The sequence below is a fragment of the Mesorhizobium sp. M1295 genome (genome assembly GCF_040318135.1).
In the GTDB taxonomy this organism is placed as follows: domain Bacteria; phylum Pseudomonadota; class Alphaproteobacteria; order Rhizobiales; family Rhizobiaceae; genus Mesorhizobium.
The window spans coordinates 112,188-225,915 of sequence record NZ_JAMYLU010000008.1; the positions used below are offsets into that span (position 1 = coordinate 112,188).

General features: G+C 61.8%; 95 protein-coding genes and 1 pseudogene. 37 read left to right on the forward strand and 59 right to left on the reverse strand.

Annotated elements, in window-relative coordinates:
* The first annotated feature begins 265 nt into the window (after positions 1-265).
* The 8 genes from NKH29_RS13850 to NKH29_RS13885 all read left to right on the forward strand — a co-directional run bounded on the left by NKH29_RS13850 (position 266) and on the right by NKH29_RS13885 (position 8,857).
* The gene (locus tag NKH29_RS13850; RefSeq protein ID WP_352999888.1) at positions 266-1,177 is read left to right on the forward strand and encodes a dihydrodipicolinate synthase family protein; all 912 of its coding nucleotides are present in this window, start codon (positions 266-268) and stop codon (positions 1,175-1,177) included.
* Positions 1,170-2,687: an aldehyde dehydrogenase gene (locus tag NKH29_RS13855; RefSeq protein WP_352999890.1), complete on the forward strand. Its 1,518-nt coding sequence runs from the start codon at positions 1,170-1,172 to the stop codon at positions 2,685-2,687. The genes NKH29_RS13850 and NKH29_RS13855 overlap by 8 nt, the downstream gene beginning before the upstream one ends.
* Complete coding sequence (locus NKH29_RS13860; protein ID WP_352999891.1) at positions 2,684-4,015, forward strand: NAD(P)/FAD-dependent oxidoreductase; 1,332 nt, start codon at positions 2,684-2,686, stop codon at positions 4,013-4,015. Before NKH29_RS13855 ends, NKH29_RS13860 begins: the two co-directional genes overlap by 4 nt.
* An 82-nt stretch (positions 4,016-4,097) precedes the next feature.
* A complete protein-coding gene (locus NKH29_RS13865) occupies positions 4,098-4,949 on the forward strand; it encodes a glycine betaine ABC transporter substrate-binding protein (RefSeq protein ID WP_352999892.1) in 852 nt (283 codons plus the stop codon).
* An 89-nt stretch (positions 4,950-5,038) separates the two neighbouring features.
* Positions 5,039-6,118, forward strand: a complete 1,080-nt coding sequence (locus tag NKH29_RS13870) for a quaternary amine ABC transporter ATP-binding protein (protein ID WP_352999894.1) — start codon at positions 5,039-5,041, stop codon at positions 6,116-6,118.
* Between the two features lie 16 nt (positions 6,119-6,134).
* Positions 6,135-6,983 (forward strand): ABC transporter permease, encoded by an 849-nt coding sequence (locus NKH29_RS13875; protein WP_352999895.1) that lies wholly within the window; start codon positions 6,135-6,137, stop codon positions 6,981-6,983.
* Entirely contained in the window at positions 6,980-7,840 is an 861-nt protein-coding gene (locus NKH29_RS13880) for an ABC transporter permease (protein WP_352999896.1), read from the forward strand. The genes NKH29_RS13875 and NKH29_RS13880 overlap by 4 nt, the downstream gene beginning before the upstream one ends.
* 18 nt (positions 7,841-7,858) lie before the next feature.
* A complete protein-coding gene (locus tag NKH29_RS13885) occupies positions 7,859-8,857 on the forward strand; it encodes a 4-hydroxyproline epimerase (protein ID WP_352999898.1) in 999 nt (332 codons plus the stop codon).
* A 270-nt stretch (positions 8,858-9,127) separates the two neighbouring features.
* On the opposite strand, the gene NKH29_RS13890 is transcribed toward NKH29_RS13885, so the two are convergent.
* The 7 genes from NKH29_RS13890 to NKH29_RS13920 all read right to left on the reverse strand — a co-directional run bounded on the left by NKH29_RS13890 (position 9,128) and on the right by NKH29_RS13920 (position 16,447).
* Positions 9,128-9,640 carry a hypothetical protein gene (locus NKH29_RS13890; RefSeq protein ID WP_352999900.1) on the reverse strand — a complete coding sequence of 171 codons (513 nt, stop codon included), beginning with the start codon at positions 9,638-9,640 and terminating at the stop codon, positions 9,128-9,130.
* A 1,158-nt stretch (positions 9,641-10,798) separates the two neighbouring features.
* A complete protein-coding gene (locus NKH29_RS13895) occupies positions 10,799-11,260 on the reverse strand; it encodes an NAD(P)H-dependent oxidoreductase (protein ID WP_352999902.1) in 462 nt (153 codons plus the stop codon).
* 200 nt (positions 11,261-11,460) lie between these two features.
* On the reverse strand, positions 11,461-12,516 hold the full coding sequence (locus NKH29_RS13900; RefSeq protein ID WP_352999903.1) for an aldo/keto reductase: 1,056 nt from the start codon (positions 12,514-12,516) through the stop codon (positions 11,461-11,463).
* A gap of 20 nt (positions 12,517-12,536) precedes the next feature.
* The gene (locus NKH29_RS13905; RefSeq protein ID WP_352482606.1) at positions 12,537-13,484 is read right to left on the reverse strand and encodes an ABC transporter ATP-binding protein; all 948 of its coding nucleotides are present in this window, start codon (positions 13,482-13,484) and stop codon (positions 12,537-12,539) included.
* The gene (locus tag NKH29_RS13910) at positions 13,462-14,460 is read right to left on the reverse strand and encodes an ABC transporter ATP-binding protein (protein WP_023717654.1); all 999 of its coding nucleotides are present in this window, start codon (positions 14,458-14,460) and stop codon (positions 13,462-13,464) included. Before NKH29_RS13910 ends, NKH29_RS13905 begins: the two co-directional genes overlap by 23 nt.
* A gap of 2 nt (positions 14,461-14,462) precedes the next feature.
* Positions 14,463-15,461, reverse strand: a complete 999-nt coding sequence (locus NKH29_RS13915) for an ABC transporter permease (RefSeq protein WP_023717655.1) — start codon at positions 15,459-15,461, stop codon at positions 14,463-14,465.
* A complete protein-coding gene (locus NKH29_RS13920) occupies positions 15,461-16,447 on the reverse strand; it encodes an ABC transporter permease (RefSeq protein WP_023717656.1) in 987 nt (328 codons plus the stop codon). The genes NKH29_RS13915 and NKH29_RS13920 overlap by 1 nt, the downstream gene beginning before the upstream one ends.
* Before the next feature lie 314 nt (positions 16,448-16,761).
* Between NKH29_RS13920 and NKH29_RS13925 the strand changes: the two genes are divergently transcribed.
* From NKH29_RS13925 to NKH29_RS13945, 5 genes are all read left to right on the forward strand, one after another.
* A complete protein-coding gene (locus tag NKH29_RS13925; protein WP_023717657.1) occupies positions 16,762-18,372 on the forward strand; it encodes an ABC transporter substrate-binding protein in 1,611 nt (536 codons plus the stop codon).
* A gap of 65 nt (positions 18,373-18,437) precedes the next feature.
* Positions 18,438-19,622: an LLM class flavin-dependent oxidoreductase gene (locus tag NKH29_RS13930; RefSeq protein ID WP_023717658.1), complete on the forward strand. Its 1,185-nt coding sequence runs from the start codon at positions 18,438-18,440 to the stop codon at positions 19,620-19,622.
* A 9-nt stretch (positions 19,623-19,631) separates the two neighbouring features.
* Positions 19,632-20,669: an ABC transporter substrate-binding protein gene (locus tag NKH29_RS13935; protein ID WP_352482609.1), complete on the forward strand. Its 1,038-nt coding sequence runs from the start codon at positions 19,632-19,634 to the stop codon at positions 20,667-20,669.
* Positions 20,670-20,683: 14 nt separating this feature from the next.
* A complete protein-coding gene (locus tag NKH29_RS13940) occupies positions 20,684-21,904 on the forward strand; it encodes an acyl-CoA dehydrogenase family protein (RefSeq protein ID WP_352790236.1) in 1,221 nt (406 codons plus the stop codon).
* An 8-nt stretch (positions 21,905-21,912) separates the two neighbouring features.
* Entirely contained in the window at positions 21,913-23,175 is a 1,263-nt protein-coding gene (locus NKH29_RS13945) for an FAD-dependent oxidoreductase (RefSeq protein ID WP_352999949.1), read from the forward strand.
* A 32-nt stretch (positions 23,176-23,207) separates the two neighbouring features.
* On the opposite strand, the pseudogene NKH29_RS13950 reads toward NKH29_RS13945, so the two are convergent.
* Positions 23,208-24,299 (reverse strand): annotated as a pseudogene (locus tag NKH29_RS13950) (rhodanese-like domain-containing protein).
* Complete coding sequence (locus NKH29_RS13955; RefSeq protein WP_023717662.1) at positions 24,296-25,654, reverse strand: LLM class flavin-dependent oxidoreductase; 1,359 nt, start codon at positions 25,652-25,654, stop codon at positions 24,296-24,298. The pseudogene NKH29_RS13950 and the gene NKH29_RS13955 overlap by 4 nt, the downstream one beginning before the upstream one ends.
* A 198-nt stretch (positions 25,655-25,852) precedes the next feature.
* On the opposite strand from NKH29_RS13955, the gene NKH29_RS13960 reads away from it, so the two are divergent.
* Complete coding sequence (locus NKH29_RS13960) at positions 25,853-27,289, forward strand: FAD/NAD(P)-binding protein (RefSeq protein ID WP_352999905.1); 1,437 nt, start codon at positions 25,853-25,855, stop codon at positions 27,287-27,289.
* Positions 27,290-27,368: 79 nt separating this feature from the next.
* Here NKH29_RS13960 and NKH29_RS13965 read toward each other — a convergent pair whose 3' ends face one another.
* Both NKH29_RS13965 and NKH29_RS13970 read right to left on the reverse strand, forming a co-directional pair.
* The gene (locus NKH29_RS13965) at positions 27,369-28,964 is read right to left on the reverse strand and encodes an ABC transporter substrate-binding protein (protein WP_352494628.1); all 1,596 of its coding nucleotides are present in this window, start codon (positions 28,962-28,964) and stop codon (positions 27,369-27,371) included.
* 95 nt (positions 28,965-29,059) lie between these two features.
* Positions 29,060-30,655 (reverse strand): ABC transporter substrate-binding protein, encoded by a 1,596-nt coding sequence (locus NKH29_RS13970; protein ID WP_023717665.1) that lies wholly within the window; start codon positions 30,653-30,655, stop codon positions 29,060-29,062.
* Positions 30,656-31,003: 348 nt separating this feature from the next.
* Between NKH29_RS13970 and gcvA the strand changes: the two genes are divergently transcribed.
* Positions 31,004-32,014 carry a transcriptional regulator GcvA gene (gcvA, locus tag NKH29_RS13975; protein ID WP_352482616.1) on the forward strand — a complete coding sequence of 337 codons (1,011 nt, stop codon included), beginning with the start codon at positions 31,004-31,006 and terminating at the stop codon, positions 32,012-32,014.
* Between the two features lie 33 nt (positions 32,015-32,047).
* On the opposite strand, the gene NKH29_RS13980 is transcribed toward gcvA, so the two are convergent.
* From NKH29_RS13980 to NKH29_RS14025, 10 genes are all read right to left on the reverse strand, one after another.
* Positions 32,048-32,908 carry an NADPH-dependent oxidoreductase gene (locus tag NKH29_RS13980; RefSeq protein ID WP_023717666.1) on the reverse strand — a complete coding sequence of 287 codons (861 nt, stop codon included), beginning with the start codon at positions 32,906-32,908 and terminating at the stop codon, positions 32,048-32,050.
* A gap of 25 nt (positions 32,909-32,933) precedes the next feature.
* Positions 32,934-34,010 (reverse strand): LLM class flavin-dependent oxidoreductase, encoded by a 1,077-nt coding sequence (locus NKH29_RS13985; protein WP_352999907.1) that lies wholly within the window; start codon positions 34,008-34,010, stop codon positions 32,934-32,936.
* Between the two features lie 74 nt (positions 34,011-34,084).
* On the reverse strand, positions 34,085-35,440 hold the full coding sequence (locus NKH29_RS13990; protein ID WP_352999909.1) for an LLM class flavin-dependent oxidoreductase: 1,356 nt from the start codon (positions 35,438-35,440) through the stop codon (positions 34,085-34,087).
* Positions 35,437-36,618 carry an acyl-CoA dehydrogenase family protein gene (locus NKH29_RS13995; protein WP_352999911.1) on the reverse strand — a complete coding sequence of 394 codons (1,182 nt, stop codon included), beginning with the start codon at positions 36,616-36,618 and terminating at the stop codon, positions 35,437-35,439. Before NKH29_RS13995 ends, NKH29_RS13990 begins: the two co-directional genes overlap by 4 nt.
* 4 nt (positions 36,619-36,622) lie before the next feature.
* Positions 36,623-36,964, reverse strand: coding sequence for a DUF3088 domain-containing protein (locus NKH29_RS14000; protein ID WP_023717671.1), 342 nt, complete (start codon positions 36,962-36,964; stop codon positions 36,623-36,625).
* A gap of 7 nt (positions 36,965-36,971) precedes the next feature.
* Positions 36,972-38,327, reverse strand: a complete 1,356-nt coding sequence (locus NKH29_RS14005; protein WP_352494623.1) for an LLM class flavin-dependent oxidoreductase — start codon at positions 38,325-38,327, stop codon at positions 36,972-36,974.
* Between the two features lie 13 nt (positions 38,328-38,340).
* Positions 38,341-39,516 carry an acyl-CoA dehydrogenase family protein gene (locus NKH29_RS14010; protein WP_352999912.1) on the reverse strand — a complete coding sequence of 392 codons (1,176 nt, stop codon included), beginning with the start codon at positions 39,514-39,516 and terminating at the stop codon, positions 38,341-38,343.
* Positions 39,517-39,540: 24 nt separating this feature from the next.
* Entirely contained in the window at positions 39,541-40,980 is a 1,440-nt protein-coding gene (locus tag NKH29_RS14015) for an NAD(P)-binding domain-containing protein (RefSeq protein ID WP_352999914.1), read from the reverse strand.
* A gap of 749 nt (positions 40,981-41,729) precedes the next feature.
* Positions 41,730-42,731, reverse strand: coding sequence for a LacI family DNA-binding transcriptional regulator (locus NKH29_RS14020; protein WP_352999916.1), 1,002 nt, complete (start codon positions 42,729-42,731; stop codon positions 41,730-41,732).
* A gap of 35 nt (positions 42,732-42,766) precedes the next feature.
* Entirely contained in the window at positions 42,767-43,216 is a 450-nt protein-coding gene (locus NKH29_RS14025; RefSeq protein ID WP_023717674.1) for a VOC family protein, read from the reverse strand.
* A gap of 266 nt (positions 43,217-43,482) precedes the next feature.
* Between NKH29_RS14025 and NKH29_RS14030 the strand changes: the two genes are divergently transcribed.
* Genes NKH29_RS14030 through NKH29_RS14045 form a run of 4 tightly spaced genes read left to right on the forward strand, consistent with a single transcriptional unit; the run spans position 43,483 to position 47,540 of the window.
* Positions 43,483-44,379, forward strand: a complete 897-nt coding sequence (locus NKH29_RS14030; RefSeq protein ID WP_352790208.1) for a carbohydrate ABC transporter permease — start codon at positions 43,483-43,485, stop codon at positions 44,377-44,379.
* The gene (locus tag NKH29_RS14035; protein WP_352790205.1) at positions 44,376-45,299 is read left to right on the forward strand and encodes a carbohydrate ABC transporter permease; all 924 of its coding nucleotides are present in this window, start codon (positions 44,376-44,378) and stop codon (positions 45,297-45,299) included. Before NKH29_RS14030 ends, NKH29_RS14035 begins: the two co-directional genes overlap by 4 nt.
* Before the next feature lie 2 nt (positions 45,300-45,301).
* Positions 45,302-46,405, forward strand: coding sequence for an ABC transporter ATP-binding protein (locus tag NKH29_RS14040; protein WP_352482627.1), 1,104 nt, complete (start codon positions 45,302-45,304; stop codon positions 46,403-46,405).
* 19 nt (positions 46,406-46,424) lie between these two features.
* Positions 46,425-47,540 (forward strand): ABC transporter substrate-binding protein, encoded by a 1,116-nt coding sequence (locus NKH29_RS14045; RefSeq protein WP_352999918.1) that lies wholly within the window; start codon positions 46,425-46,427, stop codon positions 47,538-47,540.
* A gap of 587 nt (positions 47,541-48,127) precedes the next feature.
* On the opposite strand, the gene NKH29_RS14050 is transcribed toward NKH29_RS14045, so the two are convergent.
* From NKH29_RS14050 to NKH29_RS14070, 5 genes are all read right to left on the reverse strand, one after another.
* Positions 48,128-49,165: a phosphatidylglycerol lysyltransferase domain-containing protein gene (locus NKH29_RS14050; RefSeq protein ID WP_023717678.1), complete on the reverse strand. Its 1,038-nt coding sequence runs from the start codon at positions 49,163-49,165 to the stop codon at positions 48,128-48,130.
* A 264-nt stretch (positions 49,166-49,429) separates the two neighbouring features.
* Positions 49,430-50,152 carry a glycosyltransferase gene (locus tag NKH29_RS14055; RefSeq protein WP_352494621.1) on the reverse strand — a complete coding sequence of 241 codons (723 nt, stop codon included), beginning with the start codon at positions 50,150-50,152 and terminating at the stop codon, positions 49,430-49,432.
* A gap of 89 nt (positions 50,153-50,241) precedes the next feature.
* On the reverse strand, positions 50,242-51,033 hold the full coding sequence (locus NKH29_RS14060; protein ID WP_352844043.1) for a glycosyltransferase family 2 protein: 792 nt from the start codon (positions 51,031-51,033) through the stop codon (positions 50,242-50,244).
* Between the two features lie 113 nt (positions 51,034-51,146).
* On the reverse strand, positions 51,147-52,316 hold the full coding sequence (locus tag NKH29_RS14065; protein WP_051409615.1) for a glycosyltransferase family 4 protein: 1,170 nt from the start codon (positions 52,314-52,316) through the stop codon (positions 51,147-51,149).
* A 98-nt stretch (positions 52,317-52,414) separates the two neighbouring features.
* Positions 52,415-53,056: a sulfotransferase family protein gene (locus NKH29_RS14070; RefSeq protein ID WP_023717682.1), complete on the reverse strand. Its 642-nt coding sequence runs from the start codon at positions 53,054-53,056 to the stop codon at positions 52,415-52,417.
* Between the two features lie 509 nt (positions 53,057-53,565).
* Here NKH29_RS14070 and NKH29_RS14075 point away from each other — a divergent pair.
* A complete protein-coding gene (locus NKH29_RS14075) occupies positions 53,566-54,480 on the forward strand; it encodes a sulfotransferase family protein (RefSeq protein WP_352999920.1) in 915 nt (304 codons plus the stop codon).
* Positions 54,481-54,498: 18 nt separating this feature from the next.
* On the opposite strand, the gene NKH29_RS14080 is transcribed toward NKH29_RS14075, so the two are convergent.
* The 8 genes from NKH29_RS14080 to NKH29_RS14115 form a co-directional block, all read right to left on the reverse strand.
* Complete coding sequence (locus tag NKH29_RS14080; protein ID WP_023717684.1) at positions 54,499-55,194, reverse strand: sulfotransferase family protein; 696 nt, start codon at positions 55,192-55,194, stop codon at positions 54,499-54,501.
* A gap of 72 nt (positions 55,195-55,266) precedes the next feature.
* The gene (gene asnB / locus NKH29_RS14085) at positions 55,267-57,009 is read right to left on the reverse strand and encodes an asparagine synthase (glutamine-hydrolyzing) (protein WP_352999922.1); all 1,743 of its coding nucleotides are present in this window, start codon (positions 57,007-57,009) and stop codon (positions 55,267-55,269) included.
* A 349-nt stretch (positions 57,010-57,358) separates the two neighbouring features.
* Positions 57,359-58,213: a sulfotransferase domain-containing protein gene (locus NKH29_RS14090; protein ID WP_353040565.1), complete on the reverse strand. Its 855-nt coding sequence runs from the start codon at positions 58,211-58,213 to the stop codon at positions 57,359-57,361.
* Between the two features lie 2 nt (positions 58,214-58,215).
* Positions 58,216-59,232, reverse strand: coding sequence for a hypothetical protein (locus NKH29_RS14095; protein ID WP_352999923.1), 1,017 nt, complete (start codon positions 59,230-59,232; stop codon positions 58,216-58,218).
* Between the two features lie 201 nt (positions 59,233-59,433).
* Positions 59,434-60,606, reverse strand: coding sequence for a glycosyltransferase family 9 protein (locus NKH29_RS14100; protein WP_352999924.1), 1,173 nt, complete (start codon positions 60,604-60,606; stop codon positions 59,434-59,436).
* A complete protein-coding gene (locus tag NKH29_RS14105; protein WP_352494619.1) occupies positions 60,596-61,630 on the reverse strand; it encodes a glycosyltransferase family 9 protein in 1,035 nt (344 codons plus the stop codon). Before NKH29_RS14105 ends, NKH29_RS14100 begins: the two co-directional genes overlap by 11 nt.
* Positions 61,631-61,791: 161 nt before the next feature.
* Entirely contained in the window at positions 61,792-62,904 is a 1,113-nt protein-coding gene (locus tag NKH29_RS14110) for a glycosyltransferase family 9 protein (RefSeq protein ID WP_352640893.1), read from the reverse strand.
* 65 nt (positions 62,905-62,969) lie between these two features.
* Entirely contained in the window at positions 62,970-64,775 is a 1,806-nt protein-coding gene (locus NKH29_RS14115) for an ABC transporter ATP-binding protein (protein ID WP_051409617.1), read from the reverse strand.
* A gap of 525 nt (positions 64,776-65,300) precedes the next feature.
* Here NKH29_RS14115 and NKH29_RS14120 point away from each other — a divergent pair.
* The 3 genes from NKH29_RS14120 to NKH29_RS14130 all read left to right on the forward strand — a co-directional run bounded on the left by NKH29_RS14120 (position 65,301) and on the right by NKH29_RS14130 (position 69,759).
* On the forward strand, positions 65,301-67,139 hold the full coding sequence (locus NKH29_RS14120; RefSeq protein WP_031193594.1) for a carbamoyltransferase family protein: 1,839 nt from the start codon (positions 65,301-65,303) through the stop codon (positions 67,137-67,139).
* 282 nt (positions 67,140-67,421) lie between these two features.
* Positions 67,422-68,234, forward strand: a complete 813-nt coding sequence (locus NKH29_RS14125) for an SGNH/GDSL hydrolase family protein (RefSeq protein WP_352587179.1) — start codon at positions 67,422-67,424, stop codon at positions 68,232-68,234.
* Positions 68,235-68,682: 448 nt separating this feature from the next.
* Complete coding sequence (locus tag NKH29_RS14130; RefSeq protein WP_084642470.1) at positions 68,683-69,759, forward strand: GSCFA domain-containing protein; 1,077 nt, start codon at positions 68,683-68,685, stop codon at positions 69,757-69,759.
* Between the two features lie 83 nt (positions 69,760-69,842).
* Here NKH29_RS14130 and NKH29_RS14135 read toward each other — a convergent pair whose 3' ends face one another.
* The 5 genes from NKH29_RS14135 to NKH29_RS14155 all read right to left on the reverse strand — a co-directional run bounded on the left by NKH29_RS14135 (position 69,843) and on the right by NKH29_RS14155 (position 72,986).
* Positions 69,843-70,580 carry a TylF/MycF/NovP-related O-methyltransferase gene (locus NKH29_RS14135; protein ID WP_352790180.1) on the reverse strand — a complete coding sequence of 246 codons (738 nt, stop codon included), beginning with the start codon at positions 70,578-70,580 and terminating at the stop codon, positions 69,843-69,845.
* 677 nt (positions 70,581-71,257) lie between these two features.
* Entirely contained in the window at positions 71,258-71,512 is a 255-nt protein-coding gene (locus NKH29_RS32630; RefSeq protein ID WP_023717696.1) for a DUF6894 family protein, read from the reverse strand.
* Between the two features lie 37 nt (positions 71,513-71,549).
* Positions 71,550-71,774 carry a hypothetical protein gene (locus NKH29_RS14145; protein WP_023717697.1) on the reverse strand — a complete coding sequence of 75 codons (225 nt, stop codon included), beginning with the start codon at positions 71,772-71,774 and terminating at the stop codon, positions 71,550-71,552.
* A gap of 267 nt (positions 71,775-72,041) precedes the next feature.
* The gene (locus NKH29_RS14150; protein ID WP_352999926.1) at positions 72,042-72,203 is read right to left on the reverse strand and encodes a hypothetical protein; all 162 of its coding nucleotides are present in this window, start codon (positions 72,201-72,203) and stop codon (positions 72,042-72,044) included.
* Positions 72,204-72,638: 435 nt separating this feature from the next.
* Positions 72,639-72,986 carry a hypothetical protein gene (locus NKH29_RS14155; RefSeq protein WP_352858370.1) on the reverse strand — a complete coding sequence of 116 codons (348 nt, stop codon included), beginning with the start codon at positions 72,984-72,986 and terminating at the stop codon, positions 72,639-72,641.
* Positions 72,987-73,018: 32 nt separating this feature from the next.
* Between NKH29_RS14155 and NKH29_RS14160 the strand changes: the two genes are divergently transcribed.
* Positions 73,019-74,332, forward strand: coding sequence for a methyltransferase family protein (locus tag NKH29_RS14160; RefSeq protein ID WP_352999928.1), 1,314 nt, complete (start codon positions 73,019-73,021; stop codon positions 74,330-74,332).
* Between the two features lie 36 nt (positions 74,333-74,368).
* Here NKH29_RS14160 and NKH29_RS32635 read toward each other — a convergent pair whose 3' ends face one another.
* A complete protein-coding gene (locus NKH29_RS32635; protein WP_502896333.1) occupies positions 74,369-74,905 on the reverse strand; it encodes a DUF982 domain-containing protein in 537 nt (178 codons plus the stop codon).
* On the opposite strand from NKH29_RS32635, the gene NKH29_RS14170 reads away from it, so the two are divergent.
* The 5 genes from NKH29_RS14170 (at position 74,891) to NKH29_RS14190 (ending at position 82,545) form a co-directional block, all read left to right on the forward strand.
* Complete coding sequence (locus tag NKH29_RS14170) at positions 74,891-75,952, forward strand: glycosyltransferase family 4 protein (RefSeq protein WP_352999930.1); 1,062 nt, start codon at positions 74,891-74,893, stop codon at positions 75,950-75,952. The two genes, NKH29_RS32635 and NKH29_RS14170, sit on opposite strands and share 15 nt — an antisense overlap.
* 48 nt (positions 75,953-76,000) lie before the next feature.
* Positions 76,001-78,163, forward strand: coding sequence for an amylo-alpha-1,6-glucosidase (locus NKH29_RS14175; RefSeq protein WP_352494610.1), 2,163 nt, complete (start codon positions 76,001-76,003; stop codon positions 78,161-78,163).
* A 175-nt stretch (positions 78,164-78,338) separates the two neighbouring features.
* A complete protein-coding gene (locus NKH29_RS14180; RefSeq protein ID WP_352482652.1) occupies positions 78,339-80,120 on the forward strand; it encodes an alpha,alpha-trehalose-phosphate synthase (UDP-forming) in 1,782 nt (593 codons plus the stop codon).
* Positions 80,117-80,959 carry a trehalose-phosphatase gene (otsB, locus tag NKH29_RS14185; RefSeq protein ID WP_352999931.1) on the forward strand — a complete coding sequence of 281 codons (843 nt, stop codon included), beginning with the start codon at positions 80,117-80,119 and terminating at the stop codon, positions 80,957-80,959. Before NKH29_RS14180 ends, otsB begins: the two co-directional genes overlap by 4 nt.
* Positions 80,960-81,087: 128 nt before the next feature.
* Entirely contained in the window at positions 81,088-82,545 is a 1,458-nt protein-coding gene (locus tag NKH29_RS14190; protein WP_352494608.1) for an NCS1 family nucleobase:cation symporter-1, read from the forward strand.
* 30 nt (positions 82,546-82,575) lie between these two features.
* Here NKH29_RS14190 and NKH29_RS14195 read toward each other — a convergent pair whose 3' ends face one another.
* From NKH29_RS14195 to tpiA, 5 genes are all read right to left on the reverse strand, one after another.
* Entirely contained in the window at positions 82,576-83,115 is a 540-nt protein-coding gene (locus NKH29_RS14195; protein WP_023717705.1) for a DUF1697 domain-containing protein, read from the reverse strand.
* 11 nt (positions 83,116-83,126) lie between these two features.
* Positions 83,127-84,755, reverse strand: a complete 1,629-nt coding sequence (gene pyrG, locus NKH29_RS14200; protein WP_352448839.1) for a CTP synthase — start codon at positions 84,753-84,755, stop codon at positions 83,127-83,129.
* A 147-nt stretch (positions 84,756-84,902) separates the two neighbouring features.
* A complete protein-coding gene (locus NKH29_RS14205) occupies positions 84,903-86,024 on the reverse strand; it encodes a L,D-transpeptidase (RefSeq protein WP_352844067.1) in 1,122 nt (373 codons plus the stop codon).
* A 199-nt stretch (positions 86,025-86,223) separates the two neighbouring features.
* On the reverse strand, positions 86,224-86,670 hold the full coding sequence (gene secG, locus NKH29_RS14210; protein WP_352494606.1) for a preprotein translocase subunit SecG: 447 nt from the start codon (positions 86,668-86,670) through the stop codon (positions 86,224-86,226).
* A gap of 163 nt (positions 86,671-86,833) precedes the next feature.
* Complete coding sequence (tpiA, locus tag NKH29_RS14215; protein ID WP_023717708.1) at positions 86,834-87,601, reverse strand: triose-phosphate isomerase; 768 nt, start codon at positions 87,599-87,601, stop codon at positions 86,834-86,836.
* A gap of 142 nt (positions 87,602-87,743) precedes the next feature.
* On the opposite strand from tpiA, the gene NKH29_RS14220 reads away from it, so the two are divergent.
* The 5 genes from NKH29_RS14220 to NKH29_RS14240 are packed head-to-tail and all read left to right on the forward strand — an operon-like array spanning position 87,744 to position 93,174.
* A complete protein-coding gene (locus tag NKH29_RS14220) occupies positions 87,744-89,636 on the forward strand; it encodes a SurA N-terminal domain-containing protein (RefSeq protein ID WP_352790165.1) in 1,893 nt (630 codons plus the stop codon).
* Positions 89,633-90,643, forward strand: a complete 1,011-nt coding sequence (gene trpD, locus NKH29_RS14225; protein WP_352482657.1) for an anthranilate phosphoribosyltransferase — start codon at positions 89,633-89,635, stop codon at positions 90,641-90,643. The genes NKH29_RS14220 and trpD overlap by 4 nt, the downstream gene beginning before the upstream one ends.
* 4 nt (positions 90,644-90,647) lie before the next feature.
* Positions 90,648-91,460, forward strand: coding sequence for an indole-3-glycerol phosphate synthase TrpC (trpC, locus tag NKH29_RS14230; protein WP_352482658.1), 813 nt, complete (start codon positions 90,648-90,650; stop codon positions 91,458-91,460).
* A gap of 2 nt (positions 91,461-91,462) precedes the next feature.
* The gene (gene moaC / locus NKH29_RS14235) at positions 91,463-91,969 is read left to right on the forward strand and encodes a cyclic pyranopterin monophosphate synthase MoaC (RefSeq protein ID WP_023717712.1); all 507 of its coding nucleotides are present in this window, start codon (positions 91,463-91,465) and stop codon (positions 91,967-91,969) included.
* A complete protein-coding gene (locus NKH29_RS14240; RefSeq protein WP_352999933.1) occupies positions 91,969-93,174 on the forward strand; it encodes a molybdopterin molybdotransferase MoeA in 1,206 nt (401 codons plus the stop codon). Before moaC ends, NKH29_RS14240 begins: the two co-directional genes overlap by 1 nt.
* 7 nt (positions 93,175-93,181) lie before the next feature.
* On the opposite strand, the gene NKH29_RS14245 is transcribed toward NKH29_RS14240, so the two are convergent.
* Positions 93,182-94,012, reverse strand: a complete 831-nt coding sequence (locus NKH29_RS14245; RefSeq protein WP_352790160.1) for a hormone-sensitive lipase — start codon at positions 94,010-94,012, stop codon at positions 93,182-93,184.
* A 95-nt stretch (positions 94,013-94,107) separates the two neighbouring features.
* Complete coding sequence (gene kynU, locus NKH29_RS14250) at positions 94,108-95,355, reverse strand: kynureninase (RefSeq protein ID WP_352908369.1); 1,248 nt, start codon at positions 95,353-95,355, stop codon at positions 94,108-94,110.
* 471 nt (positions 95,356-95,826) lie between these two features.
* Between kynU and lexA the strand changes: the two genes are divergently transcribed.
* Positions 95,827-96,558 (forward strand): transcriptional repressor LexA, encoded by a 732-nt coding sequence (gene lexA / locus NKH29_RS14255; RefSeq protein WP_352790155.1) that lies wholly within the window; start codon positions 95,827-95,829, stop codon positions 96,556-96,558.
* Here the strand turns inward: lexA and NKH29_RS14260 are convergent.
* Entirely contained in the window at positions 96,552-99,017 is a 2,466-nt protein-coding gene (locus tag NKH29_RS14260; RefSeq protein WP_352790153.1) for a ComEC/Rec2 family competence protein, read from the reverse strand. The genes lexA and NKH29_RS14260 overlap by 7 nt on opposite strands.
* A 96-nt stretch (positions 99,018-99,113) precedes the next feature.
* Between NKH29_RS14260 and gltX the strand changes: the two genes are divergently transcribed.
* Both gltX and gltA read left to right on the forward strand, forming a co-directional pair.
* Complete coding sequence (gene gltX, locus NKH29_RS14265; protein ID WP_023717717.1) at positions 99,114-100,535, forward strand: glutamate--tRNA ligase; 1,422 nt, start codon at positions 99,114-99,116, stop codon at positions 100,533-100,535.
* Positions 100,536-100,713: 178 nt separating this feature from the next.
* Positions 100,714-102,042 carry a citrate synthase gene (gene gltA, locus NKH29_RS14270; RefSeq protein WP_023717718.1) on the forward strand — a complete coding sequence of 443 codons (1,329 nt, stop codon included), beginning with the start codon at positions 100,714-100,716 and terminating at the stop codon, positions 102,040-102,042.
* Positions 102,043-102,144: 102 nt separating this feature from the next.
* Here the strand turns inward: gltA and lpxB are convergent, their stop codons facing one another.
* The 11 genes from lpxB to pyrH form a co-directional block, all read right to left on the reverse strand.
* Positions 102,145-103,311 carry a lipid-A-disaccharide synthase gene (lpxB, locus tag NKH29_RS14275; RefSeq protein WP_023717719.1) on the reverse strand — a complete coding sequence of 389 codons (1,167 nt, stop codon included), beginning with the start codon at positions 103,309-103,311 and terminating at the stop codon, positions 102,145-102,147.
* Positions 103,301-104,203 carry an LpxI family protein gene (locus NKH29_RS14280; protein WP_023717720.1) on the reverse strand — a complete coding sequence of 301 codons (903 nt, stop codon included), beginning with the start codon at positions 104,201-104,203 and terminating at the stop codon, positions 103,301-103,303. Before NKH29_RS14280 ends, lpxB begins: the two co-directional genes overlap by 11 nt.
* 6 nt (positions 104,204-104,209) lie before the next feature.
* Complete coding sequence (gene lpxA / locus NKH29_RS14285; RefSeq protein WP_352790151.1) at positions 104,210-105,043, reverse strand: acyl-ACP--UDP-N-acetylglucosamine O-acyltransferase; 834 nt, start codon at positions 105,041-105,043, stop codon at positions 104,210-104,212.
* A 13-nt stretch (positions 105,044-105,056) separates the two neighbouring features.
* Positions 105,057-105,521, reverse strand: coding sequence for a 3-hydroxyacyl-ACP dehydratase FabZ (gene fabZ, locus NKH29_RS14290; protein WP_023717722.1), 465 nt, complete (start codon positions 105,519-105,521; stop codon positions 105,057-105,059).
* A complete protein-coding gene (lpxD, locus tag NKH29_RS14295; protein WP_352999935.1) occupies positions 105,514-106,572 on the reverse strand; it encodes a UDP-3-O-(3-hydroxymyristoyl)glucosamine N-acyltransferase in 1,059 nt (352 codons plus the stop codon). Before lpxD ends, fabZ begins: the two co-directional genes overlap by 8 nt.
* A 182-nt stretch (positions 106,573-106,754) precedes the next feature.
* Positions 106,755-109,109 (reverse strand): outer membrane protein assembly factor BamA, encoded by a 2,355-nt coding sequence (bamA, locus tag NKH29_RS14300; RefSeq protein WP_352482671.1) that lies wholly within the window; start codon positions 109,107-109,109, stop codon positions 106,755-106,757.
* 217 nt (positions 109,110-109,326) lie between these two features.
* Positions 109,327-110,469, reverse strand: coding sequence for an RIP metalloprotease RseP (gene rseP, locus NKH29_RS14305; protein ID WP_352482672.1), 1,143 nt, complete (start codon positions 110,467-110,469; stop codon positions 109,327-109,329).
* A gap of 104 nt (positions 110,470-110,573) precedes the next feature.
* Positions 110,574-111,407, reverse strand: a complete 834-nt coding sequence (locus NKH29_RS14310) for a phosphatidate cytidylyltransferase (protein WP_352790148.1) — start codon at positions 111,405-111,407, stop codon at positions 110,574-110,576.
* Positions 111,408-111,410: 3 nt separating this feature from the next.
* Complete coding sequence (locus tag NKH29_RS14315; RefSeq protein ID WP_023717727.1) at positions 111,411-112,133, reverse strand: isoprenyl transferase; 723 nt, start codon at positions 112,131-112,133, stop codon at positions 111,411-111,413.
* 32 nt (positions 112,134-112,165) lie between these two features.
* Positions 112,166-112,720 (reverse strand): ribosome recycling factor, encoded by a 555-nt coding sequence (gene frr, locus NKH29_RS14320; RefSeq protein WP_084642476.1) that lies wholly within the window; start codon positions 112,718-112,720, stop codon positions 112,166-112,168.
* Positions 112,721-112,825: 105 nt separating this feature from the next.
* Positions 112,826-113,548, reverse strand: coding sequence for a UMP kinase (gene pyrH, locus NKH29_RS14325; RefSeq protein ID WP_023717729.1), 723 nt, complete (start codon positions 113,546-113,548; stop codon positions 112,826-112,828).
* Positions 113,549-113,728 lie beyond the last annotated feature (180 nt).

The following is a 113,728-nucleotide window of genomic DNA, read 5'->3' on the forward strand; positions in this document are numbered from 1 at the left end:
TGAGACAGCCACCGCCATATTCAGCCGAACCCAACCGGTCCCAGGCTCGCCCCTGCGAGGCTGTGTGTTATCAAAATATAAAAAATGTGTACATAGATAATACAATCCATTGACTCCCGCCTGACCGTGTGCAATTTTCCGAGCCATCAAATGCGATCGACGGGTTCGGGGCACTGAGAATTCTCGCGTGAGAAGTTCGCAGACGGCTTCGTGCGCCCCGAAAGCGCATTCGTCGAAACGGCGACTCCATCGACGGAGGAATGACTTGAAATTCGAGGGCATCTACACGCCGGCGGTAACGCCGCTCGGCCCGGACGGGCGGATCGATCGCGCCGCTTTTGCAGCCGTTCTTGAGTCGCTCATCGAGGCCGGAGTGCACGGCATCATCGTCGGCGGTTCGACGGGCGAATACTACGCGCAGAGCGCCCAAGAGCGCTTCGATCTCGCAGCCTATGCCAAGGAGGTGATTGGCACTCGGCTTCCGCTCATCATTGGAACCGGCGCGACCCGGACTGAAGACTCCGTCGAATATGCCAAGGCGGCGAAAGAAATCGGCGCTGACGCTATCCTCGTGTCGTCGCCTCCATACGCTCTGCCGACCGAACGTGAGAATGCGGTTCACGCCCTCACAGTCGACCGTGCGGCGAACCTTCCGATCATGCTCTACAACTATCCGGCCCGCATGGGCGTCACCATGCGAGAGGACTATTTCTCCCGTGTCGGCAAATCCCGTAACGTCGTCGCCATCAAGGAGAGCTCCGGCGAGATGGGCAACGTCCATCTGCTGGCGCGGAAGTTCCCCAATATCGCGCTCTCCTGCGGCTGGGACGACCAAGCTCTCGAATTCTTTGCATGGGGTGCCAGGAGCTGGGTCTGCGCCGGCTCCAATTTCCTGCCGCGCGAGCATGTCGCACTCTACGAAGCCTGCATGCTCGAAAGGAATTTCGACAAGGGCCGCGCCATCATGACGGCGATGCTGCCGCTCATGGATTTACTCGAATGCGGGAAGTTCGTGCAGTCGATCAAGCATGGCTGTGAGCTGATCGGCCTCAAGGCCGGCCCTGTGCGGGCGCCGCTGCGCCCTCTCAACTCGGAAGAAAAGCGGGGTCTCCAGACCGTCGTCGCCACCTTGAAGCGCACGGTCGCCCAGATCACGTCGGGAGCAAACCATGCATGAACCTTTGACCGCTGCCGAATACAAGGCGATCGCCGCAGACATTCAATTTCCGACCAATGCCTTCATCGACGGCGCGTTCCGTCCGGCGAATTCCGGCAAGACATTCAAGACGACCAATCCAGCGACGGGCGAGACGCTTGCCGAGATCGCGGCGTGCGATGCTGCCGATGTTGATTTCGCCGTGGCCAAGGCCAGGCAAGCCTTTGACGATGGCCGCTGGCATCTGCGCTCGCCCGGCGAGCGCAAGGCAGTGCTCCTCAAATTCGCGAAGCTTCTGGAGGATAACCGTCACGAACTCGCGGTCATGGAGAGCCTCGACAGCGGCAAGCCGGTCCGCGAATGCCAGACCGTCGATGTTCCGGACACGATCCACACCATCCGCTGGCATGCGGAACTGATCGACAAGCTCTATGACAACGTCGCCCCAGTTGGCTCGAACGCATTGACCATAGTCGTGCGCGAACCGGTCGGCGTCGTCGGTTGCGTCCTGCCGTGGAACTTTCCCCTGCTGATGCTGGCCTGGAAAATCGGTCCGGCGCTTGCCGCGGGATGCTCGGTGGTCGTGAAGCCCGCCCAGGAGACCACGCTGACCACGCTTCGCGTCGCCGAACTGGCGCATGAGGCGGGTATCCCCGCAGGCGTCTTCAATGTCGTCACCGGCGGCGGCAAGGAGGTCGGCGAACCGATCGGCATGCACATGGACGTCGACATGGTGGCATTCACCGGATCGACGCCGACGGGTCGCCGTTTCCTGCACTACGCGGCCGACTCCAACCTCAAGCGCGTTGTACTGGAGTGCGGCGGCAAGAACCCGGCAGTGGTTCTCGATGACGCCGAAGACCTCGACCTCGTCGCCGAACAGGTGGTCAATGGCGCGTTCTGGAACATGGGGGAGAACTGCTCGGCCACGTCGCGGCTCATCGTCGATGCCAAGATCAAGGACGAGTTGCTCCAGCGGATCGGCGCCTACATGCGCGAGTGGAAGACCGGCGACCCGCTCGACCCGGAAAACCGCATCGGCGCGCTCGTCAGCAAGAGCCATTTCGAGAAGGTGAAGTCGTTCCTCGGCGACGTGAAAACCGAAAAGCTCTCGGTCGTCCATGGCGGCGGCACGCACAAGGGCATCTACATCGAGCCGACCGTCGTCGACGGTGTCACGCCTTCGAGCCGTCTCTTTCAGGAGGAGATTTTTGGACCGATCCTTTCGGTCACGACGTTCAATTCGCTTGCCGAAGCGGTGGCTCTCGCCAACGACACGAACTACGGGCTGACCTCGTCCGTCTACACCGGCAGCCTGCGCAAGGCGATCAAGCTTTCGCGCGAGATTCGGGCGGGCGTCGTCACCGTCAACTGCTTCGGCGAAGGCGACGCGACGACCCCGTTCGGCGGCTACAAGGAATCCGGTTTCGGCGGACGCGACAAATCGGTCTTCGCGCACGACAACTACTGCGAATTGAAGACGATCTGGATCGACGTTTCGGATCGTTCGGTCGACGAGACCGTCAGATGAACGAAATCGTCGTCAAGCGGCTCCCGGCGGAATCCGGAACCTCGGGCTGGGAGGCGCTGAGCAGACGCAGCTTCCCCGTCCGGACGCTCGACGGCAAGGTATCGGCCGACTGGCTGATCATCGGTGCGGGCTTCGCCGGCCTTTCCGCGGCGCGGCGGCTGTCTCAACTGCGGCCCGGCGACAGGATCGTCCTGCTCGAGGCGGGGGAGATCGCCAAGGGCACCGCGGGCCGGAACTCCGGGTACATGATCGATGTCCCGCACAATATCTCGTCGGGCGAGTATTCGGTCGCCGACGAGGACGCGACAAAGACCGAGATCACCCAGAACCGTTTCGCGATCTCCTTTGCCGCCGACGCAGCGGCCGAGTACGACATGTCGGTGCGGACCTTCGATCCGTCGGGCAAGATCAATGCTGCCGCCACGGAGCGCGGGATAAAGCTCAACGCGAATTATGGCCGCTCGCTTGGAAGCATCGGCGAGGAGCACCGCTTTGTGGATGCGGCTGAGATGCGGGAGGTCACCGGATCGTCCTACTATCTGGGAGGTCTCTACACGCCAGGCGCGGTGATGATCCAGCCCGCCGACTACATTCGCGACTTTGCCGCCGGGCTGGCATCGAAGGTCGACATATTCGAGCACTCGCCGGTGCTCAGACTTGAGCGCCGGAGCGGGATGTGGAAGGCCATGTCGCGCAACGGAAGTGTGACCGCGCCGAAAGTCATCCTCGGCGTCAACGGCCACATCGAGGACTTCGGTCATTTCCGCGGCCGCTTGATGCACATCTTCACTTACGCATCGATGACCGCGCCCTTCACCGAAAGATCGACGGGCAAGGACAAGTGGGCGCTGCTTCCGGCCGATCCAATGGGCGCCACCGTCAGGAAGATTAGCTCCGATGCAAGCTCGCGGATCGTGATCCGGACCCGGTTCACCTACGACTGGGCCGTCCAGGTCGGTGAGAAGCGCCTGGCCGGGATCGCCGCCGAGCAGCGGACTTCGCTGGACGCCAGGTTTCCGGACCTCAGGGACGTGCCGTTCGAGCACGTCTGGGCTGGACGGCTTTGCCTCAGCCGCAACCATGTGCCCGCCTTCGGCGAAATCGAAGAGGGCCTCTACTCGGCGTGCTGCGAGAACGGTCTCGGGACCGTGAAAAGCACGCTCGCGGGCGTCATGGCCGCCGATCTGGCGACCGGAACCCGCTCGGACATGCTCGACAAATTTTCGGATCAGCCTGAGCCCGCGAGACTCCCTCCGGAGCCGCTCGCATGGCTCGGCGTCAATACCGTGATCCGACTGCAGGAATTGCGTGCCGGCCGCGAGGGATAACCTTCGCCGCGCAATGTGAAGACCGAGCCGAGGGCGAAGTCTTCGAATGAGAATGGGAACGAAAAACAAAGGAGTGAGTAAAATGAAGACGTTGTGGAAAGCGCTCTGCGCTGCCGCGATGGTCGGTATGACCATGCTGTCCGCTCAGGCGGAGGAAAAGACGATTACTGTGGGCACGATGTCCTGGGAGGACCTCACCCCCATCACCGGCATCACCAAGAAGGTGCTCGAAGATTCCGGCTACACCGTCAAGGTGGTGGACTTCTCCGAGTGGGGCATCGCCTACGCCGCGCTGACTAAGGGCGACATCCAGATCCTTGCCTCGCAGACGGACTACGTCGCCCAGGACTACTGGGACAAGAACAAGAAGAAGCTGGAGAAGATCTCGCCGGTTTCGCATGGCCTGTTCCAGGGCGTGGCGGTGCCGAAATACGTGACCATCGACTCCATGGACCAGCTCAATGACAACGCCGACAAGTTCGGCGGCAAGATCGTCGGCATCGAGCCAGGGTCCGGTCTCATGCGCGATACGGCAAACTCGGTGAAGGCCTACGACCTGAAACTGCAACTCGTCGAGGGCAGCACCGCTGCCATGACCGCAGCGCTCAAGTCGGCCGTCGACCGTAAGGAATGGATCGCCGTCACCATCTGGGAGCCGTCCTGGATGATGCAGAAATATGACGTCAAGTTCCTCCAGGACCCGAAGGCCGTCTTCCCGCCGCCGCAGAGCTACTACTGGATCGGCAAGAAGGGTTTTTCTGCCGACAATCCGCATGCACGCGAAGTGATCGCCAGTGTCTATGTCCCGCTTGCCGACATCACCGCGATCAATTCCGCAGTCAACGAGGGCAAGACCATGGACGAGGCCATCAAGGCCTGGACCGACAGCCATGCCGACCTCATGAAGCGCTGGGAGAACATCAAGACCCAGTAGTCGTCGAAACGGCGGGCCGCCACTTCGGCGGCCCGTTCGGAGCAACGAAAACATGAAGGCCGCCGCCAAGCCGGTTCGTGGGGAACGCGATGAATACTGCGATGAACGGTACCAGCGAAGTGCTGGTCGACTGCCAGTCGGTATGGAAGATTTTCGGTGGTCGCGCCCAGGCCGCCGTTAAGGCCATCTCCGAACGTGGACTATCGAAGACACAGGTTCTGCAGGATTTCGACTGCGTGGTAGGCGTTTCCGACGCCAGCCTCCAGGTCCGCCGCGGCGAGATCTTCTGCATCATGGGTCTGTCGGGGAGCGGCAAGTCGACGCTGATCCGCCTGCTCAACCGCTTGATCGAGCCGAGCCTTGGCACGATCACGGTCAAGGGAAAGGAGATCGCCAAGCTCAATCCAAAGGAGCTGCGCGAAATGCGCTCCCGCAACATCGGTATGGTGTTTCAGAGCGTGGCGCTTCTTCCCAATCGGACTGTTCTCGAGAACGCCGGCTTTGGTCTCGAGGTGCGAGGCGTCGCGAAAGACGAGCGCAACAGGACTGCCCGCGCGGCCCTCGAAAAAGTTGGGCTTGGCGACTGGACCGCGCGCTATCCGAGAGAGTTGTCCGGCGGCATGCAGCAGCGCGTCGGTCTCGCCCGGGCGCTCGCTGCGGATCCAGAAATCATCCTCATGGATGAGCCGTTCAGCGCACTCGATCCGCTCATTCGGCGCCAGTTGCAAGACGAATTTCGGCAGCTGACGAAGTCGCTGGGCAAGTCGGCCGTCTTCATCACCCATGATCTCGAGGAAGCCATACGCATCGGCGACCGCATCGCCATCATGAAGGATGGTGTCATCGTCCAGGTCGGAACGGCGGAGGAGATCGTAACCAGGCCCGCGGACGATTACGTCTCGGATTTCGTGGCGGGCATCTCCAGGATCCACCTGGTCAAGGCCCATTCCGTAATGCGCCCGGTTGCCGAATTCAAGGTGGCAGAGCCGAATTGCGACGTGAACGCGCTTCTCCGTACTTCGCCAGAGGCCGATATCGCTGAGCTCATCGATCTCACCATGCAGTCCGATCGTGACGCGATTTCGGTCGTCGAGAACGGAGCCGTCATCGGTGTCGTGACCATTCGTGGCTTGCTCCGGGGCGTCGCCGGCACGCCAACCGCCGCCTAGGCTCGGGGGAAGCGAAATGGACATCTCGACCATCACGGATACCTTCGACAGTTGGACGGACAACGCACTTGGCTGGATCAGCGACAACGGCGAGTGGCTGTTTGAATCTGTCAGGGCTGTGCTCGAAGGCACCTATGACGGCGTCCTCTGGCTTCTTCAGCTCGCACCGTTTTACGTGATCGCGATCATCGCAGCCCTGCTTGGATGGCGTTTGATTAGTGCCTCCGCTGGCATCCTGGCGGGACTTGCCATGATCTTCTGCGCGGTCATGGGGCTTTGGAGCGAAACCATGAGCACATTGGCCCTGGTGATCACGGCGACGATCCTCGCTCTTCTTTTCGGCATTCCCATTGGAATCGTGGCTGGCTTCGTCAGGGCGTTTGACCGCTTTCTCGAGCCGATACTCGACCTGATCCAGACCATGCCGCCCTACATCTATCTTCTTCCGGCGATCGCGCTGCTCGGCTACGGGGCCGCGACCGCGCTCGTCGCCACATTCATCGTCGCGATGCCTCCCGCCATCCGGCTGACCTCTCTGGGCATCCGGATGACGCCGCACGAATTCATAGAGCTTGGCCAGGCAAGCGGCCTGACACCGTGGCAGATGTTCACCAAGATCAGGCTCCCTTTCGCCATTCCGAGCATGATGGCCGGGGTCAACCAATGCCTGATGATGGCCTTCGGCATGGTCGTCATTGCAGGCATCGTCGGATCTGGCGGTCTGGGTGAGACAATCTATTCGGCGGTGCGCACGCTCGACATCGCCACGTCGATCAACGCCGCGATAGCGATCGTCATCCTGACCATGGTGCTCGACAGGCTTACGCAGAGCGTGGCGCGCCGCGCCAAGGGAGACGCACGATGAATCCTGATCTGCTCCAGTTTTCGCCGGGCGCTTACCTCGCCCCCGCCGTGGATTGGCTGAACAAGAACTTCCATCCGTTCTTCGATGCCGTGACCAAGCTCATCGAGGCGGTGCTGGGCGCCATCGAAACCGCACTGCTCTACCCGCCGCCCTACGCGACGATCGTCATTGCAGTCCTCCTCGCCGCGTTCTTCGTTAGCGTCAGGATCTCGGTGGTGACGGCCATCGCGCTGGTATTTTGCATGCTGGCGGGTTTCTGGACCGCTTCGATGCAGACGCTGGCGCTGGTGACCGTGGCGGTGATCATTTCCGTCGCGATCGCCTTCCCGCTTGGCGTCCTGGCTTCACGCTACAGGAAGTTCGAGGCCGCGATTCGGCCCGTGCTGGACATCATGCAGACCGTGCCGCCGTGGGTCTATCTCATCCCCGCCGTCATGATCTTCAGCCTCGGCCGCGTTCCGGCGATCATAGCGACGATCGTTTACGGCATCCCGCCGATGCTGCGCCTGACAACGCTCGCCTTCAACCAGGTGCCGAAAGACCTGCTGGAGCTCGGCCAAGCCACCGGCGCCTCGCCAAGGTCGATCCTGTTCAAAATCGAAATCCCTTCGGCCACCCCGACACTGCTGGTCGGTCTCAACCAGTGCATCCTCTTGTCGCTGGCCATGGTTGTCCTGGCCGGCCTCGTCGGAGCTGGCGGTCTCGGCGCCGAGGTGACGCGGGGATTGACCCGGATGGAAATGGGCCTTGGCCTAAGGGCAGGCCTGTCGATCGTCGCCGTCGCCATCCTCCTCGACCGGGTTTCCAGGGGCGTGCTGCAGCGCAGCCAGACGCCTGGCGCGGCGAAGCCAGCCTGAACCGTAAAAGGAATTCCCATGCGTCGCAGTTTCTTCTGCATCGACTCCCATACCTGCGGCAATCCGGTCCGCCTCGTCGCGGGCGGTGGCCCCTTGCTACCGCATGTTCCCATCGCCGAGCGGCGGGAGCTGTTCGTACGCGACCATGACTGGGTCCGGCAGGCACTGATGTTCGAACCGCGCGGGCACGACATCATGTCGGGCGCTATCATCTATCCTGCCTATCGTGCGGACTGTGACTTTGCCGTGATCTTCATCGAAGTCAGCGGCTGCCTGCCAATGTGCGGTGCCGGCACGATTGGCCTCGTGACGGCGGCAATCGAGGAAGGCCTGGTAACGCCTCGGATTCCCGGCAGGCTGTCGGTCGAAACTCCGGCTGGCAGGGTTGATATCGAATACGAAAAGCCCGGAGAGTTCGTGGACTCCGTGCGGATGTTCAACGATGCCAGCTATCTTCATGCCGCGGACGTCGCCGTCGATGTACCCGATCTCGGCCGGCTCGTCGTCGACATCGCCTATGGGGGCAACTATTACGCCATCGTCGAGCCGCAGGAGTCATGGCCGGGCCTCGACGGCATGTCGGCAAGCGACATCGTCGACCTCAGCCGCGATCTGCGCGAGGCGCTCAAACTTGTCTGCAACCCAGTCCATCCCGAAGACGAAAGGATACGCGGCGTGGACCACGCCATCTGGTGCGACAGGCCCTCGAGCAGCAACGCCGACGGCCGCGGAGCGGTGTTTTACGGCGACAAGGCGATCGACCGTTCGCCGGGCGGCACCGGGACGTCGGCCCGCATGGCGCAACTCCACAGCAAGGGACGACTGAAGGTCGGCGACAGCTTCCGCCAGGAAAGCCTGATCGGCACTGTGTTCGAGGGCCGTGTCGAGGCAGAGACCGACGTAGGGATTTTCAAAGGCATCAAGCCCAGTGTCGGCGGCTGGGCGCGGATAATCGGCCACAATACGATCTTCGTCGACGACCGCGATCCGTTGGCCCACGGTTTCCAAATCCAGTAACGGGACGGGAAGTTGAAAAACTAGACCCCGCGCTTGCTTATGGCCAACCTAAATCTGCCTCGAGTCAACGACCGGGGTGGCCCAATCCTAAGTCCGCTTTCGAGCCGAGCCAAACTGCGCCGCACTAGCCGATATAAGGCGCGTTGCCGCCAGGCCGCTACCCGCCTCGTTGCGGTAGTTAGCCCTTCCCTCCGGCAAGGAAAGCTCCTGTCCCGAACCCACCGCTACGAACATTCAAGGCCGCATCGGGGCCTCCGGTCCGGACTACATTCAGGATGGCCAAAGCGGCTTCACCCTCTCAATTCGATATCTCTTCTCGAACTCACGAAACACCATTTCGAGCGTTGCCTCAAAAGCACCCTGATCGAACATCATCGATTTCTTTGCCTCGTGAAGATAGCGCCAGTCGGTGAAGGCATCTTGGTGCTGATGCAGAATGCGACGAATGCTGTAGTCGATGTAGAAACCATTGGGATGATACGGGACCACTGACCTTTTGAACTCCGCGTCAAGTTTCTCTTGGCTTTCGGGCTTTAGGCGATCAAACAGCTTCATCAGGTTGTGCGATTTGACAACTCTTGGATCGTCGTGGTCGAAGACGAGCCACGCTTTGAGTGCCAGCTCCATGGAAAGCGCCAAAAGCATCGGTTCAACACCGACGTGTTCGCGTTCGCTCAGGTCTGCATGCTCTCCAAATTCTCGGCTTGGAAAGCTCTGAGTCTTTCGAAAGATCGCCTTTGCGGCTTCCCCGATTCTAATGGCCGTCGATAAGCGCGCACTCATAACAGGTCCATTTGGATTGATGTAGACTAGCTCGGGAGCTTGAGCTCAGATATTGCAAGAACGCAGTCGCTTAGACCTAGGAGGCACGGAATCACAACTTGACGACAAGCTAGAGTTGAGTTCACCGCCCGCGGCCTGTTTTTCCCACCTCTTTGGGGCGCATGCTATCTGGTTGCATCCTTATTACCTGAACCAAGGTCTCTAGAGCGGCGGCGCCGCCGCGCGAGCTTATCGGGCTATGTCAAGCTCGTCTGCATTCAAATGCTGGCGTCAGGCTATTGAGCAGACTGCCCGCCGTCAGGAACTCCCGGAAGGTGGGTGAACGGCCGGATGAGGCGCAAAGCGGACGTTCAGCAATTGAGCTCTCGGAAGTTTGCGCTGACGTGCGCGACCGGGGTGGGCGCGCCAGAAAGTCGAGGGCCCTCAAGTTCTTCCCAAGGCCGAATCTGATGTCCCAATTTGCGCTAGAAGCACACGCAATTCGGGCTGAGGCGCGACCCAGAAAGTTCGAAGCTTCCAGGAACCCCAAGCAAACTGAGCGCCGCAGCGGACGATGAGGTTCACGGATATCCCGTCGAACATCCGCACAGCAACGGTCAATATCGGCGGCAGAAGAGCGTCCGAAAAGGGATGTCGGCGGCTCTGTCGTGGGAACGAAAAAAGAAGAGAAGCAGAACTTTCGTGTGCGATTTTTGCACACGGCATTTCGTAACCAGTTGATTTTATTCAGCTATCTTCCCGATCCATCATAGGTGCAACGGCAACTTTGTGTCCTAACATACTAATTTTATTATCTTTTTTATGCGTCAGTCCGTCCAATACCCTGTTGGAACGACTGAGCAATTTGGAAAGAAGCGCGTAGCCAAACGTAACCGAATTTACGACTATGCTGGCGCAAACTGAAGGCCATTTAGCACATCACGCCGCTCACTGCACACGTGGTGCACACGAAATCTTCCGTCATCCCACCGGCCCGACCATCGATCAGATGACCATCAATAGCTTCGCTTGGCTGAACAAGGCCTTGACACGCAACTGGCATGCACACTGCCTCAACCACTTTAGTGACAGCATCGGGCTGTATCGACTTCAAAGGCGTTGCCTGCGGCTTATCGGCGAACTGAATTTGCTCTCCGCTAGTCTGAGCAATGTTATGCGTCAGCCCGAGGCCAGCCTGACCGGTTGGCTGTTCGGCTGCCGCGCGGAAAGCAGGGCCGCGAACTGGTCCACAGCCTGTCCGGCCCGCGCCAGGACTAGCGGATCCACGAGCTTGCCATCGGCAAAGTCGCTGTCGCTGCCGTAGACGGCGCTCGGCACGGTCAGTGCGGAGTAAAAGCCGAACAACGGGCGAAGCTGATGCTCGACCACCAGAGCGTGGCGCTGGCCGCCGCCTGTCGCGCCGATCAGCACCGGCCGGTCGACAAGCGCCAGCGGATCGATGAGGTCGAACAGATGCTTGAAGAGGCCGGCATAGGAGCCGTTGTAGACCGGCGTCGTCACGATCAGCGCGTCGGCCTGTTCGACAGCCTCCACCACATTCAGCGCCTCCGGCGTCAATTCCTTTCGCGTGAACGCAGCACCCAGACCACGGCCGGCATCGACAAGATCGAGGAAATTCACCGTGGCGGATAATCTTTCGCGCAGTGCCTCACCAGATGATGCGCCAGCGTCCGTGATTTCGATGGCCTATGGGTGTTGCCTGACAAAACGACGATGCTCTGGCGCAGCCGTTCGACATGGAAATTCATGGGCTCTCTCATCTGTCCGAAACGATTGGAGACTCTGGCGGGCCGCCGGCCCCGCCAGTCCACAGCTGACCGTCAGGCGGCGCGCAGAGGCCGCGTCAGCGGGATCGGTGCGGCCGGCTCGGAACGCGGCACGCGGCCTTCGACCGGATGGCTCGGATCGTTGAATCGGTGCGTCGAGGCATGGCCGGCTGTGACGAGGCGGTCGACAAAGGCCTCGTCTTCAGCGGTCAGCCTGAAGTCCAGCGCCTTAGCGTAGCTGTCCCACTGTTCCTCGGTGCGCGGGCCGGCGATCGCCGCCGTGACCAGCCGGTTGTTCAGAACCCAGGCCAGCGCAAAATCGGCGGCGGAGACGCCGCGTGATTTTGCGTGCGCCGCGATCTGCCTGGCGATCTCAATCGATTCCGGGCGCCACTCGGTCTCGGCGATACGCTTGTCGCCACGGCCGGCCCGCGTGTCGGCAGCTGGCGCCTGGTTCGGCTCGTATTTGCCGGTCAGCACGCCGCGCGCCAGCGGGCTGTAGGAGACGACGCCAAGACCAAAATAGGCGGCGGCCGGCAGTTGCTCAGCTTCGGCGGTGCGGTTGACGATGTTGTAGAGCGGCTGGCTGGCCGCCGGCGGGTCGATGCCGAGTTCATCGGCGAGATGCGCGACTTCGGCAATGCGCCAGCCACGGAAGTTCGACACGCCGAAATAGCGCAGCTTGCCTTGGCGGATGAGGTCTGCAATCGCCCGTACCGGCTCCTCCAGCGGCGCATCGAAGACGGCACGGTGGAAGTAGAACAGGTCGATGTAATCCGTCCCGAGGCGGCGCAGGCTGTTCTCGACGGTCTGGATTACCCATTTGCGCGAATGGCCGCCAAGATTGGGACCCTTGTCATGCGAGTTGACGAATTTGGTCGCTACAACCCAATGATTGCGCGTCGCCTTGATGCCGCGGCCAACGATTTCTTCGGACTTGCCGTTGTGGTAGACGTCGGCGGTATCGATGAAATTGATGCCTTGCTCGCGCGCCTTGTCGATGATGCGGTGTGCGACATTTTCCTCGGTCGGCCCGCCAAACATCATCGTGCCGAGGCTGAGCGGCGAAACCTTCAAGGCGCTGCGGCCAAGATAGCGGTAATCGGACATTTTTCTGCTCCGTTGAACTTTCAGTTGAGGGTTGGTTCGGCGTAGTGGCAGGCGACGTGGTGTCCCGCCGCGATCGCCCGGAATGCCGGCTCCTGCGAACGGCAAAGATCGGTCGCCAGCGGGCAGCGCGTGTGAAAGCGGCAGCCGCTCGGGATGTTCTGCGGGCTCGGCAGGTCGCCATGGATCGGCGCGGCCTGACGCCGGCGCGACGGGTCCGGCACGGCGTCCATCAGCGCGCGCGTGTAGGGGTGCTTGGGCGAGGTCCACAGCGTCGCATTGTCGGCGCTTTCGACGATGCGGCCGAGATACATGACCAGCACCCGGTCGGCAAAATAGCGGACCACCGACAGATCGTGCGAGATGAAGAGGTAGGACAGGCCGAGCTGCCGCTTCATGTCGACTAGCAGGTTGAGGATCTGCGCCTGGATCGAGAGGTCGAGTGCCGACACCGGCTCGTCGCAGACGACCAGTTCCGGATTGAGGATCAGCGCCCGTGCTATGCCTATGCGCTGACGCTGACCGCCGGAAAATTCATGCGGGTAGCGACCGAGCGAATCCTTCGGCAGACCGACACGCTCGATAATGTCCTCGACGATGCCGCGCCGCTCGGCCTTGTTGCCGATGCCATGGACTTTCAGCGGCGCGGTCAGGATGTCGCCGATCGTGTGGCGTGGGTTGAGCGATGCGAACGGATCCTGAAAAATCATCTGGATATTGCGGCGCGCCGCCTTCAGCCGGCTGGCGTCGAGAACGGTGATGTCGGTGCCGTTGAACTCGATCTTGCCGCCGGTCGGATCGACCAGCCGCATGATCGTCTTGCCGAGTGTCGATTTTCCGCAGCCGCTTTCGCCGACGAGACCAACCGTTTCGCCGCGCCCGACCTCGAGGGAAACGCCGTCGACAGCGCGCAGCGCACCGCCCTGGGCGTGGAAATGCGTCGAGAGGTCAGAGACCGAGAGCAACGCCATGCGCAACCTCCGGAATGAAGCTGTAGGGACAGGCAACGAGGCGATCCTCGCTCACCTCGACGAGGTCGGGTACGAAATGGGCACAGCTGTCGCGCGCCACCGCGCAACGCGGCCGGAACGGACACCCTCTCTCGCCGGCAGCCGAGACGATGCTGCCGGGAATCTCCGTCAGTCTGGCGTCGCGGTAGTGGAGATTGGTCTTCAGCCGCGGCGACGCAGCCAGCAGGCCGCGCGTGTAAGGATGAAGCGGTGTTCTGAACAGCGCGCCCGGCAACGCCTGCTCGACCTTGCGGCCGGCATACATGACGACGACCTTGTCGGCCCATTGCGCGACGACACCGAGATCGTGGGTGATCAGCACGACCGCCATCGACAGTTCGCGGCGCAGCGTATCGAGCAGGTCGAGCACCTGCGCCTGGATGGTGACATCCAGCGCCGTCGTCGGCTCGTCGGCAAACAGCAGGCGCGGCCGGCAGGCAACGGCGATGGCAATCATGACGCGCTGGCGCATGCCGCCGGAAAGCTGGTGCGGATAGTCGTCGATGCGCCGCTGCGGATCGGGAATGCGCACAAGCGAGAGCAATTCCATCGCCCGCGCCCGCGCTGCCTTGCCGCGTATGCCCTCGTGCAGCGTCAGCACCTCGGTGATCTGCCGGCCGATGGTCAGCACCGGGTTGAGCGAGGTCATCGGCTCCTGGAAGATCATCGCGATCTCGCGCCCGCGCAAGTTCCGCATCGCCTTCTGGTCGAGACCGAGCAGATCCCTGCCGGCGAACTCGATCCTGCCATTGGGGATCTTCGCCGAGCGCGGCAGAAGCTGCATCAGGGCAAGTGCTGTCAGCGATTTGCCGGAGCCCGATTCGCCGACGATCGCCAGCGTCTCGCCTTCGCCAACCTCGAAACTCAGCCGGCTGACCGGCTCGGTGGTCGGGAAGCGAACCGTCAGATTGTCGACCCTGAGCAAGGGAGTGGCCATCTCTAGCGCTCCTGCGAGAAGCGCGGATTGAGCGCGTCGTTGAGGCCGTCGCCGATCAGGTTCAGCGCCAGCACGGTAAAGACGATCGCTAATCCCGGCAGTGCCGTCAGATACCAGGCGGTTCGGATCAGCTCTCGACCGGCTCCGATCATCGAGCCCCAGCTGACGACATTGGGATCGCCGAGGCCCATGAAGGACAGCGCCGATTCCATCAGGATCGCGGTTGCCACCATCACCGACGAGGTCACGATCAAAGGTGGCAGCGCGTTGGGCAATATCTCGCGGAAGATGATGCGGGCATGGCCGTAGCCGAGGCTACGGGCAGCCATGACGAAATCCTTCTCGCGGATGGCCCGGAATTCGGCACGCGTCAACCGCGCCACCGTTGGCCAGGTGATGACGGCGATCGCCACCGTCACCACAGGCGCCGTCGGCTGCGCGATCGCCACCATGACCACCAGAAGCACGAAGCTCGGTATGGTCTGAAAGATTTCGACCAGGCGTACCAGCAGGTCGTCGATCCAGCCGCCGAAATAGCCGGCGGTAGCGCCGACGAGGATGCCGAAGCTGAGACCGAGCGCGGTCGCCATCAGCCCGACGAACAGCGAAATCCGCGCGCCATGCAGAATGCCGGAAAGCACGTCGCGGCCCATCGAATCCGTGCCCAGCGGGAAGGCCGGATTCTGCCCCGGCCACAGGAAGGGCCGTGCTACCATCGACAGAGGATCGGCCGGATAGAGGACGGGCGCCAGCAAGGCTGCCAGCACGACAAGCGACAGGAACACCACGCCGAACATGGCGTTGGGATTGCGCAGGAAAACCTTCAGCGCCCGGCCACCGGCCGCAATCGGTACCGACGCCGCAGAGGCGGAGCGCGCGTCGGGCGCGTGAAGATTGCTCCAGCTCTTCGCCTCGGGTTCAGCCGACACCGCAGGCTCGCGGGTATCGGCATAGAGGCGGCGGGAGCGGGCATCGCCGGCGGCGAATTCGGTGGAAGCCATCAGCGTACTCCGATGCGGGGATCGAGCCAGGCGTGCAGCAGATCGACGGTCGCATTGGCGACAATGACCAGCAGCGACGACAGCAGCAAGATGCCGAGCAGCACCGTGAAATCACGGCCCATGACCGCCTCGAAGGCGAGACGCCCGAGGCCAGGCCAGGAATAGACGGTCTCGACGACCACGGCGCCGCCGAGCATGCCGCCAACATGCATGCCGGCCATGGTGGTGATGGGGATCAGTGCGTTGCGCAGGACATGCCGGATGGTGATGACGGTCGGCGACAGGCCCTTGGCGGCGGCGGTGCGCACATAGTCCTGCGACTGGACTTCCAGCATCGCCGCCCGGGTCAGCCGCGCATAGATCGCCACGTAGAACAGTGCCAGCGACAGCGCCGGCAAGATCATGTAGCGCACTTTGTCCCAGAGGCCGGCAAGGCCGGTCAGGTTGCTGCCGATGGTTCCCGAACCGCCGCTCGGCAGCCAGCCGAGCTTGACCGAGAACAGGACGATCAGCATCAACCCGATCCAGAAGCCCGGGATCGAATAGAACAGCAGCGAAACGACCGAAAGCAGACGATCCGGCAGGCGTCCCGAAAACACGGCCATCAACGATCCGAGGACGAGACCGAGTGCGATGGCGATGGTCAGCGCCACCGCCATCAGCAACAGCGTTCCCGGCAGCCGCTGGCCGATCAGGTCGGCGACCGGCATGCCGTAGCGCGGCGAAAAGCCAAGACTGAAATGCGCCAGATTGTAGAGATAGTTGAACAGCTGGACGAGCAGTGGATTGTCGAGTCCGAAGCGCTGGCGCAACGCCGCCATGGTTTCCACCGTGGCCGAACCGGCCTCGCCGGCCATGACGTCGGCGGCATCGCCCGGCGCAAGCTGGAGCAGGAAGAAGTTCAGGATCACGATGCCCAGAACCGTTGGCACCGCCTGGATGGCCGTGCGCCGAAAGGTTCTGCCAATGCGCGTCAGGGTCGACATCGTTTTCGCTATCCCGGCTGTGGCTGACGATGCGGGTTTGCTGTTTCCCGGAAAGTTCCGTGCTTTTTAGTTGACAAGATTTATAGACATTGTCAAACCTGATTTAAGAAATTTTGTTCTGAAAATGGCAATGTTTCAGAATAGAATTTTATTTCATGCTACAAAAATAGCCGTTTGAAGTATGAAATCTTAAGTGCGGGAGCGAAGCGGCCAAATCTTTTCACAAACGGGCCGGCTCTTGGAACGATGGATTTTTCACCCGGCTGCCGACGACCGGCCGATTGATGCCGGCAGCAAAAAAGGACCAAGGCGCCATGTCTCATTTCCTCACCCCGAACCGCCGTAGGTTTCTCGGCCTTTCGGCAACAGCGCTCGGAGCCACCCTATTGCCCGCATCGCGCGGCGCCTACGCAGCCGAGCCGAAACAAGGTGGAACGGCGACGCTGCTGCTCTCGGCCGAGCCGCCGGTGCTGACGACGATCGCCCACACGGCGTTCAATTCCGTCTACGTCTCGGCAAAGACCACCGAGGGCCTGCTGACCTACGATTTCGATCTCACGCCGCGCCCGTCACTGGCCAGGCAATGGTCGCTCAGCGACGATGGCCTGCAATACACTTTCAAGCTGCGCGAAGGCGTGAAGTGGCATGATGGCCAGCCATTCACCGCCGCCGACGTCGCCTATTCGATCGCCACGATCAAGGATGTTCACCCTCGTGGCCGCAACACCTTCCTCAATCTTATCGACATCCAGACACCGGATCCGCTGACCGTCACGCTGGTGCTGTCAAAGCCGGCGCCTTACCTGATCACGGCGCTGGCCGCGGCCGAAACGCCGATCGTGCCCAAGCATCTCTATGACGGCGGCAAGGCAGCCGAAAATCCGGTCAACGTCGCGCCGGTCGGCACCGGCCCGTTCGTCTTCAAGGAATGGGTCCGCGGCAGCCACATCGTCTATGAACGCAACCCTGATTATTGGGACGCGCCGCGCCCCTATCTCGACCGGCTGATCGTGCGTTTCATCCCGGACGCTTCGGCGCGTGCCTTGGCGCTGGAAACCGGCGAGATCGACCTGGCGCCGGCAACGCCGATCCCGTACAGCGACTTGCAGCGCTTCGAGACGCTGCCGCATATCGGCTTCGAGAAACAGGGCTATCAGTATTCCAACGGTGTCAGCCGGGTCGAGTTCAACCTGGAGAAACCCTATTTCCAGGATGTTCGGGTCCGCCGCGCCTTCGCCCATGTCATCGACCGCAACGTCATCCGCGAGACGATCAACTATGGCTATGGCGAGACCATGCCCGGTCCGATCAACCCCAATCTGAAAAAATGGTTCGTCGCCGACCTGAAGACCTATCCGGTCGACACTGCCGCCGCCGAGAAACTGCTCGACGAAGCAGGCTTGCAACGCGGTGCCGACGGCACCCGCCTCAAGCTTGTCCACGACTATGTGCCGAGCGGCGAGACCTACAAGCGCGGCGCCGACTACATCAAGCAGGCACTGGCCGCGGTCGGGATCGAGGTCACCGTGCGCAGCCAGGATTTCGCCACCTACACCAAGCGCATCTACACCGACCGCGATTTCGACTTCACCTTCAACGGCATGAGCAATCTGTTCGATCCGACGGTCGGCGTGCAGCGGCTCTACTGGTCGAAGAATTTCAAACCGGGCGTGCCGTTCTCCAACGGGTCGAAATACAGCAATCCCAAGGTCGATGAACTTCTTGAAGCTGCCGCCGTCGAGGTCGATCACGAAAAGCGCTTCGAGCAATGGGCCGCGATCCAGCAGATCCTTGTCGAGGACCTGCCCGACATCGGCATCGTCAGCCAGCCGGAAATCACCCTCTACAACAAGCGCATCGCCGATCACACAGTGGGCGCCGAGGGCAATGCCGGCAGCCTCGCATCAACCCATATCGTCGCCTGATCCGCCGCCCCATGCGCGGTCTTTCGCGCATGGCATCTCTTTCTCCTTCCCCGAGAGATTCCCCCATGACGCTCGCCCACAAGCCTGGTTCCATCGTCGGCACGCCCTTCTTCAAGGCGCCGACCGACTATCCGGACAGCCCGCTATCGAAAGCGCTTCAGCAGCCGGTGCTGCTCGGACTGTTCCTGCCGATCCAGGCCGGCGGCTGGACCAACTCGACCCTGCCGCGCTCGACCGACTGGCGCTTCGATTACAATCGCGACCTGACGCTCAAGGCCGAGGAGCTTGGCTTCGACCTCGTCTTTGCGCTCAGCCAGTGGCTGCCCAAGGGCGGCTATGGCGGGGTCTTCAACGGCCAGGCGCTGGACAGTTTCGTCTCCATTGCAGCCATGGCCGCGATCACCAAGAAGATCATGCTGATCTCGACCATGCATGTTCTCTACGGCCCGTGGCATCCGCTGCATCTGGCCAAATTCGGCGCCACGCTCGATCACATTTCTGGCGGCCGCTGGGGCATCAACGTGGTCACCGGTCATCGCGCCGTCGAACACGAGATGTTCGGCTGGAACCGCATCGAGCACGACCGTCGCTACGAACTCGCGGCCGAGTTCGTCGAAGTGCTGCAGCGGCTGTGGCAGGACGACGAGAATTTCTCCTTCTCTGGAGAATCGAGCTGGAAGCTTAATGGCGGCTTCGTCACGCCGAAGCCGAATTACGGTCGGCCGATCCTGGTCAATGCCACCGGCTCCGATGCCGGCATTTCCTTTGCCGGCCGTTATTCCGACATCGTCTTCGTCACCAGCCCGGCCGGCTCCGACATCGCCAGCGCGCTGGAGGCGCTGCCGGCGCATACGAAGAAGGTGAAGGACGCCGCCCTCGGTGTCGGCCGCACCGTGCGCACGCTGCTCAATCCGCTGGTCATCAGCCGTCCCACTGAGAAGGAAGCCTGGGCCGTCGCCGACCAGATCGTCGCCCGTGCCGACAGCCGTACGCCGAAAGGGTTCCAGACCTTCAACAGCGACGCCCAGGCCTGGAAGGGCCGCGAAGGCCGCGACGATCCCTACGCCAAGGTCGGCGGCAACATTTATCTCATCGGCACGCCCGAGCAGATCGTCGACCAGTTCGTCAAGCTCAAGGACGCCGGCATCGATGGCCTGCAATTGTCCTTCTTCGACTTCAAGCCGGACCTCGAATTCTTCGGCGAGAACATCCTGCCGCTGATGAAGCAGGCCGGCCTGCGCAACGCCTGAGGAGCACTCATGACCACGACTGCGATCTCCGAAATCTGGTACACACGCTGCCCGGTGCCGACGCCTGTCGGGCTTGCGGCGCAGCTCGGACTTCTCGACGAAACCTTTCGCAAGGAGGGGATCGAATTGAAGTCGATCATCGATTCACCCAACCGCGACATCCGCCAGAGCCATTTCAACCACACACTCGACTGGTCGTTCCGCCACGGCGGCAACGTGCCGCCGATCCGTGCGCGGTCCGAAGGGCGCAAGACGCGTCTCGTCGGCATCACCTGGACCGACGAATTCCAGGCGATCATCACCTTGCCCGGCACCGGCATCAGAACAACCCAGGACCTGAAAGGCCGCCGCTTCGGCATCGCCCGGCGTCCGGAAGGCATCGTCGACTTCATGCGGGCGACGGCGCTGAAAGGGCTGGTCTCGGCGCTCTCGCTTGAAGGCCTCAGCCATGCCGACGTCGAGATCGTCGACATCGCGCTGACCGACAGCGTGCTCGACAGCCAGGAAGGGCCGTCGCTGTTCGGCCTCAAGCGCAAACAGGCCTATGGCGAGGAGGCAGCCGCGCTGATCCGTGGCGAGGTCGACGCCATCTATGTCAAAGGCACGGCCGGCATCAATGTCGCCAATCTGATCGGCGCCATCCAGGTCGCCGAATTCGGCTTTCATCCCGACCCGAACATCCGCATCAACTCCGGTTCGCCGCGTGTGCTGACCGTCGACGATTTGCTGGCCGAAGAGCGCCCTGATCTGGTCACGCGCCTGATCGAGACGATCCTGCGCGCCAGCGCCTGGGCTAAGGCGCATCCGGAAGAGACGCGGCGCTTCGTCGCCCGCGAATCCGGCGCCACCGAAGAACAGGTGCTGGCCGCCAACGGTCCGGATGTCCACAACCATCTCGGCCTCGGACTGCAGCCTGAGCTCGTCGCGGCGATTTCCCACTACAAGGATTTCCTGCGCGACTGGGGTTTCCTTGCCAGCGATTTCGACGTCGAGGCCTGGGTCGATCGCCGGCCGCTCGATCAGGTGACCATCCGCGCCGCCGCCTGAGAGGAAGCCAGCATATGACCTCGACGATCCCCGAGTTCCCACAACTCCTCGACACGGTAGCGAGCCTGGCCGACGACTTCGCGCTGACCGCCGCACATCACGACGCGACCGGAGAATTTCCGTTTGCCAATTTCGGCCGGCTTCACCAGGCCGGTCTGCTTGGCCTGGTCACAGCGCGCGAGCATGGCGGCCTCGGCGGCGGGCTGACGGAAGCCCAGGCGGTGATCGCCGAGATCGGCCGCGGCGAGCCGTCGACGGCGCTTGTGCTGGCCATGCATTACAACAGCCAGTATGCGCTGCGGAAATCCGGAAAATGGCCGCGCCATCTGGTGCAGCGGATTGTCGAGGCCGGCCGTCTTGGCCCTGCCTTGATCAATGCCGCCCAGGCCGAGCCGGGGATCGGCTCGCCCGCCCATGGCAAGCCGCCCGAAACCATTGCCCGGCGCGACGGCAATGTCTGGCGGATATCCGGCCACAAGAACTACGTCACCGGCATTCCCATCCTGAAATGGGTGAACTTGCTGGCATTGACCGACGAGCCGCAACCGCGCCTCGCCTCGTTCCTGGTGCCGACCAATGCGCCGGGATTGCGCGTCGAAAAGACATGGAACGCCGCCGGCATGCGGGCCACCGCCAGCGACGACGTCATTCTGGATAATGTCGCCGTGCCTGCCGAGGACATCACCGAGGCGCAGCCGGCGTCCGAGCCGCTGCGGCGGGAGGAAGGTGCGACGGCGTTCTTCTTTTCGCTGATCGGCGCTGTCTACCACGGTGCCGCCCGCGCTGCCCGTGACCGGCTGGTCTCCTTCGTCACCACGCATGCGCCGGCGAGCCTCGGCGCGCCGCTGTCGACCGTGCCGCACATCCAGGCAGGGCTGGGCGAGATCGAGGTCAGGCTCGCAACCAGCACGCGGCTGCTGCGCTCGCTCGCTGATGACGTCGACGCCGGCCGACCGGTCGGCACCGACGGCATGACCGTCAGGCATGTCGTCATCGACAATGCCGTGGCAGTTACCTCGCTGGCGCTGGAGCTTGCCGGCAATCCCGGTCTTAACAGAGACTTCCAGCTCGAGCGTCACCACCGCGATACGCTGACTGCCCGCTCGCACGCACCGCAGAACCATATGATCCGCACGATCGCCGCCAAGGCGGCGCTCAGCCGCCACGCTGCCAGCCAAGTGGCCGAGCCGCCGGCTGTTGCCGCTGTCAAACCCAGGCTCAAGGCGGTCGGGTGAGCGACGCCATGATCTCCGAACATGTCGAAGTCGCTATCATCGGCGGAGGCCCCGGTGGCCTGACATTGGCGCAAGGCCTGAAGAAGAACGGCATCAGCGTCGCGGTCTTCGAGAAGGATCGCGCCCGCAATGACTACGTCCAGGGTTTTCGGCTGCGCATCCGCCAGCGTGGCATCGATTCGCTGATCGCCAACTTGCCGCCGGAACTCTACGAGGCCTTTGTCGCCACGCTCGGCCGAGCGCCGGACCGCAACATCCTGCTCGACGAAAATTTCGAGACCTTGGGCGAGGACGCCTGGGGTGGCGGCAACGCACTCGGCGAGGCCGACGACACGCATATCGAAAAATCGGTGAGCCGCATCACGTTGCGCCAGGTGCTGCTTTCCGGCCTCGACGGCGTCGTGCGCTACGGCAAGGTCTTTTCCCGCTACGAAGAGCAGCCGGACGGTTCGGTGATCGCGCATTTCGAGGATGGCTCGACAATCCATGCCGACGTGCTGGTCGGTGCCGACGGCGCCCGCTCGCGCGTGCGCCAGCAACTGGTGCCGCATGCGCGAAGCTTCGACACCGGCGTGAGGCGCCTGGCCGGCAAGATGACGCTGCATGCCGCAGCCCTACACCAGATCTCGCCGCTGCTGCTCGACTACAATGCCGGCGTCAGACCGACGGAAGGTCATGGGCTGATGGTCACCAGCCACCGGGTCAATGTCGAGGCATTTCGGAAGCATGGACTGATCGGGCTGGACGACGACACCCACAAGGATATTTCCGGGTTCCATTTCAACAACACCACCAGCTATGTCTGGTGGAACACCGCATACGAGAAGGACGAGCTCGCCACGGATGACGCGCTGGCAAAGCTCTCCGGTTCAGAGCTGCTGGTCCTGCTGATCTCGAAGATCGGCCACTGGCATCCGGAGATCCTCAACCTCATTCGCTACACCGACCCGTCGACGGTGGCGCTGCTGCATGTCCACAGCTCAGAGCCTGTCGATCCCTGGCCGACGAAACGAGTGACACTGCTTGGCGACGCCATCCATGCCATGACCTATTTTCGCGCGCTCGGCGGCAACACCGCGATCTATGACGCCGGGCTGCTGGTGCCTGAACTGGTGGCCGCTAAACGCGGCGACAAGCCGCTGCTTGAAGCCCTGTCAGACTATGAGGCGAAGATGCTGAAGCACGGCGCCAATGCGGTGCGGTCTTCGCTGACGGCGATGCAGAAGAATGTCCTTTCAGGCCGCCGCCGTCAAAAGGAAGCCGCCGAATAGCTGCCTCCAAAAATCGCCCGACAGCTCCTGCCCTACGCCGCTTCCACCAGGCTGGCCGACTGGAAGTCATGCTGGAGGATGGCGATCTCGTAGCCACGGCGCTGCAGCCAGTGCGCCGTCGTCGCCGCGCGGACACCGAGCAGATCGTCGATCAGCACGACACGGGCGCCACGCACGGCAATGGTTCGATAGGCGACGCCGAGCAACTGCCCGCCCTCCGACGCGATCGAGCCCGGAATGTGGCTTGCCGCGAATTCCTCCGGCGTGCGCACATCGAGCTGGTAGGTCGTGCGCCTCTCGTCCTTCGCCCAGGCTGCGGCCGTCGCCGCATCGATGCGCGGGAAGCTGTCGCCTTCGGCAAGTTTTGCGATGCGCTCCTCGGCGAATCGCTTCGCGTCCTCGCTCGCCGAACCATAGGCAGCAGTCCTGCCGGTTTCGAGCGCAAGGCCGGCCTCGCGCCACCCCTTGGTGCCATCGTGCAGATAAGCAACTTTGTTGGGCACGCCGGCATCGATCAGCGTCTGCGCGCCGATGTGGCGCGCGGCAGGCCGGCGCAGGAGACGATCACCTGCGTGTCCGGCGACGGCACCAGGTCGGCGAAGCGCAGCACCAGCTCAGCACCCGGAACGCTGATGGCGCCCGGTACATGGTCCTTGTCGAATTCCGCCACCGTCCGGCTGTCGAGCACGACCACGTCGGCTTTCTTGGCCTTGAGCGCCGCAAGCTTTGCAACGGTAATGACCGGCGTCCCCTTCTCGTCGCGGATCGCCAGCGAAAAATCGACGCCCGGCGTGTCGAAGGTCGGCAAGCCTTCCACATCGTCCTTCGTCCATTCCGGAATTCCGCCGGCCAGTGCGAACACCTGGCTGCGGCCGCGCTCGGCAAATCGCTCAGCAAGCCGCTCGGCGACGCCGCTGCCGTCATCCGCCAGCACGGTGCGCACCGCCTTGCGCGGGATGAAGCGGTCGATCTCCGCCTCGACCTTGTGCTGCGGGCAGATTGGTGGCGAACAGCGGCGAGGCATATCCGACAATCGCGCTGTCTCGGATATCCAGCACCGCAAGTTCCTCGCCATCGGCCAGCCATTGGCGAAACGTCTCCGAATCGATCGTGCTCGCGCTCATGATGCTTTCCTTTCCTGGTGTTCGGTGGCGCCGCGGACCGGACGCGCAAGGCCGAGATTCTCGCGCAACGTCCCGCCCTCGTAAGCGGTCCGGAACAGGCCGCGCCGCTGCAGTTCCGGAATGACGAGATCGACGAAATCGGTGAGGCCCGTCGGCAGGATCGGCGGCATGACGTTGAATCCGTCCGCCGCGCCGCCGACGAACCATTCCTCCATCATGTCGGCCACGTCTTTTGGCGTGCCGACGATCTGGAAATGGCCGCGCGCGCCGGCAACGGCGAGATACAATTGCCGGATGGTCAGGTTCCGGCTCGAGGCCAATTCGGAGACGACTTTCAGGCGGCTCTTCACCGCATCGGAACTGCCCAGTTCCGGCAACGGTCCGTCGAGCGGATGGCCGGAAAGATCGACGCCGCCGAGCAATCCGGAAACCAGGGCGACGCCGACCACGGGATCGACCAGGCGTTGGATGGCGTCGAACCTGTCCTCGGCTTGCGCGCGCGTCGGCGCGACGACCGGGAAGACACCGGGCATGATTTTCAGGGAATCGGCAGAGCGGCCAAACGACGCCAGCCGGCCTTTCAGCTCGGCATAAAAACCGCGCGCCGATTGGATGGTCGGATGGGCGGTGAAGACCACTTCCGCCGTCCGCGCCGCCAGATGCTGGCCGGCATCGGAAGAACCCGCCTGGACGATGACGGGATGGCCTTGCGGCGGGCGGGCGACGTTGAGCGGCCCTTTGACCCGGAAATGCCGGCCGGCATGGTCAGGGGCATGGATGCCATGCCGGTCGATGGCGATGCCCGAAGCCTTGTCGGCGACGAAAGCATCGTCGTCCCAGCTGTCCCACAGCTTCTGCGCCACGGCGACGAACTCCTCGGCGCGGTCATAGCGGTCGGCATGAACGGGATGCTGGTCGCGGCTGAAATTCGCCGCCGCCGGCGCATCGGCCGAGGTGACGACATTCCAGCCTGTCCTGCCGCCGCTCAGGTGGTCGATCGAGGCAAACAGCCGCGCCAGGTGGAAAGGTTCCCAATAGGTGGTCGAAGCGGTGGCCACCAGCCCGATCCGTTGCGTGATGGTCGAGAGCGCCGACAGCAGCGTCAGCGGCTCGAAATGCACGACATGGCCGGTGCGCTCGAAAGTCTCGATCGGCTGCTCGCCATTGCGCGCACTGAGGCTGTCGGCAAGGAAGACCATGTCGAAGAGACCGCGCTCGGCGGTGCGCGCGGCCTCTGCGTAGTGCTGAAAGCTCAGGCCGGGATTGGCGGGGACATCAGGATGGCGCCAGGCAGCGACATGATGTCCAGGGCCGCGGATGAAGGCTCCAAGCTTTATCTTTCGATCTTCAGTCATTGGGGCTCTTCGGGGGCGTTTCTCGGGCTGGTCGCAAAGGCCTTTCATCTCTAACGCCTGCCAGACCCGCTGAGCGAAAGAATGCCTTTCGCCAGCTGGCAATTATTGTTTTTTGACATCGGGTTATGGGACAGCACGATGGTCGCTGCCGGGGTGATGGGCTAGAGCCACGGACCGCCGGCGTCGTAAGGGTCCTTGATGCTTCATACTTCTTCCTCCCCGCGTTCGATCCCTCGTTCAATCATCATTGTAGGCGGCGGCTTTGCCGGCGCGGTTACCGCGATCAAGCTGCTTGACCGTTCGACCGAACCACTGGCGATCACCATCATCGAGCGCCGGGCGGAGCTCGGTCGCGGCGTTGCCTACAGCACCGTCGATCCACAACATCTGGTCAACGGCGCGGCGCGCATCTTCTCGCTGCATCCGGACGATTCCGATCACCTCGTTCGCTGGCTCGTGGCGAATGGGCCTGAGCATGGCTGGACGCCGCCCGAAGATGTCCCGGACTCCAGCCCGCCGCGTTGGCTATTCGGCAGCTATGTCCAGTCCGAACTGACGAGAGCCGTCAGAGAAGCGGACGGGCGTTCCTCGCTGCGCCACGTCAAGGCGTCCGCCATCGACATGCTGACCGGTCCATCGGGTGTCTGCGTCGGCACCAGCGATGGCCAGCAATTGCCGGCCGACGAGGCGGTGCTGGCAACCGGAGTGTTCCAGAGCGAGCCATCCGCCACGGAAGCAGCCATCGTCAGCGATCCCCGCTATGTCGCCAATCCCTGGGATCCGGCGGCACTCGACCGGCTAGCCGGCAGCAAGGAACTGCTGCTGATCGGGTCCAGCCTGAGCATGGTCGACGTCGTCGCCAGCATGGAAGCGCGCGGCTTCGAGGGCAGCTACCGTGTCGTGTCGCGGCGGGGACAGATTGTCGAGCCACGGCGCAACACCGAGGCATGGCGCGACTTTCTCGCCGAGCGTCCGTTGCCGAAAACCACCAGGGCGCTTCTCGTACTGGTCAAGGCCGAACGCCGGGCAATCGAAGCCACCGGCCTGAACTGGCAAGGACTGCCGCTGACGATCCGGCCATGGATCCTGGCTCTGTGGCAAGGCGCTACCGACAGGGAGCGTCTAAAGTTCACACGCCATCTGCGCGCCTTCTGGGACGTCACCGCGCACCGGGCGGCGCCGCCGAGCTTTGAGCGCGTTGCGCTGGCGCGAAGCCAAGGCCGATGGGTGGGTGGAGCTGGACGGGTGCTGGCACTCCATCCGCAGGCCGACGGCATTGCCGCTGAGATCCGCTGGCGCGATAGCGGCGCGGTCGAACGGCTGCGTTTCGATGGTGTCGTCAACTGCCGCGGCCATCAGGAGCATGACTGGCGGCGGGTCGCCGATCCATTCGTCCAAAGCCTGCTCGATAACGGCATCGTCAGGCCGCATGCGACCGGCTTCGGCATCGACGCGACGCATGGCGGCCAAGTGATTGCCGGTAACGGCAAGACCCACGGCAATCTGTTTGCCGTCGGCCATCCGCTGCGCGGCGTTGCCTGGGAATCGAGTTCCATCAGTGAACAGCTGGCGCAGGCCATCGCCCTGGCTGGCCTTCTGGTCGGCGCCAGCCCAAGGCTGCGTGCTCTGGCCTGAGATTGCAGCCCCACAAATGACAGAAACGAAAAAGGGCCGCATCGACATGCGGCCCTTTTCTTTTCGGTCATCCGCTGGTTCAGGCGTTCGGATCGATATAGGCGTCGGCGAAACTGGCCGACAGGCCTTCCGCACCCGGCGCGTAGTTCTTGACGGTTTTGCGGGCGATGATGATGGTCGGCGGTGCGATCAAATTGATGATCGGCAACTCGTCGGCGATGATCTCCTGGAACCTGAAGAACAGCTGCTTGCGTTTGGCTTCGTCGAGCTCGACGGAAGCGGCTTCCAGCAGTCGGTCGACCTCAGGGTTCTCGTAGTGCGCGCCGTTCGAGAACGGCAGCCCGATCTTGATGTTCTTCGACCAGTAGAGCCGCTGTGCGCCGGCGCTCGGGTCAAAGATGTTGCCGCAGGATTCCGTCGACAGGTCCCAGGTCCGGTCGGTGTAGATGGTTTTGACATAGGTGCCGAAGTCGAATTTCTGGATCTCGGCGTCGATGCCGATCTTCGCCAACGCCTGTTTGAGGAAGTCGGCATAGCCCCACGGGTTATACGGGTTGTTGGTGAGCCTGAGCTTGAAGCGGATGCCGTCCGCTCCCCGCTTGAAGCCCGCCTCGTCGAGCAGTTTTTCCGACAGCGCCGTATCGACGGTCGCGGCCTTCACATCGGGATCGAAATACTTCTTGTTGACGACACTGATCGGCGTCGGCGACACCTGCCCATAGCCGTAGAACACGATGGCATTCACCGCGTCGAGGTCGATCGCGTGCGCGATTGCCTGACGGACTTTCTTCTCCTTCAGGATCGGGTTTTCGAGGTTGATGATCAGCTGGTGCAGCGGGCCGCTATAGGCGAAGACCGTGCTGTCGACGACGAATTGCGGCAGCGCCTTGAAACGCTCCAGATCGGCGAACGCCACCGGGTTCGGCCCAATGTCGACCTCGCCCGTCTCCAGCGCTGCGGCACGCGCGCCGGGATCGGTGATGAAGCGGAAGATGATCCGGTCGAGATAGGGTTTGGGCGCATCCCAATAGGTCGGATTCTTTTCGACGATGATGTGGCTGCCCTTCACCCATTCCTTCAGCACGAACGGTCCGCTGCCGATGATCTGCTCGAAAGACGGATCGTCGGCCGGCTTCAGCTTCTCGTAGATGTGCTTGGGCACGACAGGCGATTCCGTCGCGGCCAGGCCAGAGATCAGCGCGGCGGACGGTTTCGACAATTTGATCTTCACGACATGCGGGTCCGACGTGTCGATGTCGGTGACATTCTGGAAGGTGATGCGCCCGCGCGGATGGGCTTCGCGCAGCCGCGAGATCGAAAAGGCCACGTCCTGCGATGTCAGGTCGTGGCCATCGCTGAATTTCACCCCCTCGCGCAGCTTGAAGACATATTCGAGCCCGTCGTCGCTGATCGACCATTCGGTGGCCAGTTGCGGCCTTGGATTGAGGTCGTAGTCGTAAGCGAGTAGGCCGTCGAAAATCTTCGGGCCGATGGTGGCCGGCCCGCCGGCGCTGGTGTTGATGGAAACGATCTGGTTGGGCTCGGGATAGTAGACGAAGTTGAGCGTGCCGCCGGCCACCGGCTTTGCGTCTTGCGCGAAGGCCCCGGCGGGAAGCGCGGTACTCGCGCCGGCCAGCAGCAGGAACTGATTGAATAGGCGTCGGTTGATGGTCATGGTCGGTACTCCGCGTTTGCGCGATTTGTCTTTCATGGAGAAAAGTCGGATCGGCGGCTTCACGCGCCAATCCCAGAAAAAGGAGATCCAAATGCTTATGCGTTTGGCGCGAGCCAGATCTGCGCGAAGCTGTTGTTGATGCCCTGGGCGCCGGGCGCGAAATCCCGGACCTTCTTGTTGGCGACGATCTGGGCGCCGGCGGCGACGAGATCGACCGACACCACGTCGTCATGGATGATGTGCTGGAATTTGTACCAGAGCTCGCGCCGCTTGGTCTCGTCAGGCTCGATCGCGGCGGCTTCAAGGATCTGGTCGACCTCGGGGTTTGCATAGTGGCTGGCGTTGGAGAAAACGAGGCCGATCTTGAAGTTCTTCGACCAGTAGGCGCGCTGCACGCCGAGCGTCGGATCGAAGGTGTTCGACAGCGATTCGATGACCAAATCCCAGGCGCGGTCGGTGTAAACCGTCTTCAGGAACGTCGACAGATCGAGCTTCAGTATCTCGGCATCGATACCGACCGCTGCCAGCGACTGCTTGATGAAGTCGGCATAGGACGCCGGCAGGAACGCGTTGTAGGCGAGCCGGAGCTTGAAGCGCTTGCCGTCTGCGCCGCGCTTATAGCCGGCATCGTCGAGCAGTTTCTCCGCTAGTTTGGGGTCGGGCTCACGCGCCTTGATGCTCGGGTCGTACCATTTGGGCAGTGCGGTGCTGATTGGGCTTGGCGATACCTGGGCGTAGCCGTAGAGCGCGATGTCGACCAGCTTCTGCAGGTCGATCGCATGGGCAATGGCCAGGCGCACCTCGCGCTTGGTCAGGATTTCATTTTCATAGTTGAAGAACAATTGCTGCTGCGGGCCAGAATAGGCGTAGGTGTTGGTGTCGACGACCAGAGCGGGGTTTGCCTTCAGCCGCTCGATATCGGCCAGCGGCACGGGATTGGCGCCGATGTCGATCTCACCGGTTTCAAGAGCCGCCGAGCGCGCAGCCGGATCGAGGATGACATGCAGGACGACACGGTCGAGATAGGGCCTCGGCGCGTCCCAATAGTCTGGGTTGCGATCGAAGATCAGATGGCTGCCGGGCACCCATTCCTTGAGCACGAAGGGACCGGTGCCGATCGTCTGCTCCAGCTTGGGCTGTTCCGCCGGCTTGAACGTTTCGTAGACATGCTTCGGCACGATCGGCGATTCCGAACTGCTCAGCGCCGTGATCAGATAGGGCGCCGGTTTCGACAGCACGATGATGGCGGTGTGCGGATCGGGCGTCTCAACCGCCGTGACATTCTGGTAGGTGATGCGGCCGCGCGGATGCGCCTCCTTCAGCCGCAAGATGGTGAAGGCAACATCTTGTGAGGTGAAGTCCTTGCCGTCATGCCATCTGACGCCCTGGCGCAGCTTGAAGGTGTAGCGCAGGCCGTCATCGCTGATCGACCACTCGGTCGCCAGCAGCGGTTTCGGGCTGAGGTCATAGGCGAAATCAAGCAGGCCTTCATTGACCTTGGGACCGATGGCCTGGCCGGTGCCTGAAGAGGTGTTGATGGCAATCAGCGACGTGGGGTCGGGATAGTAGGCCCAGTTGAGCGTGCCGCCCTGGACCGGCGTGCCTTCGGCGGCAAAGGAAAGACCGGGCAATGCGAAGCTCGCACCGCCAAGCAGCAACAGCTGGTTGAAATGACGACGATTGACAGACATGGTCTTGGGCTCCGGAAAACGGATTGCATCCGGCGGCCGAACGCATTTCGGCGCCTCGACGCAATGATCCCCGTGGCGCCGCAAAACCGGAAGAATGATTTTCTATCGTCTGCCGAAAGCGCCGCTTCGCACGACGGTTTCATTCCAGGACCCGGCTTTGGATCCGGCGAGGCTCGTCGCCGCCCAAATCAGCATCCCGACCTTATTCTACAAGAATAGTAGACATTGCGATTTCTTAGATTTCCGTTCCTGCTGGCGCGACGCTGCGGCAAACGAAATTTTCCCCTGCGTGCTTTGGCGCAAAGCCCGCCCTCGTCGCGCCGGGCCTGAAAGTGTTGAATGCGCCTCATGGTTGATTTCATTCGTGCGAAAACAAGGAAGCTGCGACCGACGCTGGCGAGACTTCCGCCGCTGACCTCGCTTCGCGCTTTTGTCGCAACCGCCCGCCATTTGAGCTTTACGCGGGCGGCGGAAGAGCTCCACGTCACGCCCGCCGCTATCGGCCAGCAGATCCGCCTGCTCGAGGATCACCTCGGGCAACCACTGTTCCAGCGCAACCGCGGCGAGCTTCTGCTGACTTCGGCCGGCCAGGCGCTGATGCCTGGTCTCACCGAGGCTTTCGACGTCGTTGTCGAATCGGTCGCACGCATTTCCGGCGACGAGGAAGATGCACCGATCAAGGTGTCGGTCGCGCCCTCTTTTGCCAGCAAATGGCTGATCCCGCGCCTCGACGCGCTGCGCGATGCGGTGCCCGGCCTCGAAGTGCTGGTCGATGCATCGACCAGGCTTGCCGATTTTGCCAGCGAAGACGTCGACTGTGTCATCCGCTACGGCTCGGGCGCCTATAGCGGCCTCGTCACCGAACGGCTGTTTTCGGAAGCGGTGCTGCCTGTCTGCAGCCCGGAATTTGCCCGTACGCACGGCCTCTACCGCGGGCCGGAGGGGCTGCGTAACGCGCCGATCCTGCATGAGGAAGGACCAGAACGCGATCCTAGCTGCCCGGACTGGAAGGGCTGGCTGCGATCCAATGGCCTGTCTGGCCGGCTTGTCGAAGGTGGCATACGGCTTAGCCAGTCGTCGCTGGTGCTCGATGCCGCTGTGGCCGGCAAGGGCATCGGTCTCGGCAAATTCCGACTGGCCGAGCCTGACCTTGCCGCAGGGCGGCTGGTCAGTCCGTTCGGCTCGCCGCAGCCGGTCGAGTTTTCCTATTATTTCGCGACCACGCCGCACAAGGCGAAGCTGGCGACAGTCGAGCGCTTCCATGGTTGGCTGAAGGCCGAGGCGCGGCGGCTTGGGGCTCTCGACTTCACGCCGCCAGTGCCGCTGCCGGCCCGCATCGCCATCGTCGCTGCGGAATAGTCTCACCTCGGTCTCGCGAGCAGGCGCGCGCGCCTATTTTAGCTTGAAGCCCAGCGCTTTGAGCACTTCGCCCAGGCGATCACGGCCTTTCAGCGCCGCCGTGCTGCCGATGCGGTTCGACATCAGCTCGGTCCAGTCGACCTCAGGCATCGACTGCTCCTGCTGGAAGGTGCGAAGCGTCTGGTTGTAGGCTGCGAGATCGTCCGGATGCGGAGCTGACTGGTAGCGCTCACGGTGCAGAACCACTGTCTGTGGCAGTCTGGGCTTGATGTCAGTCGCGGCCAGGAGATCGGGACAGCCGACGGTCAAGCCGAACATCGCGACGGTTTCCGGCGGCAGGCCGAGTTCGCGCGCCACCTCCTGCGGATGATTGCGCATGGCGCCGATGTAGCAGGAGCCGAGCCCGAGCGCATCGATCGCCACCACGGCATTTTGTGCTGCAAGTGCGGCGTCTATCACGGCCAGCAGAAAACTCTCCTGATAGTCGAGCCCCTCGCCCGCCCGGCCATTTGCCTTGGCAATGGTACGCAGCCGCGACAGATCGGCCAGCCAGACCAGCAGCAGCGGCGCCTGCTCGATATGGCGATTGATCGCCGCCAGTCCGGCAAGCCGCGCCTTGCGCGCCGGATCCTCGACGGCGACGACACTCCACGCCTGGAGATTGGAAGAAGTTGGCGCCGACTGGGCGGCAGCGACGATCAGTTCCAGCGTGCCTTCAGGCAGCGGCCTGGCCAGATAGTTGCGGACCGAGCGATGCGAAAGGATCGCCTCGAGGGCTTCGTTCCAGTTTCCGGTATGCGCGCTTTGCGGCGCTCGATAACGCCGCCGTAGCGCCGCTTCACCGCGTAGGTCAGCGTCGGAAGGGCGGATGCTGAAGGCGGCCGGCTGTGACATCGTGTTTCCTATTCAGAAGCGCGGCTTAGGCCCCATTGCGCAATAGCGGAAGCAATTGATCGCCTTGCCGCTTGATCTCGGAAAGATACGGTGTATCCGAGAGCACGAAGTGCGTGATGCCGAGATCCCGGTACCTGCCGAGCGAGCGGGCAACGTCGGCGGCCGAGCCGACCAGCCAGGTGGTGCCGGCGCCACCGCCGCCGTACTTGCCCGGCGCCGTATAGAGGTTGTCGTCCAGCACCTCGCCGCGCGCGTGCAGATCGAGCAGCCGCTGCTGGCCCACCGCTACCGCCCGACCGTGATCGTTCCAGCCGGCGCCCTTGCCCTTGGCCATCTCGTCGACTTTCGCCTCTGCGTCCGCCCAGGCCTGCCCAGCGGTGTCGCGGACCAGCGTGGTGACCCGCAACCCGAATTCGAGAGGCGGGAGGTCTCGGTCAAGTTCCCTGCTCAAGGCTTTGAGCCGCTCGATCCGCTCCCGGACGCCGTCGAGCGGCTCTCCCCAGAAGAGCTGGACATCCGCCTCGCTGGCCGACACAAGCTCGGCCGCCTCCGACGCGCCGCCGAAGTAGAGCTTGGGATGGCGCCGATCGCCACGGACATGGATGCGGGGCATCACGGTAGAACCAGTGACCTGGAAGTGCTCGCCCGCAAAGGTCACCTTCTCTTCAGTCCAAAGTCTGCGAACCAGCCGCATGAATTCTCGGGTGCGGGCATAGCGATGGTTCTGGTCACCTTCGCTGTCGCCATACGCAGCGAGGTTGTCCTTGCCCGACACTATGTTGATACGAACGCGACCGGCAGTCAGCTGATCGAGCGTGGCTACGGCGGATGCGAAGTGCGCCGGCCGCCAGTAACCCGGGCGGATCGCGATGAGCGGCTCGAAGGAGGTGGTCCGCGCGGCGAGCGAGGCCGCGACAGTAAACGTGTCGGGCCGACCCCAGCCGGTACCGATCAGCGCGCCCTTCCAGCCGTGTTCCTCAAGCGCCTTCGCGTGGCTGGTCAGCGTCTCCAGGCTGTTGTGGTCCTCGACGGCCGGCTCGCCGCGGTGACCGGGATCGACCTGATTCGGGATGTACCAAAGAAATTCGGTATCAGCGCTCATTGTCGGGCCTGTATTTTGGCCGGGCATGGAGGTCAGTGGCAGGACCTTCCGCTCCGTTGTATTTTGATGATCATTCAATGGGTGGCCTCATGCAGCGCTGGCGCCTTGTGCGGCTGCGGTGCAAAACGGCTTTCGGGCCTGATAAGGCCGAGATGGTCGCGCAGCGTGCGCCCTTCATATTCTGTGCGGAACAGGCCACGCCGGCGCAGGATCGGCACCACCGTATCGACAAAAACCTCCAGTCCGGTCGGCAGCACGTCCGGCATCAGGTTGAAACCGTCGGCGGCGCCGGCGACAAACCATCTTTCGATATCGTCGGCGATCTGCTCCGGCGTGCCGACGATGGTGCGGTGGCCGGTGCTGCCGTTCAGCGCCCGGATCAGCTGGCGAACGGTGAAATCGTTGCTGCGCGCGAGCGCGAGCGTGGCCTTGAAGAAGGTGTGGCCGCCGTTGGCCGGCAGCGGAATGGTATCGGGCAATTTTTCGTCGAGCTTCAGCCGGTCGCGGTCGATGCCAAGCACACCGGACAGCCGCCCAAGGCTGTAGTCGAGCGGGATGCGGTCCCAGAGCTCTTCTTGCCTTCGCTTCGCCTCGGCCTCGGTGCTGCCTATGATCGTGGCGAGCCCGGCAAGATTGAGCGGCACGCCGCCGCTCCTGCCATAGGCGACGGCACGCGCCTTCAGCTCCCGCGCATAGCCGAGCGCCTCCTCGAAGGATTGCGACGCGGAAAACACCGCTTCGGCGTGGCGGGCGGCGAGGTCCTTGCCGTCATCCGAACCGCCGGCCTGGATGACCACCGGATGTCCTTGCGGCGAACGCGGCACATTGTGCGGGCCATGAACCGAAAAATGTGTGCCCTTATGCTCGATGGCGTGAACCTTGGCGGCATCGACGAAACGCCCGCTGGCGACGTCGCCGATAAAGGCATCGTCCTCCCAGCTGTCCCACAATGCCTTGACGATGTCAGCGAATTCCGCTGCCCGTTCGTAGCGCCGGCTATGATCGATGGCGCCGGTGAGGCCGAAATTGCGGGCCGAGGCGGGATCGGCCGTGGTGACGATGTTCCAGCCGATGCGCCCGCCACTGACATGGTCGAGGGTCGCGAAGCGTCTGGCGATGTTGTACGGCTCGTTGAAGCTAGTTGAAGCGGTGGCGATCAGCCCGATGCGCTCTGTTGCGGCGGCTACCGTCGCCAGCACGATGGTCGGCTCCAGCGATGTGATCGGCCGATAGTCGATGCGATCCGAGATTGCCGCCTGGTCGGCAAGGAATACGGCGTCGAGTTTGGCGCGTTCGGCGATCTTCGCAACCTGCACATAGTGGTCGACGGTGAAGGCGGCATAGGGGTCGACGCCATCCATCCGCCAGGCCGCCGGCGAGAAGCCGGCATGCAGGATGTTGACGTTGAGATGGAGCTGCCGGCCGCTCATCGAAAGACGCCGGGCTCGGGATAGGCGCCGGTCAGGGACCAGGTGCCGACGGTGCGGGTCTTGTATTCAGCAGGGTTATGCAAGGTATGAATGCGCGCGTTGCGCCAAAAGCGGTCGAAGCCGTATTTGCGCACCGCCGAGCGGGCGCCCATCACCTCGAAGATCTCGGTCGTGACTTCGAGCGCGACATCGCCGGCCAGCACATTGGCCGCGGCGACGGCAACCGCCGCCTCACCGCGTTCTTGCTCGGTCAGCGCCTTGCCGCGGGCGATCGCGTGATCGATCGCCGCCGCCGCGCGATCGGCCAGCACCGTTGCCGCTCGCGTCTTGACCCAGAGCTCGCCATATTGCCGCTTGATCCACGGATCGTCGATATGGCGCTCGACGCCGGAATACATCCACGGCCGCGAACTGTTGAGCGTGTAGTCCCGCGCCGCCAGCAGCGCGCCCTGGGCCGTGCCGATGAAGACATTGAGCAACACGCTTTGCTGCTGCAGCGGGCCGATGGTGCGGATCGGCAGCGAGGCGTCGACCCAGCCGCGCACCAGTTCGCTGTCGTGGATCCTGACATCCTTGTAGGCGACCTTGCCGCTGCCGGTCTGCGTCTGGCCGATGCCGTCCCAGTCGTCGAGAATGCTGATGCCGTCGCGATCCGCGGGGATTGCCGCGAATTTCCTCTCGCCGCTGATCTCGTCTTCCCACGAGGTCGAAAGATAATCGGCCACATGCGAGCCGGAGGCGAAGGGTTTGAAACCATTGACGATCGTCCACTCGCCATCCTTGCGACCGAACAGCGTTTTGGAAAAGCTGTTGCCGGTGTTGCCCCAGAACCAGTCGCCGGCAGCCGAACGCCGCAGCAGATCGGCCGAACGCGGCTCGTCCGAATTGAGCCTGGCGGCGATCAATGCGCTGAAATGGTAGCCGTAGATGTGGCCGATCGAGCCGTCGACCTTGGCGAACTCGCGGCCGATCTTCAGCGCCGTCGAATAGGGTTCGCCGGCGCCGCCGAATTCCTTGGGGATGACGATTGTGAGCAGGCCGCTTTCCTTGAGCAGGCGTATCTGTTCGCTCGGCCTGCCACCAAGCTGGTCGCGCTCGACCGCGTCGCGGGCAAAGATGTCGCGCAGTTCGACCGCCTTGGCGATCCATGGATTGGAGGTATCGGGATCGAAGGTCATGCTGTCACTCATGCAGATGCGGGAAGCCGTGGCGCTCGGCCAGAAGCGCAAGAATGCATTTGGTGTCGTCGGCGAAGGCCTGGCCCTTGGCCGTCGGCAGGTCGGTGGGCGGATCGCCGCCGATGACGAGCACCGGCAGGGACTGATGCCGCTCGCCGAGCGCGTCGATCACCTTGTCCCTCGGCCTCGCGAACGGCACGCGCTCGACGTCCAGTCTGGCGGCGAGATCGGGAAAGGCGGCGAGCATCCCTTCGACCTGGTTGCAATAGGGACAGACGAATGTCCGGCCTGGATGTTTCGGGTCGGAGAAACCCGGCTGAATGAGAAAGAGCTTGTCGCGCGCCATGGTCTGCCTATTCCGCGGCTGCCGCGGCGGACCGCGAAAACCGATTTGCCGGCCGCTTCAGGCCGAGATTGTCGCGCAAGGTCCTGCCCTCATACTCCTGACGGAACAGGCCGCGGCGGCGCAGTTCCGGCACCACCAGTTCGATGAAATCCTTCAAGCCGCCAGGCATGATCGGCGCCATGATGTTGAAGCCGTCGGCGCCGTAATTCTCGAACCGCTCTTCCATGGTGTCGGCGATCTGTTGCGGCGTGCCGACCACCTGCCAGTGGCCACGGGCGCCGGCGATGCGCAGATAGAGCTGCCGAATGGTCAGATTCTCGCGCCGTGCCAGGTCGATCACCAGAGCCTGCCGGCTCTTGCCGGCGTTGGTCTCGGGCAAATCCGGCACGGGCCCGTCGAGCGGGTATGAGCTGAGATCGAAGCCGCCAGCCAGCGCCGACACCAGGCCGAGGCCGACTTCCGGCTGGATCAGGTCCTGCAGCTGTTCGAACTTCTCCTGCGCCTCGGCTTCGGTCCGGCCGACGACCGGGAAGATGCCAGGCAGCACCTTCAGGTCATCTTCCGAGCGGCCATAGTTGCCGAGCCTGCCCTTGACGTCGGCATAGAATGCGGTGGCTTCGTCGAGCGTGATCTGCGCGGCGAAAATCGCTTCCGCGGTACGAGCCGCCAGCTCCTTGCCCGGACCGGACGCCCCGGCCTGGACCACAACCGGATGACCTTGCGGCGTTCGCGGCGTGTTCAGCGGACCGCGCACCTTGAAGTGCTGGCCCTTGTGGTTCAGCACGTGCAGCTTGTCCTTGTCGAAATAGCGCCCACTCGCTTTGTCGCGCGAGAAGGCATCGTCTTCCCAGCTGTCCCAGAGGCCGAGCACCACATCGACGAATTCTTCAGCCCGGTCGTAGCGGTCGCCGTGCTGGATATGCGCCTCGTGGCCGAAATTGAACGCCGCTTCCGGATCGGAAGAGGTGACCAGGTTCCAGCCGGCACGGCCGCCGCTCAAATGATCGAGCGAAGCGAACTGGCGGGCCAGATTGTAGGGATCGGAATAGCTGGTCGAAGCCGTGGCGATCAGGCCGATGTTCCTGGTCGCCGCCGAAAGCGCCGACAGCAGCGTGATCGGCTCGAACGGATAGACGCCGCTATGCGCCTTGCGGCTGGCGACCTCCAGATCCTTCAGCCGCGCCGCGACGCCGTCGGCGAAGAAGATCGTGTCGAACTTGGCCGCTTCCGCCAACCTGGCAAGTTCAATGTAGTCGCTGAGGCTGGTTCCCTCGCCCGCCGCCGGATGACGCCAAGCGGCGACATGGTGGCCGGTGAAGAGCAGAAACGCTCCAAGCTTGAGCTTGTCCTTGCGCCTGGCCATGTCTCCCGCCTCCTCAGCGATACAATCCGCCGACCGGGAAGTCCCCGGTCAGCAACCAGGTGCCAATGGTGCGCTTCTTGTACTCGGCCGGATTGTGCAGCGTGTGCGTTCGCACGTTGCGCCAGAACCTGTCGAAGCCGTTGGCCTTGGTGGCCGAGCGGGCGCCCATCACCTCGAAAACCTCGCTCGAGGCATCGAGGCCGATTTGCCCGGCATAGACATTGGCGGTGGCGAGATCGATCGCCGTCTGCCCGCGCTGCTCCAGGGTCAAGGCCTCGCCTTGGCTATAGGCGGCATCGAGGCTTTTCGCCGCCACATCGGCGAGTTCGGCCGCGGCGAGCGTTCGGATATAGAGATCGCCATATTTGCGCTGCACGAACGGGTCGTCCGTGTGCTTCTCGTAGCCGGAATAGATCCAGGGGCGCGATTGCGAGACCGTATAGTCGCGCCCTTCGCTCAGTGCTCCCTGCGCACTGCCGACGAACAGGTTGAGCAGGACCGCCTGCTGGAAAAGTGACGTCAGCGTCTGGAACGGCGTTAGCGGCGCCGCGGGTGAGCCGATCAGTTCGTCGTCGCAGACATGCACATCCTTGAAGGTCACCTTGCCGGAACCCGTCTGGCGCTGGCCGACACCATCCCAGTCGCCCTCGATGACGATGCCTTCGCGATCGGCCGGGATCGCCGCTGCCAGCCGGTCCTGACCGTCCTCCCAGGCGACCTGGATATAGTCGGCGATATGCGAACCGGAAGAAAAAGGCCGAAAGCCGCTGAGGATCCAGCCCTTGCCGTTGCGCTTGGCCGTCGAGGTCTTTGACATGGCGTTGCCGGAATTGCCCCAGACCCAGTTTTCCCGGGCTGAGCGCGTTAGCAGCTGATCCTTTTGCGCCTGCGTGCCGCGAAACAACACGCCGTTAAGCGGCAGATGATGGTAGCCGTAGAGATGGGCGAGCGAACCATCGGTGCGGGCGAATTCGCGCACCACGCGAAGCACCGACAGCCAGGATGCGCCCTTGCCGCCATAGCGCTTGGGAATCTGCGCCGACGGCAAGCCGCTCTCCTTCAGCAGCCGGATCTGTTCGACCGGCCGTCCGCCGGCCTTGTCACGCGCCACCGCATCCCGATCGAAGATCTCGCGCAACTCAACCGCCGTGGCGACGAACGGGTCGGAAAGGTCAGGGCTGAAGGTCATCGGCACTTGTCCATTGAAATGCGTCTATTCCGCCGCGATGGTCTGCGCCGGCCGCCAAACGGCAGAGGCATAGGCCTCTTCGCCGAATTCGGCCGGATGGCTGCCGGTTATGCGGCTCTCATGGCTGTCGAGATCGGCGAGGAAGAGATCGCGGCTGATGCGGGCAACCACGGCGGGCACATCGCGCCTGATCGACGGGATATCGCCGATCGGCAGGCCGAAGCTGACGAAGCCGCCGGGATTGAAGACATGGACATCCTTCAGGAACGGCGCCTCGCCCGGCGCCTTCTCAAGGAATTCATGACCGAGACCGAGATAGGGATGGGCGCCGAAGAATTTATCGCGTTCTGCTTTGGGCGGCGCGTACTGGTCGCGCCACAGGCGGATAGAGGCGGCGAAATCGGCGAATTCGGGCTTGCGTGTCGGGTCGGCGAAATAGCCGGTACCGGCGATGACGAAGTCGAAGGCAAACGTCTCACCGGCGATCTCGGTGACGACCTTACCGCTGTCGACACCGGCCTTCGTCCATGGGGCGCCGAGGTGCAGGTGGAAATTCTGGTGCCGCACCATCCGCTCCACCGCATCGGGTGGCGGCGTCGAACCGGCATCGCGAAACCGCAGCGCCTGGCGCCAGCGCACCGCATCCGGCAGCAGCGGATAGTTGTCATAGGCACCGGGATAGCCGCGGACGCGATTGATCGGCACGCTGGCAATGCTGTTGCGGCGGGCAAAGAGACGCACCGATTTTGCCCCGGCCTCAAGGGCCGTCCCGGCTGCATCGAATGCCGAAGCCGCGGAACCGACGACAGCGATAGCCTTGCCCTTGAGCGAGGCAAAATCGATTGCCGCCGAACTGTGCGCGACGATACCCGGGGGAAGAGCTGCGAACACATCCGGTATCACCGCACCGCCGCTGCCGCCAAAGCCATTGGCCAGGATGATCTTGCGCGCTGTTTCGACCGATCGTTTGCCTTCCGCTTCGAGATCGAGGCGGAAATGCCCGGCAGCCGGCTCGATGCGCAGGAGACGCGTGCCGTAGCGGATGCCGATACCGAGGAACTCTCGATACCATTTCAGGTAACTCGCCCAATCCGTCCGCGCGATGCGGTCGAAACCGGCATACGCTTCCGCACCGTGGCGGGCTTCATACCATGACTGAAAGCTCAAGCCTGGCAGACCGAGTTCTGGTCCCGGCAGGCCTTTCGGCGTCCGCAGCCGGTTCATCCGCGCATGGGTAAGCCAGATGCCGGCCTTGCCTTCGTCCGATGCGGCGTCGATGACCGTGACCTTGCCGATGCCGGCGCGCCTCAGCGCGAAGGCGAAGGTCGCGCCCGTCTGCCCGCCACCGACGATGAAGACATTGTGGTCGATGCCCTCCCGATCCGGCACCCAGTTCTGCGGATCGGGACCGATCAGTCGAAGTGTTTCGCGGGCGTCGTGATCTGGATCGGACGGTAAGGCCATTTCGGTCCCGGCTGAAGTTCAAGCGTTGCGCCAAACTCCGCCTCGCTCGACAAACAGTCCAGAAATGTCTGCTTTGATTGCCCGGTAGTTTTTTTCACTTGCATTGCAACGACGCGCTTTCACCGCCGACCGAATGGGCGGTGGGTGTGGCCTCCCTGGAGCATCTTTTGATATTGCAGCGAGCGCAGGCACTGTTACGGCTCCCGCACAATACGCATGCGTAGCCGGGCATTGGTGTCGAGGACATCAGCAGCGCCGCGTGGGATCAGCTTTGTGTGACGTCCGCCATCTGGCAGACGGCAGATCGCGGATACACTGGCGACGGCCCTCGCGAGATAAGTCAGCGCAGCTATTCAAAAGGCGTCCTAAGAGTGCGGTCGGATACTCGGTCGCAAGAACGGATATGGACGAGAAGGAGAACTTTCGTGTGCAGTTGTTGCACACAAACCCTCATAAACATTTGATTTTATTTATCTATCTTCCCCATCCATCATTGGCGCCACCGCAAGTCTGTGGCGTAACATATTCATTTCATTATCTTCTTAATGTCTCTGTCAGACCAATTTGGCGAGGATGCCCACCCAAACGTAACCGAATTTACGATTTTGCCGCCGCAACTGAAAGCCCCTCAGCTACATCAATCTTTCGCTGCACACGTAGGGCGCACGAAACCGGTGAGCAACGTCCGCTCCGCCACTGCGCATCGCGCTGCCACGCTGGTCGTGTCTGACGAGCGAACGCGCCGTGCCTCAGGTGGATTGGCGGATCACCAGTTCCGGGTCGATCAGCGTCACGATCGGCGTCGATAACGGCTTGCCGATCATCGACAGGATCCGCTCAACCGCATGGCTGCTGACCGCGGCGGCGGCATAGTTGATCGACGTGATCGGCACCGAGCTGAAGTCCGCCGCTTCGGTGTTGTCATAGCCGACGATCGCCAGTCCGCCGGGCACGGAGACGCCCTGCTCGCGACACCAGCGCAACGCTCCGATGGCGAGCGAATCGGTCGTGGCAAACAGCGCCGTCGGCCGCTGCTTCAGCTTCATTGCCTCGCCGATCGCCTGAAAACCGTCGGTCGCCGAATGGCCGCCGGGCTTGACCACGACGAGCGCATCGGCGGGAAGCCCTGCCTCGGTCACGGCGCGAAACGCGCCGTCATGCTTTTCGCTGTTGCCGAGCAGCTGCGCCGCGTCGAGCATGGCGATGCGACGATGGCCGCGCTCGATCAGGTGTCGGACCGCCTTGTAGCCGCCGCTGCGGTCGTCGATCGCCACCACGTCGAGGCCGGCAACCGGAATATCGGCAAGCACCAGTGCGGGATATCCGACCTGACGCACCGCGCGGATGTGGTCGAGCCGGTCGTGGTTGGTCGGATAGATGAGGATGCCGTCGACCTGCCGCGAGCGGAACACGTTCAGCGCACTCCACTCCTTGGCGGAATCGTGGTCGCTGGCGGCCAGCATCAGGGAATAACCACGCTGGGCGAGCTCCCTCTCGAGGAAACGCGACACCAGCGTCAGCGTCGGGTTCATGATGTCGGTGAGCACCAGCCCGATCGTCCGCGTCTCGCGGCTGACCAGCGCCTGCGCGATGGTGTTCGGAAAATAGTTCAGGCTCTGCGCGGCCGACTGGATACGGTCGCGCGTTTCCTCCGGAATTCGCAGACTGCCGCGCAGCGCCAGCGAAACGGTGTTCGCCGAGTAGCCGGTGGCCACCGCGATGTCCTTCAGTCGGGTACGGGTTCTCTGCAAGATCTCGTCACATTGGCCATGTTGCCTGAGAGGACTTAAGCCGGCAGCAATCCCTCTTCGCGCAACCGTTTCAGACCCTTGTACTGAAGGCAATCGGCGTGCATCTCCATCAGCTCGATGCGATTGCCGTCAGGATCCTCGATCCAGGCCTGGCGGTTGCCGTCGAGCCCGTCCTTGATCTGTGCGGTCAGCTTGATGCCGTTGGCCTCGATCGCCGGGCAGAAGCTGTCAAGATTGTCGATCGTCAGGCACATGTGATTGACGCCGTTGGCGTTCCAGCCGGGAGCGCGATCGTTTTCCGCACCGGGAAATATCTCCAAGAACACCTCTTCCGTGATCCTGAGATACACCAGCCAAGTGCTGCCGTCCTTATTGTGAAGGCGCAGCATCTCGGGAAAGCCGAGCTTGTCCCTATAGAAGGCGAGGCTGGCGTCCAGGTCCTTCACCTTGATGGCGGCGTGGCCGAAGCCGGTGATCCCTTTCATGACGTTTTCCTTCCGATAGGTCGAATTTCGTATGAGCGTTAATATCGCCTTTGCTCCCCGCCGCGCGCTTTGTCAATATGAATTCTCACCCGCCAAAGCGCGGGTTTGCTGCGCTGCAGCGTCGTTTTCTCGAATGCCCGGTGCCATTTGATCCCGATTTGCTTGTTACTGTTGACAGAGCGATATCGTCATGATTGGTTTAACGCTAATATGAAAATTGCCAGGGCCGCGATCGGCTAAGGCAGGCCTTCGAGGGAGGAACCCGAATGGCGCTCAGGTGGAGCAAGGTCTCGCCGCAGCTTGCGCTGATTCCTGCGCTCACGGTCACCCTGGTGGCCTTCGCCGGCGCCATCGGATGGACGATCTGGATGTCGTTCACGCGTTCGCGTCGTTTCCCTGACTACGCGATCGACCCCGCAGTTTGGGCGCGCCAGTATGACCGGCTTTTCAGCGACGGCGTCTGGATGACCTCGCTCCGGAACGTCGTCGTCCTGGCGATCGGCAGCGCGCTCGCCATCGTGCTGGGTTTCATCCTGGCCGCGATGATCGAGAAGGAAAAGCGCGGCGAAGGCTTCTTCCGGACGATTTTTCTCTATCCGCTCGCGGTGTCGCTGATCGTCACCGGCATCGTCTGGCGCTGGATGTTCAACCCGGCCCTCGGTGTCCAGAACTTCCTGCACCAGCTGGGCTGGGAAAGCGCTAATTTCAACTGGCTGGCCGATCCGGCCACGGCAATCTACGGCATCATTCTCGCCTCGATCTGGCACGGGCTCGGCTTCTACATGGCGCTGATGCTGGCCGGCCTGAAGTCGATCAACACGGAAATCTGGAGCGCCGCCAAGCTCGACGGCGTGAGCTTCTGGCGGCTCTACGTCGAGATCATCATTCCGATGCTGAAGTTCACGTTCCTGACCTGCGCGATCCTGCTGTCGCTCGGCGTGGTCAAGACCTACGACATCGTGCTCGCCATGACCAATGGCGGACCCGGTACGTCAACCTGGACGCCGGCCTATTTCGTCATCAACGCCTATTCGACCCGTTCCAACATCGGTTACGCGTCCGCCGCAGCAGTCATCATGCTGTTGATCACGGCTGCCGTCTTCCTGCCGCTGATGCTGGTCACCGCCTGGCAAGTCCGCCGTCGCCAGGCCGCCGCCGTATGAATGCCGTGTCCGCTTACGAGACATCAGCGGCCGCGCGCATCGGCGGGCGCGTCTACCCCCGTAGGCGCCGCCGCATCAAGGGAGCGTCGATCGCCGTCCTCGTGTTCCTCGCCATGTGCGCGGCCTTCATTTCGATCCCGCTCTACGTGGTGATCGTCACCTCTTTCAAGACAATGGACCAGATCGCGCTCGGCGAGGTCTTTTCGCTGCCGACCACCTGGACATTCGAAGGCTGGTGGAAGGCCTGGGCAGAAGTCTGCTCGGGCATGACGTGCGAGGGTGTCAGGCACGGATTCTTCATCTCGCTCGCCATTCTGTTCCCGAGCCTGTTCCTGTCGATCGCCCTGGCGTCGGTCACCGGCTACGCGCTGGCTCTGTGGAACGTCCGCTGGGCTGGCCCCTTTCTGTTCGTATTGTTCATGTGCGTCTTTGTGCCGTTCCAGATCATCATGATCCCGTTGGTCGCCCTGACCGCCTCGCTCGGCATCTACGGCACCATTTGGGCGATCGCCGTCATCCACGCCGTGCTGGCGATGCCGCTGCTGACGTTGATCTTCCGCAATTTCTACAAGGACGTGCCGCCCGAGATCATCAACGCGGCGATCATGGATTCCGGTAGCTTCTGGCGCATCTTCGCCGAGATCATCCTGCCGATGTCCGGCAACATCATGATCGTCGTGCTGATCCTGATGATCACCAGCGTCTGGAACGACTTCCTGATCGGGCTCACCTTTGGCGGCATGGGCGCCCAACCGATGACCGTCATCCTGGCCAACACCGTCATCACGGAGCGCGGCGAGGTCCACTACAATGTCGACATGGCCGCAGCTTTGCTGACGGCCATCCCGCCGCTGGTGGTCTATTTCGGGCTCGGCAAATTCTTCGTCCAGGGCATCACCGCCGGAGCCATCAAGGGATAGCCGTGCCGAAGGTCGAATTCAAAAATATCGTCAAGCAGTTCGGGCGCGTCACCGTGCTCGAGGATCTCGACCTCACCGTCAATGACGGCGAGTTCCTGGTGCTGCTCGGCCCGTCCGGCTGCGGCAAGACCACATTGCTTAACCTGCTTGCCGGCCTGCAGGAGGTGACCGCAGGCTCGATCACCATCGGCGGCCGCGATGTCACCGATCTCGATCCCAAGGACCGCGGCCTGGCCATGGTGTTCCAGTCCTATGCGCTCTATCCGACAAAAACGGTGCGCGGCAACCTGAAGTTCGGCCTCTCGGCGCAACGGCTCGACCGCGGCGAGATAGAGCGGCGTGTCGCCTGGGCCGCACAGCTGTTGCGTATCGAACCGCTGCTCGACCGCCGTCCGGCGCAACTGTCCGGCGGCCAGCGCCAGCGCGTCGCCATCGGCCGCGCGCTGGTGAAGAATGTCGACGTGTTCCTGTTCGACGAGCCGTTGTCCAACCTCGACGCCAAGCTGCGCACCGAGATGCGTCTGGAGATCAAGAAGCTCCACCACGACCTCAAGAAGACGGTCGTCTACGTTACCCATGACCAGGTCGAAGCGATGACTATGGCGACGCGGATCGCTGTAATGGACGGCGGCGTCATCCAGCAGATCGGCACGCCGGACGAGATCTACGAGCGGCCGGCCAACCTCTTCGTCGCTCGTTTTGTCGGCTCGCAGCCGATGAACGTCTTCGAGACGACGATCGATCTCACCGGCAACCGCGTCGTCGCGACCCACCGGTCGACCGGCGTCGAGATGGACCTGTCCGACTATTCCTTCATCAGGCAGCCGGCCACGGGCATGAAGGTGCTGGTCGGCTTGCGGCCGGAGCATTTCTCGATCGGCAGGCCGAATGGCGGCAAACCGGCCGCCATCTTCGACCTGCCGCTGCGCTACAGCGAAAAGACCGGTAGCGACGGTACCGCCTTCTTGGCGGCCGCCGACGAGCTGCTGGCTGTGCATGTAGACCATTCGCAGATCGGCGCGCTGCGGGACGGCGCCAGCGTCAGAGCGATCTTTCCGGCCGACCGGTTCAATCTTTTCGACGCCGAAACTCGGAGTCGGATTTAACATCAATAGGGAGGAAACGATGTCCAGAAGACTGACGTCCAAGAGACTGCTGGGCGCATTTGGACTGGCGCTGGCGATCGGCGCCGCGCCGTTCGCCAGCGCCGCCGCCACCGAGCTCAAACTGTTCCATACATGGTCGAATGAGAGCGAGATCGGCGCGCTCAACGCGATCGTCAAGGCGTTCGAAGCGAAAGGTAATAAGATTACCGAGATGGCCGTGCCGCACGAGCAGGCCGGCTCCAGCCCGCTGGTCAGCCTGATCGTCGCCGGCACACCACCCAATTTGTTCATCAACTCCGAGCCTGGCCTTTATCGCGATCTGACCAAACGCGGACTGGGCGAGCCGCTCGACGCCTATTTCGACAAGATCGGGGCGACGCCGAATTTTCCCGAAACGGTTTTGAAGTCAATCAAGGTCGACGGCGAGATCCGCAAAATCCCGACCGGCGTCCATATCGACGGGATGATCTACTACAACAAGAAGGTCGCCGCCGAGGCCGGCGTCGACCCGACCAAATGGGCCTCGCTCGACGATATGTTCGCCGACATGAAAAAGGTCCAGCAGGCCGGCTTCACCTTCATCGGAGTGGGCGGCAACACGTTTCAGGCCGGCTATCTCTTTCATGCCCTGGTCGCTGCCGTCGCCGGCCCGGACATATACAACCGCTTCTATGGTGAAACGCCTGACAAGACTGTGTTCGACGAGAAAGGCCTGCGCGACGCGATCGACATGTTCCGCAAGATCACCAGCCAGGCCGACGCGGGCTGGGTGAACCGGCAATGGAACGAGACGACCAGCACGGTCATTTCGGGCAAGACGCTCATGCAGATCCATGGCGACTGGATGAAGGGTCAGTGGAAGGCCAACAAGAAGGTGCTCGGCGAGGATTTCGGCTGCATCAACATTCCCGGCACCAAGGCGCTATCGGTGACGGTGGATGCGTTCGGCATCCTCGGCGGCCAGCCCGATGACGTGCTCAAGGCAGAGCTCGACTTCGCCGGTACCGTCGTCGACCCCAAGATCAACGCCGAGTTCGCTTCCATCAAGGGATCGAGCCCGGTGCGCCTGGACGTTCCGACGTCATCGGGGATTTCCGCAGCGAATACGCGGCGGTCTTCCCGTAATATTGGTTGAGTCCGCGCCGCCCACCTGCCTCGCGAGTTCGTCGAAGGACGATACCCTCTCCCGTGAACGGGGAGAGGTTGATCGATCATTTGGCCAACTCAACGCGCCGCCACTAACCCACGGGAAAACATTTTGCGCAACAGACGGCGGGGGCAACTCCTGCATCCATTGACAGTCGTCATGCTCGGCTGGAGAATGAAGAAGGTCAACGGCGATAGCCATGCGGGAAGGCAATGGTCCAACCGCCAGATACCGGACACCGTCCTGGCAGCGTCGTCGCGGTCATCGTCATTTGTTTGATCATCGTCGCTTTGTTCTTCATAGGCTTCAGATACTCAAGGCCAGGCCAAGGTACCCTCGTTATTCCTGGCGGTACGCTGCAGCAACCGTGAATCCGACCCCTTGGCGCTGATGCGGAGCCGTTCTCGGGCTACCAAAAGTGCCCCGGCGGGACTGGGGACGACAGCAAGAACCGTCCGGCGCTTCGCGGCCGGTCTTTTGCATCCCGCCGCGGCCTTCCTTTCCCACCTAAACAACCAAGCCTGGCCGGTGTGAGGTCGACATACTGGGAGACGACGAGCCCCATCCACCAGGCACTAGACGGCCCTGATCAGCCGGAGCAGAGAAAGCGCCTCGAAAAAGGTCCCCTTGCGAAAGGCGAGATAGGTCGGCTCTTCGACACCGTGGAACCGGCGCTTGAAGGCCGCCTGCCCCTGCAGGTTGAAGCGGGTGCGATTGACCCACGGCGATTCATAGGCGCGCTGGAAAGCGCACCGCCAGAAATCGCTTTCGACAAACCCGCTGGGTCCGATTTCGACCAGCGGCGACAGGCCGAGGGTAACGACGGAAACACCTTCGTTGCGAAAGCGGTCGACCGCAAATTTGGTCAGGCCGATCTCGGCATGCGCCGAGGCATCGATGTGCTTGCGCTTGAACGAGGTGGTGTAGCCGATGACCTTGCCGTCACTGAACAGCGGATCGAAATCCAGCAAGGCCACGAGCTCTCCATCCGGACCGTGCAGGACGAAGCGGCGCATGTCGATGCCAAGGTGATCGGCAAAGGGCCTGTTGAGAAACCTCATCTCCCAGCGCTTGACGATGCGGTCTGCCCGCCAGTTCTGGGAGAGCCTGGCAATCTCGTCGAGGAAGACGGTCCCGTTGTCCTCCGCAAAGGAAAACCCCTTCCTCAAGAGCCAACGTTCGGAATAGCGCACTGTCTCATTGCGCCTTCCGGAAAAGTCGTGGCCGGGCAGGACAAGCCTGGTGTCGACGCCAAGGCGGTTGACCTGATAGCCAAGCCCGGCAAGCACGCGCGCCGTCTGTTCGCCGATCTGCACGAACCACGGGCTGCCTGCAACCTCGACGAAACGTTTGATATAGTCGCGCCGATCGGCCGGGGCAGCCATTGGATCACCGAGCGCGAAATGATGTCGCGTTTTGCTGCCGTAAGCGATGTAGCCCTGGGCATCGCCGAAGTAATGAAGCCCCTTCTGCACGGCGGCCGAATAGGCAAGGGAAAAATCACCATGGCGACGGACCAGCGCCAGGCGCTCGACATGGTTCAGCTGCAGCCGCGGTATTTTAGGCCCGCGGTTTTCCAAAAAACGATCGAGGCGTCTTCGCAATGACGGCATGGTCGACTTTCGCGTGCCGGCTAGGCCGATGAAAGAGCTGACGGACCCCAGACCGATCATATTGCCGCGAGCTGATCCTTACCTGGTGCGGCATCTTATCCGGCCGGAACCGCCAGATTTAGGCACAATCCGCCCCCGGTCCCGCCCCAAGGCGGCACCACGCATTGTTGTCGACGCCCAGCGTCTGACGGCTGGTTGCTGCGCTCTTCGCGACACGAAATCGATTCCACTTCGGAAGCGCTCACCTGCCAAACACGATGGCGCTTATCGAACTGCGCTCTGAGAAGATTGTGCTTGATCTGAAGCCAGGAATTCGTCGCGTTCTGCTATCCACAAATCGGCATAGTCGACATTCTGCCACTCGGCAAACCACGGGCCGCCGCTCGTATAGTGGACCGCCTTAGGTGTGCCGACAGCAGGCTTTTCGTTCCAGCCTTCGAGCCAATTCCACTCTACCGGCAATGAGCCCAGATCTTCGTCGGCAACCCACTGCATTCGGTGAAGATAGGCGCCACTTTCCTGGTTCACGACCTCTGGCGTGAGCGATTTGACCGAGGGATGCGCGCAATTGAACAGCATCAACGACGACCAGTTTTTCCGAGGATAGGATGTCTGGACCACGCCATCCATCTTGGTCGTGGCCTTCGGCGTATAGTCATGCTGGACGCAATAGACCGCCTTGTCCGAGTCCGTATATTTCAGCAGGCCTGCGACGTCACCGAGCCACAGGAAATCGCAATCGCAAAACAGGGCCCAACCCGTGTAGCCGGCGAGAAAGGGCGTCAGAAAGCGCGTGTAGGTGAACTCCGTTGAGGCGAGCGGGTCTTTTTCCCGCCAGTACAGCCCGCGGCTACGCATCTCGTCCTGCTTGATCGGAATGACGGAGACAGGCGCCGACGCATGTTTGAGCAGCGAGTGGCGCGCGACGTCGTACGCGATCGGCTCACGGCTGTCCCATCCGATAAATACCCTAAACGCATCAGTCATATTCACTACCCTGGCTTTCGATTTTAACGGTCGTACACTAACTAGTTGGCGATGGCTCGGCAACAATGGCGGTCGCGCAAGCCGGTTTCTCACAGATTTGTCCTGGCCTCGGTCTTGCTGGTTCGGGTGGAATTGGCCTCGCTCCCCAATGCCACACGCGCCCATTTCTGATAGGTGTAGCTGGCGGAATAAGCGGCAACCATCGCCCCAGTGGAACCGTCCAGAAATCCCAGCCGGAAAACATAGCTGCGCATATAAGCCCAGACAGAGCGCAAAACCGCCTTGCCTATCGAGCTTTTTTTGCCCTCGGCAAGCAGCCGCGCGGCGGACGCTTCGGCGTACCGGCCAATCTTGTCGTGGGCATCCGCCAGGTCGGCGATGGAGTCGTGCTCGATCGGCTGGGACAATCGCCCGACCTTCCCGTTCACCACTACTTTCTCGTGCACGGTATCGTCGCTGAAGCGCCCGGAGCGGCGACGAAATAGCCTGAGCACCAGATCGGGTGACCAGCCGCCATGGCGGACAATATGCCCGCAAAAGCGCGATCTTCTCGGTATTTCGAAGCCGTCATAGCCTTTTGGGTCGGCGATTGCGGCTCTGATTTCCGCACCGAGCGGCGCCTCCACCCACTCATCGGCATCCAGCGAAAGGATCCAATCCCCCGTTGCCGCGGCAAGCGCACGGTTTTTTTGCGCGCCGAAACCGGGCCAATCAAGGGTCATCAAAACCTTGGCTCCGAGATCACCGGCAATGTCCCTGGTTCTGTCGCTGCTGTCATTGTCTAGAACGACGATTTCGTCGGCAAAATCCACCGAACGAAGGCAGCGCGCGATGGACGCCTCCTCATTGCGGGTGATGATAACGACCGAGAGCACCGGCACGGTCAGAAGGTTCCGGCATCAAAGCTGCCGCTGTCATTCGAATGTATCTGCAGCATCGGCTCCCGGCCTGTTAGCGCACTGAGGGTACTAACCTAATCCAACAAAGTCGAAAATCATTTCAGATCAAGGCTTTCATACAGCGCCATCATTCGCTTTATCATGACGTTGAAATCATAATGCTCGGCCGCCGCTCTCACCCGGGTCGCGGTCTCACATCGTGACGACAACTGCAGCGCGTGCGCGAGCCCTGCAGCGAGGTCGCTTTCGCTGGCCGCGTCGCAAACAAGCGTCGGCTCGAACCGCTCGACAAGCTCGCGCGCTCCGCAGCCGGTGCTTACCACAGCGGGCAAGCCGCTGGCCATGGCCTCGATCACCACTGTGCCGAAAGGATCATAGATGGAAGGCAGCACGGCAATATCGGCCGCGCCGTACCACGGCAACATGTCCTTTTGCGGCCCCAGCATCTTGAGCCTTGCGCCGAGACCCAGCCTGTCACCAGCCTGCCTGAAGGCGTTGGCGCGCGAATCGTGGCCGACGACCCACAATTCCGGCTCGCCATCGAGCCTGGCGACAGCCCTCATCAGTGCAAGAAGCCCCTTTCGCGCAAAGCCCGAGCCGACAAACAGGACGACCGACCTGTTATCGTCGACGTCGAGCCGCGCGCGGACCGCGGTCCGATGCTGTTGGCGCAGTTGCGGATTGAAGCGGTCGAGGTCCACGCCGTTGGGGATATGGTGCACATTTTCCGCCGGATAATCGTAGTGACGGACAATGTCGTCTGCGACCATTTTCGAAATCGCAATGACAGCTTTGAGCCGTGGGCTGGCATAGGTTGCGCGCTCGAGGCGCAGCGTCTGGCGGTGAAAAGGGCTCAGCGCCATTGCCGCCCTGCCAAGCCGCGTCTGGAAACGCCGCCGCTCGGCAAGATAGGCGGCATGAACGCCCTCCCCGGCCCGGAAGACATCGCAGCACGGGAGGCGATCGTTGCTCTGCACCAGCGCCCGTGGCATCTCGGCGATCTTGCGGCAGGCGGCTTGAGCAAAGGACGTCGCCCGCAGCGAACGCGGAAAGCGGCGGCCGGCGCAATGGATGAACTCTATCCCTTCATTACGCGGCCAGTCGCCGGAGAGCACGGCCACCGGCCGCTGACGCGCCGCGAACGCGGCCATGATGTTTTCCAGCATGATCTCGCCTCCACCGAAAGGCGCATAACGCTGGCGCACGAACAGGATCGGCACTGTCGGTTCGGCTTGGACCTGCCGATCATGCTGAGACAGAGCCATTTGACCTCGCTACGCCGTGAAGATTTGCACATGATCGACTGGAGTGTCGTTTTCCTGAGGTAGACTGTGCGCCGCCGAGCAGAAGCCGCGCATTGCCGTCAGTAGCCGAAAGCCTCAAAATCCTCGGCATAGAGGCTAGAGACGATCCCGCGCGATCTCTTATCATAGTAATCGTCGGCCTTGCTCGTCGCATCCGTTCGGCTTTGGCTGCGGTGGATGGTGTTGCTGATTTGCCTGCCGCCACTGATCCGATCCCACACCTTTTGGAAGTCCTCGGCGAAATTTTCGACACGACCGATAAAATCAAACTCGGACGTGGGCATGACAAGCGACGATGTCTGCGGAGCCCAATGGAGGTCCGCATACAGCCAGCCATCTTCCAGGAGATCACAAAATTCACAGAAAGTCGGGATATTGCCGCGCTTACCGATGTTTTTCTTTCCCGTCGCGACCTTATCCAAATAGGCCGACAGCACGCGGCTGTAGGGATTCCGCACAAACGTGAACGCGAACACGTTCGAAATCGAATCAACCTGATCGACGGTCAATTGCGACGGACGCAACAGGGTGTCGCTCTGCAGCAATTGTTTCTTCGCGCCGGCGAGCTGGAACTTTTCGCGAAATTTAAGCTGGGCCAAGTTTATTGTGACCGTAGAGTTGGCCGACTTCGCAATGCGATTGTAGAAAAATCCGTGATCGGGATCAAACAATCCTTGCCGATCGGCGGTCAGTATCGTCAATTTGCCGCCATACGGGTATCGCTTGTAAAACGGAGAAGCCAGTATGGTCCTTTTGGCGACCGTTCGGCCAACCTTTGTTTTGATTTTCCGAAATCGTTTCAGCACATTCGAGCTCGATCCGTGAGTGGTTTCGTCCCCCGTTTACCGTGCCCACCGCGGCGTATAGCGTAAGTCTGTCGACGCTGCCAAGTTAGAGATTGAATGTAAAAAATTTGGCGGAACATTTGCGTTGTCTAACGCCTTCCCACCCCCGGAAAAACATCGCAGCACAAAAGGCGATCATTGTCCTGCACCAGGGCCGGAAGCGTTGGTCGTGCTGTGACAAGCCCGTGCGACGCGCGATGCCTCTATCCACCTCAATTGAGCTTTCGAACTTGGCGGGAGTTTCTTCGCGGTCTATTAAGCGCCGTAAGCCAGCCTTGGATAGGGCAATGCGGTAAAGACAGTCTGCCTGCTTACAGGCCTATGCCACGACAGGTAGACTGATTTCAAGGCGAGGGTTTTTGCCGATGACGACCAGCCATGTTTCGCCCGATAATGTCGTGCCGGGCAAACCCCAGCTCGGCGCACTCCGTCGCCTCGAGCGCTCGTTGCGGCCACGGCTGCAAAGCCTTCGCGACGTAGTCAGGGAGCCGTTTCTTGCCTGGGCGCATCCGGAAGCCCTCGCCTTCTACCGCAGGGCCGTGGCAACCGCATACCTGCCGGACGACTTGATCGACGTGGTCCCGCAACTCAAGATCCTGTACCTGGCAACGCCGAAGGCGGCCAGCAGCCGCATTCGAAGCAACCTTGCAGCCATGATCGGCAACGACACCGTGTCGGGGTGGCGCAGCGACCAGAACTGGAAGGTCCACAACCGAAAGGCGTCACGGTTGCAGGCGCCTCGCCATGGCATCGTGCAGTTCCACCACATGGCGACAAGTGCTGAAGCCTTGCGATTTACCTTCGTTCGCAATCCCTACACCAGGCTGTTGTCGTGCTGGGCCGACCAATATCGCGACCGTCCCCTTGTGCCTGGCTATGGCAGGGTCGAGGTCTATCTGGCCCACCGCGAACGGGCCGATCCGGCGCTGCCTGTCGGCGCTGACAAGAGCCTGTCCTTTGCAGATTTCGTCGCCTTTGCCTGCAAGACGTCCACATGGCGCATCGACAAACATTGGCAGAGGCAAAGCGACATTGTCGAAGTTCCAGGAGTTGCGTTCGACCTCATCGGCAAGACCGAGACTTTCGCAAAGGATTTCGAACGGGTTCTCGATCATGTCGGTGCAGGCGACGATATGCGGCGCGCGGCGATGCCGCCCCTGCACACCTCCTCGCGTCGCAGGCTTGCCGACTACTTCACGCCAGAACTGGCGGATTCCATCTATCGCGCATATGAGCGCGACTTCGATCAGTTTGGCTATCCGCGCGCGCTTCCAGAGTGAAAATATCGGGCGTATCGCTCAAAGGTACCCGAAAGCCTGCATCAGGGGCTTCCCACGGCCCTCGGTAAGCTCCGCCAATTCCTGCTGACCAAGGTCGGTCTTCCATCGTCCGCGCCCGTCATAGATCGGCTGATTGACCTGCTGGTTGCGGAGTGCAGTATGTTGCTTCTCAAGTTCGACTTCGGCCGGCTTGAACCATTGCTGCGGCTTCCTGTGATAGTCGAGCAGGTCCGGGCTGAAGGGCAGGTTGAGAAAGCCGCAGATGCGCTCGACGATCTTGGCCGGATCCTCGACCAGATCCTCGTAGCGATAGATCAGTACATCCGGCTGTCCTTGTTCGGCGAGAACGAGCGCATTGTCGCCGATCCAGCGGTCGAGCGCCTCCCTTGGATCGCCAAGACGCTTGGCCAATGACGCCACGACGTCGCGCCCGTCCCGCACCGGCATCACGAAACGCGCCCCGGGCACGAGGCGGCGAATACGGCCGACGCGACGGATATGCCGCGGCGTTTTTTCAAGCAGCAAGGTCTTTCCGGCACCGCGCGCCGCGCGCTTCAGCTTCCAATAGCGAAACATCGCCAGCGGCGTCCATTTGAAGAAGACATTGGTTTCCTGGAACGGCAGGTAGACGTCGGGATGGGCTGCGAGGATCGTCGCGATCAACGTCGTGCCGCTATGACCGCAGCCGCATATGAATCCGGTCCGCATCACCATGTCGGCAGTGCTCCCATGGCCCGACCCCGCTCCGTCACGGCGAAAAAGAAATGCTGGCAGCCTTGAGGGTGGCTATGCGGAGGCATTCGAAAACTTGGCGCCTTTCAGGAAACCGGACAATACCGCCTCCTGATAGCTTTCCTCGGATTGCGAAGCCACGGCCGTTCGCTTCCAGCTTTGTGGAAGACCAAATCCCTGCTTCTTACGTTTGAGCGTGCTTGCCGGCAAAACATTGCGATATGCGTATTTAAGCCCGCCCTTAAGCTGGCCATCCTTGTAAAGAAACGACTCCGGCAGGCTGAACGCATATTCGATCATCGTTCGCGACAGGAACGGGATACGCGCTTCGAGCGAAACCGACATGCTCAACCGATCGACCTTGGTCAGGATATTGTTGGGCAGACTGGTATGAAAATCGAGATATTGCAGGCTGCGCAACGGTCCGAGTTCCGGCTTCCACCACGCCCTGAGATGGGCGAGTTCATCATAGTCAGCAGCGATGGCAAGGCGTTCGCGATAGACGTCGCGCTGCCATCTCGTTCTGCCGGAGCCAATGGCGATGGAGAGCTCGACCGGGTCACGCGTGGTGATCAGGCGCAAATTGCGGTCCTTCAGGCGCCACCCGCTCTGTGAACCGAACGGGACGAAACGTTGCTTCCTGCGAATGCCGCTAAACCGCTTGTATGAGCGATAGCCGCCGAAAAGCTCGTCCCCGCCATCGCCCGTCAGCACGACGGTCCTGTCGCGGCTGGCAAATTCGCAGACACGAAACGCCGGGATGGCGGCCTTGTCGGAAAGCGGCTCGTCATACCATTCCCGCGTGCGGTCGAAGACGTCATCGAGCTCTGTCGGCTGCAGGATCCGGATCGCGTGTTCGGCGCCGAACAGCGCCGCGACCTTGGCCGCCTGCGCGCTCTCGTCAAATCTCGGATCTTCGAAGCCGATCGAAAACGCCTTTGCCGTGGGGTTCACCGCAACGGCATGCGACAGGACAACCGCCGAGTCTATGCCGCCACTGAGAAAATAGCCGACCGGCACATCGCTCACCATGTGAGCGGCAACGCTCGCCTGCATGCGGTCCCGCAGCCCGTCGGCCAGGCGGTCGTCATTGTCCGAGCGGAGTTCGGTAGGCATGGTCCAGTAACGCCCGACATCGACGCGGCCGGTTTCCAGATCGAATGTCAGCCGACTTGCGGCCGGAAGTTTGAAGATATTGCGGTAAAGGCTTTTGGGCGCTGGAATATAGCGGCATGCGAGATAGTCCAGGACAGCCGTCTCGTCGATCGGCGGCAGATCGTCGCCGAGCCAGGTCTGCAGCGCTTTGAGTTCCGACGCCCAGGCAAATCGGCGTCCCGAATGGAAGTAGAAGAACGGCTTCATGCCCGGCCGGTCGCGGATCGCATGCAGCTTGCGGCGTTCCCCGTCATGGATCACGGCCGCATACATGCCGTCCAGCTTCTCGCAGAGCCCTTCGAGCCCCCACACCCGATAGCCATGCAGCACAACTTCGGAATCGGACTGCGAGGTGAATACGCAGCCTTTGGCAATCAGATCGGCGCGGAGCTCGCGACAGTTGTAGATCTCACCATTGACCGTGATCGCGAACTTCCCGTCGGCGCTGACCATGGGCTGATTGCCTGCCGCCGAGAGGTCGATAATGCTGAGGCGCCGAAACCCGTGATAGAGATCGCTGGTGACACGTGCGCCGCCATAATTCGGGCCGCGGTGCACAAGCGTGTCGCGGGCCTGGTCGGCACGATGGATATCGTCGGGCGAAAAGCCCTCGGCACGATAGACGCCGAACAATCCGCACATCATTGGCTCCGCAGGAAGATCTTCGGTTCGAAAGCTTTTTGCCGGCTCCGCCAGCCGGGCCAGACCAGTATAGGAAACTGCCTGGATGCTCAACCGCCCTGCTGATTTGTACGGTCAGGCTCGAGCGGCCTCGAGCAGGCGCCTCATGTTCTTCTCCGCCTCGTCCATCACCTCGGCCCAGGGCCGTAGGCGGCCGTGATCTGGGGATCGGCCCGGGCCGAGCGCGCGGGCCGATAGAACTCGCATGATGGATCGCTGTGGCCAGCCAGACCTGCTTCTCGGCCTTCTCGAACCGGAGAGCAGAACCTAGATGGCAAAAAAGGCATCGGCATATGAGGCAAAATCGTAGCTATCGGCGTCGTGCCGCTATGTCCGCATCCGCAGACAAACCGATGCATCGGATCAATTCACACCTGCCCCTGTCGCCGATATAAGATATGCCATGCCGCAGGAAGGCCTCATCGAGCCGCTTCCAGTAATCGAGCCGCGCAAGTACATTGTCGCAGAAGGCTACATCATCTACGCTGAGGTAGTCCAAATAACCACCGACCTTACCTTTTCGAACCTTGAAACTTTCCGGGTCGTCAGGATTGCGTGGTCGCAATTTTCCGCCATAGCGCGCACCCAGTTCTCCTGAGATTTCAGATTGCTGCATTCGTTTGAACGACCTACTGACGACCACATCAGCAAGGTTGGACTCGTCGAAGGACTTTCCCACAAAGTTTCCGACACTGCGCAAAGCGTCGTTTGTATCCCGCTGCATATCTTCATAGCGCAGAAGCGCAATTTTTCGCATGTAACTTGCGGCTGCGAACCACTGCAGATTGAAAAGGGCAATCTTCTCGACGCCGTGTTTGGGGCTCCTTACACATTCGCCTATCGGACCTGCTCCCAGCTGATGGCGTTTGCAAACCTGAAAATATCCAGACACCACAGTGTCGCGGGGGTCTCGCGTCAGAAATAGGATCCGCTGCCGTTTGTAGCGTGATTTGTCGGTGCTGATCTGTGCAATGTCACGCAGCTCCTTGTGGTCGGAACCATCATGCGTGTAAGCCGCATTGACGCCCAGATCGTCAAGCATTACGCGCAGCCACGTCCGCCCGGACTTGGGAAACGAGACGACAAGGAGTGGCGGCCTTTTTGCAAAGAAGTTGGACAACAATCTCAACTTAGGCCTCCGATTGCGAGCACTTTGATTGCGCAAAATCAGCGGTTGTAAATATCGATCAAAGCATTGGCGATCCGTTGCGAAGCTGGCATCTTTGGATCAATCGACAGATTGGCATTGAGGAAGTCCCGGCTTTGCTCAAAATAGGTCGGTCTTGACCTGACCGCAGCAAGGATATCGTCGACGAGTTGATGCTCCGACCATGTTGGTTTGAAAGCGCCCATAGGACTGTCGAACTCGACCATCGGCGAAACCAGCGGAAAGAGCACCACCGGAATGCCGCAGGCGATCGCTTCGTAAACCGTGGTGCTTGGGCGAGTTACTAGCGCCAGGGCGTCCGGGAGCAGTTGTGCGAAGTCTACGGGCGATTTGTTCGGCATGTCGACTTTTGCGAACATCGTGGGATGGACACTAACGACATGGGCAAGGCCGAGTTTCGCACATGCGGCTGCCACCGCTTCAATCGATTGGCGGTCTGCGAGGTCTTCGATATCCCCCTTGAAGTTCACCAGCACGAAAAGCCCTTCATCGTGCCTGGCGCCCGCGTTTTCGACAGCACGCTCAATTACCGGGGAGCCGACAATGTAGGTCGGTTGTCGTCGTTGCTGCAGCGCTGCCGGTCCCATCGACAGGATGTAGTCAGCTCTCACAAATCGATGCGGCTGCAGCAGTCTCGCACCTCCGATGAGGCCGACCACACGGACCATTCCGAAGTTGATAGAATCTATGAACCGCCTAAAAAATTGCGGTGCATAGTCATTTCCAGTCACCAGCATGTCGCAGGGTCTGATCGTCCGCTTGAGCTCAGCAAAGCTGATATGCGACGTTCCCCGGGCGTTTAGTTCAGGGCGTGCGACGCCGCCGCGTTTCAATCCGTCAATATGCGCGAATACGCATTGAATGCCGCCGTCGACCAGAAGTTGAGCCGCCTCAGCCAGCAGACGAACATTGTTGCGATTGTGTGGGACGAAGTAGACCGTCCTCGTCTCTGCCCTGCCGCGAGCGTAGATACGCCCCCGCCTGAACAGGTTTCCTGGATGCACAAGCCTGTACACCGCGAGGAGCCGCTGCACAAAGTCTTCGCTGATAAGAGAAGCCGACTTGTTCCCCGACCTACCCAAAGATATGCATCGCCCTCCAAGTCTTGAACCAGCCGCCAGCCGGCAGTTTACAGCGTTCTCGCCGTAAAAAAAGGCCCTTGACCACTTGGCTGCTGTGGCCTTCCTAGTGCGTTCGCGATGCCAGGCGTGGCGGAGTCAACTAGAGGCGATGAGTGAGCACATGTGGTGTCGCGCCTCGTCCATCACGTCGGCCCAGGGCCGTTCGCGCTTTGAGACCAGCACGGCCGAAGGATAGTAGGGCGTGCGGTCGCCCTCCACTGGCCACGAACGTTTGAAGCCGTCACCAAGGATGAAGACCGACGGGACGCCGAGGGCGCCCGCCAGGTGGGCCCCGGTGTTGCTGATGGTTACGACGGCGTCCATCGCTGCAACCTGCGCCGCGAACATGTCCATGTCGACAAGCTGATCCACGGTAGGGTCGTGCAACACACGTGTCGGGTCGCCATCGGTCAAGATTTTCAGGTCTGACTCGGTCCGGCCATATTGCAGCGAAACGAACCGAAGGTCCTGTCGGCCAAGCAGGGGACGCCACGCCGCCAGCGGCGGCAGGTCCTTGCCGGGATTGGAGCTGCCCCATGCGACGCCGACCAGCGGCCGGCCGTCCTCGCTGTAGCGGGCGCGAAGTTCAGCGACCCGCGCCGGATCCGGTTTAAGCGGGACGAAATGCTCCCGGATCGTCGCCTCATTGGTTTCGAACACAGCAGTCAGATGCTGGACGCCGGCAAAGGCCTGCGCCTCGGCGTAGGCGGCCTTGTTCCCGGGACCGACAGCCCGCACATCGGCAATGGGAAATGTCCGCTGAAACAACGGCACCAACCGATGCTCGACGAGCACGATCAATCGTGCGGCGCGGACGAGCGCGCGGCCGACGGAACTCGCATGATGGATCGCGGTGGCCAGCCCCTGCTTCTCGGTCTCCATCAGGTCGACGAGCAGTACCTGGCCCGAGACATCCTGGCCGAGCCACTCACGCTCGACACGGCCTTCAACGATATGGCGCCGGGCGATCTTGAGTTCGGCCGCCGGGCCGTAAGCGCCCATCCGCATCAGCGCCTTGCCGAGCTCGTCGAGCAGATGTACCTCGCCCCTCGACTTCGCGATCGATGCTAGCGCCAGGGCTTTCGGCAGCGCGGCCGACCAATCGCGCGCCTCGATGCTTCGCCGATAATCCGCCATCTGATCGGCAATATCGCCGTCACGCCAGCGAAGGAAAAGCTGCCGCCGATGACTGCGGAACCAAACCTTGTATTTGTAGCCGGCAAGCGCGATAGCGCGGCGGAACCGGAGAAGAAATCGGCTATCGGCCATCAGCAACTCCACTGATGATTTGCCTGATCCGTCCACCTGCTTCCTGCATTGCGGACGCCCATGCCTGGCCGCCTTTTCTGACCAGTCGAACGCTTGGATATGTGGCCACGGTCTCGCCGAAGGCGGGCCACGACAGCCGAAACCCGTCGTCGAGCATGACGACCGTTGGGACGCCAAGCGCCCCCGCCAGATTGGCGCCGGTATTGCTGATCGTCACCACGGCATCGAGCGCAGCGATTTGCGCGGCAAAGCGGTCCATATCCGACAACTGGTCGACGGAAGCGTCATGGATGATGCGTCCCGGCACCCAGTGCTCGAACTCGGAGAGCGCCGGCCCGACATCGCCATATTGCAGGCTGACGAAACGTCCCGGCAGGCTGCCGAGCAACGCCCGCCAATCGTCCAGGGCCGGCAGGTCCTTGGCCTTGTTCAGGCTTCCCCAGGCAAAGCCGATCAGAGGACCGGGGCCGCGATCGAGGTAGGTGCTGCGCAACTCGGCGACCAATCGGCGGTCCGGCTCCAACGGGACGAAGGGCGCGCGTGCTGCCGGTTCATCCGGCCAGAAGTGCTTCGCCAGTGTCTCGAAGCAGGCGAAGACATCGGCGTCCACCGCCGCCACCTCCCCCTGTTCCTCCAGCCTGAGATCGAGCGCAGGATATGTTCGGCGATAGAGTGGCACCAGTCGCGGCTCGACCGAGACGATGCATCGCTCGGCAGCCGCGACCACCGGGCCAAGCAACGACGCGAACTGAAGGAAAATCGCAAGGTCGCCTTCGCGGCGCTCGACGGCAAGCCTGCGACCCGCAAGATCACTGCCATCCCATTCGGGCCTGCCTGGCATTTGCTTGCTCGACGCAATCAACTGCCAGGCACGGTTTCCGCCGCCGAGACGTCTGAGCCCACGCCCGGCTTTCTTGACAAGCCCGCGATCGCCAAGCTGCTCACCCAGCAGGCCGAGTGCCAGCGCATGGTCCCGGGCCGCCTTCCAGTCGCTTCGCTCGACGCTCTCCGCCATCAGCCTCATATGCCGTTCGACGCTTTCGTCGGCATGACGCGAGGGCCGTTTAAGAAGTTCCTTTGCTCGATCAAAAAGTGTCTGTAGCCGCTTGCCCGCGCCTGCTTGCGGGCGCAGGTCCGCAGCTTTTGCTTTTTGAAGGACGGATCGTCTGTTCGGCACGGCGATCCTCAACAGGCAGCGTCGGAATGCGTCGTCAAGATCGACGAGAGTCTTTGACCAACCTCGTCGAGCACCACCGACCACGCGCGCCCTTCCTTACGAATGACGACGCCCTTCGGATACCAAGGCGTTCGATCGCCGATGACTGGCCACGCCGTCTGAAAATTGTCGTCGATCAGGAAAATAGTCGGAATACCAAGTGCTCCGGATAGATGAGCCGCCGTGTTGCTGATCGTCACGACGGCATCGAGCGCTGCGACCTGTGCAGCGAACCGGTCCATATCGACCATCTGGTCAACGCTGTCGTCATAGATAAGACGCGCGTCATTGCCATTGCGCAGGCGCCGCAGCGCCGGCTTGATCTGTCCGTACTGAAGCGAAACGAATGTCGCTTGTGTCTGGGCGATGAACCGTGCCCATTCGGGGAAGTCAGGCACGTCCTTGGTGTGGGATTTGCTACCCCAGGAGAGGCCGACCAGCGGCAGATCCGTAATCGAGCGATAATGCTTGCGGAATGTCTCGACGAGCCCAGGATCTGCTCGCAGCGGCACGAAGTCGGCGGCAAGTTTCTCGGCATCGCGTCCGAACACCCAGGCGAGATCTTCGAAGGTCGCACGTTTGTCGCCGATCACATCCTGCTGCGCCGGGACCACGGTCGCCTTCGGGAACGTTCGCTGCAGAATTGATATGAGCCGCGGCTCTGCCCGAATTGTTGCACTTTGCGCATAGGCAGCGGCGGCGCCGGCCAGTCGCGCGTGGCGGATAACCCGGCCAAGGCTGCGCGGGTCATCCTCCACAAGATCGATCAGCAGTGTATCCGAACCGAGGTTCTCCCCGGTCCACTCGTTGGCATTTTTCCCCTTCCGCAGCCGGCGAGCGGTAAGCCGAAGCTCGGCCGCCCGGGCGAAGTTGCCCAGCCGTTCGAAGGCCTGTCCTGCCTTCTGCATCAGCTCGGGGTTGCGGGAACGGTCAGCCATGATGGCCATTTCATTGATACTTGCTTCAAGGCCTGTCCAGTCCCTGCGCGCGATCAGCGCGTCGGCCTTGGCCTGCAGCTCAAGAACGGAATGAGGCTTGGAGCCGGCAAACAATGTCCGCGCGGCCTTTGTGTATCGGCGCAATCGCAGGCCTATCCCAGCAATCACATACCTGACATAGGAACCGTGATAAAAACTGGTCATCGCCGTCAGCGCAAAACGCTTTGCCGCAGCTGCTTGCTGCCCTCGACGATCGGGCCGGACGCCTCCAGGTGAAAGATCGAGCGATAAATTTCGCTGCGCCTGGCAAGCTCGTCATGAGTCCCGGCGTCCGCCAGAATGCCAGCGTCAAACACCAGGATGCGATCGGCTGCCTTGATGGTTGAAAGCCTGTGCGCAATGCAGATCACCGTGCGCTCGAATGCATCGTCGAAAGCAGCCTCCATGACCGCCCGTTCGTTTTCGCCGTCAAGCGCGGACGTTGCTTCATCATAGACGATTACCGGAGCATTCTTGAGCAGCGCGCGCGCGATGGCGACGCGTTGTTTCTGCCCGCCCGACAGGTTGGTGCCACTCGGCCCGACAAGAGTGTCGAGCCCGTTTTCAAGGCTGGAGGAAAAGCTGGTGACCCGGGCGAGGTCCGCCGCGGACTCGATTTCCTGATCGGTGGCGCCCGGGCGTCCGTCGCGGATGTTGTCGCGGATCGAGCCTTCGAACAGGAAGACATCCTGTGACACCAGTGCGATATTGTCGCGAACGTCGGCGAGGCCGATCTTGGAAATGTCCTTTCCGTCGATGAGGATCCGGCCCTTGTCCGGCTCAATGAGGCGCAGGATCAGATTGACGATGGTGGTCTTGCCGGCGCCGGAGCGGCCGACGATCGCCAGCTTCTCACGGGGCCGTACCTCGAAGGAAACGCCGTGCAGCGCCGGGCTGTTGCCTTCGTAGGAGAAGGCCACATCTTCAAAACGGATACCGCCCTCGACATCGGTGAGGCGCTCGCCGGCGGTTGCGAGTTGTCGCTGCTCGGGCGTATCGATCAAATCATACATCTGCTCAACCGCCACCATCTGCTTCTGGATATCGACATTGACGCGGGCCAGCCGCTTGGCGGGCTCATAGGCAAGCAGAAAGGCGGTTATGAAGGCCATGAACTCGCCCGGGGTCTTGCCGTTGCCGAGGGTCTGCCAACTGGCATAAATGACGAACAGCCCGATGATCACGCCGCCGCCGGTCTCCATCAACGGACTCATCAACGCTGACGTCCGGTTTATCTGGATGCCGCGCCTTTCCATCTTGCCGACGGCCTTTGCGAAGCTGGCGACCGCCTTGTCTTCGAGCTGAAAGGACTTGATGGTCCGGATACCTTCGACGGCTTCCGTGCCGATCGACTGGACCAGTGCAGCCAACTCCGTCTCGCCCCTTGCCAGCGCCTTGAGCTTCCTGGTTATGGCGCCCACCGACAGGAACAGCAGCGGCAGAACCGCCACGGATATCAGCGACATCATCGGATCCTGCTTGACCATGACGCTTGCCAGGCCAATCAGCGTCAGCACATCGGAGACGGTGCTGCTCGTGAGCGTCAGAATAACGGATGACCCGGCGCGCGCGTTGAACATGATCTTGGAGACGAATTTCGCCGGATGCTGATTGGCGAAACGACCGATGTCGAAACGCACCATTCGAGAAAACTGGCGGTTTTGCAGGTCCGAGACGATAGCCCGGCGAATCTTTCCCGTCGTGATGGTCTGGCAATAGGCGGCTATGCCCTTAACCAGGAAAATGCCGATGATTACGGCGCTGATACCCCATGCGGCGGCAGCGTTGCGTTCCACATAGATGCTATTGACCATGGTGCTCATGATCCAAGCCGACGCGGCGGTCGTCGCCGCAACGGCGATCGAACACAGCAAACCGGCGAGATACAGCGTTTTGTGCGGCGGCAGGTTCTCGATGATCAGACGCTTAACCAGCGGGTATGCCAGCACCGCCGAAATTCGTCTCTTTGCGCTCATTCCATTTCCCGATGCGATGTGCGTTGGTACCGGAGGGCCTCTGCTCTCTGCCGACCCGCACGATTTCGGGACGCCGCTTGAGCATCCGCGATAGTTCATATCCTATTCCATGTCTGTGGCTTCGTTCGGAGCCGCAGTCAATGCCGAACCCGACTCATTGAATGGCGACCGTCAAGGCTGCCGCACGGGCTCAATCGGCTCGGTGATATGCCGCGTCCTTGACAAGCTTTGTTCCTTCGGCTCAATCGTTTGCCAATAGCTTGGGTGCATTCTCGTGGTGGGCGAAAATAGTGTCTGACATTCACAACGTGCCCTCCAAGAGGGCTGCGACCAATGGTTGGTTTTCCGACTTGGTGTGTGCATCGACGTTCTTTGGGGTGGTATTTCCCGTCGGATTTGCACGCCGGTTGGTCAGAGTGATCTGCCGACGGCTCCAAAGAACGCATTCCAATGATACATTTTGGATTGAACGAAGAACCAAGAACGATTTGAACTCGATGACCAATCAGTTTTGAAGACAATATTATGACCAATATATTGGGCATATCGGCTTTCTACCACGACAGCGCGGCCTCCCTCGTCGTCGACGGCGCCATCATTTCGGCGGCCCAGGAGGAGCGGTTCACCCGTCGAAAAGCCGACGAACGCTTCCCCTCAAACGCCATTCGGTCCGTTTTGCAGACCGGCGGTGTCTTGCTGAAGGATGTGGACTACGTCGTATTCTATGAAAAGCCGCTGCTAAAATTTTCGCGTCTGCTTGAAACCTATCTCGACGCCGCTCCTAGCGGATTCGATTCATTCCGAAAGGCGATGCCCGCTTGGCTGACGGGAAAATTATTTCAGAAGAGGATCATTTTCGACGAACTCCGCAGAATCGACCGCGGCTTCAAGGATCCATCCCGGATCCTTTTTTCCGAACACCACGTGAGCCACGCGGCCAGCGCGTTTTTCCCGTCGCCCTTTAACGAAGCTGTGGTTTTGACTCTCGACGGCGTTGGCGAGAAAGCAACCACGACAGTTGCGATCGGCAGGGGCGCAACTCTCGATGTCGTGCGGGAATTGCGGTTTCCGCATTCGCTCGGGCTTCTATACGCAGCGTTCTGTTATTATCTCGGCTTCAAGATAAACAGTGGCGAATACAAGGTGATGGGGCTGGCCCCCTATGGTGTGCCTCGGTTCAAATCGCTGATCCTGGAAAAGCTGGTCGACCTGAAGGAGGACGGAACCTTCCGTCTCGACCAAAGCTATTTCGCGTATGCCACTGGACTGAAAATGACGAACGCACGGTTCGCCAGCCTCTTCGGACAGCCGGTAAGGCGCCCTGATACCGATCCGTTAACTGATTTTCACATGGACGTTGCCGCGTCCATCCAAGCCGTCGCCGATGAGATCGTTCTTCGGCTGACCCGCAGCTTGGCACGAGATTTTGCAATTCCCAATCTGTGCATGGCCGGCGGTGTGGCGCTTAACTGCGTGGCGAACGGCAAAGTGCTCAGAGATGGTGCCTTCAAGAGAATCTGGGTTCAGCCCGCAGCCGGCGACGCAGGAGGCTCGCTTGGGGCAGCACTCGCCGCCTGGCATCTTAAACTCGGCGGTGAGCGGGTTATAGCCAAGCAAGATTCCATGAAAGGGAGTTATCTCGGTCCGGAATTCGGTCAGAGCGAGATCGAAGCGCAACTCAGCCGAGCCAAAGCCGTTTTCGAAGTCATGCCAACCGACCAACTGATCGATGCCACGGCTGCGGCGCTGGCCGACGGCAAGGCGGTGGGGTGGTTCCAGGGCAGGATGGAATTCGGACCACGGGCGCTTGGCAACAGATCCATCCTTGCAGATCCGCGGTCGGACCATATGCAGAAGACGCTCAATCTCAAGGTCAAGTTTCGCGAGAGTTTTCGTCCGTTCGCCCCCTCAGTCCTGTCGGCACATGTGTCGGACTGGTTCGATCTGGAGGGTGAATCGCCTTATATGCTCCTCGTTGCTCCGGTTAAGCAGAGCCGTCACCGCGCGATGACTGCATCCGAGGCCGCTATGTTCGGAATAGACAAGCTGAACGTCCGTCGGTCCGAGATTCCTGCCGTCACGCATGTCGACTATTCGGCCAGGATTCAGACGGTGCACGTCGAGACCAACCCGCTATACCACGCGTTGATCACCCGGTTTGAAGCGCTTACCGGCTGTCCTGTCTTGGTGAACACCAGTTTCAATGTGCGCAGCGAGCCGATCGTATGTTCCCCGACGGATGCTTTTCGCTGCTTCATGGGAACGGATCTGGACGTGCTGGTGGCTGGTAACTGCGTTCTCCATAAGCCGAAGCAGGATTCCGCCCTCGCAATGGACTACCGCGGTGAGTTTGAGCCCGATTGAGCACGCGCACGAAAGGCGTTGCTACATGGTGTCGAGATGAACGTGGTTAAAAAGCAACTTTGGAGAGCGCGGCGCACTTTGCGCAAAGGCCTCATTATGCTTCTAGGCGATAGGGCGCTGCTCCAGATCGGTTTCCCAGGCTTGATTGCCAAATGGGCTGGTTGCCCGACACCTTTGGTTCGGCCAAACCCCTATACCCTATATGAGCTGAATCCTGTGTGGCACTCGGGCAACGGCAGATCGAGACACAATAGCCTGGGCTTCCGGGGCCCGGAAACCGCCATGCCGAAGCCGGAGCAATGTCTAAGAGTTGTCTGTATGGGAGAATCGTCTACTTATTGTACCGGAATAGAAGACGATAGCCGTACTTATCCGCACCGGCTGGGCGAATACCTGAGGGATCTGAAACCGGGAGTCGAAATTGACATCGTCAACGCAGGAGTTGGCGGATATACCTCGGTCGAGAACGTTTTGAGACTTCTTTTCCACGTAGCACCATTGTCACCTAATCTTATCGTATACTACTATACCCACAATGATGTTCATCCTCGGCGACTGGAAGGACTGTCTCGAGACTACAACCAGTATTCCTGCTCCTGGTTCGAGCCACCGTCAGGTGGCGGGCTTTCGGGTTGGTTCAAAAGACGGCAAAATCTGGCGACCGCGTATGTCGGGAACATTGTTCGACGTCGAGGCGATGGACGTCGAAATTCGAAGCACATTGCGCACAATCCACCAGACGCGTTTCGTGCGAACTTTAGTGCACTGGTCGTCCTCGCAAAGGCAGCCGGAGCCTCGGTTCTCTTCGTAAACCCCAATTATCGGCAGGAAGACCCAAACGATCCCGCTGCAAACGCGGTTTGGGAACACAGACGCATTGTGGAAGACATAGCCAAGCGAACCGGCGCCTCGGTCGTTGATCTCCATGGATCGTTGCCTTACCTTTGCCAACGCAGCGAGACTTTGGATAGAAATTATTACGACGAGGTGCATTTCACCGAGAAGGGAGCGGATTCCGCTGCCAGGATTGTTGCCAACGCGATTATGGAACAGGGTCTTCTGAACTTTTCCAAAGAGAAACCTCTAATATACTGACGTATACGAGAGAAAAACTATGAATGTTTTCCATGAATAGTATATTTTTTTGGACATCCGCTGCTTTGCTGGTTGTAGCCGCAATAGCATTGGTGCGGATGGTCATAAAAAAACGAGGAAAAGCTGACGAGGAAGCTGAGCCGGAGGACAATTACCCTCTCTGGTAGGCCCTAATCCCTCGGTCTGCCTTGGGTTACGCCAGACGTGCGCGAGAGAGATCCCCCGGTCCCAAGGGCGCGGCTCATGTTGCGTTGCCGATCCACCAAAGGCGATTTCTGCACAACTGTCGGGGTCAGCGGACAGCCCGACAGACGCCTCAATGAAGCGTGAAGCGGAACCAGACTGCGCCGCGACAACATGCGCCAAAAGAACCGCATCTGAGGTCTGACGTCGTTCGAATAGTCAATCTTGAATCCTTCTGATTGCAGCTAGCCGGGAAGCGGACTACATGTCCGGCATTGCGGTTGGGGCCAGCTGTGACCACTATGGAGCGACTGTGCCATTTCTGGAGCGAGTTAAACGAAGGTACCTTCGGATACGCAATCGACTCGGATACGCCAAACCTGTCCGTCTGATGGCGTCGGATAAATTGAATGCGAAGTATGGCGACTTTGTAAGCTCTGGCGCCATTACTATACGCAAGACCCCCGTATTAACTTCTGACGATATATTCTTCACGATGGGGAGTTGCTTTGCGCAGGAAATTCGACGCGCGTTGACAAACAGACGCATCGCATGCGTCCCGTCCTACGGAAATATCAGCTTCGACCCCGCGGAGGCCATTGTAGATGAGCTGCCTCGGCAGGAACATATGAACTTCTACAACACTTTCACTGTTCGCCTCCAGCTCGAGCAAATGCTTGGCGTGTGGGATCAGGCAGACGACGACTGGTGGCAGGTCAAGAAACGCGTCCCTTGGGGCTCGGCCAGCTTTCAGGACCCGTATCGGCGCGGTATTTTCGCCAAATCTCCGGAAGTTCTCAAAGAGGTGATCGGGAGCGTAAACCGGGAAATGCGGGCTGGCTTCGATGCCGCCACGGCATTCATATTCACCTTTGGAATGACCGAGGTCTTCATCAACAAGGCCAGTGGCAAAGCAGCAGCGCAGAAGCCGCTCTATCTCGGCGGCGGCGGAATGCAGGAAACAACGCTTCACGTCAGCAGCTTTCAGGAAAACTACGCCAACGTGATGGCTGCCGTGGACATGGTCCGTGAACGCAAACCCGATGCGCCGATAATTCTCACGGTCTCACCGGTTGCATTGGCGCGCACATTTCAGGACGCGGATGTCGTCACCGCGAGCACTGAAGGCAAGTCCGTTCTTCGCGCCGTGCTTGGTCAAGTCTGCCGGGAACGGGACAATGTCCATTATCTTCCCTCGTTCGAGCTTGTCACCTATGGGGGCCTTGCTCGTAGCTACAGAGAGGACTTGCGGCACGTAAAGAACTCAGTCGTCGACGAGATCGTTGAGCAGTTCTTCAATGCCTATTTTGCTCCGTCTCAGGTGCCATCAAGCGAGAATTGATACCCGTGCCCTGCCGATTTCCATCATGGCTTTCGGCGACGTCCTCGCTTCATCCGATGGAGAGCCGCCGCAACCATTCAGGACTAGCCTGCCTTTATGACAATCGCCTGCCCCGTTGGAAGTTCGATAATGCCTTCCGGGCGGTTTTCGAAGAATTGGTCAAAGGCCTTTCGGGCTCCAGGACAGAGCGCGGAGCCGTAGTCATCGCATATGATGATGCCATGTGCGCACACCCGATCGTAGAAGAAGGCAAGCGCGTCACGCGTCGGCTCGTATAGATCGACGTCAATATGGACCAGGGCGAAACGCCGGTCGGCTACGCTGGGAAAAGTTTCCGGTATCCATCCCACATGAAAAGTTGTGTTGCCGAAGTCCGAAATATTCTCTCTGGCTACCCTCTCGTCAGTGCTGAGATCGCCGGACTTCCACGGCGTTTGGCCGTTTCGCTTGCGATCCTCTGCGGTCGGTTCCGAGAGGCCGGCGAACGAGTCGAAAAGGTGATAGTGCCGTGGCCGAAGATCGCTCATCAGCATGAATATCGTCGACCGGCCTTGCCTTACGCCGCATTCGGCCACATCGCCGTCGATCCGCTCGATCGATCGTAGGCAGCTTTGCAGGACAAAAGCTCGCGGATCTGGAATCCCGCGGATGTTTTTGACCCGCTGCAGTGCCTTGCGGAAAAATGGCTGGTCCTTCCAGACCATATGGCTGGAATAGACATAGAAGCCGTATCTGTCCGCCTTCTTCTGTGCGATCTTATACCAAGCCACGCCTCGGCGTTTGTTTGAAAAAACAGCAAGTGCCGCGTCTCTCAATTTCACCTGTATCCTCCAGCATTCGGTATGTGTTCTGATGACGGCAGAGAGAAACTCTGCCGTCATCAGACGCGAAATGACGTCGAGTTCCGACTGAAGGACATGGCCTTATCCCGCAACGAAGCGCTTCCGGTGCACGTAATAAGCCAAGATCGGGAATGGAACTCCCATGCACTGCGACTCAAGATCACGGTCACGTACCAGGCCGGTCCGGAAATTGGTCGATTGCCAGCGGAAGTTAGCACACTGCCCGGCTTAATCTGCGCGCCGCAACGATGGCGCGGCACCTCCTCATCACATATTTGCGCACAGCAGGGCAATGCCCGCAGCAGATGTGCGTCGAAAGTGTCAGGCGCCCTCGTCGCGCCTGGAGCGTCAGAGAGCCCAACTCGGCGACCAGGGAGATCAGGCCGTCGCGATCGCGGATCAGTCTCGCCGCGCTCGCCTTGGTCAGTCCCCTGCCCTCGAGATCCTGGAACGCTACGGTAGCCCTGGGCCGACAAACGGGAGCATAAATAGTTCCCCTGTCGGCAAGGCAAGCCATGTTTGTTCTTGCTTTGTGCCGGCAGCTATGCTACTAATTTGCTTATGGTGCTGATTTGCGCCAACGACCGCCTTGCCGCGACATGCGGTTTTTCAGCCAGGCTCGACAAAGCTCGCCCGCATTGCGGGCCTTTGGCCAATCACGGTCGAGTGCCAGCCTTTTCGGCAGCTTCCGAGAAGGGAAATCGGAATAGCAGCTTCCGGTTCTCGTCGCAGATTTCGAAGGAAAGACCTGTCAGGACCGGGCTGCCGCTGAGCAGGCCCTCGGCCAGGATTTCCTTGGCCGAAGCCATGGCGTTATCCTGAGCCGCGGACAAACCGTCCAACTCCTGACCCTCGAAATCTTCCGTCAAGCGGCCGTCATTGTTTCGGAAGTGAAAAAAATATCTTGGCATGCCGGTTCCGGTTGGTCGGTTTATCTAATTTTAGCCTTCATGCGTCAGGTCGATCGAACAGCACCCCCAGCCCATGTTCGAACGCACATGCCGCAATCATGTCGTCCAAGGCTTTTCCGGAGACCGGGCAATTCGGCATGACAGCCCTGATGGCGATCTCAGCCGCTGCGGTAGAAACCTCATCGTGGCGCCTCTTCCTGGTCTCGATATATTGCTCGATCAGAATTTTCAGGCGCCGCGCTGCAATCTCGTCAACGACCATGGTTCTCCCTCGATTCGGCACAATGTCCGTCTTCCGGGGTCCGTCTTGCGGGTGAACGGTCCGCCGCCATTGGGTAGCAGCGGACCACTCGGCTGGGTGAGCCAACGGCCCGAGGCGGGGGTGTCTCGGACCGCCACCACAATAGCTTCGAGAGGCCACACGTTCCACAGGACGCTCCCGTTGGTAATTTTCGTACACTGAACATTGCCGCGGGCAGTCCGGGACTGTGGGATTTTTTGGGCTAAGCCGCCGTCGCCGGATGCCGGATCAGCTCCGGCTTTGATAGCTGTAGATGCCGGCGCCGATCGCGACCGCTCCTATGGTTATCAGGATCGATGGCAGCCCCATCGACGTGGCGATGATCCCCCAGACGATGGCGACGGCAATTGCGCCGGCCGTTCCCAACACCAGTCTAAGCCGTTTCGACATTATCTGTTTCCCCCGAAAAGCGCATCTTTGGTCTTTTTCTGATCGAAATACCGCAATGCGGCACCATTGTCTGCGCTTTGTCCAACGTTTTTACGCCGCCCCTGAGCCCGACCGCTGAGGCGTAAGCGATCCGTATGCGGCCTTGTTGTAAACACGCGCTCGACAATGAGGAAGCTTGGGCGAAAGCCCGAGAAGCGAGGCGTCAGAAAGCGAGGTATCTATGCAAAATTTTCGGAATTTACTCCGGTTCACAATCATGGGCATGGCGGCCACGACAACCGCAATAGTCATCACAGGCCTTACCCCCGAGACAACCGAAGCGACTTTGATTTGCCATAGGGTGGTCTGCCAGAAGGCGAGCAATGAACGCAGTGCTTTCGGCACCAAATATCAGCGCAAGTGCACCTGCGAAAATGTAAGCGAGGGCGCTAACAACTATCCCTCCCCGCGCAACGCCAACAAGGGGCCCATCGGCGGTTCGAGCGGCACCAGCAGTTCAGGCGGCAGTAGTGGTTCGAGCGGCACCAGCAGCTCAAGCGGCAGCAGTGGTTCGAGCGGCACCAGCAGCTCAAGCGGCAGCAGTGGTTCGAGTGGCAGCAGTGGTTCGAGTGGCAGCAGTGGTTCGAGTGGCAGCAGCGGCTCGAGCGGCACCAGCGGCTCGAGCGGCACCAGTGGTTCAAGCGGCAGCAGCGGTTCGAGTGGCAGCAGTGGTTCAAGCGGCGGCAATGACGGAACAAGCAGCGGCGGATCCAACGGCAGCGGTGGAGTGTAGCAGCTGCTCAAGTGGCTCCAGCGGCGGCGGGTGGGCACACCACGTGACCCGTGCCGGCCGCCCACGACGATCAAACCCTCACGACAACGGGAGTAGTAGCTTGACGCTCCAACCGAAATCCGCGACCGCGCCCCTCACCGGCCTTGCAGGACTGCTTGGTCTTGCGCTGGCCGTCGGGGTGCTCGTCGACAAAAGCTGGCCTGTGCATTTGCAGGCCATGACTGTCATTGCAGCTACCGCGGCAGCGATGATCGCGGTCGACACGGCCTATTTCCAGACGTTTCGAAGGCGTTCAACGGGATTGCAGGCAAAGCCGATGCGAGCGCTTGAAGTCGAGCGCGTCATGCGCAAACTCATCGGCTTCATCGTCACGCTCACGACGATTGCCGCAGTCTACTGGATATTGCCGGAATACCGGCGTGAGTTTTACGCCCCCTACTGGGCAGCTCTCTACGACACCTTGCCGGCGCTGCTCGTCACCGCGCCGTTTTATGTTGCTTATGTCGATCGCCGGCAAACCGATCCGGAAGATTCATATGCCGAAATCGGTGCATTCGTCCTCGGCGGCGCCGTGCCGCAAAGGACTGAGCAGATACGCCAGCATGTGCGGGGCTGGATCGTCAAAGGCTTCTTCCTGCCGCTGATGTTCGTCTATCTGTGCTCCGCGCTAGGTTCGATCCTGGCCGGACTGGAACAACCGTATCAATTCGACATCATGCGCTGGCACGCTTTTGCAATCGATCTCCTGTTCATGGTGGATGTCCTTGTCGCGGTCGTCGGCTACATTTTCACGCTGCGCGTCCTCGACAACCATATCCGCACCGTCGAGCCCACTGTGTTCGGCTGGCTGGTTTGTCTTGCCTGTTATGAACCCATGAATGCCGCCACCCGTGCCTACCTGAATTACGAAACGGGCGCCAACTGGACGGCGGTGATGCCCACACCGGCGCTCCAGGTTTTCTGGGGATCGGCGATCGTCTTCTGCGTCTTGATTTTTGTCTGGTCCACCGTGAGCTTTGGCCTGAGATTTTCCAATCTCACCAACCGCGGAATCATCACCTGCGGACCGTATCGCTGGATCAAGCACCCCGCCTATGTTTCGAAAAACCTCTCCTGGTGGCTGGTCTCCGTCCCTTTCCTCACCGCTACGGGACCCGCTGAAGCGCTGCGGCACTCCGCCATCCTGCTCGGGCTCAACGCCGTCTATGCACTTCGCGCCATCACCGAGGAACGCCATCTGTCACGCGACCCCGATTACGCCGCCTATTGCGATTACATCGCCGAGAACGGTGCTGTAGCCCAGTTCAAACGACTGTTCGCGAAAGCGAGTCGGTCGCCGATCGGGCGTTCCGGCTGAATGATATCTTGTTTTGAGGGTTAGCGACAGCTGGCGCTATCGTCGCAGCGCATCCGCGCGATGCCGATCCTCGCCGCTCACCGGCAACGGCCGATCGCCCTCGAGCAGGCGGGTGATCCGGGCGAAGCCGGCAAAAGCCTTTCTCGCTTCCTCGGCCGACATCCGGCCGGCCATGGCCGCAGCACAGCAATTCACCGCACATTGGTAAACCGGCCCGCGCCGCCCGGCCGGCCATTTTCGCAGGAATGCCATCGCTTCGGCAACGCTGTCGATCTCCTCCACAGGCTGTCCCTGTCCGCGCAAAATCCGCACGGGCGAAAAGAATTGCAAGCGGTCCATCGTTTCCTCCCCGTCGACCGGATGCGTACGATCGAACCCCACTAAACTCGCGAACTGGCCCTTTGGTTCCCGGCAAAAGAGGCTTGCCATGAAAAATGTTGGCTGGACGGCAAGCTCCGGCAGTCCCAATTGCGCGACATCTTGCCGTTGTACGGGAACGTTAGCGCGACTGATGCATTTCGATCCCACGAGCAGTCTTTTTGAGGGAAATGCCAAAACATGAGAATAGCCCATGTGGCGCCGCTCCATGAATCCGTGCCACCCCGGTTCTATGGAGGGACGGAGCGCATCGTCTCCTATCTGACCGAAGGATTGGTCGAGCTTGGCCATGACGTGACCCTGTTCGCCAGCGGCGATACCAAAACGTCGGCGAAATTGGTGGCGTGTCGCGAGCGTGCGCTGCGTCTCGATCCGCGCCCCCACAAATCCGAAACCGCGGCACATCTCTCTATGCTTGCCGAGGTGAGGAACCGTGCGCAGCAGTTCGACGTCATCCACTTCCATCTCAGCCACTTCCTGCATTTTCCTTTCTTCGAACACATGCCCGACCGGACGGTGACAACACCGCATGGCAGGCTCGACTATGTCGATCTGGCGCCGGCCTACGAACGTTTTCCGCGCTTTCCGATGATCTCGATTTCCCGCAGCCAGAGAGCCGGGCTCGCCAAGGCCAATTGGCTGGCGACCATCCATCACGGGCTGCCGATCGATATCTACGAGCCGACTTTCGAGACGGATGCGGACGAGCCGTATCTGGCGTTCCTGGGCCGGCTGTCGCGCGACAAGCGCCCCGATCGTGCCATCGAGATCGCCTTGCGCTCCGGGCTGAAACTGAAGCTTGCCGCAAAGATCGGCGATGACGACCGCGCGTTTTTCCACGACACTGTCGAGCCGCTGATCGACGGCGACCGTGTCGATTATATCGGCGAGATCGAAGAGGACAGAAAGGCGGAATTCCTCGGCAAGGCGGCCGGCCTGCTGTTTCCGATCGATTGGCCGGAGCCGTTCGGCCTTGCCGCGATAGAGGCGATGGCCTGCGGCACGCCGGTAATCGCCTGGAATTGCGGTGCCCTGCCGGAGATCATCGACCACGGCGTGACCGGTTTCCTTGTCGATACAGTCGACGCTGCGGTCGCCTCGATACCGGAATTGCTACGCCTCGACAGGCGTCAGGTGAGAGCCGTATTCGAGAACCGTTTTTCTGCCACGAGAATGGCCCACGACTATGTGGCAGCCTATGCGCACCTGATCGGTGCTCCCGGTGAAGCGAGAGCGTCCTGATCGGCGTCATTGTGGAAGTTGAGAACGAAACGACAGAGTTTGTGACGAATGAATCAACTCGACGAGCGTAAGCTTGATCCCGCCGTAGCCCTTGCCTCTCTCGACGAGGTCGCGCCTCGGGAGCCGCACCGGCTGTTCGCCCTCAAGCAAGGCGACTGCTTCGCGGTGGCCGACGCCTATGGCGACATCCGCGGCGCCGGCGACGGCTTTTTCCGAGACGACACGCGTGTGCTTTCGGAATTTCGGTTGACGGTCGGTGGCCGGCAAATGTCGCTGCTCGGCGCATCGCTCAGCCAGGACAATGTGCTTTTCACCTCGAACCTGACCAATCTGCCGATTCAGAGTGTCGGTGGCCGGGATATTCCGCAGGGCGCGATCCACATAGAACGCGTCAGGCTGCTTTGGCAGGACCGGCTGTTCGAGCGCATCACCCTTTCCAACTACAGCCAGGAATCGTCGGCCATTCGGGTTTCCTTGCATTTCGCAGCAGATTTCCGTGACATGTTCGAGGTGCGCGGCTCGACCCGGCCCAAGCGCGGGATAGCCCATGCCGCCGAGACCAGTCCGACGTCCGTGGTGCTTCGATATGACGGGCTGGACCAGCTTGTGCGCCTGTCGGCGATCTCGTTCTCGCAAGCCCCGGACAATTTGACCACCAACCGTGCGGATTTCCTGATTGCGGTGACTAAGCGCAGCAGCGAGGTCCTCTATATCGAAGTCGGCCCGGAAGTGGCGGAGACACCCGACCGCGACCGTTTTCGGGCTGCCGCCGCCCGCGCTCGCTTCGGCATGCGCGCCAAACGCCGCCACGGCGCGACGGTGCACAGCTCTGGCCGCGTCTTCAACGACTGGATCGAGCGCGCGCGCGCGGACGTGGCGTTGCTGACCACCGAGCTTGCAACCGGACCTTACCCCTATGCCGGCATACCCTGGTTCTCGACGGCGTTTGGCCGCGACGGGGTGATCTCCGCACTGCAGATGCTGTGGTTGAATCCCGGGCTGGCGCGCGGCGTGCTCGCCTTTCTCGCCCAGCATCAGGCAACCGAAACGTCGCCGTTCAGCGATTCGCAGCCGGGCAAGATCATGCACGAGACCCGCAAGGGCGAGATGGCGGCACTGCGGGAGCTCCCGTTTGGCCGCTATTACGGCGGTGTCGACACCACGCCGCTCTACATTCATCTCGCTTGTGCCTATGCGGATCGTACCGGCGACATGGCGTTCATCGACAGCCTGTGGCCATCGCTCTGTGCTGCGGCCGAATGGACCGAAGAGATAAGCCGCGCGACCGGGTTCGTTACCTATCAGCGCGGCGCCGAGTCCGGCCTCGCCAACCAGGGCTGGAAAGACAGCTTCGATTCGGTCTTCCATGCCGATGGCCGCATGCCCAAGGGGCCGATCGCCCTGGTGGAGGTGCAAGGCTATGTCTTTGCCGCGTTCCGTGGGCTGGCAGCGCTCGCCCGCCGCCGTGGCGAGGACGACAAGGCCGATCATTGGGACGAACGCGCCGAAACCACGCGCACCGCGGTCGAACGCCATTTCTGGATGGACGATCTCAATTTCTACGCCATGGCGATCGACGGTGCCGGCGAGGTCTGCAAGGTACGGACGTCGAATGCCGGCCATCTCCTCTATGTCGGGCTGCCCGAGCCGGAACGGGCGCAGTTGGTCGCCGATCAGCTGCTCTCGGCGTCGTTCCACTCGGGTTGGGGCGTCAGGACGCTGGCCGACGATGCGATATTCTTCAATCCCATGTCTTACCACAACGGTTCGATCTGGCCGCACGACACTGCCATGTGCGGTGCCGGCCTGGCACGTTATGGCGTACGCGACAGCGTGGTGCGGCTGATGAGCGGCACGTTCGAGTCGGCTGTCCATTTCAACATGCGGCTGCCGGAACTGTTCTGCGGTTTTACCAGGTCGCCGGGCGAAGCGCCGATCGCCTATCCCGTCGCGTGCCTGCCGCAGGCCTGGTCGGCGGGATCGGCCTTCATGTTGATGCAGGCCTGCCTTGGCCTGGAAATCGATGGCTGGGACGGTGAAATCCGGGTCACCCGCCCGAGGCTGCCGATCGGCATCGACACGCTGACACTGCGGCATCTGGGTGTCGGCTCGGCGGTGGTCGACCTCACATTCCAGCGTGTCGGCGATCGGGTCGTCGCCTTTCTCGCCGATCGGTATGAGGGGATGGTACCGCTCATCGTGCGCACCTGACGCCGCCTCGCAGCGGCGCATCGAAAACGACGCGCGGCACCGCAATCGTCCGGAACCGATAGCCTCTTTGTGCGTTGCAAAAATGGGCGGCGTGGGAACTGTTGTTGTCGCACGGCAGCGAACCAGAAAAACCAATAAAAACGGCTATCGGCGGCCGGAGGCGAGATCACATTCCATGTCAGATTATACTGTAGACCTGCTCTGGGTTTTGCTGATTGCAAGTTTTGGCTTTTCCGCTTTTGCCATTCTCCTATCGATATCCCGCCAGCGCCGCGGCCGCGCAACGGCGGCCGCATACACGCCGAGCGAGGATGTCGCATCGGAAGCGGCACGCAAGGTGCTGCGCGAGTTCGAAAAGAACGGCCAGTCGGCCGACGCGGCGCTGGTCACATGGTCGCCCGACACATTGCGTAAGATCCTGGCCGACGACCTGCCGGACGCACAGGTCATCGTCGTGTCCAACCGCGAACCTTACATCCACAACATCAAGGATGACGGGGTCCAACTTCTGGTGCCGGCCAGCGGGCTGGTTTCGGCACTCGAGCCCATCACTCGCGCCTGTGCCGGAACCTGGATCGCCTATGGCGGCGGAACGGCAGACCGTCTCACGGTCGACAAGGACGACCGGGTGCAAGTGCCGCCAGGCAATCCGTCCTACACGCTGCGCAGGGTCTGGCTGACGGAGGAGGAATATCAGGGCTATTATCTGGGCTTCGCCAATGAGGGCCTATGGCCGCTTTGCCATATCGCCTTCACCCGCCCGATCTTTCGCGCCTCGGACTGGGACGCCTACGAGGCCGTCAACCGCAAGTTCGCCGATACGGTGGTTGCCGAAGCACGCAACGAGCGGCCGATCGTGCTGGTGCAGGACTACCACTTCGCGCTGCTGCCGCGCATGATCCGCCAGCGCCTGCCGGACGCCATCATCATCACCTTCTGGCACATCCCGTGGCCCAATTCGGAAGTGTTCAGCATCTGTCCGTGGCGTGAGCGGATCCTGGAGGGATTGCTCGGCAGTTCGATCATCGGCTTTCATACCCAGTTCCATGCCAACAACTTCACCGAAAGTGTCGACCGCTTTCTGGAGAGCCGCATAGAACGGGCCGACGCGGCGATCTCCTATGGCGGACAGACCACGTTGGTCCACGCCTATCCCATTTCCATAGAATGGCCGGCCCAATTGCTGGCAAGTTTGCCGTCTGTCGAGGAGTGCCGCGCCCGTGTCCGCGATAGATTCGGCCTGTCTGCGGAGACCAAACTATGCGTTGGCGTCGAGCGCCTCGACTACACGAAAGGCATTCTCGATCGCTTCCATGCCTTGGACGAATTGTTCACCAGATATCCCGAATGGATAGGCAAGGTGGTTTTCCTGCAGATCGCGGCGCCGAGCCGGGGGACATTGCCGGCCTACCAGCAACTCCATGACGAATGCCGCCGCTGTGCCGAGGAGCTCAACCGGCGCTATGGCAGCGAGACATACAGCCCTATCCTGATGGTCGCCGAACATCATCGGCAGGAGCAGGTCTACGAGGTCTATCGCGCCGCCGACATCTGCATGGTCACCAGCCTGCATGACGGCATGAACCTTGTCGCCAAGGAATTCGTCGCGGCGCGCGACGACGAACAGGGCGTGCTTTTGCTCAGCACCTTCGCCGGCGCCTCGCGCGAATTGCTGGAGGCACTGATCGTCAACCCCTACGATGCAGCCATGATGAGCGAGGCGCTGTTGCAGGCGCTGACGATGACGCCGGAAGAGCAGCGCGAGCGTTTGCGGCCGATGCGCGAGATGGTCCGCGACAATAATGTCTACCGCTGGGCCGGCAGCATGTTGCTGGATGCCGCGCGCCTGCGCAAACGCGGCGATCTCGACAGGGTGACCGGAACTGGCGAGCGCCCGCCGTCGAACACCAACAACGTCATCTCGATGTTCGAGCGGGCACGGAAGGCAGCGTCGTGAAAAGCATTGAACAACCGCCGGCGCCGGACCTGCCGGAAGGGCAATGGGCGCTCTTCCTCGACATCGACGGAACCCTGCTGGAACACGCTGCCCATCCCGACGCGGTGTCGGTCGGCGAGGAATTGCGCAATCTGCTTGGGCACATCGAGCAGCGGCTGGATGGTGCGGTCGCCTTCATCACCGGCCGCTCGATCCCCGCTGTGGACAAGCTGTTCCACCCGCTGAAGCTGAGGATCGCCGGCCTCTATGGGCTGGAGCACCGGCTGACGCCGACGGGTCCGATCGATGCCGCCGACGCGCCTGCCGACATCGCCGCCCTTGCCGACGAGATCGAGGCCGAACTGGGCAGCGGCAAGGTCTATGTCGAGCGCAAGGGTCCGGTCCTTGCCGTCCATACAAGAGCAGCGCCGCAACTGCTTGCGCCGGCAATCCAGTTGATCGAACAGGCATTGGCCCGGCTTCCGAAGGGTTATCGGGTGCTTCCCGGAAACGCCGGCGTCGAGCTCATGCCTCTGGAAGCCGTCAAAGGTGCTGCCATCCGGCGTTTCATGGACATTCCGCCCTTTGTCGGCCGGCGGCCGATATTCCTCGGAGACGACACATCGGACGAACACGGTTTCGAGGCCATCAACGAAATTGGCGGCATCTCGATCCGCGTGAAGCCGAACGGACCGACGGCCGCAACCTATGTCCTCGATGGCGTGACCGGCGCAATAGCCTGGCTCGGGGCCAATTTCGAAGTCTCGCCGGTCTCCGGTGCTCGACCGGCCGACAACAAGGCAGAGACCGAATCAAGGGCGAAGCTCAATATCGCAGCCACGGCAGCGTCCGGTCGATAAGCGCGTTTCTCATTGAATATCTTTAAGCCCAAAGCCGGCAGATCGTCTGCTTGCCGGTTCCCCTGCGTCAGGCTTAACCTGCGTGCCACGCGTGGAGGCGCGTGCGGTAACAAGGGGAGGACATCTCTATGACCATACAAGGCGCATCACCGGACCTGTACAATGAGGATCTCGCTCCGGCGAAGGTTCGAAACTGGGGACCGTTCTCGATCTTCAACGTCTGGACGTCGGACGTCCACAGCCTGTGGGGCTACTATCTCGCTGCCAGCCTGTTCCTGTTCTGCGGCGGCTTCGTCAACTTCATCATCGCCATCGGTATCGGTTCGCTGATCATCTATGCGTTGATGAACATGGTCGGCTATGCCGGCGTGAAGACCGGGGTGCCCTACCCGGTCCTGGCGCGCGCCTCCTTCGGCATCTGGGGCGCCAACATACCGGCGCTGGTGCGTGCCATCGTCGCCTGCTTCTGGTACGGCGCGCAGACGGCGGCGGCCTCCGGCGCGATCGTAGCCCTGCTGATCCGCTCGCAATGGTTCGCCGACTTCAACCAGAGCACACATTTCCTCGGCCACTCCGGGCTCGAGGTGATCTGCTTCGCCGTCATCTGGGCGCTGCAGCTCCTGATCATCCAGAGGGGCATGGAAACGGTGCGCCGCTTCCAGGATTGGGCCGGACCGGCGGTGTGGGTGATGATGCTGATCCTGGCGATCTATCTTTGCATCAAGGCAGGCACCTTCGCCTTCACCAGCGACATCCCGATGGATGTGCTGCTGGAAAAGACCAAGGACGCGGGCGTGCCGGGCACGCCGGGCTCCTGGACCTCGCTGTTTGCTGTGGCGGCGATCTGGGTGACCTATTTCTCAGCGCTCTACCTCAACTTCTGCGATTTCGCCCGTTATGCGCCGGACAAGGCATCGCTGCGCAAGGGCAACATCTGGGGCCTGCCGGTCAATCTCATCCTGTTCTCGCTGGTCGCCGGCGTCACCACGATCGCCGCCTTCGACGTCTATGGCGAGGTGCTGCTGCATCCTGACCAGATCTCGGCGAAATTCGACAGCTGGTTCCTGGCGGCGCTCGCGGCCCTGACCTTTGCCGTAGCGACGCTTGGCATCAATGTGGTGGCAAACTTCGTGTCGCCGGCCTTCGACTTCTCCAACGTCTTTCCACGTCAGATCGACTTCAAGAAGGGCGGCTACATCGCGGCGCTGATCGCGCTGGTGCTCTATCCCTTCGCGCCCTGGGAAGGCAGTGCCGCCTCCTTCGTCAACATCATTGGCGCGACGATGGGGCCGATCTTCGGCGTGATGATGGTCGACTACTACCTGATCCGGAAGGGCGAGGTCGATGTCGAGGCGCTCTACAGGGAGAATGGCGAATTCCGCTTCCAGGGCGGCTGGCATGTCAATGCCTTCATCGCCGCCGGTATTGGCGCGGTCTTCTCGTCGATCCTGCCCAACTTCACCAGCCTGCTGCCGTCCTGGTGGGGCGTCTATGGCTGGTTTTTCGGCGTGGCAATTGCCGGCGTCATCTATTACGTGCTGCGTACGATGGCACTCGGCGCCTGGGCCAAGATGGCCAAGGCCTAAACGGATTCGGGGCGGCGCAAGCCGCCCCGTTCATTCTGCAACCATCTCGGCCAGGCGGCGCACGGTGTTCCAGTTGCGCGACGTGCCGATGCCGAGGCGTTTGTGGCTCACCGCCGCAAGCAGCCGCGAACTCGGCGTCTCGCGCGAAAAGACGATCCAGATGTCGCCGCCGACCGCCTGCAGCTTTTCATTCCTGCCGATATAGGCCTGCAGCGCAGAGACCGCATCGGGGGAAACAGGCGCCCGCATCACGCGCACCGCCACCTGGTCCGCGGCTTTAGCCGATTCGGCTGGGAACGGATTGCCGGCCGCCAGCCTCAGCCAGCCGTCGGCGCGGCGCACGATGATGTCGACATGGCGGCCAAAAGTCTTTGCGAACGCCGCCTCCAACCGCTGCTCCAACGCCGCGAGTTCTGTCTCCTGCGCCTCGAAGACCAGATTGCCGGTCGCCACCAGTGTGCGCGGGTTGTTCAGGCCCAGGCCTTCGGCCATCGCCTTGAGATCGGACATGACGACCCGCCGCCCCTCGCCCAGGATGATGCTGTAGAGCAGCGCGACGTAAGTTCGCATCGGCGGCTAATCTAGACCAGCCGCGACTGCTCTACCGCCGCCTCGATGAAGCTGGCAAACAGCGGGTGCGGATCGAGCGGCCGGCTTTTCAACTCGGGATGATACTGCACGCCGATGAACCAGGGATGGTCGGGATATTCGACCGTTTCCGGCAGCACGCCATCCGGCGACATGCCGGCAAACACCAGGCCGCAATCCTCGAGCCGCTCCTTGTAGTCGACATTGACCTCATAGCGGTGGCGATGGCGTTCGGAAATCTGCGTATCGCCATAGATCTCGGCGATCTTCGATCCCTTGGCGAGGTCGGCCTGGTAGGCACCGAGCCGCATGGTGCCGCCGAGGTCGCCGGTTTCCCTGCGCTTTTCCAGCATGTTGCCCTTCAGCCATTCGGTCATCAAGCCGACGACCGGCTCCTCGGTTGGACCGAACTCGGTCGATGATGCGTGCTCGACGCCGGCCAGCGAACGAGCCGCCTCGATGCAGGCCATCTGCATGCCGAAGCAGATGCCGAAATATGGCACCTTGCGCTCGCGCGCGAACTTCGCCGCCAGGATCTTGCCCTCCGAGCCGCGCTCGCCAAAACCGCCGGGGACGAGAATGCCATGGACCTTTTCCAGCCACGGCGCCGGGTCTTCCTTCTCGAATATCTCGCTTTCGATCCAGTCGAGCTTGACCTTGACCCGGTTGGCGAGGCCGCCATGCGACAGCGCCTCGATCAGCGATTTGTAGGCATCCTTGAGGCCGGTATATTTGCCGACGACGGCGATAGTCACCTCGCCTTCCGGATTGTGGATGCGGTTGGACACCGCTTGCCATCGTTCCATGCGCGGCTTCGGCGCCGGATCGATGCCGAAGGCGGCCAGCACTTCCGAATCCAGCCCTTCATTGTGATAGGCCATCGGCACGTCGTAGATATGCGGCACGTCGAGCGCCTGGATGACGGCGCTTTCTCGCACGTTGCAGAACAGCGACAGTTTTCTGCGCTCTTCCTTGGGGATCGGCCGGTCGGCGCGGACCAGCAGGATATCAGGCGCAATGCCGATGCCGCGCAACTCCTTGACCGAATGCTGTGTCGGCTTGGTCTTCAGTTCGCCCGCCGTCGGAATGTAAGGCATCAAGGTCAGGTGGACGTAGACGGCGTTGTTGCGCGGCAGGTCGTTACCGAGCTGGCGGATCGCCTCCAGGAACGGCATCGCCTCGATGTCGCCGACGGTGCCACCGATCTCGCACAGCACGAAATCGTAGTCGTCATTGCCGTTGAGGACGAAGTTCTTGATCTCGTCGGTGACGTGCGGAATGACCTGCACGGTGGCGCCAAGATAGTCGCCGCGCCGCTCGCGCTCGATGATGTTCTTGTAGATGCGGCCGGTGGTGATGTTGTCCTGCTGGTTGGCCGAGCGGCCTGTGAAGCGCTCATAATGGCCAAGATCGAGATCGGTCTCGGCGCCGTCGTCGGTCACGAAGACTTCGCCGTGCTGGTAGGGCGACATCGTGCCGGGATCGACATTGAGATAGGGATCGAGCTTTTTGATGCGTGCGCGATAGCCCCGCGCCTGCAAGAGAGCCCCAAGGGCCGCTGCAGCAATGCCTTTTCCAAGTGAGGAAACCACGCCGCCTGTGATGAATACATATCGCGCCATGGGAGTCATCGCTTAACGCGGCCGAATTGATTCCGCCAGAGAAAAAACCGCCGCGAAGGCTTTTTCCCAAGAAGGCGCTCTGGTCATTGGCGTATCAAAACAAAAGGGCCGGCGAGGCCGGCCCTTTTGGCACGATCTGTCGAGGCGTCAGATGATGACGACCTTGGTGCCTACTTTCACCCGGCGATAGAGATCCATGACGTGCTCGTTGATCATGCGGAAGCAGCCATTGGAGGCGCTGGTTCCGATCGACTGCGGTGCAATGGTACCGTGGATGCGCAGATGGGTATCCTTCTTGCCATCGTAGAGATAGATGGCGCGCGCACCGAGCGGATTGTCGCCGCCGCCGGGCATACCGTCCTTGTACTGCCCATAATGCTTGGGTTCGCGCTTTTGCATATCCAGCGTCGGAATCCAGCGCGGCCATTCCTGCTTGTCGCCGACGGCAACCGTCCCCTTGAACTGCAGGCCTTCGCGGCCGACCGCAATGGCATAACGGCGGGCGGTTGACGATGATTCGACGAGGTAGAGACGGCGGGCGCTGGTATCGATGACGATGGTGCCGGGGTTGTAGCCGGTGAATTCGACCTCCTGCGGCACGAATTCCGGCTTGACCTTGAACTGGCGCTTGGCCTGCTTCCTTTCGAGCGCGGCGTCGAGCGCGCGCGTCTCAGGAAGCAGCGACATCGATGAAGACGATGTGCCGCCGAACAGTCCCGCGAACAGCCCGACGCTCTGCGGCTTCTGCCCGACCGGTTCGCTGCGCAATTCGCCATTGTTGCCGGTCAGCGCAACGTTCATGGCCTCGGCCGGGATCGGCTCGGCCGACTGGATCGGCGCGATGGGTGCGATCGGTTCGATGATGTTGACGGTCTTCTTCTTGGCCGGCTTGGCATTAGCCACCTTGACCGCCGCGACCGGCTGGCTCTCCTTGGCAAGGAATGCCTGCCGTTCCGCATCGGCCTTGGCTTTCGCCGCCTCGCGCATCGCCAGCTTCCTGGCTTCGAGTGCCTTGGCGCGAGCGGCTTCCTTGTCGGCTGCGATCTTGGCTTCGATCTTGCGGATCTGCGCAAGGTCGTCCGGCGTCGGATCTTTCTTCTTCTTGAGAAGCTTCAATTGCGCCGCATCGCTTTTGGCAGCGACGTTGACGACGTCAGTTGTTGTCGCGGCTTTATGAGCCGAATTTGCCGTCGGCATAGCCGCATAAGCGGGCGCACCTAGGCTGAGCACGGCACAAAGGCCGGCAAAAATGAAGCTGCGAAGCTGCATGGGGAAGATCCGATCGTTCAATGCTTGTTGCCCACGGCGTCGCCCGGCGCCCCCCAAGGACGCCGAAAATGCCGCGTGCAATGTATAATCGATTAGCCGGAAGCGCCTCAAGCGTAGGGCGCGGTCGAATCTTCGTGATCGTGCGGCATTTGCCGCGACTGTGTTCAAACGACAACAGATCGCGGCATCAGATGCCCGATTACTGGTTGGGGACCTGCGGCGTGGCCGGCGCGGTGGCGCCGTTTGTCGCTGGCGGCGTCGCCGGAGCTGTTGCCGGAGGCGTCGTTGCCGCGCCATTGCCGGACGGCGGGGTCGGCGCCGTGTTGCCTGAAGGCGGCGTCGTGGTGCCGGGCAATTGGTTGAGTACGCCCTTGCCTGCCCCGTCCGAGGTCGCCGGGACGCGATCGAGAATGTCGATCGGCTTCTCGCCATAGCGCGCGACGATCGACAGTGTCAGCGAAGTGACGAAGAAAGCCGCGGCCAGGATCGCTGTCGCCCGCGTCAGCGCATTGGCGGCGCCACGCGCGGTCATGAAGCCCGATCCGCCGCCGATGCCGAGACCGCCGCCTTCGGAGCGCTGCAGCAGCACCACGCCGACAAGCGCGAGCACGACCATGAGGTGGACGACGATCAGTACGGTTTCCATAATTTATCCTGGCAAGGCCTTGTGCGGCCGCTGATTTGGAGGCGGCTCAATACAATGCTTTGACGGCATTTCCAAGCCCGTGGCCGGAATATGGGAAGCAATGCGTCCTTTGCAACGATTCCGGCGCCGGCCGTCCGCTCAAATCCAGCAAGCAGTCCCGGTATCAAGCGATGTTTCGATAGGCTTCCGCGATGCCGAGGAAGTCCGCTGCCTTCAGGCTGGCGCCGCCGACCAGCGCGCCGTCGACATTCCTGACGCCGAGCAACTCGACGGCGTTGGACGGCTTGACCGAGCCGCCGTAGAGAATGCGCATCTTGGCCGCCGTATTGCCAAGCTTCCGCGCCAGTTCTTCACGGATATGCGCATGCGCCTCGGCGACGTCGGCGGCGGTCGGGGTCAAGCCGGTGCCGATCGCCCATACCGGCTCATAGGCAATGACGCTGTTGGACGCCGTGGCGTTTGGCGGTACCGAGCCCGCAACCTGGCGCGACAGCACGTCAAGCGTGGCTCCTGCTTCGCGTTCGGCTCTTGTCTCACCAATGCAGATGATAGCCACCAGCCCGGCGCGCCATGCGGCGGAGGCCTTGGCCTGCACTATGGCATCGTTCTCCTTGCGATCAGCACGGCATTCGGAATGGCCGACGATGACATGGCTGGCGCCTGCATCCTTCAGCATCTCCGCCGAAATACAGCCGGTATAGGCGCCGCTTTCCTCGGTGTGGCAATCCTCACCACCGGCCCGGACCGGCGTGCGCGACAGAATCTCGGCGGCGTGCGCAAGCAAGGTCGCCGGCACGCAGACCACGGCTTCGGTCTCGGCGTCGAGCCCGCTCATGAAGCCGTTGCCGATCATCCTGAGCTCGTTGAGCGAGGCGCTGGTCCCGTTCATTTTCCAGTTGCCGGCGACGAGCGGGCGGATTCCAGGCGTCATGGGATTTGTTTCTCCGGGCAATTTCCAGCTGGCTCTCACTATCAAAATCAGGCCACAAAGCAATCGACAGTGAGCAGGAAGGGCGCTATTGCGCTTGTTTCAGACTCGGCGCATGCGAAATGCGCAAAAATCGGAAGTACTCATGCTTGGTATGTTGAGAAGCGCGGCGGGGACCTGGGTCGCGAAACTGCTGCTGTCATTGTTGGTGTTGAGCTTCGCCGTCTGGGGCATCTCGGGGCGGCTGATGGGCGGTCTTGCCGGCCATGACGCCGTGATTACGGCCGGAGGCACCAAGGTCTCGATCAACGAATACCGCCTCGCCTACGATCGCCAGCTCAGCGTAATGTCGCAGCAATTCGGCCAGCGCATCAGCCGTGAGCAGGCGACGGCGCTCGGCATCGACAACCAGGTGCTGGCGCAACTCGTCTCGGGCGCCGTCCTCGACGAGCAGGCCCGCAAGCTCGGCCTCGGCCTGTCCAAGGACCGGCTGGCCGAACTGACCCGCGAAGACCCGGCGTTCAAAGGGCCTGGCGGAACCTTCGACAGGCGAACCTTCGAGTACCTGCTCCGGCAGATCGGCATGCGGCCGGAGGACTATCTGAAAAACCGCGCCCAGGTGGCGGTCCGCCAGCAGATCGTCGAGGCGGTTTCGGATGGCCTCAAAGCCCCGGATACATTCTTCAAGGCGGTCGCGCTCTATCGCGGCGAAGATCGCACAATCGACTACCTGACCTTGCCGAAATCGCTGGTCGAACCGATAGAAGCGCCGTCCGACAGCGTGCTTTCGGCCTATTTCGGGGAGAACAAGAAAACCTACGCCGCGCCCGAATACCGTAAGTTCTCCTATGTCAGGCTCGAACCGGAAGACATCATGGATTTGAGCGCAGTGACCGATCAACAGGTCAGCGACGACTACAACAAGAACAAGGCGCGCTACACCACGCCCGAGATGCGCACCATCGAGCAGCTTGTGTTCAAGACGCCTGATGCTGCCAAGGCGGCGCTCGATTCGCTCAGGACCGGCGCGACCTTCGACAAGATCGTCGCCGCCGAAGGCAAGACGCCGGCCGACACCCTGCTCGGCACGCTGGCCAAGGACAAGATCGCTGACAAGGCGGTTGCCGATGCTGCCTTCAAGCTCAACGCCAATGAAGTCAGCCCGGTCGTACAGGGCGCCTTTGGCCCCGTTCTGCTGCGCGTCACCGAGGTCAAGCCCGAAGTGGTGAAGCCGCTGGCCGAAGTGTCCGAGCAGATCCGCAAGGATCTGGCACTGGGCGAGGCAAGCCGCATCTTGCTGGACGTGCACGACAATTACGAGGATACGCGCGCCTCCGGCAGTTCGCTCGCTGAGGCAGCTGCCAAATTGAAGCTGAAGGTCGTTACCATCGACGCCATCGACCGCACCGGCCGAAGGCCGGATGAAAGCATCGTCAAAGACCTGCCGGAATCGCCGGCGCTCATCAAGGCGGTGTTCGAATCCGAACCCGGAACCGACAATGAAGGCCTCACCACCGCCGATAACGGCTTCGTCTTCTACGACGTGAGCGCGATCACGCCGGCCCGCGACCGCACGCTGGACGAAGTCCGCCAGAAGGTCGTGGCCGACTGGACCGCGGCGGAGACTACCAAACGGCTTACCGCAAAGGCACAAGAGCTCGAGAAGCGTCTCAAGGCCGGCGCCACGCTCGAGGTGATCGCCGGTGAGCTCAAGCTCGAAAAGCAGACCAAGCGCGGCGTCAAGCGCGATGCTGACGACGTCGATTTCGGCAAGGAAGGGGCCGCCGCGATGTTCGGCGTCGGCGAAGGCGGCACCGGGTTGATCCCCTCGCCCACGGGCGACGGACAGATCCTGTTCAAGGTTGCCGAGGTATTCGAGCCCGCCGGGGCCGACGCCAACTCAGTACCCCAGGACGCGCAGAAATCCTTCACCTCCGGTATGTCCGACGACCTGCTCGACCAGTTGGTGGCGCAGTTGCAGACGCAATATGACGTCCGCATCGATCAGACGGCCGTAACCCAAGCCCTGGCCAGATGAGCGCGCTGAAGATCCACATCGCCAAGGTCGCCGCCGGTAGCGCTCTTTCCTTCGAGGAGGCGCGCGAGGCCTTCGACATCATCATGTCCGGTGACGCCACCCCCGGCCAGATCGGCGGCTTCCTGATGGCATTGCGGGTGCGCGGTGAGACCGTCAGCGAGATCGCCGGCGCCGTCGCCACCATGCGCGCCAAGATGCTGCGCGTCGAAGCCCCCGAGGGCGCCATCGACATTGTCGGCACCGGCGGCGACAATTCGCACAGCGTCAACATTTCGACCGCATCCGCCTTCGTCATCGCCGGCAGCGGCGTGCCCGTCGCCAAGCACGGCAATCGCGGACTGTCCTCGCTGACCGGCGCCGCCGATGTTCTGATCGCGTTGGGCGTCAAGATCGACATCCCTCCGGAGACGATCGGCCGCTGCATCCACGAGGCCGGAGTTGGCTTCATGTTCGCGCCGGCGCACCACCCGGCGATGAAGCATGTCGGCCCGACCCGGGTCGAGCTCGGCACCCGCACCATCTTCAACCTGCTGGGTCCGCTTTCCAATCCGGCCAGTGTCAGACGGCAGATGGTCGGCGTGTTCCTGCCCGAATGGATCATGCCGGTGGCAGAAACGTTGAAGGAGCTTGGTGCCGACCATGCCTGGGTCGTCCATGGCGACGGTTATGACGAGATCACCACCACCGGCGAGACGCAGGTCGCCGAATTGGCCGGCGGCGAGATCCGCAGCTTTGTGCTGACCCCGGAAGCGGTCGGGCTGAAGCGTCACACCAAGGACGAGTTGCGCGGCGGCGACGCCGCCCACAATGCCCAGGCACTGCGCGACATGCTGGGCGGCGCCGCCGGCGCCTTTCGCGACACGGTGCTGATGAATGCCGGCGCCGGGCTGGTGGTGGCCGGCAAGGCGACGACACTTGCCGACGGCATGGTGACGGCGGCGCAGGCCATCGACAGCGGCCGCGCGCTGAAAGTGCTCGACAGGCTGGTCGAGATTTCGAACGGTTAGAACTATGTCCGACATCCTGCGCAAGATCGAGGCTTACAAGCGCGACGAGATCGCGGCGGCCAAGGCGCAAGTGCCGTTTGCCGAGATCAAGGCACGGGCAACGGACGCCGAAGCGCCGCGCGGCTTTCTTTCCGCCCTTGAAGCAAAGCGCCAATCCGGCAGGTTCGCGCTGATTGCCGAAATCAAGAAGGCTAGCCCATCCAAAGGCCTGATCCGCGCCGATTTCGATCCGCCGGCGCTGGCCAGGGCCTATGCGGAAGGCGGTGCCGCCTGTCTTTCGGTGCTGACCGACGCACCCTCTTTCCAGGGGGCGCCCGCGTTCCTCAGCGATGCGCGCGCTGCCGTCGAGTTGCCTGCCTTGCGCAAGGATTTCCTGTTCGATCCCTATCAGGTCTACGAGGCCAGGGCATGGGGCGCCGATGCCATACTGATCATCATGGCCAGCGTCGACGACGCGTTGGCAAGAGAACTCGAAGCGACAGCTTTCGGGCTCGGCATGGACGCGCTGGTCGAAGTGCATGACGAGGCTGAGATGGAACGCGCGCTGCAGCTGTCGTCGCGGCTGATCGGTATCAACAACCGCAATCTCCGGACCTTCGAAACCAGCCTCGAGACCTCGGAACGGCTGGTCGCGATGGTGCCCGCCGACCGCCTTCTGGTCAGCGAGAGCGGTATCTTTTCGCATGACGATTGCCGCCGGCTGGAGCGGAGCGGCATCGCCACTTTTCTGGTCGGTGAGAGCCTGATGCGTCAACAGGACGTGGCCGCTGCAACGCGCCTGCTTTTGACGGGCAAGGCGCCGGCAGAGGCGATCTGAGGATGGCGGCCGCCCTCACCCATCTTGGCGCGCGCGGCGAAGCCAACATGGTCGATGTCGGCGACAAGGCTGAGACGGTGCGCACGGCAGTCGCGGAGGGCTTCGTGTCGATGCGGCCCGAGACCCTGGACATGATCCTCGCCGGCGATGCCAAGAAGGGCGACGTGCTCGGTACCGCGCGTATCGCCGGCATCATGGCGGCCAAGAAGACGCATGAACTGATCCCGCTCTGCCATCCACTGCTGCTGACCAGGATATCTGTCGATATCGAGCCGGACGCAGCTTTGCCCGGCCTGAAGGTCACAGCATTGACCCGCGTCACGGGCAAAACCGGCGTTGAGATGGAGGCCCTGAGCGCCGTCTCGGTCGCTTGCCTGACCATCTACGACATGGCCAAGGCGGTCGACCGCGCCATGGTCATCTCCGGTATCAGGCTGGTTGAAAAGACCGGCGGCAAATCCGGCGACTACAAGATCACCGAAGATGGGGTCACCGAGGCAGGCCGCTGATGGCGCTGGTCCCAGTTGCTGAGGCGCTCGAGCGCCTGTTGGACGGCGCAGCTGCACTGCAGGGCGAACGCGTCGCGCTGCTGGATGCCGCCGACCGCGTGCTGGCGGAGCCGGTTGTGGCGCTCCGCACTCAGCCGCCGTTCAACGCCTCCGCCATGGACGGCTATGCCGTGCGGGCGGCTGATATCGCGTCCTTACCAGCAAAGCTTTCGGTGGTCGGCATGGCGCCGGCCGGAAGCGGCTTTGCCGGGACGGTGCAGCAGGGGCAGGCCGTCCGTATCTTCACCGGCGCGCCGCTTCCCGAAGGCGCCGACACCATCGTCATCCAGGAGAACGTCCGCGATCTCGGCCGCGGTGTCGTCGAAGTGACGGAGCCGACGGTGCAGGGGCGAAACATCCGCCGCCTCGGGCTCGATTTCGCCAAAGGCGACGTCCTGCTGCACAAAGGCCGCCTGCTCGACCCGGCGGCCTTGTCGCTGGCGGCATCGGCCAACCACCCCGAGGTCGGCGTGGTCAAAAGGCCGTTGGTCGCCATCATCGCCACCGGCGACGAATTGCTGCCGCCGGGCAGCGAGCTTGGCCCCGACCAGATCATCTCCTCCAACGCCTATGGTGTCGCCGCCGCCGCACAGTCGGTCCGTGCGCGAGTGCTCGACCTTGGCATCGCGCCGGACCGCAGGGAGGCGATCGCTGCGCTGGTGGAAAAGGCCGTGAAGGCTGGCGCGAACGTCATCGTCACGCTGGGCGGTGCCTCGGTCGGTGACCACGATTTCGTCCATGACGTGCTGACCGGGCAAGGCATGACTCTCGATTTCTGGAAGATCGCCATGCGGCCGGGCAAGCCGCTGATGTTCGGGCGGCTGGGCGACATTCGCTGCATCGGCTTGCCCGGCAATCCGGTGGCGAGCCTGGTCTGCACCCAGCTCTTCCTGAAGCCGCTGCTGGCGCGGCTCGGCGGCCGCGCCTTTCAGCAGGATATGCGTGAGGCACGGCTCGGCGCTGCCATGCCGGCCAACGATCTCAGGCAGGATTATGTGCGGGCTGTTGTCAGCGCTGAGGCCGGCACGCTCGTGGCGACGCCGTTCAGCATCCAGGATTCCTCGATGCTGAAAATGCTGGCCGATGCCAACGGGCTGATCGTCCGTGCGCCGTTCACGCCCGCCGCGGCGGCGGGCGCCGCTTGCGACGTGCTGATGCTACGCTGAACCTGCCTCACTCCGAGATCAAGGTCCGGGTCAGCGGATGGTCTGGATCGGCCAAACCGTCGATGATGTTGAAATGATGCCGGTCAGGCTCGACCACCGAACTGGTCGCGGCACCCAGGCCGATCCAGATGTTGGCCAGCAACGCGCTCTGGCGCAGGAATTCGGCGCGCTCGCCGCCGCCGGCCCAGCAGGTCAGGCGGGCCTTGTCCATCGGGCGCAGCAGCACCGGGCTTTCGGCCTGCGCCTCGGCCTCATCGATCGCCAGCGTCTCGTTCATGCCGGTGCGCATGATCGGGCGCAAATCGTGCACACCCGAGATCGATACGACATGGCGAATGCGCCGGACAATTTCGGGCGCCAGCGGCGTCGTCGTCGTAACCATCCGGCTAACAAGATGGCCACCGGCCGAGTGTCCGGTCAGCATCAGCGGCCCTGCGACCATCCCCGCCGCCTTGCCGATCGCCGCGCCGACTTCCTTGACGATGCCGCCAATGCGCATCTGCGGACAGAGCGTGTAGGACGGCATCGCCACGGCATAGCCGCGATCAACAGCGCCAGCGGCAAGATGCGACCAGAAACTCTTGTCGAATGCCATCCAGTAGCCGCCATGGACGAACACCACGAGCCCCTTGGGCTTGGTGGCCGGCAGGAAAAGATCGAGCCGGTTGCGTGGGCCATGGCCATAGGCCATGTCGAGCCGCGCCCGGCCCTCGGTCGAAAGCACGTCGCGAAAAACCCGCGCGGGCTCGACCCAGGCCGCCGGCCAGCGATCGCTGCCGGCTATGTTGGCGCCGTTGGCATAGGCGTTGTCCCAATCGGCAATGTGACGTTCGAACACCCTGCGCCCTCCCCTGGCAATATGGCCTTGCAACGAGCGTGAGCATCGCGCGGCGCGTCGTCGCCAGCCTCACGATTCCAGCTCTCGCATCAATCTCAAGTGACAGCCGCCTTGATGGCGAAGCGCGCATCCTTCCACGCACCGGTGCGCAGGATGTCCTCAAGCACTTCGACGGCCTGCCAGACATCGGCATAGCCGACATAGAGCGGGGTGAAGCCGAAGCGCATGGTCGATGGCGCGCGAAAATCGCCGATCACGCCACGTTCGATCAGCGCGCGCATGATCTGGTAGCCATGCTCGTGCATGAATGAAATCTGGCTGCCGCGTTTTTCCCCGTCGCGCGTGCTTTCGAGCGTTAGCCCGTAAGTGCCGCACTTTGCCTCGACGAGCTCGATGAACAGATCAGCCAGCGCGATGCTCTTCTTGCGCACCGCCGTCATGTCGACATCGTTCCAGATGTCGAGCGCGCCCTTCAGCGTGCGCATCGACAGGACCGGCTGGGTGCCGCACAGAAACCGGCGGATGCCGGTGCCGGCCGCATAGCCTGGCTCGAAGGCGAAGGGCCGTGCATGGCCCCACCAGCCGGTGAGCGGCTGCTGGATGTCGGCAAGATGCCGCTCAGCCGCATAGATGAAGGCAGGCGCGCCCGGTCCGCCATTCAGATATTTGTAGGTGCAGCCAACGGCAAAATCGGCGTTTGCCGTGTCGAGCTCGACTGGCATCGCACCGGCGGTGTGGCAGAGATCCCAGACGATCATCGCCCCGGCTTCCTGGGCCCTGCGCGTCAGCGCCGGCATGTCGCGCAGTTCGCCCGACTTGTAGTTGACGTGGTTGACCAGCACCACGGCGGTGCGTTCGTCGATCAGCTCTTCGATGCTCGGCGCGTCGACCCCCGAGAGGCGCAGCAGCGTATCTTTTCGCGTCGAAACCACACCCTCAGCCATGTAGAGGTCTGTCGGAAAACTGTCGCCCTCGGCGACGATGACCTGCCGCTCCGGCCGCATGGCCATGGCGGCGTGCAGCAGCTTGTAGATGTTGACCGATGTCGTGTCGCAGACCACCGTCTGGCCGGCCGCGGCACCGATCAGGCGCCCGAGCTGGTCGCCGAGTTCGAGCGGCATGTTGAACCAGCCGGCCGTGTTCCAGGCGCGGATGAGATCATGCGCCCATTCTTCGGTCGCTGCCTTGCTCAATTCATCGAAAGCTGCACGCGAAGCGGCCCCTAGCGAATTGCCGTCGAGATAGATCACTCCTTGCGGCAGCACAAAGCGGTCGCGCATCGCGCGCAGCGGATCTGCAGCATCCATCGCCCTTATGGCAACGAGATCGCGAATTCCTGTCATGATTTGTCTGCTCCCCCAAGATTCACCGCAACGCCGGACACGCATCGACGGCATCCATCGGTCACGAGCGGTTCTCCATTACCTGGTATCGCGCAGCAAGGCTCCACCGGCGACAAGTTGCCTGACCACGCGGTGGAAACCAGGAGCCAAGCCAACCCAAGGTTGGCGTTTTGAGTTCGTTTCGTTCACGGTGCATTGACCAAACCGCACAGTCGATACGGCTTCAATTCCGTGCCCTTTGCCGGCTGACGGCCGATACCAGTGCCGCCTTCTGGGAACCCAGAGGCCGCAAACGAAAGCAGAATCAAGGCGATGACGCCCGCGGCGGTGAAAATGCAGCGTTCCGGTTTGGTGAGTGGTATCGTTTCCCGAGCCCTAACACATTCATTAAACTTTAAACAGTTGCGGAACACAACTGGAACAGATAGTGTTTGTTCTGGGTTTGTTTTTCTGATTCTGTTGGGGGTCGCTATGCTGACACGCAAACAACACGAACTGCTTATGTTCATCCACGAAAGGCTGAAGGAAAGCGGTATCCCGCCCTCCTTCGACGAGATGAAGGAAGCGCTCGACCTGGCTTCCAAATCGGGAATCCACCGGCTGATTACGGCGCTGGAGGAGCGCGGCTTCATTCGCCGTTTGCCCAACCGGGCCCGTGCACTGGAGGTGCTGCGCCTGCCCGATTCGATCGCCCCCGGCCTAAATGCGGCACGCAAGTTCTCGCCGAGCGTCATCCAGGGCAGTCTTGGGCAAGGTCCTCGGCAGGGCAAGCCGACATCGTCGCGCATGCCTGCAGCCGGCAATGACGACGATGTCGTCGCCGCCGTGTCGATCCCGGTGATGGGCCGCATCGCCGCCGGTGTGCCGATCGATGCCATCCAGCACCAGACGCATTCGATCTCGGTGCCGCCGGACATGATCATGGGCGGCGAGCATTATGCGCTGGAGGTCAAAGGCGATTCGATGATCGAGGCTGGCATTTTCGACGGCGACACGGTGATCATCCGCAATGCCGATACGGCGAGCCCCGGTGAGATCGTGGTGGCACTGGTCGACGAGGAAGAAGCGACGCTGAAGCGGTTCCGCCGCAAGGGCGCCTCGATCGCCCTGGAAGCCGCCAATCCGGCCTACGAGACGCGCATCTTCGGACCAGACAGGGTCAAGGTGCAGGGCAAGCTCGTTGGGCTGATTCGCCGCTACTGAGCTGCGCCCTTGGCGCCGGCTTTTGGCTTGTCGGCTCTGCGGTATGGCGGCATGCCCCGCGCCGCGCGGGAAAATTTCCGCTGCACGTGCCAGGGCCGGTATGATTTTTCGACGGCGAAGCGGATTTCGGCGCGTGTTGCCGCTTGTGGATCGAAATAGACGGCCGCACTTCCCGCGCGCGCCAGTTGCCGTTTGGTGACGACGAGGACCAGCCGGTCGTAGTAGCAGGGATTATGGGCGGTGGCGTCGTCGATGACGATCAAGCTGGCAAAGGCGCAGGCTGGCCGTGCAGTATCGCGGTCATTGGCTAGCGCGATGATCGCGCCGGATGGATGCCTGGCAAGGCAGAGACCGTCCGTGCAAATGAACGGCATGCCCGGCGGTAAGTCGGCCGGATCGGCAATGTCGAATTGCGGATCGTTCTTTCCAGGTGTTTCCGGCGCGACGATAGCCTCTGATGTGAGCGCGCGTTTCCAGTTGTCGATGGTGAACTCATTCGGGCGTGCCCGGTTGACCGCGAGTTCACCGCTGCCGATCGGCAGCGCGACGAGCCGTGCGTCCTCCGAGATCAATACATCGGGTACGCGCGTCTGCGTTGTCGTTAGCAAGCCGGCGAGCGCAAAAGGAAGGGCCACGAGCCGCAACCAGGTCGTCGCCATGCTGGCAATGACGAGAGCGATCGTCACCAAAAGGACAGATCTCAGCGAAATCAGCCCGACCGCATCGATCGGCGAGCGCTCGGAGATCCACCCGGACAGGGCGATCATCGCCGTCAGCCCCTTGCCCATCACGTAGAGGAAAGGCCCATCCGCGCCGAACGGCATCGCCAGCGCACTGAGGACGGCGAAGGGCATGACGACCAGTGAGATGATAGGCATGATGGCCAGATTGGCGAACAGGCTGAGCGGCGCCACGCGCTGGAAATGCCATATGGCGAAAAGCGCCGTGGCGCTCCCTGCAATGATCGAGGTCATCGCCAGGCCGCCCATGCCCAGCAGTACCTTTCTAGTGGCAAAGCGTAGCGGCGACCGCCGGGGCGGCGGCGTGGTGGCCCCGCCGGCGCGGTAATCGGACCAGCCTGCATAGGCGCCGACAAGGGCCGCCGTCGCGGCGAAGGACATCTGGAAGCTCGGACCGACCACCTCGTGCGGCGACACCAGAATGACCGCGATGGCCGAGATCGCCAGGTTGCGCATGGTGAGCGCGGCCCGGTCGAACAGCACGGCGATAAGCATCACCGCCAGCATGATGAAGCTGCGTTCGGCCGCCACCACAATGCCGGAAAAGACGAGGTAGGCCGCAATCGAAAAAAGCGCGGCGGCCGCGGCATATTTCTTGACCGGCCGTCGCGATGAGAAATCGGGAAACAACGCAAAGGTGCCGCGTAGCAGCGCCATGATGGTGCCGGCGACCAACGCCATATGCAGCCCCGAGATGGAGATGATGTGATAGATGCCTGTACGCCGCATCGCTTCGTTGATCTCCTCGGGAATGCCGGCGCGCACGCCGACGATCAGCGCAGCAGCAATCTCGCCCTCGGCGCCGCCGATGCGGCTGCGGATATGGTCGGCGATGGATTCGCGCGCGTCTTCGATCGAGGAAGAAAGCCGCGCGGCAAGCGGCATGCTGCCCGACGACACGACTTTCGGATTGCCGAGAAAAAAGCCGCTGCCGCCGATACCGGCGAAATAGCTGTCGAAGGAGAAATCATAGCTGTCGGGCCGCACCGGCCCGGTCGGCGGCAGCAGCCGCACATAGCCGGCGATCTCGGAACCGGCGGTCAGCTCAGCCGGTATTTTCATCGCCGAAACGCGGACCCGTTCCGGCATGTAGCGCAGTGTCGGCCTGGCGGTTGAGATCACATCGATCGTCAGCCTGATGCGGCCGCTCGCCATGGGCTCGAACGATACGACGCGACCCGTGAGGCGCGTTGAGATTTCGGAACCGAGCATATGCGTTCCGACACGCCAGGTCTCGACCTTGGCGGCAAGCACGCCAAGCGCGCAGAGCAACGCCGCCATGAAGCACAGGCGGGTTCTGGGCCACGACCGCGAGGCGACGGCACAGAGGGCTGCCAAGGCGACGATTGCGATCGGCTGTGGAAAGGCCGGCTCCACCGCCAGCGCAAAATATACGATCACCCCGCATGCGAGGAACACCGGCACCAGCAGGAAGGCAACCCCACGGTCGAGCTCCAGGCCGACCGCCGAGGTTACGCCGTTGCGGATACGGGACGGTGACGGGAGGCGGAAACGCCGGCGTAGGCGCACGATGGGCTCGGCCGCGGGCACGAGAACCGTTGCTGGGTCGCTCGCCGGCAGCGACGGGGCATCAAAGCGTGGAACCGGCAGCAATGCCGGTGCCGGCAGGACAGGCACGGGCGCGGCAAACAGCAAGCGTTCGCTGACGCCGCTGCCAACGTCCTCGCCCTCGCCCGCACCACGGCCTCGCACAGCCATCGGGTCTGCCCCTTGCGCCCTCGACCTCCTATGCTACATGAACGCGCAACGCGCGAAAGTCCGCAAACCCACTTCCTTCGCCTGCCTGAGAGTTCCATGCCCGACAAGGTCGTCACCCGTTTTGCCCCCTCGCCCACCGGCTATCTGCATATTGGCGGGGCGCGCACGGCGCTGTTCAACTGGCTGTATGCCAAGCACACAGCCGGCACGATGCTGCTGCGCATCGAGGACACCGACCGCGAGCGTTCCACCGATGCGGCAACCGCGGCCATCCTCGACGGGCTTTCCTGGCTTGGCCTGACATGGGACGGTGAGCCGGTGTCGCAGTTCGAGCGTGCGCCGCGCCATCGCGAGGTGGCCGAGGAACTCGTTCGCATGGGCAAGGCCTATTATTGTTACGCGACGCCTGCCGAGTTGGAGGCAATGCGCGAGAGCGCACGAGCCAAGGGGCTGCCTCCCCGCTATGACGGCCGCTGGCGCGACCGCGACCCCTCCGAGGCGCCGGCCGGCGCCAAGGGGGCGATCCGCATCAAGGCGCCGACAGACGGCGAGACGGTTGTGCATGACCGCGTCCAGGGCGACGTGCGCTTTCCCAACAAGGATCTCGACGATTTCATTATTCTGCGCTCGGACGGCAACCCGACCTACATGCATGCCGTCGTCGTCGACGATCACGACATGGGCGTCACCCACATCATCCGCGGCGACGACCATTTGACCAACGCCGCCCGCCAGACGGTGATCTACCATGCCATGGGGTGGGAGGTGCCGTCGATGTCGCATATCCCGCTGATCCACGGTGCCGACGGCGCCAAGCTGTCGAAACGGCACGGTGCGCTCGGCGTCGAGGCCTATCGCGCCATGGGCTACCTGCCGGAGGCGCTGCTCAATTATCTGGCGAGGCTTGGCTGGAGCCACGGCGACGATGAGATCATGTCGATCGCCAACATGATCGCATGGTTCGACATTGGCGACGTCAACAAGGGCGCCGCCCGTTTCGACTTCGCCAAGCTCGAGGCGCTGAACGGCGTGCACATGCGCCGCATGAACGACGCGGCGCTGCTCGACATCTTCATCGCCACTCTGCCCTATCTCGACGGCGGTCCGGCGATCGCAGCTAGCCTCGACGACAGACGCAAGGCGCAATTGCTTGCCGCTTTGCCAGGCCTGAAGGAGCGCGCCAAGACGCTGGTCGAACTTGTTGAAGGGGCTGCATTCCTGTTCGTCGAGCGGCCGATGCCGGTCGACGAGAAGGCGGCGGCGCTGCTCAGCGGTGAGGCGCGCGCGATCCTGCGGGGCGCTCATGCGGCACTGGCCACGATTTCGGACTGGTCTGCCGCCTCGGCGGAAGCCGCGATCCGCGACTATGCGCAGGCCGGCGGCCACAAACTCGGCGCCGTGGCCCAACCTCTGCGCGCCGCGCTCACCGGCAAAAGCACCTCGCCCGGCGTCTTCGATGTGCTGGCCGTGCTTGGCCGCGAGGAAGGCCTGGCGCGGATTGCCGATCAAATCGATTAGGAAACTGGCCCAAGAAGATTGGCATTGAAAGGTGTGTTTCGCAGTGCAACATTGGGTCTTGGCCTAATCTGGCGCGCAGATTCAATTGCGGGCGCAAATGTGCGTATTCCGATGCTTTTGACGTGTTGGGTTCAATGTTTTGCCGTTGCCGGCCTGAGGAAACAAAAAGGAGTTTGCTATGACCGAACCTGCGACAAAGATGGAATTTGGCGGCAAAACCCAGGCGTCGACGGCAAAACTGGAACTCGACGGCAAAACCCATGAATTCAAGATACGAAGTGGTTCGGTAGGACCTGATGTCATCGACATCGGTTCGCTCTACAGCACCACCGGCGTATTTACCTACGATCCCGGTTTTACGTCGACGGCGAGCTGCGAATCGGAAATCACCTTCATCGATGGCGATGCCGGTATTCTCTTGCACCGCGGCTACCCGATCGACCAGCTGGCCGAGCACGGCGACTTCCTCGAAGTCTGCTATCTCTTGCTCTACGGAGAACTACCGACCAAGGCGCAGAAGGACGATTTCGACTACCGGGTGACGCGCCACACCATGGTGCATGAGCAGATGTCGCGCTTCTTCACCGGCTTTCGCCGCGATGCCCATCCGATGGCGGTGATGTGCGGCGTGGTCGGCGCGCTGTCCGCCTTCTATCACGATTCCACCGATATCTCGGACCCTTATCAGCGCATGGTCGCCTCGATGCGGCTGATCGCCAAGATGCCGACGATCGCGGCGATGGCGTATAAATACCACATCGGCCAGCCGTTCATTTATCCGAAGAACGAACTGAATTTCGCAGCCAACTTCCTGCATATGTGCTTCGCCGTGCCTTGCGAGGAATACAAGATCAATCCGGTGCTGGCGCGCGCGATGGAGCGCATCTTCATCCTGCACGCCGACCACGAGCAGAACGCCTCGACCTCGACCGTCCGCCTCGCCGGCTCGTCGGGCGCCAATCCCTTTGCCTGTATCGCTGCCGGCATCGCCTGCCTGTGGGGTCCTGCACATGGCGGAGCCAACGAGGCAGCCCTGAACATGTTGGGCGAGATCGGCCATGTCGATCACATCCCGGAATTCATTGCGCGCGCCAAGGATAAGAACGATCCGTTCCGATTGATGGGCTTTGGCCACCGCGTTTATAAGAACTACGATCCGCGCGCCAAGATCATGCAGAAGACCGCGCACGAAGTCCTGGGCGAGCTCGGCATCAAGGACGATCCGCTGCTCGACATCGCCATGGAGCTGGAAAAGATCGCGCTGACCGATTCCTATTTCATCGAGAAGAAGCTCTACCCCAACGTCGATTTCTATTCCGGCATCACGCTGAAGGCGCTGGGCTTCCCCACTACCATGTTCACCGTGCTGTTCGCGGTTGCCCGCACCGTCGGCTGGATCGCGCAGTGGAAAGAGATGATCGAGGACCCGCACCAGAAGATCGGCCGTCCGCGCCAGCTTTATACCGGTGCGCCGGAACGGGATTACGTGCCGATCGCGAAGCGGTGAAGGTAGCGAGTAGCGAGTAGCGAGTAGCGAGTAGCGAGTAGTAGCTGAAGCAGCTTGGCTGTTACGGCCAGCACCATTTCCTATTCGCTACTCACTACTCGCTCACTTCCTCACCATGCCCATCACCACCCCCGCCGCCATCTCGCCTGACGGCTTGTCGGTTGCCATACGCCCGGCGATGTCGGCAAAACCGTCCTTCTGCCAGGCGCGGTAGGCGGTATCGGAGAATAGCGCCTCCAGCTGGCGCGCCAGATAATGCGGACGCACATATTGGTTGTAGTGTTCCGGCACGACCGGCCGGTCGGCGATGAGATTGGGCAAGGCTGCGCTCCAAACTTTGATCAGTCCCTGCGCCATGCGCATGACCGGATCGAGCCGGTAGCAGGAGATCATCGGCACGCCCGCCAGTGCCAGTTCCAGCGATACCGTCCCCGACGCGATCAGCGCCGCATCGGCCTTGCCGAAGGTCTGCCATTTGCGTTCGGCATCAAGGATGATCTCCGGCTTCTCGTTCCAGCTCGCGACCGAGGTCCTGACCAGGTCGGCGACGTGCGGCACCGTCGGCAACAGCAAGCGCAAGCGGTGCCCGCGCGCCCGCAGGATCGATACCGTTTCGCCGAACGGCCCGACCAGGCGCCGCACCTCGCCGCGACGCGAACCGGGCAATACAAGCAACGTTTTCACACGGTCGGCGGAGAGGTCACGCGGCTGCGCCTGCGCCCTGGCGGCACTGACTATGCCCGGATCGTGTGCAAGGCGATGCCCGACATAGGTGCCGGGCGGCCCGCCCAGGCGAGCGAGTTCCTTCACCTCGAACGGCAGGATACAAAGAATGTGATCGACATATGGCTTCATCGCCGCCGCCCTGCCCGGCCGCCAAGCCCATACGCTCGGGCAGACATAGTGGACGATCGGGATCGTCGGATCGGCGGCGCGCACCTTCTTGGCGACGCGCAGCGAGAAATCCGGACTGTCGATGGTGATAAGGCAGTCGGGCTTTTCATCGACAATCGCGTTTGCCGTCTGGCCGATCCGCCGCATCAGGCGCGGCAGGTCGCGCAGGATAGCGCTAAGCCCCATCAGCGCGATCTCGCTGCCGTCGAACAATGGCGCCAAACCGAGCGCCTGCAAATGGCGGCCGCCGATGCCTACGAGCCGAACTTCGCGCCCGGTCATGCGCTTTAACGCCTGCACGAGGTCGGCGCCAAGCAGGTCGCCGGACTCCTCGCCGGCGACGACGGCTATCTTCAACGGCTGCTCATTCGCCATGCGCCGGCTCCGCAGCAGGCAGGCCGATCACGAACAGGCCGAGTGCATTGGCACGCCCGATGGTGGCAGGACCTTCGAGCACCAGCGAGCGGCCGGCTTCGACGGCAATGCCGGCCAGTCCGGCGGCATGCGCCGCCTCGACGGTCAGCGGGCCAATGGAGGGCAGATCGGCACGCAGTTCCTGACCGGGCTTGGCGCATTTGACCAAAACACCACGGCTCCTGCCAGCCAGCCTGCCGTGCCCGCGCAATTGTTTTGTCCGCTCGAGCAGCCCGTCTGTGCCCTCGACGCCTTCCAGCGCGATGGCGCGGCCACCAACCGCAACAGCCGCCTGGCCAATATCCAGCGCGCCGATAGCTTTTGCTGCAGCGTGCGCCGCCTCGATGTCGCGCCAGTCGGATTTGCGTGGCGCCATCTTGGTCAGCGGGCCTTCAGCGGCGACCAGTTCCGGCACGATCTCGTGAGCGCCGACAACCTTGATGCCGCTGCGCTCGATCCTGCGCACGAACAGTTTCAGCACCGTATCGTCCCCCCGGGTTACACCGACGAGAAGGCTGGGTAGCCAGGCGAGCAGGCCCAAATTGAGGCGCATGGCGCTCAGCCTGGGGCGGCGCGTAATATGTCCCGCGGTCACCAGATGCGTAACGTGATGCCGCTTGAGCATCGGCAGCAGCGAGCCGACGTCCTCCAGCCTCAAGCTTGCCTGCTCATAGGGCTCGAAATCGACTATGCGGTCGACCTCGCCCGCCGCCATGACGACGAAGGGAGGTTTGCCTTGCCGGGCGAGCGCTCGGGCAATTTCGACCGGGAGACTGCCGCCGCCGGCGATGATGCCGACCTTGGCATCTGGCGCGAGATCAAGGCCCTTTCCGGCAGCCTCAATCTTCGTCATCTGCCCTCAGTCTTCATCATCGGTATCGTCGCCGTCGCCACCTTTGAGCGACGGCACGGCATAGTGCCGCTTGCCGCGGCCAGCGATGAAATCGACGATCTTCATGGCGCTCGGCGACGAGGCGAATTCCGCCTTGGCGAACTCGATGTTTTCGCCGACGGTCCGAGAGCGATCGAAGATCGTGTTGTAGGCTTTGCGCAGCAAGTGGATCTCGGAACGCGGCAGGCCGGCGCGCTTCAGGCCAATGATGTTGAGGCCGCGAAGGCTGGCACGGTTGCCAACGGCGATGGCGTAGGGAATGACGTCGCCGACGATCGCCGAGCAACCGCCGAGAAAGGCGTTATCGCCGATGCGGACAAACTGATGAACCGCGGTAAGGCCGCCGATGTAGACATTGTCACCGACTTCGCAATGCCCGCCTAACGTCGCTTGATTGGCGAAGGTGGCGTTCCTGCCGACCACGCAGTCATGTGCAATGTGGGCATAGGCGAGGAAATTGCCGTTGTCGCCGATCGTCGTTTCGCCGCGGCTGGAATCGGTGCCGAGATGCATGGTGACGCCTTCGCGGATCGCGCAGTTCTCGCCGATCACCAGCGTGGTACGGCCGCCCTTGTGCTTGGTGTTCTGCGGCGGCCCGCCCAGTATCGCCATCGGATAGACCTTGGTCGATGCACCGATGGTGGTCGCGCCCATCACCGACACATGGCTGACCAGTTCGACACGGTCGCCGATCACGGCGTCGGGGCCGACGTAGCAGAAGGGTCCGATGCGGGCGCCTTCGCCAATTTGGGCGCCTGCCTCGATGACCGACGATGGATGGATGACTGTCTGGATTTTCATTAGCATTCGTTTGTCAGCCGCTTGCGACCATCATTGCCGAGATCTCGGCTTCCGCCGCCTTGGTGCCATCGACGAGGGCCTCGCAGGCGAATTTGAGAAGATTGCCGCGTTTCTTGATTTTCTTCACATGAATTTTCAATTGGTCGCCTGGAACGACCGGCTTGCGGAACTTGGCGTTGTCGATGGTCAGGAAATAAACCAGCGACGGCTTTTCCGTACCGAGGCTGCGGATGCAGATGGCGCCGGCCGTCTGCGCCATCGCCTCGATGATGAGCACGCCGGGCATGACCGGCTGGTCGGGGAAATGACCTTGGAAATGCGGCTCGTTTATGGTGACGTTCTTGATGCCGATGGCGGATTCGTCGCCATCTATGTCGACAATGCGGTCGATCATCAAGAACGGATAGCGGTGCGGCAGGAGCTTCATCAGCCGCATTATGTCAACCGCTTCGAGCGTCGCCGCTGCGATCTCAGCCATTTCCCCCCTCACCCTGTTTGCGCGTCCGTGCAAGTCTGCGCAAGGCCGCTATCTCGCGCATGGCTTCCGCCATCGGCTGCGCCGGATATCCTCCCCAAATCTCACCTGCAGGCACATTGCTCATAAACCCGCTTCTTGCGGCAAGCTTGGCCCCGGACCCGATGGTCAAATGATCCGCAAGGCCGACGCCGCCACCCATGGTGACGTTGTCGCCTACCGTCACGGAACCGGAAATACCCGAAAGCCCGGCTATAATGCAATTGCGGCCGATGCGAACGTTGTGGGCGATCTGCACCAGATTGTCGATCTTGGTGCCCTGGCCGATGATCGTGTCGGACATGGCGCCGCGATCGACGGTCGTATTCGAGCCGATCTCGACGTCGTCCTGAATGATGACGCGGCCGATCTGCGGAACCCGCTCCGGACCCTTGGCGCCGGCAACGAAACCGAAGCCATCCTGGCCGATCCTGGCACCGCCATGGATGATGACGCGATTGCCGATCAACGCATATTGCACGCTTGCACCTGGACCGACATAGCCGTCGCGGCCGATCTGAGAGGAAGGACCGATAACCGCATGCGGGGCAATGACGGTTCCGCTGCCGATGGCAGCGCGCGGCCCGATGACCGCGCCTGCTTCGATGATCGCACCGGCCTCGACATGGGCGGTCGGATCGACATGGGCGTGCGGCGAGATACCGGTTTCGCTGGTCATCGGTCCAGGCGTTGCAGCCGCCGGGAAAAGCAGGCGCCCGACCATTGCGAAAGCCTGCTGCGGGCGCGGATGCACCAGCACCGCAATGCCCGCCGGCGCCTTGCCGGCAAATTCGGCGGGGCAGAGAACCGCTGCCGCCCGCAGTGACTGCATCAGCGCGAAATTGCGCCTCCCATCGACGAAGACAAGCGCGTTCTCGCCGCCTTCGTTGGCGGGCGCCAGAGCCTCGATCGATACATCGGAGAGACCGGAATCGACAAGCGTCGAGCCGGTCAGATTCGCGACTTCGCCGGCCGTATACCGGCGTGAGGGCGCGAAGAACACCGGATCGGTCATTCCAGAAGCAATATCCAGCTAGCGCATGACCCCGGAAATCGGAAGTCGATCCTCGGAAAGGATCATGCGCAAAAACAAAGTGCTACAACATCCTTTGCGTGTCCAATAGGACGCGCTGCGCTGTAGTGTCGGGTCACCGCCCATCCGGATCCAAACGAGCCGGAAGCATCGTTACCCGCACATCAGAAGCGGGTCGATATACCGAAGTTGAATTCCTGCACGTCGTCGGTCTTTTCCTTCTTGACCGGGATCGCATAGTCGATGCGGATCGGACCGAAGGGCGATGCCCACATCAGGCCGACACCGACAGAAGCGCGCCATTCCATTCCGGTTGTCGACTGATCGACGAGGCCACTTGCAATCTTGCTGCCGTAGAGCGTTGCCGCATCGGCAAACACTGCCCCGCGGAGGCCGAAGCTTTCCGGGATAACCGGCAGCGGGAACTGGGCTTCGGCCGAGGCGTTGAAATAAGTGGTTCCGCCGAGATGGTCGTTGCGGTTGTCCAAGGCAACCGGACCGATGCCACCATATTCGAAGCCGCGGATCATACGGTCGCTGCTCTGGAAATGGTCGAAGACACGTAGATCGCCGCCGCCATATCCCTGGACATGGCCGGCGCCGCCGGAAATGAGGCCTACCAGATCCAATTGTTCGGACAACGTCTGATAGATGCTGCCGCGCGCCGTGACCTTGATGAACTTGGCGTCGCCGCCGACGCCGGCCACTTCGGTGTTGACATTGGCATAAAGCCCGTCATGCGGGTTCTTCATGTCGTCGATGGTGTTGTAGATCAGGCCGAGGCTGACCGACGACTTGAGCCATGGGCTCTCGTTAACTCCGTTTTGGATCGCCTGGGAGACGTTGCAACCGGCCATTGGGTCGCAGTCTTCGTCGAACTCGTACTTCTCTTGCGCGATATTGTACGCGAGCTGCGTCGTGATGTTGTCGGTGATCGGCAGACCGAAACGCACTGTCGCGCCCGTCGTATCGCTGTCGTAATGGTCGTAGTTTCGGCTCTGCTTGTAGATGTCGAAGCCGGCCGCGATGCGCCGCCCAAGGAAATAAGGTTCGGTGAAAGAGAAGCTGTAGTCGCGCGAGTTCTTGCCGCCGCCCGCCGCCACCTTGATGAATTGGCCGCGACCGAGGAAATTGCGCTCACTGATAGAACCTTCGACGGACGGACCTGACGTTTCGCCACCAGTCGAATAGCCGGCACCGATCGAGAATTCACCGGTCGACTTCTCGACTACGTCGACCACCAACACGACCTGGTCCGGCTCAGAGCCCGGAACGGTGGAAATCTCGACTTTCTCAAAATAATCGAGCGCTTCCAGCCGCCTCTTCGCGCGCTGGATGAGAACCTGGTTGAACGCATCGCCTTCGCTGACATCGAATTCGCGGCGAATGACGTAGTCGCGCGTTCGATCGTTTCCGCGGATCTCGATGCGCTCGATATAGGCCTTGGTGCCCTGGTCGATTGTATACACAACCGAGATCGTGTGGTTTTCGAAGTTGCGATCGCCGCGCGGCGTCACCTGGGCGAAGGCATAGCCCGAACCGGCGACTTTCTCGGTCAGCGCGATGATCGTGTCCTCGACGTCCTTGGCGTTATAGACATCGCCCTTGTGGGTCTGGACTACCGATTCAAGCGACTTGCTGTCGACCTCGGGGATTGTGCTTTCGACACTGACATCGCCGAACGTATAACGCTCGCCCTCCTGCACCGTGATGGTGACGGTGTATTTGTTGGTGGTGTCGTCGAGTTCGCCGACAGCCGAGACGACCTGGAAGTCGGCATAGCCGTGATTGTAATAGAAGCGGCGCAACAGCTCTTGGTCGGCCCGCAGCTTGTCCTCGTCATAGACGTCGTCGCGCAGCACGAAGGAAAGGAAGGACGAGCGCTTGGTGGAGATGATGTCCGACAGACGGCGGCTCGAATAGGCGCTGTTGCCGACGAAATTGATCGCTGCGATCTGGGTGCGGCCGCCTTCGTTGATGTTGAAGACCACGTTCACGCGGTTGTCGCCGAGATCCATGATCTGGGTGGTCACGGCGGCGTCGTCGCGGCCGATACGCCTGTAAGCGGCCTTGACCGCCTCAACGTCGGTGTCGAGTTGCTGTTGCGAGAAGGTGCTGCGCGGCTTCAATTGCACCGCAGCTTCAAGCGCGTTGTCCTTGAGCTTCTTGTTGCCCTGGAACAGCACCTGGTTGACGACCTGGTATTCGGAAACCTTGATGACCAGCGTCGATCCGACTTGGTTGATCTGCACGTCCGAAAACAGCCCGGTGCCGAACAGCGCCTTGACCGCATCGTCGATGTCGGAGCTGGAAAACGCCTTGCCCGGCTTGATCGTCACGTAATTGCGGATGGTGTCCGCGTCGACACGCTGATTGCCGGTGACTTCGACTCTGGAGACGACAGCCGCCTCGGCGGCCGATGTGGCAACGAACTGCACTGCGAGCGCGCCTGGTACAACCAGAGCGGCGGACATAGCCACCGCGGACGCGGCGCTCAGAAACTTGGATGCTGCCTTCATCGGGCTTTTGTACCTTTTCTCGAAGTCCCCACGGCGAGAAAACCGGACGTGCGGTAATTTCCCCTACCGTATTAACCGGATTTTCCCTACACGCAAGGCTTCTGGTTAATTTGTATTTACTTAACCCTGTGGCGTGGCTTTCGCGTCACGCATATCCCCACGCATGGTAAACGGCGTCTCAACATTGCTCGTGCCGAAGCCAAATTCCTTCATGATTTCAGCACCCAAACAGATCGTTCCAGAAAACAAAGCCCATGAAGCCGAGCACCAATATGAGGCCGCTTCGGTAAGCCATTTCCATCATCCGTTCGGACACCGGCCGCCGGATGACAGCCTCCACGCCGTAGAACAGAAGATGCCCTCCGTCGAGGGGGGGAATCGGCAAAAGGTTGAGAATCCCGATCCCGACTGACAGGAATGCAACAAGCTGTACGAGCCATTCAAAGCCGAGCTTTGCCGCCTGACCCGACATCTTGGCGATCTTGATAGGGCCGCCCAGCTGGCACTTGTCCTCGCGACCGACAACGAAACGTTGCAGGAACTGGCCGGTGCGCTGAATGACGTGTCCGGTTTCCTGGACCGCTGCCCCGACCGCCCCGGCCGGACTGTAGGTGATCAGCCGTGGCTGGCCGAGTTCCTTGTTGTTGACGACGCCGATCACGGCCACCTGGACCTTGTTGCCCAGTGCGTCCTGTTGTTCCATCAAGCGCGGCGTCGCCGTGACGGTGATTTCCTTGCCGCCGCGTAGCATGACGAAGGTGATGCTGTCGCCGGCACGGCCGGAGACCAGACGCTGGACGTCGGCAAAGGTCTCGACCTTGCTGCCGTCGACGCTGACGAATCGGTCGCCGGGCATGATGCCGGCCGCCGCCGCCGGACTGCCGACGGTAACCTCAGCCACCATCGGCTCCAGCACGGGACGGCCATGGACAGAAAAAAGCACGGAAAAGACAGCGATCGTCAGCAGGAAGTTGAACAGCGGCCCCGCCACCACTGTCGCCGCGCGCTTCCAGATCGGCTGCGTGTGGAAGGCGACCTTGCGTTCTTCGTCGCTCAGCGCCTCGATCTCCTCCGAGCTGGGCTGGCTCGACGTCGCGTTCATGTCGCCGACGAACTTGACGTAGCCGCCGAGCGGTATGGCGCAAAGCTTCCAGCGCGTGCCGCGGCTGTCGTTGAAGCCGATGATTTCAGGACCAAAACCGATCGAAAAGGCCTTTGCGCCGATACCGCACCAGCGGCCGACGAGGTAGTGGCCCATTTCGTGGACGAAAACGACCACGGTCAGCACGAACAGGAAAGGCACCAGCGTGCCGAGGACAAAGCCCTCTGTGCTGAAAACCGCGTGAAGAATCTCGTTCAATTCATGCCCTCAAATTCATCCACGGCGCAGGTCACGCTGCGACTGTGACATCAATCCAGGCGAATCCATGGCGCAACCCGCGCCAGCCCGCCGTCGGATGCCGCTCAAACCGGGAACAGTCCCTGTGCGGGATGGTCGGCGGTCGCGGAAATCCAGCCGATGACGTATAGGGCGAAAGCCGCCGCGACAAGCCCGTCGACCCGATCCATGATGCCGCCATGGCCGGGTATTAGCGCGCCGGAGTCCTTACGGCCGTGGCGTCGCTTGATCCATGATTCGAACAGGTCGCCGGCTTGCGCGACGATCGAAAGCACCAGTGCGATCACGCCAAGCACGACAACGTTGCCCGTTCCGGCTACGGCGGCCAGAAGCAGCCCGGCCACCACGCCGCCGATCGCCCCGCCGAGCGCCCCGCTCCGCGTCTTGCCCGGCGAGATCGACGGCGCCAGCCTTGGACCACCGACGGAGCGGCCGACGAAATATGCAAAAATATCGGTCGCCCAAACCACGGCGAACAGAAAGAGGATGGCCAGCAGCCCGGAACGGTCGCCGTCGCGCAAGAAGGCCAGCGACAGGCCGGAAACCGCCGCATAGGCAAGGCCGGATGCTTCCCACGGTCCTGCCTTGCGCATCGACGCCGCGATGGCAGCGACAGCAACCAGAGCCGCGACGAGCGGCAGCAGCAAAGACGCAGGCAGGCCGGCGATGAGGGCACCGATAAAGACCACGATCAGCGCCTCGGGCAGAAAGCGGAAACCTGCCGTAGCATTAGCACCTGCCGGCGCAACGGGGCGGCTCATCCGCGTCCACTCGTAGAAGATCACCGCCGCCATGGCAGCGCAAAGCAACCGGAAGGGCAGTCCGCCAAGCCAGGTCAGGCCGAGCGTAACGATGGCAAGCACGACGGCCGAAATGACGCGGAGCTGAAGGTTGCTCATCCCTCAGCCCGAGGCGACGTCTTGGGCGGCAAGTCCGCCGAAGCGGCGCTCGCGGCCGGCGAAATCGCGCAGTGCATCGGACAGGTGCTCGCGACTGAAGTCGGGCCAGTAGCAAGGCAAAAAAACAAGTTCGCTGTAGGCGGCCTGCCATAACAGGAAATTCGACAGCCGAAGCTCGCCGCTGGTGCGGATAACCAGTTCCGGGTCCGGAATGCCCTCTGTATCGAGCGAGTTGGCGAAGGACTCTGCCGTGATCGCTTCGCTGTCGATCTCGCCACGCGCCACCGCCGCGGCGAGCTTGCGCGCTGTGCGGACGATCTCGTCGCGCCCGCCATAATTGAAGGCGATGACCAGCGTCAGCGCCTCGTTGCGGAGAGTGAGCGTTTCGGCTTCCTCGAGCAGGCCTCTTATGTCGGGCTGCAGCCCTGCCCTGTCACCGATGACCCTGATTCGGACGCCGCTCTGGTGCAACTCGGCGAGATCGCGTCGGATGAAAAGCTTCAGCAGGCCCATGAGGTCGCTGACTTCGGATTTCGGCCGTGACCAGTTTTCCGACGAGAAAGCGTAGACGGTCAGGAAGGAGATGCCCAGGTTAGGGGCGGCGCGCACCGTCTTGCGCAGCGCTTCGACGCCGGCGCGGTGACCGGCGAGCCGCGGCAAGCCGCGCGCCTTGGCCCAGCGTCCGTTTCCGTCCATGATGATCGCGACATGCGCGGGCGTTGCCATGTTCTCGCTTCCGGGCCAGCCGTGGCCAGACCCTAGACCTGCATGATTTCCGCTTCCTTGTCGGAAAGCAGGTGGTCGATGGTGCTGATTGTCTCGTCGGTTAGTTTCTGAACCTGGTCGGCCCGTTTGCGGTGGTCGTCCTCGCTGATGTCGCCGTCCTTTTCCGCCTTTTTCAGAAAGTCCATGCCGTCCCGGCGAACGTGACGCACAGCGACGCGGGCATTCTCGGCATAGCCGTGCGAGATCTTGACAAGCTCCTTGCGGCGCTGCTCGTTGAGTTCAGGCAACGGGATCCTGAGATTGGTGCCGTCTACGATTGGATTGAAGCCGAGATTGGATTCACGGATGGCGCGGTCGACGGCACTGACCATCGACTTGTCCCAGACCGAAACCGAGATCATGCGCGGCTCCGGCACCGACACGGTTGCCACCTGGTTGATCGGCATGGCGGTGCCGTAGGCCTGCACCTGGATGGCGTCGAGCAGGCTGCTCGAGGCGCGGCCGGTGCGCAGCGAAGCCAGATCATGCTTGAACGCGGCGATCGCCCCGTCCATGCGCCGTTTGAGATCGTCGTATTCGCCACTCATCATCGTCTCCTCGACCCGTTTAGCCCGGGTTCACTGCCTTGAGGGTAAAACCCTGTTCGAGCCTCAATCCGCGAACTGGTCCCTCTTTCGGGTTCACGGTCCGGATTAATCGTCGGCGACAACCGTGCAACGGCCGCCGCCACGCAGGATATCACCGAAACCACCCTTCTCGTGGATCGAATAGACGATTATCGGAATGTTGTTTTCGCGCGCAAGTGCAATCGCCGCGGTATCCATGATCGAAAGCCCGCGTTTTATGACGTCGCTATGGCTGATGCGCTCGAAGCGTGTCGCGTTCGGGTCCTTCTTGGGATCAGCCGAATAGACGCCATCGACCTGAGTGCCCTTGAACAAAGCATCGGCGCCGATCTCGGCGGCGCGAAGGGCTGCAGCCGAATCGGTAGTGAAAAACGGATTGCCGGTGCCACCGGCGAAGATGACGACCTTGCCCTGGTTCATGTAGGCGGTTGCCTGACGCTGCGAAAAACTTTCGCACAGCTCGGGCATGGCGATCGCCGACAACACCACGGCGTCGACGCCGATCTTGTTGAGCGAGGTGCGTAGCGCCAGCGAATTGATGACCGTGGCAAGCATGCCCATATGGTCGCCGGTGACGCGGTCTCCGCCTTTTGATGCAACCGCGACGCCGCGAAAGATGTTGCCGCCGCCGATGACGACACCGACCTCGATGCCCAGTGCGCGGGCCTCGGCAATGTCGGCGGCGATGCGGTCGACCACCGATACGTCGATGCCGAAATGCTGTTCGCCCATCAACGCTTCGCCCGACGCTTTCAGCAAGACACGTCGGTAGAGGGGCTTCACCGTCATCTGGTCCTCGTCATCATGCGTGTGACGCGCTTCGGTGGCGCCCCGAAACACTGGGCGTTCCGATACACGAAGGGGGCCGCGGGGTGCCACGGGGGCCGCGCCGGTAAATTTTGGTTCAGGGTGTTATTAAAAAAATAAGCGGGGGACGGAGGAATGGGTGGTGTTGGAGGGGGGGGGCGG

What these genes read in the sequence shown, in the direction of transcription:
- NKH29_RS14050 (WP_023717678.1), bottom strand. Translation starts at nt 49,165, where the DNA reads ATGCCGTCATTGCGAAGACGCCTCGATCGTTTTTTGGAAAACCGCGGG.
- NKH29_RS14075 (WP_352999920.1), top strand. Translation starts at nt 53,566, where the DNA reads ATGACGACCAGCCATGTTTCGCCCGATAATGTCGTGCCGGGCAAACCC.
- frr (WP_084642476.1), bottom strand. Translation starts at nt 112,720, where the DNA reads ATGAGTGGCGAATACGACGATCTCAAACGGCGCATGGACGGGGCGATC.
- tpiA (WP_023717708.1), bottom strand. Translation starts at nt 87,601, where the DNA reads ATGACGCCTGGAATCCGCCCGCTCGTCGCCGGCAACTGGAAAATGAAC.
- NKH29_RS14280 (WP_023717720.1), bottom strand. Translation starts at nt 104,203, where the DNA reads ATGACGAAGATTGAGGCTGCCGGAAAGGGCCTTGATCTCGCGCCAGAT.
- NKH29_RS14130 (WP_084642470.1), top strand. Translation starts at nt 68,683, where the DNA reads ATGTCCGGCATTGCGGTTGGGGCCAGCTGTGACCACTATGGAGCGACT.
- trpC (WP_352482658.1), top strand. Translation starts at nt 90,648, where the DNA reads ATGTCCGACATCCTGCGCAAGATCGAGGCTTACAAGCGCGACGAGATC.
- NKH29_RS14010 (WP_352999912.1), bottom strand. Translation starts at nt 39,516, where the DNA reads ATGACCTTCAGCCCTGACCTTTCCGACCCGTTCGTCGCCACGGCGGTT.
- kynU (WP_352908369.1), bottom strand. Translation starts at nt 95,355, where the DNA reads ATGACAGGAATTCGCGATCTCGTTGCCATAAGGGCGATGGATGCTGCA.
- NKH29_RS13890 (WP_352999900.1), bottom strand. Translation starts at nt 9,640, where the DNA reads ATGAGTGCGCGCTTATCGACGGCCATTAGAATCGGGGAAGCCGCAAAG.
- NKH29_RS14170 (WP_352999930.1), top strand. Translation starts at nt 74,891, where the DNA reads ATGAGAATAGCCCATGTGGCGCCGCTCCATGAATCCGTGCCACCCCGG.
- NKH29_RS13880 (WP_352999896.1), top strand. Translation starts at nt 6,980, where the DNA reads ATGAATCCTGATCTGCTCCAGTTTTCGCCGGGCGCTTACCTCGCCCCC.
- NKH29_RS32630 (WP_023717696.1), bottom strand. Translation starts at nt 71,512, where the DNA reads ATGCCAAGATATTTTTTTCACTTCCGAAACAATGACGGCCGCTTGACG.
- trpD (WP_352482657.1), top strand. Translation starts at nt 89,633, where the DNA reads ATGAGCGCGCTGAAGATCCACATCGCCAAGGTCGCCGCCGGTAGCGCT.
- NKH29_RS14310 (WP_352790148.1), bottom strand. Translation starts at nt 111,407, where the DNA reads ATGAGCAACCTTCAGCTCCGCGTCATTTCGGCCGTCGTGCTTGCCATC.
- NKH29_RS13970 (WP_023717665.1), bottom strand. Translation starts at nt 30,655, where the DNA reads ATGTCTGTCAATCGTCGTCATTTCAACCAGCTGTTGCTGCTTGGCGGT.
- NKH29_RS13995 (WP_352999911.1), bottom strand. Translation starts at nt 36,618, where the DNA reads ATGACCTTCGATCCCGATACCTCCAATCCATGGATCGCCAAGGCGGTC.
- NKH29_RS14195 (WP_023717705.1), bottom strand. Translation starts at nt 83,115, where the DNA reads ATGCGAACTTACGTCGCGCTGCTCTACAGCATCATCCTGGGCGAGGGG.
- NKH29_RS13900 (WP_352999903.1), bottom strand. Translation starts at nt 12,516, where the DNA reads ATGTCCGATTACCGCTATCTTGGCCGCAGCGCCTTGAAGGTTTCGCCG.
- NKH29_RS13860 (WP_352999891.1), top strand. Translation starts at nt 2,684, where the DNA reads ATGAACGAAATCGTCGTCAAGCGGCTCCCGGCGGAATCCGGAACCTCG.
- NKH29_RS13940 (WP_352790236.1), top strand. Translation starts at nt 20,684, where the DNA reads ATGACCTCGACGATCCCCGAGTTCCCACAACTCCTCGACACGGTAGCG.
- NKH29_RS14145 (WP_023717697.1), bottom strand. Translation starts at nt 71,774, where the DNA reads ATGGTCGTTGACGAGATTGCAGCGCGGCGCCTGAAAATTCTGATCGAG.
- NKH29_RS13915 (WP_023717655.1), bottom strand. Translation starts at nt 15,461, where the DNA reads ATGGCTTCCACCGAATTCGCCGCCGGCGATGCCCGCTCCCGCCGCCTC.
- NKH29_RS14005 (WP_352494623.1), bottom strand. Translation starts at nt 38,327, where the DNA reads ATGGCCAGGCGCAAGGACAAGCTCAAGCTTGGAGCGTTTCTGCTCTTC.
- pyrH (WP_023717729.1), bottom strand. Translation starts at nt 113,548, where the DNA reads ATGACGGTGAAGCCCCTCTACCGACGTGTCTTGCTGAAAGCGTCGGGC.
- NKH29_RS14035 (WP_352790205.1), top strand. Translation starts at nt 44,376, where the DNA reads ATGAATGCCGTGTCCGCTTACGAGACATCAGCGGCCGCGCGCATCGGC.
- NKH29_RS14045 (WP_352999918.1), top strand. Translation starts at nt 46,425, where the DNA reads ATGTCCAGAAGACTGACGTCCAAGAGACTGCTGGGCGCATTTGGACTG.
- NKH29_RS14190 (WP_352494608.1), top strand. Translation starts at nt 81,088, where the DNA reads ATGACCATACAAGGCGCATCACCGGACCTGTACAATGAGGATCTCGCT.
- pyrG (WP_352448839.1), bottom strand. Translation starts at nt 84,755, where the DNA reads ATGGCGCGATATGTATTCATCACAGGCGGCGTGGTTTCCTCACTTGGA.
- NKH29_RS13870 (WP_352999894.1), top strand. Translation starts at nt 5,039, where the DNA reads ATGAATACTGCGATGAACGGTACCAGCGAAGTGCTGGTCGACTGCCAG.
- lpxA (WP_352790151.1), bottom strand. Translation starts at nt 105,043, where the DNA reads ATGAAAATCCAGACAGTCATCCATCCATCGTCGGTCATCGAGGCAGGC.
- NKH29_RS13885 (WP_352999898.1), top strand. Translation starts at nt 7,859, where the DNA reads ATGCGTCGCAGTTTCTTCTGCATCGACTCCCATACCTGCGGCAATCCG.
- NKH29_RS13910 (WP_023717654.1), bottom strand. Translation starts at nt 14,460, where the DNA reads ATGGCCACTCCCTTGCTCAGGGTCGACAATCTGACGGTTCGCTTCCCG.
- NKH29_RS14105 (WP_352494619.1), bottom strand. Translation starts at nt 61,630, where the DNA reads ATGAGGCTGATGGCGGAGAGCGTCGAGCGAAGCGACTGGAAGGCGGCC.
- fabZ (WP_023717722.1), bottom strand. Translation starts at nt 105,521, where the DNA reads ATGGCTGAGATCGCAGCGGCGACGCTCGAAGCGGTTGACATAATGCGG.
- NKH29_RS14180 (WP_352482652.1), top strand. Translation starts at nt 78,339, where the DNA reads ATGTCAGATTATACTGTAGACCTGCTCTGGGTTTTGCTGATTGCAAGT.
- gcvA (WP_352482616.1), top strand. Translation starts at nt 31,004, where the DNA reads ATGGTTGATTTCATTCGTGCGAAAACAAGGAAGCTGCGACCGACGCTG.
- NKH29_RS13930 (WP_023717658.1), top strand. Translation starts at nt 18,438, where the DNA reads ATGACGCTCGCCCACAAGCCTGGTTCCATCGTCGGCACGCCCTTCTTC.
- bamA (WP_352482671.1), bottom strand. Translation starts at nt 109,109, where the DNA reads ATGAAGGCAGCATCCAAGTTTCTGAGCGCCGCGTCCGCGGTGGCTATG.
- NKH29_RS14100 (WP_352999924.1), bottom strand. Translation starts at nt 60,606, where the DNA reads ATGGCCGATAGCCGATTTCTTCTCCGGTTCCGCCGCGCTATCGCGCTT.
- NKH29_RS14080 (WP_023717684.1), bottom strand. Translation starts at nt 55,194, where the DNA reads ATGGTGATGCGGACCGGATTCATATGCGGCTGCGGTCATAGCGGCACG.
- NKH29_RS32635 (WP_502896333.1), bottom strand. Translation starts at nt 74,905, where the DNA reads ATGGGCTATTCTCATGTTTTGGCATTTCCCTCAAAAAGACTGCTCGTG.
- NKH29_RS13985 (WP_352999907.1), bottom strand. Translation starts at nt 34,010, where the DNA reads ATGAGCGCTGATACCGAATTTCTTTGGTACATCCCGAATCAGGTCGAT.
- moaC (WP_023717712.1), top strand. Translation starts at nt 91,463, where the DNA reads ATGGCGGCCGCCCTCACCCATCTTGGCGCGCGCGGCGAAGCCAACATG.
- lpxD (WP_352999935.1), bottom strand. Translation starts at nt 106,572, where the DNA reads ATGACCGATCCGGTGTTCTTCGCGCCCTCACGCCGGTATACGGCCGGC.
- NKH29_RS14065 (WP_051409615.1), bottom strand. Translation starts at nt 52,316, where the DNA reads ATGGCTCTGTCTCAGCATGATCGGCAGGTCCAAGCCGAACCGACAGTG.
- NKH29_RS13925 (WP_023717657.1), top strand. Translation starts at nt 16,762, where the DNA reads ATGTCTCATTTCCTCACCCCGAACCGCCGTAGGTTTCTCGGCCTTTCG.
- NKH29_RS13980 (WP_023717666.1), bottom strand. Translation starts at nt 32,908, where the DNA reads ATGTCACAGCCGGCCGCCTTCAGCATCCGCCCTTCCGACGCTGACCTA.
- NKH29_RS14025 (WP_023717674.1), bottom strand. Translation starts at nt 43,216, where the DNA reads ATGAAAGGGATCACCGGCTTCGGCCACGCCGCCATCAAGGTGAAGGAC.
- gltA (WP_023717718.1), top strand. Translation starts at nt 100,714, where the DNA reads ATGACCGAACCTGCGACAAAGATGGAATTTGGCGGCAAAACCCAGGCG.
- NKH29_RS14260 (WP_352790153.1), bottom strand. Translation starts at nt 99,017, where the DNA reads ATGGCTGTGCGAGGCCGTGGTGCGGGCGAGGGCGAGGACGTTGGCAGC.
- NKH29_RS14220 (WP_352790165.1), top strand. Translation starts at nt 87,744, where the DNA reads ATGCTTGGTATGTTGAGAAGCGCGGCGGGGACCTGGGTCGCGAAACTG.
- NKH29_RS13865 (WP_352999892.1), top strand. Translation starts at nt 4,098, where the DNA reads ATGAAGACGTTGTGGAAAGCGCTCTGCGCTGCCGCGATGGTCGGTATG.
- NKH29_RS14315 (WP_023717727.1), bottom strand. Translation starts at nt 112,133, where the DNA reads ATGGCAACGCCCGCGCATGTCGCGATCATCATGGACGGAAACGGACGC.
- asnB (WP_352999922.1), bottom strand. Translation starts at nt 57,009, where the DNA reads ATGTGCGGATTGTTCGGCGTCTATCGTGCCGAGGGCTTTTCGCCCGAC.
- NKH29_RS14030 (WP_352790208.1), top strand. Translation starts at nt 43,483, where the DNA reads ATGGCGCTCAGGTGGAGCAAGGTCTCGCCGCAGCTTGCGCTGATTCCT.
- NKH29_RS13905 (WP_352482606.1), bottom strand. Translation starts at nt 13,484, where the DNA reads ATGGCGTTGCTCTCGGTCTCTGACCTCTCGACGCATTTCCACGCCCAG.
- NKH29_RS14120 (WP_031193594.1), top strand. Translation starts at nt 65,301, where the DNA reads ATGACCAATATATTGGGCATATCGGCTTTCTACCACGACAGCGCGGCC.
- NKH29_RS13945 (WP_352999949.1), top strand. Translation starts at nt 21,913, where the DNA reads ATGATCTCCGAACATGTCGAAGTCGCTATCATCGGCGGAGGCCCCGGT.
- NKH29_RS14015 (WP_352999914.1), bottom strand. Translation starts at nt 40,980, where the DNA reads ATGGCCTTACCGTCCGATCCAGATCACGACGCCCGCGAAACACTTCGA.
- NKH29_RS14000 (WP_023717671.1), bottom strand. Translation starts at nt 36,964, where the DNA reads ATGGCGCGCGACAAGCTCTTTCTCATTCAGCCGGGTTTCTCCGACCCG.
- NKH29_RS14175 (WP_352494610.1), top strand. Translation starts at nt 76,001, where the DNA reads ATGAATCAACTCGACGAGCGTAAGCTTGATCCCGCCGTAGCCCTTGCC.
- NKH29_RS13955 (WP_023717662.1), bottom strand. Translation starts at nt 25,654, where the DNA reads ATGACTGAAGATCGAAAGATAAAGCTTGGAGCCTTCATCCGCGGCCCT.
- NKH29_RS14205 (WP_352844067.1), bottom strand. Translation starts at nt 86,024, where the DNA reads ATGCAGCTTCGCAGCTTCATTTTTGCCGGCCTTTGTGCCGTGCTCAGC.
- NKH29_RS13965 (WP_352494628.1), bottom strand. Translation starts at nt 28,964, where the DNA reads ATGACCATCAACCGACGCCTATTCAATCAGTTCCTGCTGCTGGCCGGC.
- NKH29_RS14150 (WP_352999926.1), bottom strand. Translation starts at nt 72,203, where the DNA reads ATGTCGAAACGGCTTAGACTGGTGTTGGGAACGGCCGGCGCAATTGCC.
- NKH29_RS14125 (WP_352587179.1), top strand. Translation starts at nt 67,422, where the DNA reads ATGCCGAAGCCGGAGCAATGTCTAAGAGTTGTCTGTATGGGAGAATCG.
- NKH29_RS14240 (WP_352999933.1), top strand. Translation starts at nt 91,969, where the DNA reads ATGGCGCTGGTCCCAGTTGCTGAGGCGCTCGAGCGCCTGTTGGACGGC.
- NKH29_RS14055 (WP_352494621.1), bottom strand. Translation starts at nt 50,152, where the DNA reads ATGACTGATGCGTTTAGGGTATTTATCGGATGGGACAGCCGTGAGCCG.
- lexA (WP_352790155.1), top strand. Translation starts at nt 95,827, where the DNA reads ATGCTGACACGCAAACAACACGAACTGCTTATGTTCATCCACGAAAGG.
- NKH29_RS14115 (WP_051409617.1), bottom strand. Translation starts at nt 64,775, where the DNA reads ATGAGCGCAAAGAGACGAATTTCGGCGGTGCTGGCATACCCGCTGGTT.
- secG (WP_352494606.1), bottom strand. Translation starts at nt 86,670, where the DNA reads ATGGAAACCGTACTGATCGTCGTCCACCTCATGGTCGTGCTCGCGCTT.
- NKH29_RS13855 (WP_352999890.1), top strand. Translation starts at nt 1,170, where the DNA reads ATGCATGAACCTTTGACCGCTGCCGAATACAAGGCGATCGCCGCAGAC.
- NKH29_RS13960 (WP_352999905.1), top strand. Translation starts at nt 25,853, where the DNA reads ATGCTTCATACTTCTTCCTCCCCGCGTTCGATCCCTCGTTCAATCATC.
- gltX (WP_023717717.1), top strand. Translation starts at nt 99,114, where the DNA reads ATGCCCGACAAGGTCGTCACCCGTTTTGCCCCCTCGCCCACCGGCTAT.
- NKH29_RS13920 (WP_023717656.1), bottom strand. Translation starts at nt 16,447, where the DNA reads ATGTCGACCCTGACGCGCATTGGCAGAACCTTTCGGCGCACGGCCATC.
- lpxB (WP_023717719.1), bottom strand. Translation starts at nt 103,311, where the DNA reads ATGGCGAATGAGCAGCCGTTGAAGATAGCCGTCGTCGCCGGCGAGGAG.
- NKH29_RS13990 (WP_352999909.1), bottom strand. Translation starts at nt 35,440, where the DNA reads ATGAGCGGCCGGCAGCTCCATCTCAACGTCAACATCCTGCATGCCGGC.
- NKH29_RS13875 (WP_352999895.1), top strand. Translation starts at nt 6,135, where the DNA reads ATGGACATCTCGACCATCACGGATACCTTCGACAGTTGGACGGACAAC.
- NKH29_RS13935 (WP_352482609.1), top strand. Translation starts at nt 19,632, where the DNA reads ATGACCACGACTGCGATCTCCGAAATCTGGTACACACGCTGCCCGGTG.